Raw genomic sequence first — 109,772 nt, 5'->3', positions numbered from 1 at the left:
AAGTTGAAGTTTGAAGTTTCAATACGAACGTCAACAACAACACCGACAGTGCTGTCCGTGCCTTGCCGGATGACGCAAGGCGGCTGCACTGCCGTGGAGACAAGCCGGGAATCCGTCCCGGCGGCCGGGTCACTTTTTTTTCGTCGCCAAAAAAAGTAACCAAAAAAAGGCGACCCGGTGATCGCGCCCCGCTGCGCGGGGTTCCCGTGTCAGCGGTACCCGGAGCGGGGCGCGGCTAAACTCGCCAAGCTGCGCTTGGCTCAGACAGACGCCGCACCTTTTCCCGCTCCGGGCACCGCTGACACGGCGCGCTCAACGGGATTTCACTGCAACTGCAACCGCAACTTCAAAAGCAACGGCAACTGCAACTGCATACCAGCCGCCTCGATAACGCCAAAAGCCACCCCCCCGTGCCACGGCAAAGAGCGGCCCCGCAATCCGCCCCCTACTCCAGCGGCACGGTCCGGTAACGACTAACCTCCCCAGGCCCGACCGCCGCCCCCTGGTTGCCCCAGGCCGAGCGCACATAGCTGACCACTGCCGCCACTTCCTCGTCATTCATCATTGGCCCATACGGCGGCATGCCATACGGCCGCGGATTGCCGGCGGTGCTGGGCGGATAGCCGCCATTGAGCACCATGCGGATCGGGTTGACCGAAGAAGCGGTGATCGAATGGTTGCCGGCCAGGCGCGGATAGGCAGGCGGCTTGCCGCTGCCGTCGGCGCGGTGGCATTCGGCGCAGTGCTTCTCGTAAAGCTTCGCGCCCTGCTCCAGCAGGCGCTGGGCCTGCGCATCGCTGACCGTGGCGGCAGCGGCCGGCGTCGGCGCCTGCTGGGGCAGTGACTTCAGGTAGACCGCCATCGACCGCGCATCCTGGTCGCTCAGATGCTGCAGGCTCTGCGCCACCACTTCCGCCATCGGCCCGTACACCGCGCCCTTCATCGACACGCCGGTCTTGAGCAGGCGGGCCAGGTCGGCAGTGTCCCAGTCGGCCATGCCGGTGGCGCCCTGCGGCGTCAGCGCCGGCGCGTACCAGTTCAGCACCGGGATCATGCCGCCCGACAGGTCGCCGCGCAGCGGCGTGGCGCCGAGCGCATTGCGGCTGCTGTGGCAGGCCACGCAATGACCCAGCCCCTGCACCAGGTAGGCGCCGCGATTCCACTGCGGCGGCTGGCCGGGCTCCGGCTCGAATACCCCGGGACGGAAATACAGCGCGCGCCAGCCGGCCAGCAGCCAGCGCTGGTTGTACGGGAACCGCAATGCGTGTTCCCGGTTTTCCTGCCGCACCGGCGACAGGGTGCGCATCCAGGCATAGATGGCGTCGCTGTCCTCTCGGCTTACCTGGGTGTAGCTGGTGTAGGGAAAGGCCGGGTACAGGAAGCGGCCGTCGCGGCCGCGGCCGTTGTGCATGGCGCGCCAGAAATCGTCGGCGCTCCAGTCGCCAATGCCCGTCGCATCCGGCGTAATGTTGGGCGAGTACAGCGCGCCGAACGGCGTGGCGATGGCGCGTCCGCCGGCATAGGGCTGGCCGCCGCGCGTGGTATGGCAGGCCATGCAGTCGCCGACGCGGGCCAGGTAGGCGCCGCGCGCGACCTGGCCCGCCTTGTCCGCCACCGGCTGCCCGGCATGGGCGCGGTCGGGATGCTGCATCATCTGCCAGGCCAGCACGCCAGCCGGCACCGCGATCAGCAGCGCGACTACCAGGATCAGGATGCGCTTCATGGCCGGCCTGCCTTTCTCGCCTGCGCCACGCTGCCGCAGTCCAGCGGCAGCGTGGCGGCAGTGTCGGATATGGGCGTGGCATCCGCCGGCGCCGGCTGCTGCGACAGCCAGGCCGATACCGCGCTGATGTCTTCCACCGACAGCCGCGTGGCCAGGGTCGCCATGCAGTCAGGCTGCGCCGCATGGCGGGTGCCGTTCTTCCAGGCGCCGAACTGGCCGCTGAGATAGTCGCGCGGCAGGCCCAGGAGGCCGGGGATGGCTGGCGCCATGCCGGTCAGGGCCTTGCCATGGCAGGCCACGCAGGCCGGCACATCGGCCTTGCGGTCGCCATCGATCGCCAGCTGGCGACCGCGTGCAAGCTGCGCCGCGCTCGCCTGCAGCGGCTGCGGCGGCGGATACGGCGGATGCAGGCTGGCGAAATGCTCCGCCATCGCCTGCAGATAATCGTCCGACAGATGGCTGACCATGTAGACCATCATCGGATAGCTGCGCCGGCCCTCGCGGAAATTGATCAGCTGGTTGTAGAGGTAACCAGCCGGCTTGCCGGCGATGCGCGGATAGTAGCCGTCGCTGGCGGCGCGCCCCTGCTCGCCATGGCAGCCGATGCAGGCGGCCGTGCGCTGTGTCATGGTGTCGGGAACGCTCTGCTGCTGCTGTGGCTGTGGCTGTGGCTGCGCCTGGGCGGACATTCCTGCCAGTGCCAGGCCGAGGGCGAGGATGGATGTGCAAAATGGTGTCATGCCGCGATGATAGCGGAGCGGCCTGCAGCGGCACAGTTCGTCGCACGCCGCCTTGCGCGACGTCACCCGCCCTCAGCGCTGGGCGCAAGCGTCGTGGATTACCACGGAAAAGTGGAAAAATATGCATGTAAGTTGTGCAAACTCCATGACAGAGCGGCAACCATCGGGTACGCTCAGCCCCGTATTTCCAGTGTTATCAAGTTGTTACGGTGTTTTCGGCTGTGTGGCACAGCCCTTGCAACATCTGCCCAAGAAGTTCTGCCCCTTCAAAACAGAGAAACAGGAGAAGTCAATGGAAACGAACTACCCGGGAGACCTGTCATCCGCCATCGAAATGGACGCCGAAGACCAAAGCGGCGCCAGCTCCGGCGGCAATCTGCGCGGCGACCTTGCCGACCTGAAGAAAGACCTCGATGCCCTGCTCGCCAAGGCGTCCACCCTGACCGATCGTGAACTGCGCGATGCCCGCGACCGCCTGCTGGCGCGCTTTGGCACGATGCGCGTGGCTGCCCAGGACATGGCCGGCCAGGCGCAGGAACGGCTCAGCCAGGGCGTCGACATAACCAGCGAATATGTGAAGGAAAGACCGGTGCAGGCCCTGGCCATCGCCGCCGGCATCGGCCTGGTGCTGGGCGCGATCACGCGCCGCTGACAGGGCGCGCGGCCCGCCTGCCGGGCCGTGCCTGTCCATCGTCCAACCAGATCTGGGGTTTCATGTGTTCGAGAAGATAAAAAAATCCAAACAGCTCGCGCTGATGATGAGCGAGCGCGCCGGCGACTATCTGAGCCTGCTGAAAATCGAGGCGAAGATGCAGGGCGCGGTGCTGGTCAAGCAGGTGATCGGCTTCGCCGTCGCCGCCATCTTCGGCCTGCTGGCGACGGTCTTCCTGGGCGTGGCCATCATCGTCAGCTTTTGGGAAACCGACTACCGCATCCTGGTGGCCTGGCTGGTCTTTCTCGCCTTTGGCGCCGGCGCCGGCGCTGGCCTGTTCCTGGCCAGGAAGCATGTCGCGCCATCCGAGCCATTTTCCCATGTGCGCGCCGAAGTGCAGCGTGACATTGACCTGATCAAGGAAACGCTATGACTGTAAAACCGCCACAAGGTGGTCCGTTGGAGGAACAGCGCGATGCGCTGCTGGCCAGGATCCATGCCAGCCGCGCGTCGTATCGGCAGCAGATGCATGCAATGGACGCGGGTGATGCCGGCCCGAGCATGAAGGAACTGATGCACGACCCGGTGAACCACCCCTTCCCGCGCAGCCAGAGCATGCGCTGGCTGCTCAGCCATCCGTGGCTGATTGCCGGCGGCGTGGCGGCGCTGGTCATCATCGGGCCGCGTCGCGCCATCAACGGCCTCGGGCGCGCCGCGCCGCTGGTCAGCAGCGCAGCAGCGATGATCACGACCACCCTGCAGGACCCGGCCAGGATGCGGGTGGCTACGCGCGGGCTGGCGTCCCTGACGCAGATGATCCGTTCACGGCGCTGAGCCGCTATTTTTGAATTGCCTCCGGCGTGGCTTTCCTGGCGACGGGCAAGAAGGCAAATACAGGAAAGATAGCCGTCATGGCTAATTACTTATAGGGAAAACATCATGAAAAAACTGATCGCGGTAATGGGTGTGCTGATGGTGATGGGCCTGACCGGCTGCAACACGATGAAAGGCATGGGCAAGGATGTCGAGCGCGGCGGCGAAAAGGTGCAGGACGCAGCTTCCCGCCAGCAGGCCAAGTAATCCACCGGCGCGGCGTCGGGACCCGGTCTCGATGCGTCGCGCAGGCATGCCGCAAAATGACAGCGCGGCATGAAGGCATTCCCACGGAACGCTTTCATGCCGCGCTGTTTTCATGTGCAGCGTCGTTATGGACGCCGCATTTCAGACTGGCTGCGCAATTGCGGTTCGCCATGCGGGTCCGCAGGGCCGTCCGGTTCCGGCAGGCCGCGTTTTTCGGCGCGGGTCGGCTTTTCCGACGGCCCATCCTGGCTTGGCCAGACGAAAACCGTCCGGTTGTTGCCGCCTTTTTTGACACTGGCGGTGCGATGCAGGCTGATGCCGCCTGTCTGCGCCAGGATGCGATAGCCATTGGCGGGCGGCAGGTCGACCAGCAGCATCGGCGCATCGCAATCGATGGCCATCAGGTGGGCGCCCTTGCGATCCGCAATATCGACATGCACCTTGGCCAGGTAACTGCCGTCGCGGGTGGCAAAGGTCATCAGCAGGCCATGGCCGCGGGCCTGGGTCTTCATGTAGTCGGACTCATCCTGGCCGACGCCGCCGCATAGGTACTTCACGCCTCTCTCGGTCTGCGGCTGCACCGGGGCCTCAGGCGTCTGGCCCTGCGCGGCAGTGCCGATGAAGCAGCCCGCCAGCAGCGTGGCGATGGTGACTCGGAACATCGCTCCCTCCTTGTTCAAGACTGGCACAGCGCTCAGGTCTGGATCACGAAGCGCGGGCCATGCTGTTCGCCAGCGCGGTAAAAGACCGGCTCGCCCGGCTGTACGCTGAAGATGGCGCGCTTGATTTCAATGGGGCCGGGGCTGGCCTCGGAAGTATGCGGCTTGGGCGGCTGCGGCAGCGCCGGCTTGTCCAGCGACTTGTTGCAGGCACTGACCGCGGCAGCCAGCACTGCGGCAACCGCCATGGTTTTCAGCAGCGTCTTCGGACTGTGTTCATGTTCGTCTGGGTCATTCATTGCATTACCTCTGCATCGATTGGAGAGCGGCGCCGCCGTCTCCGCGCCGAGACGGCGCGGCAGCCGCGGGGGCGTCCATTATCATGGCAATTATGCAAACTTTATGCCGGCTCGGTATTGCGCTGCGCGGTATTGGACACGAGATTCTGCTTTTTTTCCTCGCGCCGCCGATTGGCCAGATAGATCAGCTGGCCCACGACGGCGGTCAGCAGCATGAAGGCATTGGTGGCGACGAACACCCAGTTCTCGACCAGAAAGCTGTAGATCACAAAGCCGGTGGAGGCGGCCAGCTGGCCGATGAAGAGCCAGCTCGACACGCCGGCGGTGCTGCGGCTGCGCCACTGTTTGTACACCTGGCGCGAGATGGTAAGAATAAGGATCAGTGCGCTGATCCATCCGGTAAGGTCTGCAAGCATGCAACCACACTCCTGGTTCAAAGATAATCGACAAATTACCGGCCGGCGCAACGCCGCCAGTGTGAAAAGGTAAAAAACCGGCCGGCTGCTGCGCCGGCCGGCTATCCATCCAGGCAAACGAGCCGCTGGCAGGCGCACCATGCCGCGCCCCGGCCGGCAGGCCTGCTTGCCGCGTTGTTCAGTCCTGTATGTCCAGACGCTTGCCGCGCCGTTCGGCCGGACTGGGCATGCGCAGCGAGATTTCCAGCACGCCGTCGCGCATGCTTGCCTGCGCGGAGTCCGGGTCGACGCCTTCGGGCAGCGGCACCGTGCGGTGGAACGGCCCGTAGCTGCGCTCCGAACGGCGGAAGCCCGGCGCATTGCCGGAGGCGAAGTCATCCTTGCGCTCGCCGTCCACCAGCACCCGGTCGCGCTGGACTTCCACGTTGACGCTGTCGCGGCTGATGCCCGGCAGGTCGACGCAGATCAGCAAACGGTCGTCGCGCTGCAGCACTTCCACCGGCGGCATCCACTTGCCCGCTTCGCCGCCTTCGCCGCTCTTGGCCGCGATCGGACGGCCAATGAAGCGCGCGAACAGCTGGTCGGCTTCCTCTGTCACCTTGCGCACCAGCGCCATCGGTTCTTCCCAGCCGGCAAATTGGCTGCGCAGCCAGGCCTGGGGGCCGCCGCGGCCTGCGCCTTCGCTGCGCCCTGCCCCGTCCTGCTCACTTTCCCGATGCGCACCCGATGCGGCCTGCGCCTGCTGTGCGCCCGCAGTGCCCGAGGCGCGGGCTTCTTCGCGCTCCGCGCCGGTCTGGCCGACTGTCTTGCCCACGGGGCTTTGGGTGGCGTCGGCATTGACGTCGGCATTGCCTGCAGCATTGGCGCTGGCGTAGGCATTAGCCCCAGCAGAGGCATTGACGCTGGCGCCGGCCATGGCATTGCCGCCCTCAGCCGGCGGCATGCCCTGCTGTTCGGCCATGCGCTTGAAGCGGTCGAGATCGCCTGCAATCCGCTGGGTCAGCGCCTGCTCGCGGTCGATCGGCAGCGCGTCGAACTCCATGCGCATGTGAATCCGGGTCTGGCCAGCGTGCAAGGGCTCGAAAGCCAGGCTGCCATGATGCTGGCCGCCAAGGTCGCGCCAGCGGATCAGCTGGTCGGGAATGGTTTCGGTGATTTCGGAGTCCCATTCCACTTCATGCTCGTGTCGCATGGCCCGCCAGTGCAGGCGCTTGTCTCCGGCGCGGCCCACTTCCCGCACGCCTTCCATGAAGCGCGGATAGTCTTCCGCCCGCAGCCAGAGCGCATAGGCGGTGGCCGCGGACACATTGACATCGATGCTTTGTTCCAATGTAGCCATGCTCTTTCTCCACTGATCGAACCTGGGCGCCGCCGGCCCGGCGACGCGCATGCGGCAGGTGTAACGGCATCAGGTGCAGGTGAAGTAGACCAGACGCGACAGCGAGGAGTCGAAGTACAGCGCATGCCAGGGAATGGCCACCAGCGCATTTCCGGGCCGCGACAGCAGCATCACATAGCGCAGCTGCCGGCTGCGCACGTCGATCAGAATGGATCGCACCGCGCCAACCCAATCGCCGGTGGCGGTGACCACCGGACAGCCCTGCAGCATTTCGGTTGCGCTGGCATCCCGCGCGAACATGCTGGAAAAGCGCGGCGCGCGTGTCCGGCCGGGACGCGTCGCAGCGCCTCCTTTCAATACTCGCAACAGGCCGCGTGCACCATTCGGATATCGTTTGAGGCGGCTTTCCATGGATGTCCTCTGTCATGCGTTGGTACGATCATGTACAGAGACAGGCAACAAGCATGCCCAAGGCGCTTCCCTACCCCCGCTGGCAAGGGCAGTAAAAGCGCCCTGCGGCCTCAGTAAATTTTGCAGGCAGTCGCGGTAAAGAATGCAATAAGGACAATGGATGAGGCCGGGTTCCCTTTCCGGCGCGGATAGTGACAAACGGTTACACATGGTAATGGGCATGAAGATTGCTCATCCAATCCAGCACGCTTTCGGGGAGAACGCCATGGGCCGCAAGGCAGCCGACATCATCGACATGTTGACCGAGGATCATGACCGCCTGCTGGTCCTGTTCGCGGCATTCGACCGGTTGCGCGAAAGCGCCGCCGACGATGCGCGGCAGACGCTGGTGGAACTGGCCTGCACCGAGGTCGTGATCCATGCCCAGGTCAAGGAAGAACATCTGTATCCGGCGCTGGCCGAAGTCATGGACGATACCTTCATCCTGGAACAGGCGGAAGTGGAGCATGCCATCATCCGGCGGCTGGTCGGCGAACTCGAAACCATGCAGGCCGGCGACCGGCTCTACAATGCCAAGTTCACCACGCTGGCAAGCTGTATCGGCCACCACATCGAAGACGAGCAGACCCGGCTGTTTCCGCAGCTCGACGGTCTTGACCTGTCGTTCGACGCCCTGACCTGCGACATCCGCACGCGACGCCATGAACTGCGCAGCGAATTCGGCATGCCCGATGCCGACAACGAGGACGACAGCTACCGTTACCACGTGGTGCGCCGCCCGCATTACCGCCATCACTGACGACGCGGGAATCTATCCATCTCTGCGGATCACGCTGAACTCGCCGTCGGGTTCCAGATAGGCCTTCTTCACCTGCGCCAGGTCGTCGACTCCCTGCTGGCGCAGCTGGGTCCACAGCTCGTTTTCGGTGATGTATTCGCGCCGCATGTTGGCGCGCAGCATGCGGCCGTTCCTGACGAGCAGCAATGGCGGCGCTTCGGTAAAACGGGAAAAGGCGGGAAAGTGGAAGCTCAGACGGTCCAGAAGCGCATTCCAGAAGATCAGGGTGCCGACCAGCAGCATGCCGTCGGGCACCGAAGTGTATTCGCCGGACATGCCGTTCTGGGCCGCATCCGCGACGATGACGAGGATCAGGATGTCGGCCACGCCTACCGAGCCGACGTCCCGCCGCACCACGAAGCGGAAGATCACGAACAGGAACCAGTACATCGCCGTGCCGCGCACGACGATTTCAAGCGGCGAAACGCCGAAGGCGAAGACTTCGGCCCAGTCGACGTCGAAGATGCCGCTCATGCCTGCGCCTGCCGCGCGGCGGTCAGGCGGACGACGGCAAGGTCATCCGCCGGGTGCATTACTTCTTGATTTCGAGCTTGTTGCTGACCTGCTTGACGCCATCGATGTTCTTGGCCAGCGTGGCCGCCTTGTCGATCTGCGCCTGGCTCTCGACGAAACCGCTCAGCATCACGTCGCCCTTGCTGGTCTCGACATTGATGTCGGTGCCCTTGACCTCGGCATCGGCCAGCAGCGCTGCCTTGACCTTGCCGGTGATGGCGGAGTCGCTCAGCGCGTCGCCGGCCTTGTCGGTGGCATTGGCTGCGGCCGTTCCGGCGGCAGCGGCGGCATTGTTGGCGGCGGCTGCGGCATTGTTGGCGGCTGCGGCGGCGGAGTCAGCGGCCGGCGCGGTGGTCGTGCTGCTGGTCGTCGCCGCCGGCGCGGCTGGCGCGGCCGGGGTGGTCGTGGTGGTGGTCGTGGTCGCGGTGCTGCCGCTGGCTGCCGGCGTGGCGGCCGTGTCATCGGCTTTCTTGCAGGCGCCGAGCATGGCGGTCGACAGCAGCAGGGCCATCATCAGTGCGGAAGTGCGTGTGGTGTTTTTCATGGTAAATCCCCCCAAAAAGGTTGTTGAAATGTGGTTCAGGATGCTGCGGGCGGCAAGGCCCGCAGCGTCGTCTTGTGAATCAATGCGCGGCCCCTAGCGTGCCGCGCCGCTGGCGGTGGTGCCTGACGTGCCACCGGTGCCGGTGGTGCCGGACGGTCCTGCGCCGGTCGCGCCGGTGCTGCCGGAGGTGCCGTCGCCGGTGGTGCTGCCCGACATGCCGCCGCCAGCCGAGCCGCTGGTGGAGCCGGACGATCCTGTCGCGCCAGTAGAACCGGCAGTGCCGGCCGTGCTGCCATCGGAAGTGGTGCCGGCCGCCGTGCCGCCGGCGCTGGTGGAACCGGTGGTCGAACCGCCGGACATGGTGCCGCCGGTGCTGCCGCTGCCGGCGCTGCCGGTGGACGGCGAGGCGGTCGTGCTTGGCGTGGTCGCGCTGCTGGTCGATGCGCCGGGCGACGTGGTGTCGGCAGCACGCCGCTCGCAGCCGATCAGCGCTGCGCTGATCGCCGCCATGGCCAGCATGGCCCTGGACAGCCTGGATAGTGCTTGCATGAGGACTCCTTGTATTGGTTCCGGTTGGATTGCACCTGCACTAGAAGCCGCTTTCCCGAAGCCGTATGCCAACATGGGCGATGGCCAGCTTGCGATTCTTGCATTGCCAGATTGCAAACCCTCTTTACGGAGTGTGTTAACGCACTTTCCGTGCCAAGTTTTAAATGTGCCGAAATCCTTAAGAAACAGTCATTTGGGCTTAATTCACGGAAAGTGGTCGAACGCAGGGGTAAAACTTACATGCAACGAGGGAAATCGTTACATTCTTTCCAACCTCGCGGTAGGTGTTCGGTTACCGAATGAGCGGATAGCAAGGAAGACGCGGCGCTGCCCGCAAGGGCAGCGCGGGAAGGAGGAAGTCAGGCAGCGGCCGGCAGGCTGGCCAGCGCGTCCAGCAGCAGCGACGGGTCGCCCTTGGCCAGCTGCTTCGGGTCGGACAGCATTTGCCGGAAGCGGCGGGCGCCCGGCAGGCCCATGGTGAGGCCCAGCATGTGCCGGGTGATGCTGTTGAGGCGCAGCCCGCCGCCCGGCGCATCCGGGCCATGCAGGGCAAGCTGGCTACGGATGTAGGGAAGCATGGCCGCCAGCACTTCGGCGCGCGACCTGGGCGCGGCAGTGTCGCCGTAGTAGCGGCCATCGAATTCGGCCATGACCCAGGGATTGTGATAGGCCTCGCGCCCCAGCATCACGCCATCGACATGCTGCAGGTGGGTGTCGATCTCGGCCAAAGTGCGCACGCCGCCGTTGAGGATGATTTCGAGTGCGGGAAAGTCGCGCTTGAGCCGGTAGGCATAGTCATAGCGCAGCGGCGGGATTTCCCGGTTCTCCTTCGGACTGAGGCCCTTCAGGATGGCATTGCGGGCATGCACGATGAAGGTAGCGCAGCCCGCGTCTGCGACGGCACCCACGAAGTCGCGCACGAAGTCATAGGACTCCTGCTGGTCGAGGCCGATGCGGTGCTTGACCGTGACATCGATGTCAACCGCGTCCCGCATCGCCTTGACGCAGTCGGCCACCAGCTGCGGCTCGGCCATCAGGCAGGCGCCAAACGCGCCCTTCTGCACCCGCTCCGACGGGCAGCCGCAGTTGAGGTTGATTTCGTCATAGCCCCACTGCTGGCCCAGGCGGGCGCTGTGCGCCAGGTCTGCAGGCTCGCTGCCGCCAAGTTGAAGCGCGACCGGATGCTCGGCGCCGTCGAAATCCAGGTGGCGCGGCACATCGCCGTGCAGCAGCGCGCCGGTGGTCACCATCTCGGTGTAGAGCCAGGTGTGGCGGCTGATCTGCCGGTGGAACATGCGGCAGTGGCGGTCCGTCCAGTCCATCATCGGCGCGACCGACAGGGTCCTTTTCTTGTAAGTCGTTGAAGTCATTTATCTGTTAATCAAGAATCTGCTCATTGCCCAGGCGCAGGCGGATGCGGGTGCCAGGAACTGCGTCGCATGCAGGGCTGCGACCAGGGAAACTGACAGGGAAACGGGTGCCATCCGGCTGCAACCGGCCATTGCCGGGTGGCTGAGCTTCGCCGCCGAGGCGGATAGACCGGCAAGCCGCTTGTGTCCCTATGGAGTCGCCTGCTGCGCATGCCTGCAAGGTGGCGGTCGCTACGGCTGGCGCAAGCAACCGCAACGGGAAAAGGCGCCATTCTATATCGTTTGGCGAACTTGCCCACGGCCAAGCCAGGTAGATGGGCAGGCTGAACTGGCCCCCGGCCATCGTCAGCCTCATGGACGGTGCAACCGGATCAAAGGCATCTTCTTTCACGCAGTCCTGAGCTTTCTTCCCGAAGAGCAACCGTTCCCTGGTGTCACGCTCATCTGTTGGGCCGGCATCGGCGACCATCGGTGCCGTTGCCATTTCCCTGTTCCTCGTCATTTTTCTGATGTTGGGCCGCCATGGCGATGTGCGGCTCGGCCCCGACGAGAACGAGCTGGAATACAGCTACCTTTCCTGGTTCGCCATGCTGTTCAGCGCCGGCATGCCCCGCCAGCGCCTTGCCGAACGGCCCGGTTCACTGGCGTTCGATGAGCCGTCGAATCATCGTGCGCGATTCCCATAACACGACAGCGAGCCCTGCCAGGCAAATGAGGGCGATGCCGGCGGCGGTCGCCAGGTCCGGCAGCTGGCCAAACACCAGGCCGCCGAGCGTTACCGCGGCCGCGATCTGGAAATAGCTGAAGGGGGCGAGCAGCGTCGCCTGGGTTCTGCTGTAAGCCACGATCTGCATCAGGTGTCCCAGGAAACCGGTCAATCCCGTGGAAAGCAGGAGCAGCCACTGCGCTGCCGACAATGCCGGCATGCTCCAGAACCATGGCAGCGCCAGCAACAATGCCACCGAGCCGAACAGGCCGCCGTAGTAATTGGTGGTCAGCGGATGGTCATGCGCGACGCGGCGCGTGGCAATCTGAAAAAAGGCAAAGGTGATGGCCGTCAGCAAGCCAAGGGCGACGCCGACGGGGTCGAGCTGCGCGCCCGGGCGGACCACGATGAGCACGCCGGTGAAACCCAGAAGCACGCCGACCCAGCGATGCATGCGATGCGGCTCGTTGAGCAGCCAGGGCGCCATCGCCATCAGGAACAGCGGCGCCATGAAGTTCAGCGCGGTCGCCTCGGCCAGCGGCAGGCGCCTGAGCACGGAGAAGAACAGCACCGTGGACAAGACCATGAGCAGGCCGCGAACGAGCTGGCGGGATAGCGACCGTGTCTTCAGCAGCGCCCTGCCCTGCGACGGCAGCACGACGGCTGTCATGAGCAGCACATGCATCAGGTAGCGCACCAGGGTCACCATGAGTACCGGCACGCCTGCCAGCACCAGCCACTTTGCCGACGCATCCAGCGTGGAAAGCGTCCATAAACCTGCGACGTGGAGAAGAATTCCGCTCTTGTTCAATTTTTTCCGGCTCTTGGGTTACTGTGCTGGCCGCCTGTCCGCGCTGGCAAGCAGCAGCATCCCAACCGGCTGACTATGCACTGACGTTGCGTGGAAGAATGACCTTTATTATCGCAAACATGGCCCGGGCCGGCGGCCGCCATTTGACGCAATGCAGCATTTTCAGTTACTGTCGGGGCAAATTCGAGAGGAGCCTCATGAAGCGCGTGGTCTTTACCCAGAAGGGCGGTGTCGGGAAATCCAGCATCGCAGTGAACCTCGCGGCGATCGCCGCCAGGGAAGGACGCAAGACCCTGCTCATCGACATGGACCCGCAGTGCAATGCAAGCCGCTACCTCGGCGGCGCCGCAGCGTCGTCGCTGACGCCGACGCTCGCCGACTTTTTCAGAAAATCGCTCGACTTCCAGTTCTATCCGACGCCGGACAGCGACTATGTGCATCCGACGCCGTTCGACAACCTGTTCCTGATTCCTTCCCACCCGGAGATCGGCGACCTGCAGTCCAAGCTTGAATCGCGGCACAAGATCTACAAGCTGCGCGATTCACTCAACAAGCTGTCGGAGGAATTTGCCGAGATCATCATCGATACGCCGCCGGCCTATAATTTCTTTTCGCAGTCGGCGCTGATTGCCGCGGACGTCTGCCTGATTCCCTTCGACTGCGATGAGTTCTCGCGCCAGGCGCTCTACACGCTGCTGAGGAACCTAGACGAGATCCGGGCCGACCACAATGCGGCGTTGCGCATAGAAGGCATTGTGGTCAACCAGTTTCAAGCCCGCGCCTCGGTCCCGCAGCGCCTGGTCGCGCAGCTGGTCGAGGAAAATCTGCCCCTGCTGCAAACCAGATTGTCGAGTTCGGTCAAGATGCGGGAATCGCATGGCTTGAGCCTGCCCCTGATCCATATGGATGCGAGCCACAAGCTCAGCCGCGAATTCGTGGCGCTGTACCGCGAATTGCAGGCCTGACGCCGACCCAGCCCCGCCCCGCCCCATCCGGTTCCTGCCGCCGTGCGCGCCCGCCAGCCGCGGTGGAACAACCAGGCGCCGGAGAGGGAAAGCATTGCCATCCCAAGCCCGGCGGCGAGTTGCAGCCAGCGCGTGGCCAGGCCGCCTTAGCTGCCGGTATGCAGCGGATAGAACCAGGTCTGCACCCGTGTGGCGAGGTGGGCCTGCAGCGCATTGTCGTCCCGCAGCAGCGTGCCGTCGTAGCGATCGAACCAGACGAAGGTGCGGCCGTACTCGTGTATCTCTCCAGGCAGGCGCATGCGCACCATCACTGCCTCGTCGGACCTGGACGGCAGGCTCGCGCGGGAAATACGGCCGTCCGGATGCAGGCGCAATGCCTGTTCCAGCATGGCCGCCATCGCGGCCGCCGGCAACGGCGAAGCCGGCGGCCGCGATGGCGGCGGCTTGCGGCGCGTGCCCTCGCCGCCGGTCAGGGTCTTGAGCAGCGGCTCGATCCGCTTGTCAGCAGCAGCGCGTCCAGCACCAGGCCCGGGTAGCGGTGCAGCCAGACAGCCATTGAACGCATTAGGACGACACCCTGGCCAACAGACTCAACCTGCGCGGCGCGCCGACGCCTGTCGGGGTGGCGGACTGGCCAGACGCACAACTGCGGCGGTTACGGTGAAGATGGATGGCGGCCATCGCCATTTTGTGGGCATCATTCTCATTCACAAATCGAAGGCGGGAACGATCGATTGGGATTGGCCTTGCGGCAGCAAGCGGTAGGGTGCAATACCCGAAGGGCATTGCACCATCGGTCGCATACAGCAAGGGTTATATCAACGACCTTCTTTGATCGACCCATGGTGCAATGCCCCTGCGGGGTATTGCACCCTACAAAGGATGGTGGCCGCCGTCTGTGAATCGGATCGATCGCGCGCCGGCGCCTTCCATACGGCCGTAACGGCCGCGTCGAGGCAGGCCGGAAAAGCCTGGCCTGTTGTCTAGCGGCCGCGGGAGAACTTGGCCGCCAGCTGGTGCAGCTTTTCCTCGCTCTGGCGACGCGCTTCCTCGGCCTGCTGGGCGGCGCGCTCGGCGCGGCGCTGGTCGGCTTCCTTCTTCAGCCGCTCGCCCACGGTCTGCGCGGCATGGCTGCGGTGGGTGTCGGTGACGTCGCCATCGACCTGGCCTTCCAGGTTGAAGCGCTCGGTCGCCTTTTCCATGGCCTTCAGATAGCGCAGTGAATTGGTGTGCATGCCCAGGGCGATGCGCAGCACCTTGCGGTTGACATCGGGCAGCTTGGCGATGAGCTGCTTGTCGATGCCGATGGCCAGCGGCTTGGCCTGGCGGAACACCTCGAAATCAGCCTGCAGCTGTTTCAGCAGGACGCGTGCGGCCTGCGCCGGGCTGGGAACGGGAGTCGGTGTATTCATGGACAGCTTGCGGGGGATGGTTTTGAAATGGCGGGAGCATAGCACGCCAGCCGCTGCCGGCCGGCTGGCGCCGGGCCGCCGGCGGAAAAAAATCGCCGGATGGCGCAACGCGTCAGAACAGCTCGACCTCGCCGCCCACCTTGCCGCCCTGCAGGCGGCTGGCATAGTCCTGTTCGCGGTTGACCAGGGTGTTGTTGTTCAGCTCCCGCAGCTTCTTCACCAGCACCCGGCCGGTGCGCGGGAAAAAATAGACCTTGCGCGGGAAGATGTCATTGAGATCTTCCGCCACCACCCTGATGCCTTCGGCCTTCAGGTAGGCGCGCACGAAGGCGGCATTGCGCTCGCCGACATTGAGCGCCGTCAGGCCGCGCAGCACGTTGCCGCCCCCAAATACCTTGGCTTCCAGGTTTTCCCTGCGCGCGCCGCTTTTCAGCAGTTCATTGATCAGCACTTCCATCGCATAGGTGCCATACCGGGCCGAGGCTGAAATCAGCGGATTGTCGCTGTCGCCGCCATCCGGCAGCATGAAGTGGTTCATGCCGCCGATGCCCGACACCCGGTCGCGGATGCAGGCCGCCACGCAGGAACCCAGCACCGTCACGATCAGCATGTCCTTGATGGTGCAGTAGAACTCGCCGGGGAGGATCTTGGCGGCATCGCTATCGAAGGTGCGGTCGTAGTACAGGTTGCTGGCGAAGTGCTCGGGCTTGGCGATGGGCATGGATGCTCTCAGAGTGGGCGAGCCGAAGCCAGCTGGTAAACCGTCTTGGCGCGCAGCTTGAATGCGTCGCTGACATACAGGAAGTTTTCCGAATGGCCGGCGAACAGCAGGCCGTCCGGCTTCATCAGCGGCGCAAAGCGCGACAGGATGCGGCCCTGGGTCGGCTTGTCGAAATAGATCATCACATTGCGGCAGAACACCACGTCGAAGGCCGACTTGATCGGATAGCTGTCGTCGAGCAGGTTGATCTGGCGGAAGGTGATCAGCTTGCGCAGTTCGGGCCGCACCCGCACCAGCCCGGCCTGGGCGCCGGTGCCGCGCTGGAAGAACCGGCGCAGCCGCTCGGGCGACAAGCGCTCTACCCGCTCGATCGGATAGATGCCGGCTTCGGCGGTGGCCAGCACATTGGTGTCGATGTCGGTGGCCAGAATCTCCGCCGGCGGCGTCAGCGTGCCGAAGGCTTCGCACAGCGTCATCGCAATCGAGTACGGTTCCTCGCCGGTGGACGCGGCCGAGCACCAGACCTTGACGTCGCGCCGGTTGCGCACATGCTCGGCGAGAATGGGGAAATGATGCTCTTCCCGGAAGAACGAGGTCAGGTTGGTGGTCAGTGCATTGGTGAAAGACTCCCACTCGGCGCTGGCGCGGTCGTGCTCCAGCATGTCGAGATAGCGTTCGAATGAATGCATGCCGATCGAACGCAGGCGCCGCGCCAGGCGGCTGTAGACCATTTCCTGCTTGCCCGGCGCCAGTGCGATGCCGGCCTGCCTGTAGATCAGCGCGCGCACCCGCTCGAAATCGCGTGCGGTGAATTCGAATTCCTTCAAGCCTTCGGCCCGTTGCTGCACCAGGCTTGTTTTCATGCTGACGACCATCGTTTGCCCGCGGGGTTCGGTGTTGCGTTATTCAAAATGAGTGCAATGCAAGTCCAGTGTGCTGGTGCCAGTCCTACCGTCCGCTGCGATGTTGATTTCCCCTTCTGCCCCTGATTATCGGCATCCGGCGACCGGTCTTTAGCACGACCGCCGACATACCAGCAGAAACAACGTTATAACGCAATTTCCTGGAAGAAACAATAAGGTGTGCGCTTCCTGTCACACTGCGTCCGCGCTCGCTTCAGCTTTCCACACAAAAATGCTATTGTGCGGCAATCGTTGCGGCGTTCGGTAAGGGTTACGCAACAATTTTACGAACAAGAAATAACAATTGCCGTTTTCGCCATCACGCGGCGGATGGCGGCACGAGAAAAGCATGGCGGCAAGCATTCAGCACGACAGCCAGGAGGCGGCACATCAGACGGGAACATCCGACCTGCTGGCGGTTGCTTCCAATACCCCGGGCCTGGTGTACCAGTTTCTGTTGCGCGATGACGGCACGCAGGCATTTCCCTACCTGAGCCGCGGCTGTTCCAGCCTGCTGGGCATTTCCGCCAACCGGCTGCGCAACGACCCCGGACTGCTGCTGCAACTGATCGAACCCGAAGACCGCGCCTCCTACCTGGAGACGATGCAGGCATCGGCCAGCCGCCTGGCAGGCTGGAACTGGGAAGGCCGGATCTGGATCGAGACCTGGCACGACATCAAGTGGATCAACCTGCGCGCCACGCCGCGCCGCATCGACGGCGTCGGCATCCAGTGGGACGGGCTGATGACCAACATCACCCAGGGCAAAAAGGCGGCGCAGGACATCCTGCGCTCGCGGCGCCAGCTGGAAGAACTGTCGGCCCACGTGGAGCGGGTCAAGGAAGAGGAGCGCACCAGGATCGCGAGGGAAATCCACGACGACCTGGGCGGCAACCTGACCGCCATCAAGATGGCCCTGTCCCAGCTTACCCGGCGCCTGCCCGAGGGCGACACCCTGCTGCGCGAAAAGGCGGACTATGTGGACGCGCTGGTGGACCGCACCATCGAGGCGGCGCACCGGATTTCCCGCGACCTGCGCCCCAGCACGCTGGACCTGGGCATCGTCGCGGCGATTGCCTGGCAGGCACAGGAATTCGAGAAGCAGCTCGGCATACCGTGCGAACTGCGCGGGCCCGACGCCGGTATCGAGGACATCGACCTGCCGGCGGACCAGGCGACCGGCCTGTTCCGCATCTTCCAGGAGGCCCTGACCAATATCGGCAAGCATGCCCAGGCGTCGCGGGTCGAAGTCAGGCTGGACGTGCTGGACGATGCGATCGCGCTGGAAGTGCGCGACAACGGCCGCGGCCTGAAGCCGGCCGACCGCATGAAGCCCAAGTCCTTCGGCATACGCGGCATGGTCGAGCGCGTCCATGCGCTGGGCGGCAGGCTGGACGTGGGGCCGAACGACGCCGGGCCGGGCTGCCGGGTGGCGGTGCGGCTGCCGCTGTCGCCGCTGTCGCGCGAACATCATCGGGAAGCGGCGGCGTCATGAACAGGAACAACGGGAAAACCATCAAGGTGCTGATTGCCGACGACCATGCGATCGTGCGCGAGGGCCTGAAGCAGATCCTGGCCGACACCACCAACATCGTGGTAGAGGGCGAAGCCGAGAATGGCCTGTCGGCGGTGCAGCTGGTGCGCGGCTGCGACAGCAATGTGCTGCTGCTGGACATTTCCATGCCCGACCGCAGCGGCATCGAGGTGCTGAAGCAGATCCGCAAGGAAAAGCCGGCGCTGGCGGTGCTGATGCTGTCGATGCACCGCGAAGACCAGTATGCGGTGCGCGCGCTGAAAGCCGGCGCTTCCGGCTACCTGAACAAGCAGAGCGCCCCGGCCGAACTGGTCAATGCGATCCGCCAGGTGGCCTCCGGGCGCAAGTACATCAGCCCGGAACTGGCGCAGCAGCTGGCCAACCAGGTCAGCGACGACCGCGACGAGGTGCTGCATGAGAGCCTGTCGGACCGGGAATTCCAGACCCTGACCATGATCGCCTCGGGCATGGCGGTCAGCGACATCGCCGCCGAGCTGGCGCTGTCGGTCAAGACCGTGAGCATGTACCGCTCGCGCCTCCTGGCCAAGATGCGGCTGCGGCACAATGCCGAACTGACCCATTACGCGATCAAGCACAAGCTGGTGGATTAGCTTGCCTTCAGGCTGACCGTCTCGGGCGCGGCTGCGGCACGTCGTCCGAGGCCGGCGAGCGGGCCGGGCCGCAGGCATGCGGGCGCCTGGCTTCCCTGCCCCAGCGCTCCTGCCATGTCGATGCCTGAATAAGGGCAGCTTTGCCCCTCTAAAGTCCTGATTGAAGCTGCCGTTATACCGTTAGAGTGTGATTTTGGCGCCTCGGGCGCTTTCATGACGCAAGTCGACAGCGCGGCCTCAATCCGGATCAGGAGACAGAAGTATGTTTGGAAGTATGCATGGCGCCGGCAGCGCCTGTACTCTGCCCGCCTCGCGGCACGCCGGCGCGGCCCGGTCCGGCCTGACAGCGGCGGGCCCATGGCAATGAGCAGCGAGGACGTCATCCGGCTGTACGAGAATGTGTCGACCCTGACGCGCCAGATGCTCACCGCGGCCCGCTCACATGACTGGGACGCGCTGCAGCGGCTGGAACAGGCCTGCGCCGACCAGGTGGAAGTGCTGCGGCACGGCCAGCCGGCACCCGCGCTGCCGGCTGAACTCCGGGCGCGCAAGGTGCGCCTGCTGCAATCCATCCTGGCGGACGACCGCGAGATACGCAACATCACCGAACCTTCATTGCACCAGTTGTCGCGTCTGCTGCAGGGCGTCGCGCAGCGGTCGTCCCAGCGCGATGGCCACAATGGTCATGGCGGCCATGGCGGCCACAAGGGCTAGGCCGTCCGATGGCGGCTCCTCCAGGCATCGGCGGCATTGCCGCGGCTGCGCCGGTCGGCGCCGCGGTGCCGGTCGCCGCGCTCGGCGAACCCGGCCAGGAAAGTCTGCGCCGCCTGACCGCGCTGGAAACCGGCAAGGCCTTTCAGGCGCAGGTGCTGTCACGCCTGGCCAATGGCGACTTCGTGGTGGGCATCGCCGACACCGCCGCCCGCATGGCCTTGCCGGAAGGCACCCGGGTCGGCGAGCAACTGTCGCTGACCATGGTCGGACGCGAGCCGCGCCCGCTGTTCCTGCTGGAGCGGCCGGCAGCGCAGGACCAGGCATTTGTCAGTCCCGCCGCCCGGCTGGTCAGCAGCCTGATGCAGGCATCGGCGGCGTCGGCCGCATTCGCACCACCGGCAGCGCTGGCCGGCGCCGCGCCGCTGGCCGCGCCGGGCGCGCCATTGCAGGCCGCGCCGCTGGCACAGGCGCTGCAAGGCAGCCTGGAGTACAGCGGCCTGTTCTACGAGTCTCACGTAAGCCAATGGGCGCACGGCGCCCGTTCCCTGCCGCAGCTGCAGCGCGAGCCGCAGATGCAGGCGGCGCAGGTCATCCCCGCCGACAGCACTTCCGAACTGCGCGTGGTTCAGGGCATGCCCGGCATGGCCGCGCCTTCGCATCCCGACGCCGCGCCGGCGCTGGACGCCGCGCCCCTGATCCGGCTGCAGCTCGACACCCTGGAACAGCGCAGCGTGAGCTGGCAGGGCGAACTGCTGCCGGGCCAGGCCATGCGATGGGAAGTGCGCGAACAGGGTAGCGACCAGTCGGGCCCGGCGCAGCCGCCTGCCGAGCGCGCCTGGCACAGCACGGTCAGGCTGGAATTGCCGGCCCTGGGCGCCGTTGCCGGCAGCCTCCAGTTGCAGGGCGGCCGCCTGCAGCTGACGCTGCGCGCGCAGGATGGCGCCAGCGCCGCGCTGCTGCGCGCCAGCGGCGGCGAACTGGCCTCGGCGCTGGAAGCCGCCGGCCTGCCGCTGGACCTGATGACCGTGCGTCATGAACCCGCCTGACCCGCGCCGCAGCGCCGCGGCGCTGTCCTATGGCCAGGGCGACAAGGCGCCGCGCGTCGTCGCCAAGGGCTACGGCCTGGTGGCCGACCAGATCATCGCGCGTGCCCGCGAGCACGGCGTGTTCCTGCATGAATCCAGGGAAATGGTGGCGCTCCTGATGCAGGTCGACCTCGACCGCGACATTCCGCCAGCGCTGTACCGCGCCGTGGCGGAACTGCTGGCCTGGCTCTACCGGCTTGAAAAGGCCACCCTACCCGATCAACCCTCTGATGAACCGGAATGAACCTGCAAATGAATATCGGCGTCGATGACGTCGGCCCCTACCTGATCCACTCGCGCCGTGAAATCATCGCGCTGCTGCGCCGCCTGGAAGACAAGCACGAACTGGTGCGCATGATCTTCGCCGACGGCGAGGAGGCGCTCGCCACCGCGGTGCTGGAAGTCAATGAGGACAGCGTGATCATCGACACAGCGCGCGACCAGGCGCAGATCGACCGGATCCTGGCAAGCGACAGCATCTCCTTCGATACCGCGCTGGACCGCATCCGCATTGCCTTCTTCGCCAAGCGGGCGGCAGCATGCCTGCATGATGCGCGGCCGGCACTGCGCATTGCTCTGCCCGACACCATGATCCGGCTGCAGCGGCGCGAGCACTACCGTGTGCTGTCGCCGCGCTGCTCGATCCAGATCGCCAAGGAAGACGGCCCGCCGCCGGTATCGTTCGCGGTGCAGAACGTCAGCGCCGGCGGCCTTGCGCTGATCGATGACCACCAGCTGCTCGACGCCAGCCAGGGAGCGGAATACAGCCACTGCGAACTGCAGCTGCCGGGCGCGCAGAATATCGTCGTCAACCTGTGCGTGATGAATTGCTGCGAACTCACGCTCTACAACGGCCGGGTCGCGCGACGCCTGGGCTGTGCCTTCATCAATCCGAACGCGGCGACGCTGGCGCTGGTGCAGCGCTATGTCAGCAAGCTCGAGCGCGACCAGAATGCCCGGCTCAACGGGGCTGGCTGATACGGCGGCCGGCTAGCGCAACAGGGCCCATACCGCCAGCAGCGCCGCAAGCACCGCCACGGCAAGGGCCGCCTGCGCCAGCCGCTTTTGTTTGGCCAGTTCCGCTTCCAGCGCGCGCATCGAGGCTTCGCTGCGCTCGGCCAGTTCGCGTATGGCCGTGGCCTGCAGCGTGGCGGCCTGCTGCAGTTCGCTGATCTGCCGCTGCTGCACATCGTCGACCTGTTCGGGCGGCGCTTCGGCCGCTTCGCGCTCGGGCGTGAAGAGCGGCAGCACGCCCTTGACCAGATCAACCAGATGAGGCGCCAGGGCGCGCACGGCGGCAGAGGAGAATATCGACATGGTGCTGGATTCCGCTGAAAAACATCCAGCATACGTGAAGCCCGCGCAGCCAGTGATGCGGCTGCGCATGGCCGGCCGGCGAAATCGCATGCCGGCCTGCGCATCGGGTCAATCCTGGCTGCTCGGCGGCAGCGCAGACCAGGCCTGCGACAGCACTGTCTGCTGCGCCCCGGGCTGCGCCGGCGACCCGCCGGCAGCCGCATGGAAGAAGCGCCTGACACCATCGTCGGCCGGCGGCTGCGACAATACTGGCGCGGCCTGGCTCGCCGGCATGGAAGACGGCGGATCGCCGACGCCCGATGAAAGCGCGGCACGCGGGCTGGATGAGGCTTGAGGGACAGAATCCATGAATCTCCTTTTCGATGCGTTGACCAATGCCGGTAGCGGCACCCGGTTTAGTGCCGCCTGTCTCACCGGCCGTTCGGCGATGCGGATTGACACGGATCAGCCATCGGCGTGACGGCCAGCGCCGGGCCGTGGCAGGCGCGAAGCGGGCGGATCGGGTATAATACTGACCTGTCGGTCAATAACCTGGCCGGAACGCAGCACCGCCTTCCATCCACATCGCCCAGTCGCAGGCAAATGCCTTTTCAGCCTGCTGACTGTTCAACGCAACATTCACCGCGCCGGCCATGCCTGACTGGCGCAAGCAAGTAACGACAGGCCTTGCCGCCAGGCCTCCCGCCGGTACCGGCAAGACAAGCTCACCGGCAGCCCACGCTCCAGGCTGCCATCACAACACGATGCGCGCGCTGCCGCGCCACGCTTTGCCGTGCCCTCGCCTTTTGCGTGGGCGCCAACGATTACAAGGGAAAAAAACATGGCTAAAGAAGAACTGCTTGAAATGAACGGTTTGGTTGCCGAAGTCCTGCCCGACTCGCGCTTCCGGGTCGACCTGGACAACGGCCACCAGCTGATCGCCTATACCTCGGGCAAGATGCGCCAGCATCACATCCGCATCCTGGCCGGCGACAAGGTCACGCTGGAACTGTCGCCCTATGACCTGAGCAAGGGCCGCATCACCTTCCGTCACATTGAAAAACGCGGCCCGGTGGGCGGCGGACAGCAGCGTCGCCGTCATTGATGACGGCATGAAGAATGCCGGGGCTGCGCCGGCAATGTCGCGCGTCCCGTCAAAGTCCTGCAGGCCGCCTTGCGCGGCCATGCATGGCATCGGTTCATATCCCCTCCACGGCCCTGCCCGGCCGCCATGCGCGCCACGGCATGCTCCCCGTTCTGTCGGTACTCCTTCCCCTGTTTTCGCCGCGTCACCCGGAGCGCGCCTCGCTGAAGCCTGTCTGACGACTTGCTGTTGAGCACCCGCAATCTTTCCCGGGTCTGCCTGAACCAGTGCCGGTCGCTCTGGTCTAGCCTGAGCACGCTGGCGTGCCGTCGGCGCCGGCTGGAACGCTTTCATACACGACGAAAAGAAAGGTGACGACATGTCCGAACATACTTACAAGATCATTGAACTGGTGGGCTCTTCCCCTGACGGCTCGGATGCCGCGATCCGCAATGCGATCGAACGCGCATCGAAGACCGTGAAGAACCTGGACTGGTTCGAAGTGGTGGAAACCCGCGGCCACATCGTCAATGGCGCCATCGCCCATTTTCAGGTGACACTGAAAGCCGGATTCCGGCTGGAGGAATAGCCTGCCTCGCCGTCCCGCCGCGCCAGCATCCTTGCAGGAAAGCGGGGCTGGCAGGCGCAGGATCATGGTGATGGACGGCGTGGCCAATGTGCAGTTGGCCAACGCGGCGGGCGAATTCAGTGGCAAGACCTACAGCAGATTGCAGGGCAGGCAGCCACAGCAGTTGGCGGCAGCCCGTTCATCCGTCACCATGAGCGCAGATGCATGCGCGCTTACAGCCGCGTCTATGTCGAGGCGCACGTCAGGCATGTTCAACACAGGTGCTGTGTACCGGGCCTGATGCGTGGCCAAACTCCTGATCTTGTCCCATCCCTCGCCAGACCGTTCCTGCGCAAGCAGATCCGATATGTTTCGCTGCCCAACGCGCGGTTCGATGCGCTCGTGCATCAACAGCACATCGGGAATTCTGGAAGAGTAACTGTCCGTGCCGCGCAGCAGGCTCTCAGCATTGACTGCCTGCTTGTTCTGCGGCACCGATGTGCGGGAATCCGTTACGGCCGAGAATGTGGTTGCCATTATTTTTCCTTGTCGAAAATTAAAGAAGGTTGCCCGCGAAGCGCTGCGTGCATTGCATGGCGCAGGCACCCGCAGGCAGGCCGTGTGAGTGAGCAGGCTCGCCTTGGCGTTCCATGCGATCGGGCAACCTGCTTGCTCGCGCCGCCGGCATCCCGCGTAGCGAACAGGCCGGGATGCCTGATATTTTTATGAAAGAAATGTCTGTCCCAACCGGCTTGCAGCATCCCTTGCCGGGAGCATTGGATCAAAAGCCGGGCGCCGGACCCAGGCGCTGGACGCCCTGGCCGACGCCGGGATTAACCAGCGCGGCTTGCTCCCTGGCCGCAAGGCCTAGAACAGATTGCAAGGCAGGCAGGGCAAGCAATCGCTGGAAGCTTGCTCACTGGCGGCCGCTGTCGCTTCAGATGCGTGATCGTCCTCGGGTTCGCCCAGGCAAGGCAGGCAAGGACAGCAACTGGCGGGTGGTTTCTCCTTGGCCGCTGCCACCCCGGATGCGAGCCTGGCTTTTATTTCGGCTGAAGATGCGCCAGATACTCCTGCACTCCCCAGGCTACCGGGATCAAATGAGTGCACCAGCAGCTGACTGTGTCTAGGTTGTTTCAACACGCCCTTCTCCAGGTCCACCAGCCTGTCCCTGGACACCTCCAGCACAACGTCATCCCAACTGGTTTTCAGGGGGATGCGCTCCGACATATGTGGCATCGATTGATCCCCTGCCATGCCATTGCCCATGCCTTGTAACCGAGCCATGTTCAGCTTGATGTCCTTGTCTGCCATTTTCAGATTTGGCATCTCATTGCGTGCATACGCCTTGCCTGAGGCAAACGGCATCCCGAAATTCTTATCTCCCATCATTTCTCCTGATCAAATTAAAGACTGCCTCCGCGACGCGCTGCGTCGTGCCCGCATCCGGAGGCAAGCCCCATAGGTAAGCGAGCGCACCCGATCGTTCCGTGCGATCAACGACTTACCTACGCCGACTGCCTTCTACTTCACCGGAATCATCAGATGCTGGTACGGCGTGCCAGGCCACATCACGTAGGGCATCGCGGTATCGGGGTCCGGACTCTTTGGATACATGTCGTAGAACGCCTGCTCCGCGCCGACCACCATCACATGCGGGCCGGTCTTGACCCAGTGCTTGTCGGGTCCCGGGCTGGTGGCATACGGGTCGGTGTTGCTGGCGTCGGTGCCGCCGGACAGCATGTACATGAAGCCGACCTTGCCCGCCGCCGGCGGCTTGTGCGCCATCCATGCGCCGGCCCAGTCGAGGGCGGCGCGGTCCATGCACATCGGGTCGGGGCCCGGCGTGGCCGGGTTGTCCGGCATGCAGGTGTAGCCATTGCTGCCTTCGCGCAGCGTGCGCATGCTGCCATCCTTCTCGGCAACGACGATGTTGGCGCCGGCCCCCACCTTGCGGGGCGCCGCCGACATGGCGCTCTTGATCAGTTGCTGGTCAGTCCGGGCCTTGCCGGCAGGCGCGTCGGCAGCGACTGCCGCCGTGCAGGCCAGCGCCGCTGCCGCCAGCGCAACGGTGTTCATAATGGTGTTCATGATTCGCCTCCTTTGCATGGACTCCCGGCGATGCCGCGACCGGCCTGAAGCACGCCGTCGCGATGCCGGGAGGCAGGCCTGCCGCCAGCATCGCCGGAACGGATCAATCGCCGAAGTAGATGCTGCGCGTGCCGTCGTGCCTGTGCAGCTGTGCCGACTGGATTGCGTCGGCCCGCACATCGCGCCGGGTCTGGATGCCGGCGGCGTAGTGCATGTCCTGGCCGTCATGCATCTTCTGCGGTGTCAGGCCGGCAACGAATGCATCACGCTGATCGGCGCGCACTTCCGCCCGCGTCAGCGAGGAATGGAAGCCGCTGTCCGGCGCGCGGAATTCGGTTTGCTGCGCTTCTATGCCTGCCGCTGCCGTCGCCAGTACGGCGAACAGGACGAGGTGTCTGGTGTTCATGATGGTCTCCAAAGCAGGATGACTTTGGGCTTGGCGGGCGGGAGGAAGTCGGGTCCGTCAGGTCCTGACCGAGCGCAGGCTTGCAAGGCAAGCCTGCCTCATGCGACACAGTGTATACCCGTGGACAGGAAGGCAAATCCCCTCCGGCACGGCAGGCGCCGCGCTTATGACGAAACGATATGCACTTTCCGGCGCAGGTTTAATCCGGCACAAGGCGTATGGCGCAAAGCGGATGACAACCCGCATCGCGGCGCCCAGAGACAGCGACAGCGGGATTGGCAAGGCTGGGCATGCCGCCGGCCGTGCGGCATATTACGAATATGGCTATGGCTTGGACGATGTGTGCGAGCCCGCGGAACGCCCCGTCCGCCGTCACACCTGCATGTTCATGATGTCGTGATACGCCGAAACCAGCTTGTTGCGCACCTGCACCGTGGCCTGGAAGCCGATGCTGGCCTTCTGGCTGGCGATCATCACGTCCGACAGGTTCACGCTGTCGTCGCCCAGTGCAAAGCGCTGCCCCAGGTCCTCGGCCTTGCGCTGGGCGCCATTGACCTGGTCGAGCGAGCCGCGCAGCGCTTCGCCGAAGTCGAGACGTCTGGCTGCACCGGCCTGCTCTGCCTGGCCTGTTTCCAAAGGCGCCGTCACCGGGCCGGCGGCGCGCGCGGCGGCGTTGCGCAGCTGCGCCACCATCGCCTCTATCCTGCTGCTGTCTATTCCGTTGATGCTCATCTCGCGCTCCATGCCGCTATTTCACGCCGCTACCTTAACAGCGCCGTCCCTGGCCAGCCCTCGAATCAGCGGCCGAAATCAGGCTCTTTTCCCCCGATTGATTCTGACGCGCCAGACGACAATCACCCATGAGAAAAAATTGATACAGTGCAATATTCACTGGTCAGCACAAGGCGAATAGATTCATGCGAAAGCACACATGGAAGCGATAGAAGCAAGTCCGGTCGCCCTGCCCCAGCCAGCGGGCGTGATGGGCTTTGTCCAGAGCCCCACCGGCAAGAAGGTGCTGGCCGCCATCGGCGCGGCGGCAGTGCTGGCCGTCATGGCCGGCATCTGGATGTGGAGCCAGAAGACCGAGTACAAGGTCCTGTTTTCCAACTTCACCGACAAGGACGGCGGCGCCATCGTCGCCTCGCTGCAGCAGTTGAACGTGCCCTACAAGTATGCCGACGGCGGCGGCGCCATCCTGGTGCCGGCCGAGCAGGTGCATGACGCGCGGCTGAAGCTGGCGGCGCAGGGCCTGCCCAAGGGCGGCGGCGTCGGCTTCGAGCTGATGGAAAACCAGAAGCTGGGCGTGTCCCAGTTTCATGAGCAGGTCAACTTCCAGCGCGCGCTGGAAGGCGAGATGGCGCGCTCGATCCAGTCGATCGCCGCGGTGCAGGCTGCCCGCGTGCATCTGGCCATGCCCAAGAACACGGTGTTCGTGCGCGAGCAGCAGAAGCCGACCGCTTCCGTGCTGCTGAACCTGCATCCGGGCCGCACGCTGGACGCGCAGCAGGTCAGCGCCATCGTGCATCTGGTGGCTTCCAGCGTGCCCGACCTGCCGGCCAAGAACGTGACCGTGGTCGACCAGGACGGCAACCTGCTGTCCAACAGCGACAAGCCGGCTAATGCCAACACGCTCGATGCCACCCAGCTGAAATACGTGCAGGAACTGCAGCAGGGCATTGCGCGCCGCATCGAGTCCATCATCACGCCCATCGTCGGCGCCAACAATGTGCGGGCCGAGGCGACCGCCGACGTGGACTTCTCGCGCATCGAGCAGGCCGCGGAAACCTACAAGCCCAACGGCACGCCGGACAGCGCATCGATCCGCAGCCAGCAGAGCAGCGAAGCCAGCGGCCCGGCCGGCGCCGGCGCCGGCGGCGTGCCGGGCGCGCTGTCGAACCAGCCGCAGGCCAATGCCACCGCGCCCATCAATGGCCAGCCGGCCCAGCCCGGCCAGCCGGGCGCGGCGCCGGCCCAGGCCGGCAATACCCGGCGCGACAGCACCGTCAACTACGAGGTCGACAAGACCATCCGCTACACGCAGCAGCCCATGGGCGGCCTGCGCCGGCTGTCGGTGGCAGTGGTGCTGAACTACCGTACCGAGACGGGCAAGAACGGCCAGCCCACCACCCGCGCCCTGACCGATGCCGAGAAGGCCCAGATCACCGACCTGATCAAGGAAGCGATGGGCTTCAACAAGGAGCGCGGCGATTCGCTCAACGTGCTCAACAGCCCGTTCGTCACGCCCGAGAAGGAAGTGCCGGTCGAGCCGGTGTACTGGAAGAACCCGGAATATATCGCCATGGCCAAGGAAGGCGGACGCTACCTGCTGATCGGCCTGGCGCTGCTGTTCCTGTACTTCAGGATGCTGCGGCCCCTGCTGCGCACCGTGTCGCCGCCGCCGCCGCCGCGGGCCCTGCCGGACAACAGCGGCGAGCAGGCCGCGCTGGAGAACGGCATGGAAGAGGATGGCGCCGTGGTCGAGTTGAGCGGCGGCGCGCTGCCGGCGCCGAAGCAGCGCAGCTACCAGGAGAACCTGGAAGCGGCCAAGGCGCTGGCGCGGCAGGACCCGCGCATGGTGGCCAATATCGTGAAGAACTGGGTGGATGGCAATGAGTGATGCAGGCATACAGAAAGGCGCGATCCTGATGCTCGCGCTGGGCGAGGATGAAGCCGCCGAAGTGATGAAATACCTGGGCCCGCGCGAGGTGCAAAAGCTGGGCGCGGCAATGTCGTCGATGAAGGCGGTGCAGAACGACGACCTGGAAAAGGTGCTGTCGAACTTCATCGAGAAGACCGAGGAGAACACCTCCATTGGCCTCGACTCGGATGAATACATCCGCACCGTGCTGACCAAGGCGCTGGGCGACGACAAGGCCTCGTCGCTGCTCAACCGCATCCTCGGCCAGCGCGATGCCAGCGGCATCGAGAGCCTGAAGTGGATGGACTCGGAATCGGTGGCGGACCTGATCCGCTTCGAGCATCCGCAGATCATCGCCACCATCCTGGTCCACCTCGAGCGCTATCATGCCTGCGAGGTGCTGGACCGGTTTACCGAGCGGCTGCGCAATGACGTGGTGCTGCGCATCGCCACGCTGGACGGCGTGCAGCCGGCCGCGCTGCGCGAGTTGAATGAAGTGCTGACCAAGCTGTTGTCGGGCAACGAGAGCGTGAAGAAAAAGCCCATGGGAGGCATACGCACCGCGGCCGAGATCCTGAACTTCATGTCGGGCGAGGGCGAGACATCCGTGATGGCCAACCTGCGCACCTATGACGAGACCATGGCGCAGAAGATCATGGACGAGATGTTCGTCTTCGACAACATCATGGAGATCGACGACCGCGGCATCCAGGTGATCCTGCGCGAGGTGCAGTCCGAGTCGCTGATCATTGCGCTGAAGGGCACGTCGGACGAGATGCGGGAAAAGATCTTCAGGAACATGTCGCAGCGTGCCGCCGAGATGATGCGCGAGGACCTGGAATCGAAGGGACCGGTGCGCCTGTCGGAAGTCGAGGCGCAGCAGAAGGAAATCCTGCAGGTGGTGCGCCGCCTGGCCGACGAGGGCCAGATCCAGCTGGGCGCGAAGGGCGAGGATGCGTATGTCTGACGCCTTGCCGAAAGAGCGGCAGACCGCTTACCAGCGCTGGGAGATGGCCTCCTTCGGCGAACCGGAAGCGCCACCGCCGCCGGCCGAGCCGGCGCAGGCCCAGATCGACACCGAAGCCCTGCTGGCCGAGGCGCGCGAGCAGATCGCCGCGGCGCGCGAGCAGGCCAGGCGCGAAGGACTGGCCGAAGGATTGGCCCAGGGTTACCAGACCGGCATGGAACAGGGCCGCGCCCAGGCGCTGGAAGAAAACACCTTGCTGCAGCAACTGAGCCAGGCCTTCGGCGCCGAGATCGCGCATGCCAAGGAACTGGTGGCGCAGGACCTGCTGGACCTGGCGCTGGACCTGGCCAAGGCCATGCTGAAGACTGCGCTGGCCATCCAGCCGGAACGGGTGCTGCCCATCGTCAACGATGCGATCGGCTACCTGCCCACGCTGCAGCAGCCGGCGCTCCTGTTCCTGCATCCGGACGATGCGCTGCTGGTGCGCGAGCGCATGGGCGCCGAACTCGCCAGCGCTGGCTGGCGGGTACTGGATGAAGCGGCGATGGAACGCGGCGGCTGCCGCATCGAGACCGCCAGCAACCAGATCGATGCAGCCGCGTCCAGCCGCTGGCAGCGCATCGCCGCCTCGCTGGGCAAGGACGGGCAATGGCTGGCATGACCCAGGAACTCGGCCAGGCCGGCGAGCGCTGGCGCGCCTATCTGCGCGACTGCCGCGAACTGCTGACCATCGCCGAGCCGCTGCAGGTGTCGGGCCGGGTCACGCGGGTGGCCGGCCTGGTGATGGAAGCGGTGGGCCTGAAGCTGGCGGTCGGCAGCGCCTGCACGATACCGCTGCCCAATGGCACCCGCATCGAAGCCGAGGTGGTGGGCTTCGACAACGACCGCCTGTTCCTGATGCCGCAAAGCGATGTCGATGGCGTGGTGCCGGGGAGCCGTGTCTATCCGGTGGAAGTGGTGCAGTCCCTGCCCCGCCCCGGCGCGGTCAATCACCCGCGCAGGCGGCCGAGCGACCGCACCCGCCACCTGCCGGTCGGCCCGGAATTGCTGGGCCGGGTGGTCGACGGCGCCGGCCGGCCGCTCGACAGCCTCGGCCCGCTCAATGCCAGCCATGCCGCGCCGCTGTCGGTGCGCGCCGCCAACCCGCTGGGCCGCGCGCCGATTTCCGAAGTGCTCGACACCGGCGTGCGCGCCATCAACAGCCTGCTGACCGTCGGACGCGGCCAGCGCATGGGCCTGTTCGCCGGCTCCGGCGTGGGCAAGAGCATGTTGCTGGGCATGATGGCGCGCTATACCAGCGCCGATGTGATCGTGGTCGGCCTGATCGGCGAACGCGGCCGCGAGGTCAAGGAATTCATCGAGCAGATCCTGGGCGAGGAAGGCCTGAAGCGCTCGGTGGTGGTGGCCGCGCCGGCCGACAATCCGCCGCTGATGCGGCTGCAGGCGGCCGCCTACACCACTGCGATCGCCGAGCATTTCCGCGACCAGAACCAGAACGTGCTGCTGATCATGGACTCGCTGACCCGCTATGCAATGGCGCAGCGCGAGATCGCGCTGGCCATCGGCGAGCCGCCGGCGACCAAGGGCTACCCGCCCTCGGTGTTCGCCAAGCTGCCGGCGCTGGTGGAGCGCACCGGCAATGGCCGGGAAGGCGGCGGCTCCATCACCGCCTTCTACACGGTGCTGACCGAAGGCGACGACCAGCAGGACCCGATCGCCGACTCGGCGCGCGCCATCCTCGACGGCCATATCGTGCTGAACCGCACGCTGGCGGAGGCCGGCCACTATCCCGCCATCGACATCGAGCAGTCGATCTCGCGCGTGATGCACAGCATCACCACGCCCGAGCAGCAGGCCCTGGCGCGGCGCCTCAAGCAGCTGACCTCGCGCTACCAGCGCAGCCGCGACCTGATCGCGGTCGGCGCCTACAGCGCCGGCAGCGACCCGATGCTGGACGAAGCCATCGCGCTGCAGCCGCGCATTTCCAGCTTCCTGCAGCAGGGCATCCATGAGCAGTCGACCATGCCCGAGAGTTGCGGCCAACTTTCCGCTTTGTTCGGCTGATGGGCGCAGGCGGTCCGCATCGATAATGGCGCATGGCTGATATTTCCGCACTGACCACACTGATCGAGCTGGCGACCAAGGATGTCGACGAGGCTGCCAAGCGGCTGGGACGCGCGGTGCGCGCGGTCGAGGAGGCGCAGCAGAAGCTGAGCCTGCTCTCCGGCTACCGCGACGACTACGCCAGCCGCTTCCAGGTCACGATGACCACCGGCTTCACGCCCATGGCCTATCGCAATTTCCAGGGCTTCATGGACAAGCTGGACCAGGCCATCATCGGCCAGCAGCAGGTGGTGCGCGACGCCGAATGGCGGGTGGAACAGGAACGCAATGGCTGGCGCGAATCGGAGCGCAAGCGCATTTCCTACGACGCGCTGGGCAGCCGCGCCCAGAAGGCCGAAGACCTGAAGGTCGCCAAGCGGGAACAGAAAGAGACCGATGAACAGGCAGCCCGCAAGCTGCTCTACAAACGCTAACCACGGACGGGCCGCACATGAATATCCCTTCGATCGTCAATACCCTGGCTGGCCTGGGCAGCGGCAGCGCGGCCGCCCCCAAGGCCGGCCAGCAGCAGCCGTCCACCCCGTTCAACCAGCTGCTTTCGCGCGAGGTGGCGCAGCGGCCTCCGTCCCAGGCGAACGCCGCGCCGCCGTCCTCTCCCCGCCCGGCGCCGCAGCAGCAGGCGCGCGCGCCGGAGGCTACGCGGCCGCAAGCGAGCAAGGCTGAACCTGCCCAGCAGAGCGGCCGCACTGAAGCCGCAGAGCAGGCGCCGGCGCAGCCGGGCGCAAGCGCGCCAGCAACTGCGCAAACCAGCGAAGCGGCGCCAGCCGAGGAGTCGGCCGCCGAGGACAATGCAGCCAGCCTGGCCGACATTCCCGGCGCACCGCAGGCGGCGCTGATGATGCAGCTCATGGCCAGCGCCGCCGCAGCCGCCAGCACCACCCCGGCGCAGGAAGCCGGCGCCGCGGCGGAACCCGCGGCGGCAGCCATTGTTGGCAAGGGCGGCAAGGATGCCGGCGCACAGGGTCCGCTGGACCTGCGCGCGCAGGCAGGCAAGATGCAGGAAGGCGACACCGCGCTGGCCGGCAAGGGCGAAGGCCAGGCCGCGCCCGACCTGCATGCCGCCTTCGGCAAGGCGATGGCCGTGGCCGACCCCGCCGGCCAGCGCCTGGCGGCCATCCAGGCCGCCACGCAGGCCGATGCCGCCGCCCCCGCGACCGCGCTGGCCACGCTGCAGGCCGCCAGCCAGGCCGTGCATGCGCCGACGGCGCATGCCGACAAGCTTACGCCAGCGGTCGGCACCCCGGCCTGGGACCAGGCCCTGGGCCAGAAGATCGTCTGGATGGCGCAGGGTGGCGAGCAAAGCGCCTCGCTGACGATGAATCCGCCCGACCTCGGACCGATGCAGGTTGTGCTCAGCGTCAGCAACAACCAGGCAACGGTGGACTTCATGGCGGCGCAGCCCGAGGTAAGGCAGGCGCTGGAAGCCGCGCTGCCGCGACTGCGCGACATGATGAACGAATCCGGCATCCAGCTCGGCCAGGCCAATGTCAGCGCCGGCGGCCAGCAGCAGTTTGCCGGCTTCGAAGGCGGCAACAGATCAGGTGGCCGCGGTGCCGCCGACCATGTTGGCGCCGAAGCGCCGCAGCTGCACCAGGGCGTGGTGAGAATCGCGCGCGACGGCGCGGTCGACACCTTCGCTTGACGGCATCGCCGGGCCGCAGGCTGGCCACGCAAGCCTGCGGCAGCGCTTCCGGCCTGGCTGGCAAGGGCGGGACCAGAGCAAACAGGCCCCGGAAGAAAGCGCGGCACGGCATCCCGACGCAGGGCCGAGGCGATCTGGCCGGTTTCGACAAGCCGGTCAGGCTGCAAGTGCCCTAGAATGCCGCCTTGTCCACTGCCGCCCATGCCGCCCATGCCTGATACCCGTTCTCTTCCGCTTCCCCGCCGCCGCCTGCTGCTGCGTGCCGCCGCCCTGCCGCTTCTTGCCGGTTGCCAGGGCATGGCGCCGACGCCGCGCGACACGGCGGCGCTGGCGCGGCTGCAGGCACTGGAACACACCTTCGATGGCCGGCTCGGCCTGTGCGCCATCGATACCGGCAGCGGCAGGTCGCTTGCCTGGCGCGCCGCGGAGCGCTTCCCCTTGTGCAGCACGTTCAAGGCAGTGCTTGCCGCTGCCGTGCTGGCGCAAAGCAGCCGCAGCCCGGACCTGCTGCAGCGGCGCATCCGCTATACGCGGCAGGACCTGGTCACCTACTCTCCCGTGACCCAGGCCCATATCGGCGACGGCATGACGGTCAAGGAACTGTGCGCGGCCGCCGTCCAGCATAGCGACAATACCGCCGGCAACCTGCTGCTGCAGCTGGTCGGCGGCCCTGCCGGGCTCACCGCCTATGCCCGCTCGCTGGGTGACACGGCCTTCCGCCTGGACCGCTGGGAAACCGCGCTGAACTCGGCGCTGCCGGGGGACGAGCGCGACACCACCACGCCGGCAGCGATGAGCGCCACCCTGAAGCGGCTGGTGCTGGATGACGCACTGGCCGGGCCGCAGCGGGCGCAGCTGCAGGACTGGCTGGCGGGAAACACCACTGGCGACGCCCGCATCCGGGCCGGCATGCCGGCCGGCTGGCGCGTCGGCGACAAGACCGGCACCGGCGACTACGGCACCACCAACGACATTGCCGTGCTGTGGCCGCCGCAACGCGCACCCGTCATGCTGGCAATCTATCTGACCGGCACGGCGCCCGATGCCAAACCGCGCAACGAGATCGTGGCGCAGGCAGCGCGGGTGGTGGCCGACTGGCTGGCCTGAACGCTGCCGGCAAGCCGGCTATGCCTCCGGCTCGTGCACATCGGAAGGACGCACCGGCTCCTTCGCGATCTTCTCGTTGGCGGTCTGCCTGTCCTCGGCGTCGGCGGTCAGGCCTTCCTGCCGGGCGCCGGCGGCGGCATCATGCACCAGTTCCACCAGCACAGGGAAATGATCGGAGCCGACATTCGGCAGCCGCCGCATGAACGACAGCGTGAAATGACGGCTGTGGAACAGATGGTCCAGCGGCCAGCGGATGAACCAGTGGCCCGCATGGAAGGTATTGAACATGCCGCGCCCGACCCGCGGATCGAGCAGGCCGCTGATCTTGCGGAACAGCCGGGTGGTGGCCGACCAGCCGACATCGTTCAGGTCGCCGGCGACGATCACCGGGCCGGGCACCTTTACCACGCTTTTTGCCACCACCAGCAGCTCGGCATCGCGCTCGGTCGATTCGTCGTTCTCGGTCGGGCTGGGCGGCGCAGGATGCAGGAAGTGCATGCGCACCGGCTGGCCCGAACGCAGGATCGCCATCGCGTGCATCGATGGCACGTCCGGCTGCACCAGGAACTGGGTCTCTGCATCCTCCAACGGCAGTCGTGAATAGACATGCATGCCGTAGGTATTGTCCAGCGCACATTTGATGGTATGCGGATAGTCGCTTTCCAGCACATCGAGCCGGCTTTGCCACCAGGCATCGGTTTCCAGCGTGACCAGGATGTCGGGCTGATGCCGGCGCACCAGCCCGATCAGCGCGTCGGCATTGCGGTTGGTCATCAGCACGTTGGACGACAGTATGCGCAACCGGTCCTTGTCGGCAGGCGCCGGCGTCAGTCTGACTTCATTGGGATAGGGCCGCAGGTAAGGCAGGATCCACCAGGCCTGGTAGATCAGGCAGGCGACTGTCGCCACCGGCATCAGCTGCTCTGGGAATTCGCTCAGGTCGAGAAAAGTCAGTTGCGCGACGAGCAACAGGAGGCCGGCTGCGAAGATCTGCAGGCGGGGAAAGTCGAGGCCGCGTATCCACCAGCGCGAGGAACGCGACAGTGGCGCCACGGTCATCAGGACAGTGATGGCGGTGAAACCGGCAATGACGAGTTCGGACATGCGTCATTGTAGGAAAAACTGTCAGACCGACAATGACGACAGACAAGAACAATGGCAAAGCACGATCAGAATGATGACCCAGGTTGCGACACCCCCCGGGATGCTGGCACATGCCCGGTCGGGTTTCATCCTCGTCAGAACGACAAGGCTTTCAGACGGCGTGGAAGCTGGCCGCCTGACGCCGAAGCTGGTCAGGCAGCCAGCCTTTGCGGCGCGTATTGCATGGCAATACGGGTAATCGATTGCTGCGCCTGCTCGATCTTTTGCACTGCGGCATCGCACAGGCGCTGGAACTCGCCCCTGGTCAGAGTGCGGCTGCGCAGGGCGGTTTCGACCTTCTCAACCATGTCGCGGCGCATCAGGCGCAGGGCGCTGCGATGTTTTTCCGCTTCCGCCAGGATCTGCTCATACAGCGCCGAAGGGGCTGCGGCGCCCTGGGCGAGCTGTCTTGCCACGTAGGCAAAAGAGCGGACGGTCAGATCGGCGTCGAATCGGTTTTGGGTCGTCATGAAGAAAATCTCCGTACGGATTGTTGATTTAGGACACATAACGGCCGACCCCTCGTTTTGGAAGACAAGATAACAATTATTTACATTTGCATTTGTTTCCGAAACATTTCCCCACGGTTTTACCCTGTCGCGCACCCTGGTTTCCGTACGGGAAAATGAATGCTTTCTCTATAATCGGGTTTCCCAATTGCGAAGGAATTGCCATGGCAGGCCGAAGACTGCGGGTCGGACAAGCGATCACGCCGGAGGAGTTCGAGGAACTGGGAGAGGAAGAACTGGCGCGGCTGGTGCCGCGGCAGTACCGGGACTACTTCCCGGGCAAGGAAGCCTGCGCCGACGGCTTTTTTTATTTGCACGACGGCACGGCCTGGAGTTTTTACAAGGGGGGATTTCTGGACGACTAGGCTGGCGAGCTTGGCCCGATTGGTTCGGAAAGACGAGAAAAGCGGGAAGATTGAAGCAAGCCCGTAGCCTGGCTGGAGCGCAGCGCAACCCGGGCCATTCATCGCTGAAGCCAGCGACTGTGCCAGCCAAATGGGGAAGGCAGGGTCCGGGAGGTGGCCGGGGAAGCGCGGGATGTGTGTCTTGTGCGACCGGTGCAACCCCGGGTTGCGCTGCGCTCCACCCAGGCTACGGCTTCTTAATCGACCAAAGGTGCAATGCCACTGCGGAGTGTGGGTCGCTCCGCCTCTAGACCTTCATCCCCGGCAAATTCAGCGACGCCGTATTGCCCCCGTCCACCGGCAATGCCTGCCCCGTTACATAGCTCGCATCGTCGCTGGCCAGGAAAGCGATCACCGCGGCCACTTCCTGCGGACGGCCGTAGCGCCGCAGTTCGCAGCGGGAGCCGAGCTTGTCTTCCTTGTCGGCGGCGCGGGCGCGCTCGAAGACCGGGGCGGTCATGCCGGTTTCGATCAGGCCGGGGCAGACTGCATTGACCCGCACTGCATACTGGCCCAGGTCGCAGGCCGAGGTCATGGTCAGGTTGATCACGGCTGCCTTCGAAGCGCTGTAGGCATTGCCGCCGGCGCCCGAGCGCACGCCCGCCACCGAGGCGGTGTTGACGATCGCGCCGCCCTTCTGGTCGCGCATGATGCGCGACGCATACTTGGTGAAGTTGACCGCGCCCATCACATTGACCTGCAGGATGCGCTGCCAGACTTCGGTGTCGGTCTCGCTGATGGGCGAGTAGTCGCCGCCGGCGATGCCGGCGTTGTTGCACAGCACGTCGATATGGCCATAACGGGCGTGCACGTCGGCGACGAAGCGCTCCACCTCCGCCTCGCTGCCGATATCGAATGCGCGCCACAGCACGCGCTGCGGGTCCGGCATCGTCGCCGCCAGGGTGGCCAGCGCTTCCTCGTTGCGGTCCACCAGCGCCAGCGCGGCGCCCTCCTCGTACAGCCGCTGCGCGGTGGCGCGTCCGATGCCGCTGGCCGCGCCGGTGACGATGGCTACCTTGTCCTTGAATCGCATGCGTGTCTCCTCCTCGTTTGCATTGTGTGCATAAAGTGCAAAGTGCTAGCCGGCGGCCTTTGCAGCTGCCATGGCCTGTTCCTGCATCTCGCGCCACATCACCTTGCCCGAGCCGGACTTGGGCAAGGCGTCGCGGAACTCGATGATGCGCGGGCTCTTGTAGGCCGCCATGTTCTCGTGCGCCCAGTCGATGATGTCCTGCTCGCTGACCTTGCCGCGATATGCTTCCTTGAGCACCACCACCGCCTTGACCGTCTCGCCGCGCTTCTCGTCGGGCGCGGCGATGATGCAGGCTTCCTGGATGGCCGGATGGTGGTACATCAGCGCCTCCACCTCGGCTGGCCAGACCTTGAAGCCGGATGCGTTGATCATGCGCTTCAGGCGGTCGACCATGAAGAAGTAGCCGTCCTCGTCGATCATGCCGATGTCGCCGGTGCGCAGGAAGCGCTTGCCGTCGCGCTCGATGAAGGCGTCCTGGGTCGCGCCGGGATTGTTCCAGTAGCCCTGCATCACCTGCGGCCCGCTGACGATGATCTCGCCCGACTCGCCCTGCGCCACTTCGAGCAGCGTGTGGGCGTCGATCACCCGCGAGTCGACGTCGTACAGCGGCATGCCCAGGCATTGCTTCTTGGGCCGCTGCATCGGGTTCAGATGGGTGGCGGCCATGGTCTCCGACATGCCATAGCCTTCCACGTACGGGATGCCCAGCATGTCGTTGAGCTTTTGCGCAATCGCTTCCGGCATCGCCGCGCCGCCGCCGCTGATGCGATTGATCGACGACAGGTCGTACTCGCCGATGCCGGGATGCGACAGCAGGTCCACCACCATCGCCGAGATCAGCTGCACGCCGTTGACCCGGTAGCGCTGTATCAGGCGCGCGGCCACGTCGCGGTCCCAGCGCGGCAGCATCACCAGCGTGGCGCCGGCATACAGCGGCGTGTTCATGCTGCCCTGCATGCCGGTCACATGGAAGAACGGCAGCACCGACAGCAGCACCGAATCGGGCAAGGTGCCGACCCAGGTCATGCCGGCCACCGCGTTGTACATCACGCTGCGATGGGTATGCATGCAGCCCTTGGGATGGCCGGTGGTGCCCGAGGTATAGGGCATCACCGCCAGGTCGTCCGGGCCGGCCGTCATCGGGCCGGGCTGCAGGTCGCGCGCCAGCATGTCGCTCCAGGCGGTCAGGCCGGCGCCCGCCACCGGCTCGCGCGGCGCGGTGATGAATGCCGGCGCCGGATAGTCATGCCCGGTGCGGATGTAGTCCGAATAGGCCGCCACCACGACGTGCTCCAGGCCCTCGTCCAGCAGCGGCGCGATGTTGGCCAGCAGGTCCTGCGGCGCGAAGGCCACCTTGGCGCCGGTGTCGCTGACGTAATGCCGCAGTTCCTCGGTCATGTTCATCGGGTTGACCGGCACCACCACCGCATCGGCGCGCAGGATGCCGTAATAGGCCAGCACGAACTGCGGGCTGTTCTGCATGTACAGCAGCACCCGGTCCCCCTTCTTCACGCCGCATTCCTGCTGCAGGAAGCCGGCGATGCGCTCGGCTTCCTGCCTGAACTGCAGGAAGGTCACCGGCGTGTCGTAGTACACCAGGAAAGGCTTGTCCGGGTAACGCGCCGCCGAGACCTCGGCGTTGAAGAACAGATTGGTCCGCGGCAGCGTCAGGTGCCGCGGCTGATTCTTGGGCCAGAAGGCCAGGTGACGGTCCGACATGGATACGGCTTCCTCTAAAACGTACTGCGATCAGCGTTCTTTGTAGCGCGCCAGTTCCAGCTTGGCGATGGCGTTGCGGTGCACTTCGTCCGGGCCGTCGGCCAGGCGCAGGGTGCGCGAGCTGGCATAGGCGCGGGCCAGGCCGAAGTCCTCGCTGACGCCGCCGCCGCCATGGGCCTGGATCGCCCAGTCGATCACCTGGCAGGCCATGTTGGGCGCGGCCACCTTGATCATCGCGATCTCCTTGGCGGCGGCCTTGTTGCCCACGGTGTCCATCATGTAGGCGGCGTTGAGCACCAGGAAGCGGGCCTGGTCGATCAGGATGCGCGAGTTGGCGATGCGCTCGCGGGTCACGCCCTGGTCCGCCACCGGGCGGCCGAAGGCCACCCGCTTCAGCGAGCGGCGGCACATCTTCTCCAGCGCGCGCTCGGCGCGGCCGATCAGGCGCATGCAGTGATGGATGCGGCCCGGCCCGAGGCGGCCCTGGGCGATCTCGAAGCCGCGGCCCTCGCCCAGCAGGATGTTGGAAGCAGGCACCCGCACATTCTCGAAGCGCACCTCGGCATGGCCGTGCGGCGCATCGTCATAGCCAAACACCGGCAGGTGGCGCAGCACGGTCACGCCCGGCGCATCCATCGGCACCAGGATCATCGACTGCTGCTTGTGCCGGTTCGGATTGTCGGGGTCGGTCTTGCCCATGAAGATCAGGATCTTGCAGCGCGGGTCGTTGGCGCCGGAAGTCCACCATTTCTGGCCGTTGATCACGTATTCGTCGCCATCGCGTTCGATGCGGGCCTCGATGTTGGTCGCGTCCGACGAAGCCACGTCAGGCTCGGTCATCGCGAAGGCGGAACGGATCTCGCCAGCCAGCAGCGGCTTCATCCACTGGTCCTGCTGTTCTTTCGTGCCGTAGCGCGCCAGGGTCTCCATGTTGCCGGTGTCGGGTGCGGAGCAGTTGAAGGCTTCCGGCCCGATATGGGAGCGGCCCATGATCTCGCACAGCGGCGCATATTCCAGGTTGGTGAGGCCAGCGCCCATATCGGACTCGGGCAGGAACAGGTTCCACAAGCCGGCGGCGCGCGCCTTTTCCTTCAGCGCCTCCACGGTCTTGGTCGGCACCCACGGATTGCCGTTCTTGCGGGCGGCGTCCATCTCGGCCTCGAAGGCTTCCTCGGCCGGGTACACATGCTCGTCCATGAATGCGGTGACCCGCTTCTGCAGGTCGATGACCTTGTCGGAATAGCTGAATTGCATCGTTGTCTCCTGTTGTCTCGATTAACTTGCGCGTTGCTGATTGCGTTCCACCAGTTGCCAGGCCAGCTCGGCCAGAGGGCGGGCGCGCTTGCCGGCCACCATCGCCTCGGCGCTGGAGGCGTTGCCCTGCAGCGCCCGCGCCATGATGCCCTGCAGGATGCCGGTCAGGCGGAACATGTTGAACACCATGTAGTACTCCCAGTCGCTCCTGGAAATGTCGGCGCGGCCGGTGCGGCGGCAGTAGGCTTCCAGGTATTGCTCCTCCGTCGGGATGCCCAGCGCCGGCAGGTCCAGCCCGGCCATGCCGCGCGACGGGCCCGGCGGCATGCGCCAGGTCATGCAGTGGTAGGCGAAGTCGGCCAGCGGATGGCCCAGCGTCGATAGTTCCCAGTCCAGCACCGCCAGGATCTTCGGCTCGGTCGGATGGAAGATCACATTGTCGATGCGGTAGTCGCCATGCACGATGCGGGTCTCGTCGCCGGCCGGGATGTTGGCCGGCAGCCAGGCGATCAGGTTTTCCACCGCCTCGATCCTTTCCGTCTCGGAAGCGCGATATTGCTTGGTCCAGCGGGCCACCTGGCGTTCCAGATAGTTGCCCGGCTTGCCATAGCCTTCCAGGCCGACAGCCTGGTAGTCCACGCTGTGCAGCGCGGCGATCACCCGGTTCATCTCGTCGAACAGCGCGGCCCGCTCGGCCGGCGTATGGTCGGGCAGCGCAGAATTCCACAGAATGCGGCCCTGCACGTAATCCATGATGTAGAAGGCGGTGCCGATGATGCTTTCATCCTCGCACAGCGCATAAGCCTTGGCGACCGGCACATCGGTATCGGCCAGCGCGCTGATGACCCGGTATTCGCGGTCCACCGCATGGGCCGAGGGCAGCAGCGTGCCGGGCGGCTTGCGCCGCAGTACGTATTTCCTGCCGCCGGCGGAAAGCAGAAAGGTGGGGTTGGACTGGCCACCCTTGAACTGCTCCACCTGCAGCTCGCCGCTGTAGCCCTCGACATGGCCGCGCATGAAGGCGGCCAGTTTGGCGGTGTCGAAGGCATGCTGCGGCGCTACCGGCCGGGTGCCTGTAAAGCGGTCTTGCGGATCTGAACTCATGGAATGCAACGACGCGCGCGCCGTCCCTTTGAAGCGTTGAATGGAATCGGAAAACTAGACGGCGCTGACGCCGCCATCCACCGCCAGCGCCTGGCCGGTGATGTGGCGCGAGGCCTCGCTGGCAAGGAAGACCACCGAGCCCTTCAGGTCCTCGTCGCCGCCGATGCGGTGCAGCGGCGCCCGGGCGATGATGCCCTCTCCCACCTTTTCCAGCAGGCCGGCCGACATCTTCGATGGAAAGAAGCCGGGGCAGATCGCATTGACGTTAATGTTGTACTTGCCCCATTCGGACGCCAGCGCGCGGGTCATGTTCACCGCCGCGGCCTTGGAAGTGTGATAGGCCACCGTGGTGACGTTGGTGGCGCTGCCGCGCAGGCCGGCGACCGAGGCGATGTTGATGATCTTGCCCGACTGCCGCGGGATCATGCAGCGCCGCGCGACTTCGCGGGCGACGAAGAACAGCGCATCCACGTTCAGGTTCATCACCTTGTGCCAGGCATGGTCTGGATAGTCCTCGGCGGGCGCATTCCAGGTGGCGCCGGCATTGTTGACCAGGATGTCGATGGCGCCGTAGCGCTGCACCACCTGCTCCACCATGGCCGGAATGCCGGCGGTGTCGGACAGGTCGCTGGCAATGGTCAGCACTTCGGCGCCCTGCGCTTCGAGGTGCCGTTTGGCTTCCTGCAGCTCGTCGTCCTTGCGCGCCGTGATGGCAAGACGGCAGCCCATCTCGGCCAGCGCTTCGGCCATCTGCAAGCCCAGGCCGCGGGAGCCGCCGGTAATCAGGGCGACCTTGCCATCCAGGCTGAATAACTGTTTCACGCTCATCTTCTCGTCTCCTCGAACTTCATGCTCGTGGCCGCGCGGCAGATCATGCTCACCGACGCGCCGGATTTGTTCTGCATAGCAAAACACCGTTTCATTATCGGCCAATGTTATCAGCCGAACGAAGCCAAGTAAAGTCGAGAAAAAATTAACTTTTTATCCAGAATGTAAACATTATCAGACAGAATGCTTAATAATCGCACGCAGTTTTGGCTGGTATGCAGTAGAGTAGCGGCGGCCCAGTTGTCGAGGGTCAAGACTGCCTGCCGATCGAATCACCAGCCGCCGCATGTTTCCTTCCAGCAAACTGTTCACTGCCCCGCATGCGCCGGCGCTGCCGCCGCGGCCGCGGCTTTGCATTGCCGCCATCGCGCTCTTGGCGGTCATGGTGCTCTGCACCGCGCTGGCGCTGACGGCGAGCTATCACGACACGCTGCGGCAGGAAGCGAACAACCTGCGCAACCTGGCCACGGCCTTTTCGGCGCAGACCGCAAGTGCCGCCTATGCGCTGGACCGGCTGCTGGACAATGCACGCGAGGACTACCTGGAAAGCACCGCGCCCCGCGACAGCAAGCGCCCGGCAATGCGCCGGCCGCCGCTGCCGCGCGATGTGCTGGGCATCTCGCTGCTGGACCGGGACGGCCATCTGCTGACAGGCAGCCCGCTGCCGCCGGACATGCCGGCGAACGCGGTTCCCGGCCCGGACGATACCCTCGCAATTACCATCAGCGCCATCGATGCCGCCAGCGGACGCGGCATCCTGACCCTGGGCCGCCCGCTGCTCGACGACGGTGGCCGACGCATCGGCGCCATGGTGGCGCGCATCGACTCGGCCTATTTCGTCAATCTCTATGCGCAAGTGGCCCTGGACAGCGGCGGCTCGATCACGCTGATGCACGGCGATGGCACCATGCTGGCGCGCGGGCCGGCGGCGGCGGGCGCGGTCGGCCGCTCGTTCGCCGCCACGCCGCTGTTCCAGACACAGTTGCCGGCGTCCGCCGCCGGCACCTTCGAAGCCACCAGCCCGACCCACGGCGTGCGCCGCATCTACGGCTACAGCAAGGTGCGCAATTATCCGCTGGTGACGATCGCCGGCATGGACAAGGAGGACGCGCTGGCGTTCTGGCACGAGCGGGTGGCGATTGCCGTGGGCCTGCTAGGCCTGGCCACCCTTTCGCTTTCCGTCATGGCCTGGCGCATCTCGCGCGATGCGGCGCGCCGTTCCGCGCTGATCGAGAAGCTGGGCGCCAGCGAGGCGAGGCTGGCCAGGAGCGCCGATTACCTGGGCAGCATCCTCGGCGCCATCGCCAGCCCGGTGTATGTGCTCGACAGCCAGCGCCGCTTCGTGCTGGTCAACGATGCCTATTGCCGTTTCGCCGGCAAGCGGCGCGAGGAACTGCTGGGCCGGCTGGAACAGGAAACGCCGGATGCGCATGGCGCCGGCGAGCGCGAACAGACCTATGCCCAGGTGCTGGCCGGCGCCGGCGACATGGTCGACGAAACCGAGGTCGTGGACAGCGCCGGGGAACTGCGCACCTTCATCAGCACCACGTCGCGCCTGATCAGCGACACCGGCGAAGCCCAGATCGTCTGCGTGCGCACCGACATCTCCGAACGCAAGATGGCCGAAGTGCGGCTGGCCTACCTGGCCGACTTCGACCTGCTGACCGAACTGCCCAATCAGGCGCGCTTCCTGCGCACTCTGGACGCTGAAATCCATGCCGCTGCCGCCAGCGGCGAATGCGTGGGCGTATTGGCGCTGTCGCTGGAACGGCTGCAGGAAATCATCGACCTGATGGGCCATGCGGCCGGCGATACCCTGCTCAGGCAGGTGGCGCAACTGCTGCGCCAGGCCGCACCGGATGCCTCGCTGGCGCGGACCATGAGCAACCAGTTCGCGCTTTCGATCCGCTGCGACGACGGACGCGGCAGCCTGGCCGCCTTCGCCGCCAGGCTGCATGGCGCGCTGTCGGACGCGATGCCGGTCGGCCAGCGCGACTTCTATCTCGGCCCCGCGATCGGCATCGCTTCCTCCTCCGACGACGGCAGCGCGGCCGAGGAGCTGCTGCGCCGCGCCGACGTGGCGCGCCACCGCGCCGCCGGCGAGGGGCAGGATGCCGTCCAGTTCTTCTCCGAAAGCAGCCACCTGGTGCTGGACGAGCGGCTTGCGATGGAAAGCCAGCTGCGCCAGGCACTGCAGCGCGGCGAACTGCGGCTGGTCTACCAGCCCAAGGTCGACATCCCGAGCGGCCGCGTCACCGGCTTCGAAGCCCTGCTGCGCTGGACCAGCCCGGTGCTGGGCGACGTGCCGCCGACGCGCTTCATTCCGATCGCCGAGGCCAGCGGCGCTATCGTCAGCATCGGCGCCTGGGTGGTGGAGGAAGCATGCCGCCAGATGCGCGCCTGGCAGGACAGCCTGGGACAACAGGTAAAGGTGGCGGTGAACCTGTCGCCGCGGCAGTTTCACCGCGACGCACTGGTCCCGATGCTGCGCCAGTGCCTCGCCGCCAGCAGCATCGCGCCCGGCAGCCTGGAGCTGGAGATCACCGAAAGCACGGTGATGGCCAGCCATGAGGATATCGACGTGCTGCTGCATGACATCCGCTCGCTGGGCGTGGATATCGCCATCGACGACTTCGGCACCGGCTATTCCAGCCTCGCCTACCTGAAACGCCTCCCGGCCCAGTGCCTGAAAATCGACCGCGCCTTCATCCGCGACCTCGGCCACGACGAAGACAGCCTGGCCATCGTGCGCACCATCGTCAGCCTGTGCCACGGACTGAAGATGACAGTGGTGGCCGAAGGGGTGGAAACGCCGCGGCAACTCGAACTGTTGCGCGAACTCGGCTGTCATGCCTATCAGGGTTACCTGTTCAGCCGCCCGCTTGAAGCCGAGGCGGTGCCCCTGCTGCTGCGCGCCCGGAACGCCGCCGCCGCACCGGCCGGAAGTCCAGCGCCGGAAGCCGGCGCAATCAACGGCTGACACGCCGAATGCGGTAGCATGTCAACCGTTTGATGCACGCAGGCCATTTACGATTTGCAAGGCCGCTCCCTGCATTGCCCTTCCCGAGGACTGCGCTTGGACTTGCTCCTTTTTCATTTTGCCGAGATCACCCGCTGCCGCGAGCACGAGCCGCTGGATATCGCGCTGGCTTCTGCCCTGCATCAGCTTACCGGCGCGCTGTCGGTGGCCACGCTGACCGTGATCCAGTCGGCGGATGACTTCTTCCTGCAGGCCAGGGTGACGATGCACGACGATGGCCGCGTCCGCTGCGAGTTCGAAGCACCGGCCGACCCGGAAAAATCGGTGCGCGTGATTCCCTGCGATGCCGCGCTGGCCGATGCCATCCGGCGCAAGGCGGTCGAACTGGAACAGACGGATGGCAACGGCCATTGCCTGCTCTGGCTGCCGGTCTGCCTGGGCGACCGGGTCTGCTGCTGCGTCAGGCTGGAATACGCCGCTCCCTGCGACGCCGACACCAGGGCGCTGATCAGGGGCATCGTCCAGGTCTATGCCAACCACAAGAACCTGATCGACTACAGCGAGCGCGACGCCCTGACCGGGCTGCTCAACCGCCGCACCTTCGATACCCGCTTCGCCCGCATGACCGCGCAGGGCGGCCATGCCCGCCAGCCGCAGCTGCCCGGCCGCGCCGAGCGGCGGCACAGCGCGCAGGCCAGGGAGAACTGGCTGGCGGTGGTCGACATCGACCACTTCAAGAACATCAATGACCGCTTCGGCCACGTGTACGGCGACGAGGTGCTGATCCTGGTGGCCAATATGCTCAAGGCCTCCTTCCGCTCCAACGAGCGCATCTTCCGCTTTGGCGGCGAGGAGTTCGTGGTGCTGCTGCGCGCGGTCACGCTGAAGAATGCGTCGCTGGCCTTCGAGCGGTTTCGCAAGGCCGTGGAGGAGCATGATTTTCCGCAGGTGGGCCGGGTCACCGTCAGCGTGGGCTATGCCAGCATCAGCAGCGACGCGCCGGTGGTGATCCTGGGCCATGCCGACCAGGCGCTCTATTATGCGAAACAGCATGGCCGCAACCAGATCCAGCTGTACGACCAGCTGGTGGCCGCGCGGCTGCTGCAGGTGCAGTCGCCGAGCGGCAGCGTGGAGATTTTCTAGACCGGCGCGCTCAGGTGCTCGTACAGGATCAGCGAGCCGATGCCGATCAGGATGATGCCGCCGATGATCTCGGCGCGCTTGCCGGCGATGCGGCCCAGCACGCGTCCAAGCATCACGCCCAGCGTCACCATCACGAAGGTGGAGAAACCGATCGCGGCGGCAGTGACGGCAATGTCGGCATTCATGATGGCCAGGCCCACGCCCACCACCATGGCGTCGATGCTGGTGGCCACGCCGGTGATGGCCAGCAGCCAGAAGGAATGACGGCCCGGCTTTTCCGCTTCCGCCTCTTCCTCGTCGCCCGACCAGCCTTCCCGTATCATGCGCAGCCCCAGGCCGCCCAGCAGCACGAAGGCGATCCAGTGGTCGAAGGCGGACACATAGGGCGCCGCCACCTGGCCCAGCAGCCAGCCGACCACCGGGGTCAGGCCTTCGATGACGCCGAAGATCAGGCCGGTACGGAGAGCTTCGCGCAGATGGGGACGATGCAGTGCGGCGCCCTTGCCGACCGCGGCGGCGAAGGCATCGGTGGACATGGCAAGGGCAAGCAGGAAGGTAGCGGCAAAATTCATCTGGATATTCCGGGTCGGGCACGAAAAAAGGCACGCGGCGCGGCCCGACCTGGGCGCGCCGTCATGCCATTAGTCTCGCCAACCTGATTAGGCTGCCGGCGCCACGGGATGGAACATCGCCGAGTATGTTGACGCGGGCGCTTCCGGGGGACGGAAGCAGGCTACTCCCCAAAGGACGCGGGAATATAACATGATCGGCGCAATTGTTTAAGCGGCGATGGCGAAAGGGTCGGGTTTGATGCGCGTGCCCTTGCCGGTTCGTTTGCAATTGCGTCGAGTGTGCCGCAGCAGTCTTGTCCGGGACGCGAAAGGTGCGGCGTCTGTCTGCGCATCGGCCTGCGGCGCCTGGCAAGCTACGGGCGGCACTGGTTCCCCTGGCGTTGCGCACAATACAGCCGGCGCCTGCGAAGCATCGCCTTGATCGACCGCTTGGCGGAATGCCCCGGCGGGGTATTCCGCCCTACTGCGGGCTGCGTTGCTTTGCAATCTCGTTGGATGTGCCGGGACTACCGTGTCCAATGCGGGGAAGCTGCAGCGACTGTCGTCGGGTGGAATACCCCGCAGGGGCATTCCACCGAAGCGCCTCCGCCGCAAGACTGCCCGTCAGCCTATCGACCGCAAACCCCCAGCAGCCACAGCGGAATCAGCGTCCAGCCCATGCCCATCACGGCCAGGCCGGCGCCGCACAGCGCCGCCAGGTCGCGCAGCCGCCCCGGCGCCGGGCCGTTGATGCGGCGCCAGGGCCGCACCGCCATCGCCACCGCGGCGGCCAGCGCCAGCGCGGTGGCCGCCAGCAGCACCGCCTTCAACATCGTCCCGCCGATGCCAGCCGCGCAGCCGATCGCGATGAAGGCATAGCACAGGAAGAAATGCGCGCCCCAGACCAGCAGCGGCGCACTGGCACGCAACAGGATGGGCATCAGGTGGTCGTCGCCGCGCATGGTCATCAGCCCATCATGCGCGGCAGCACATTGACCGCTGCCGCAAACACAAGACCCTGCAGCGTCGTGTAATGCCAGATCAAGGCGCTGTTGTCCATGGTGGCCCGGCTGGCCGCGCCCAGGCGGCCGCTCCAGGAACGGGCCAGCAGGTAAGGCGCGATCAGCAGCAGCACCAGCACATGCAGGCCCTGGTAGCTCAGCATTGCAGCCACCGTCGCGCTCCATGCCTGCGAGGACGGCGCCAGGCCCGCCTGCAGCTGGCCATGCCATTCGGCGGCGAAGGCGGCGGTGGCGCAGACGGCTGCCGCCGCCACCGCAATCCGCAACCCGCGCTGCGAGGATTGCGCCGTCAATGCCCGCCGCGCCCATGCGATCAGCAGCGAACCCGCCGCCAGCAGGCCGCTGGACAGCAGCGGCCAGAGCGGCTGGGCCAAGGCGGCGCCCGGCGGCGGACAGGTGTCCAGGCGCATAGAAAGATGGATGAAGGCAAACAGGAAGGAAGCGAACACGATGGCGTCGACCACCAGCATGATCAGCGTGGCCCACCATGACTGCGACGCCGCGCCGGTCGCATTGACCGGCAGCCAGAGCCCATCCGACACCCTGGCCGTGGCTTGCGGCGGCGGCTGGTCGGACTGCCACAGCCACGCCACAATGCCGGCGATGGCGGCCAGGCCGCACAGCCATGCGGCCACATGCAGCTTCATCGTCAGCAGCAGGAAAAAGCCGGCCGTGCCGGCAGCGGCGACCAGCGGCCACCAGCTGTCGCCCGGCAGCACCATCAGGTAACGCGGACGCGCGGCAATGGGCGAGGTGGCGATGGTTTCGCGCAGCCCGGTCGCCGTGCCCGGCAGCCAGTGGCGGCCGGCCTCCACCTCCTCCATCAGCGCGGGCCGGTCCCACAGCGGATCGGCGCTATCGACCTGCGGGATGCTGCGGGTGGCATAGTCTTCCGAAGGCAGCCATTCCAGCGTGGATGCGCGCCATGGATTGCCGGCTTCGCGCGCGGGCCGGCGCAGCGCCCGCGCCGCATCGACGATGAACAGCAGCACGCCGCCGGCGAACAGGAAGGCGCCGACGGTGGAGACCATGTTGAGCAGCCCCCAGCCCTGCTCCGCGCCATAGGTATATACCCGGCGCGGCATGCCCAGCAGGCCGGTCAGGTGCATAGGGAAGAAGGCGATGTTGAAGCCGCCGAACATCATCCCGAAGATCCAGCGCGCCAGCCGCTCCGACAGCTGGTTGCCGTTGACCAGCGGCAGCCAGTAGTACATCGCGGCAAACACCGGAAACACCATGCCGCCGATCAGCACGTAGTGAAGGTGCGCAACGATGAAGTAGGTGTCATGCGCCTGCCAGTCGAAAGGCAGCACCGCCACCATCACGCCGGTCAGGCCGCCCAGCACGAAGATGAACATGAAGCCGAGCAGGAACAGCGCCGGTGCGCTCATGCGTATCGTGCCGCGCCACAGCGTGGCGATCCATGCGAACACCTGGATCGAGGTCGGCACCGCCACCGCCATGCTGGCCACCGACACCAGGCTCATCGACATCAGGCCCAGGCCGGCGGTGAACATGTGATGCGCCCACAGCCCGAAGCTGAAGAAGCCCACCGCCACCAGCGCCACGATCACCATGCCGCGCCCCACGAGCGGCTGGCCGGCAATGGCGGGGATCATGGTCGAGACCATGCCGGCCGCCGGCAGGAAGATGATGTAGACCTCCGGATGGCCGAAGAACCAGAACAGGTGCTGCCACAGCAAGGGATCGCCGCCGCGCTCGGCAATGAAGAAGGGCCAGTCGAAGGCGCGCTCCATTTCCAGCAGCGCGGTGCCGGCGATGATGGCGGGAAAGGCAAAGACGATCATCACGCCCACGACCAGCATGGCCCAGGCATAGACCGGCATGCGCGAGAGCGTCATGCCCGGCGCGCGGGTGAACAGGATGCCCACGATCAGCTCGATCGCGCCGGCGATCGCGGAGATCTCGATGAAGCCGATGCCCAGCAGCCAGAAGTCGGCATTCATGCCCGGTGAATATTTCGTGCCGGTCAGCGGCGGATACATGAACCAGCCGCCGTCCGGCGCCAGGCCGACGAACAGCGTGCAGAAGAAGGCCAGGCCGCCGAAGGCATAGGCCCAGTAGGCATAGGCCGACAGCCGCGGAAACGGCAGGTCGCGCGCGCCCAGCATGCCGGGCAGCAGGTACACCGCGATCGCCTCCACCACGGGAATGGCGAACAGGAACATCATCACCGTGCCATGCATGGTGAAGACCTGGTTGTAGGCGGCCGGGCCGAGCAGGGTGTTGTCGGGCACGGCCAGCTGCAGCCGCATCAGCAAACCCAGGACGCCGGCCAGCAGGAAGAACAGCAGCGCGGTGCCGATATAGAGCAGGCCGATGTTGGTGTTGTTGACGCTCTTGAAGAAGCGCCAGCCGCGCGGGGTTTTCCATATCGCCTCCAGCCGCGCCAGTTCGCCGTCGGGGCGTGGCAGCGAGCTGGGCAGGCCGTCGGCGCAGGAAGGCGCGCGCTGGTTCATTTCAGGTGCTCCAGGTAGGCCGCCAGCGCCGACAGGCTGGCGCCGTCGATGCGCTCGAACGACGGCATGCGCGCGCCCGGCTTGACCGCCTGCGCGCCGGCGATCCATCCCGCCAGCGCGCCGGCATGGTTGGGCAGCGCGCCCGCGGCCAGGTAGCGGCGGCTGCCGACATGGGTCAGGTCCGGACCCAGCGTGCCCTCGCCGGCGTCGTCGGCGCCTTCGGTCACGCCGCGTATCGCGTGGCAGGCATTGCAGCGCTGCGCCAGGAAGGCGGCGCGGCCGCGCTCGAGCAGCGCATTGCCGGCCGCCGCCGCCGCCGGCCGCGCCTGGGCGGCCAGCCAGGCATCGAACTCCTGCTGGCTCTCGGCCACCACGTGCAGCGCCATTTTCGCGTGCTGCTCGCCGCAGTATTCGGCGCACTGGCCGCGGTGGATGCCGGGCCGGTCGGCATGCAGCACCAGGCCGTTGACGCGGCCCGGCATCGCATCCATCTTGCCGCCCAGCGCCGGCACCCAGAAGCTGTGGATCACGTCGGCCGCGGTCAGGCCGACGTAGACCTTGCGACCGACCGGCACATGCAGTTCATTGGCCAGCACGATGTCGCGGCCGCTGGCCGGATCGCGGTAGCGCACTTCCCACCACCACATGCGCGCCGTCACCGACACATGCAGCGCATCCTGCGAGGTGCGGGTGCTGAGCTGGCCGCTGCGCCAGGTGGAAAACAGCAGCAGCGCCGACAGCACCGCCACCGGCAGCGCAATGCCGCCGCCGGCGATCCACAACAGCGTGCCGGCCGGCCGGCCGCCGCGCAGCGACAGCGCCAGCAGCAGCATCACGCCGAGGAAGACGATCAGGCCGCCGCCGAACAGCAGCCAGGTCAGCTGCGTGATGATGGCCGCATCCGGGCCGGCCGGATGCAGCACCGACTGCGACAGCTGCGCGCCGCAGCCCGACAGCAGCGGCGCAGGCAGCATGGCCAGGCGATGGCGGGCGCGCCGTGTCATTGCAGGGTGTAGAGCGCGGCCGCGATATGGCGCGCATCGTTTTCCGACACGCCCATCACGGGCATGCGGGTGCCGGGCACCAGGGCCGGCGGATCGACGATCCATGCCACCAGCCGGTCCGGCATGTTGGGCAGGCGTCCGGCGATATAGCTGCGCCGCCCGAAGCTCTCCAGCGACGGGCCGCCCTCGCCGCCCGCGGCCTGCACCTTGGGGATCGCATGGCAGGCGCCGCACTGGTATTGCGCCATCAGCGCGATGCCGCGCACGGCGTCGCCACCGGCAACCCGCGGCGCCTTTTCGTCGTCGCGGCCGCAGGCAGCCAGCAACAGCAGGCACAGCGCAGTGCCGACAGCGCGCATAGCGCAGGCATGGCCGCGTCGCGCCATGCTCAGCCCCTGCTCCGTGCCGCGGTTCGATGCAGGGCCCGGCAAGGAAAAGGAAAAGGAAAACAGTGCGGATTCATGGCGGCGGGTTCAGGAAGCGTCCGAAAGAAAGTTTGCGCAGTACGCGATGGCAGATTCTGCCAAGTTTTCCTCCGCTGCCGCTACGGTCCGCACAAGAAAGGCGGAAATTGCCGAGCTCGGAGCGCCTGCGCTTGCGCAGACGCGGCGACAGGCTGCGCAGGCTGTGCAGAATGAGGAGCATTCATGTTCACGCGGCATATCGCTTGCATCACATCAACGCTCCCATGACTTCCAACAAGCGCCTGGTCCTGCTGACAGTGGCCGCCACGCTGGCGGCGGGCATCATGCTCGCCGCGCTTGCCGGCACGCTGCTGCTTTTTTCCGGCTGGTACAACATCGGCGCCACCAGGCAGCACTGGCAGCCGGTCTATACCGTGCTGGAAAGAGGCATGCATTATTCGGTGCGCCATCATGCCCGCGACATCACGCCGCCCGACCTGTCGGCGCCGCGCATGGTGCGCCAGGGCGCATCGATCTACGCCGCGCGCTGCGTGCAGTGCCATGGCGCGCCAGGCGTGGCGCAGCATGACATCGGCAAGAGCATGCAGCCGATTCCGGGCCCCCTGGTCGACGCGGCCAGGCGCTGGAAGCCGGGCGAGATGTACTGGATCACCCGGCACGGCATCAAGATGAGCGGCATGCCGGCCTGGGAATTCCGGCTGGCGGACGAGGACATCTGGGCCGTGGTGGCCTTCATGGCGCAGTTGCCGGCCTTGTCGCCGCGCGACTATGCAACGATGGCGGAGGCTGCGCAATGAGCCGGCGCGCAGGAGGCGTGCTGGCGCTGGCAGGCATGCTCGCCGCCTGCGGCCAGCCATCGGCGCCGGCCGGCGTCGCCGGCGACCCGGCGCGCGGCAGGCTCGCCCTGACCCAGTACGCCTGTCATGCCTGCCACCAGATTCCGGGCATCACCGGCTCCGAGGTGTATGTCGGTCCGACCCTCAAGGGCTTCGCGACCCGGCGCATCATTGCCCGCAACCTGCCCAGCACGCCGGAGAACCTGGCGCGCTGGATACGCGAGCCACAGAAAATCGATCCGCACACCGCCATGCCGGCGCTTGGCGTAAGCGAGCAGGATGCGCAGGATATGGTGGCGTACCTGCTGACGCTGGACTGATGGCCGGGCGCCGCTGCGGCAGCCGGATCGCAAGCGCTGGCATCGTCCTGAACCGCATGGCGACTTTGCGCCAGTGCCGCAACGACCGTCGTCGCCGTGCGGCCATGCCGACCGAAGCCCCGCCTTACTTGGCTTCCAATGCCCGCGCCGACTTTCCGCCCGAGAATGGATGCCTTCCCGCCAGCACCATCGCCTGCAGCCGCCCTGCCCAGGTGCGGGCGCCGCCTGCCGCCAGCGCCTGTTCATACGCGCGGTAGAACAATGCCGGCAGGGTCAGGGTGGCCAGCACCGCCGCCGTATAGAGAAAATTCACGCTATAGCCAAACCAGTAGGCGACACGCCAGGACAGCGGTTCGAGCAGATAGACCAGAAGAATATGAAAGGAGAACACCGGCAGAGAATACCTGCCGAGCAGACGAAACCACGGCAGGCCGCGGCTGGCCGGCACCAGCCGGATCAGCCAGCAGAACAGCACCACCTGGCTTGCGATGTTGGCCACGCGCAGAATGCGCAGGTCTTCCTTCTCCACATGCGCCAGGAAGACATCGCTGACCGGCAGCAGCTGATGCCTGACCAGGAAGAAGCCGGCCGTGATGGCGACCGCTACCCATAAAAGGACGCGATGGTGGAAGAATGCCGTCTGGCGTCGCACCTTGTGCAGGAAACCGGCATAGAGGCCGGCCACCCATAGCAGTTGCCAGGCAAGCAGGTTGAATGAGCCGGTACTGGCGCCGGTGCCGAAAGTGGCTTCCAGCCACTCCTGCGGATCGAGCAACTGGCCCAGGAACCAGCATGCGATGCTGCCCCCGATCACGATCCAGTCATGCCCCCTGTGCAGCGCTGCCAGCAGCGCCGGGCTGAGCAGCAGGAAAAGAAAATACATCGGCAGGATGTCCATGTAGGACGGCTGGTGCAGCAGCAGCGCGCCATAGGCCAGCATGCCCAGCGCGCCGCCGCGGTCGGGATAGAGCGGCGTGGAACGCTGCAGATAGGCGGTCATGAACACGGCAAGGGCGAGCAGCGCCAGCAGCAGCACGAAGTGATAGCGGTAGACGCGCGAGGCACGCTTCCACGCCTGGCGCAGCAGCGCGCGCATGCCGGGATAGGCAGCTGGCGAGGTGAAGGCATTCATATAGCCCGACAGCATCACGAACGCCGCCGCCGCCGATACAAAGCCGAAGGGCTGGTAAGTGAACTCGGCCATCCGGGTACCGAGATGGTCGATCATCATAATTGCAAGAAAGACACCACGAAGCGTGTCTAGGCGGAAATCGCGGGTTGCCATAATTTGTTAAATGCCAGTTTTTCATTTAACAATGCAATTTCCGGGCCAAAATTTCCTTTTACTTTCCAATCAAATACTTAAGTAAATCCTTTTCCTATCATCTGTTAACTTGTGTAATAAAAGCCGACAATGAACTAACCAGAAATTGACAATTACAATTAATTAATGGTTTTCAGTAAGGGAAAGAATGCCGGCGGAATATACCGGCCTGACAAAGTGATGATCGAAGCCGGCCGACATGCCTATGCCATTGTCCTACACGGCGAACAGCACCCGCTCCGGCTGCACGTCGATGGAGACCACGATGCCGCCTTCTTCCGGCGTGTATTTCACGGCGTTGTGCAGCAGGTTCACCAGCACCTGCACCATCCGCTTGCGGTCGGCCCAAACCAGTGCGGATTCGGGCGCCAGTTGCACCATCAGGCGATGGCGCGGCGTCACGACGGCGGCGCGCACCGGCTCCACCGCATCCGGCACAATGGTCCTGACATCAGCACATGGAAGGTGTTGCCATCCCTGCGGAAGAACAGCTCTTCATGGGCGCGGACATCGAAGTATTCCGGTAGTGCACGGTCGATCGGGCAGGCTGCCATCGGATAGGGCCGGCCATCCGGGTAGTGATGATGAACCAGCTATGCAGTGGCCTGGACCGGATTTCATCCACCGTGTAACCCGTCATCTCCAGCCAGGCGCGGTTGGCGTAGCGGCGGTAGCCGCTCTGGTCCATCATCGCAAAACCCTGCGTCGAGTTCTCGGCAATCGCCAGCGCCAGTTCGGCATGGCCGGACCGCGCCGCCGATGCCGCGTCGCCCGCGTTCCGGAATGCCGGGCCGGCGTTTTCGAGCAACTCGTCGTGCCGAGCCAGTACCTGCTGCGGCGTGATGCCAAAACGTTCGGCCAGCGCTTCCGCGCCCTGGTCTCCCTTATCCGCGGCGAGCGCAACGGCGGCGCGGAATGTGGGCGGATGATCGAAACCGGGTTGATCCGGCTGGTCGGAGGAAGCGAGGTGGGAAAGGTTGAAATTGAACAAGAAAAATGCACGCTGGGCATTTACCTTGCAACCTGCGCCAATCCCAACATATACCAGATCGAAAACAGCTTGTATTCTTACAATAATATTCCTGTCGTATCTGCCCCTTATTGCCCTATAGCTGCACATCGATGCCTTTGCATTCTTCATGTTCCCCTGGAACTGAATCTGAATTGCATTCATCGGCACGGGAAAAAGCCGGTATGCACCATGATTAATGATGCATGCCGGCTTTCACGAAAGACCGATGACACCTGGCGTGTGCGATCACGCTATTAGTCCTTGCACGAACCGGCAATCAAACCTGCAGTCAGAGTCCGGGCGGCATCCGTGCTACCGCCCTGAATTTGTCAAAGCCGCTCTTTCCCAGCGGCTCAATCCGGTAGTGCAAATTGCGCAGCCTCCCGATCAGCGCGTCATAAACCTGCTCGCTCTCGGCGCCGACGATGCGATAAACCTCGCCGTCGCCGTTTTCTATGCCGAACTGGCGAATGCTGCCGTCGGTAATTGCTTCCACTTCAGGTACGCCCAGAAATGCAACCAGTGCATGATCAAATTTTGGAACCGCCTTGCCTTTTAACAGTATGGTTTCCATGATATTTCCTTGATACGAATAATCAGGGCCAGATCGTATGCGCCAATGTGACGGCGATATCGAAATGACATTCTCGATTGATCTAATTACATCACTCCGCCATCCATAAATCCTCGCAGCCAGCATCGGCATACATATCTGACGCAAATAACAACCGCAATGCCCCTGCAATTCTGAAAGCGGGCAAAGCAGGTAATTGCACGAAACGGGCCAGCCAGACAAAGGCGTATCAATTCAGTGATTTACTTAAAATTGAAAAAGGCGCAGGCATGAATGTGTAAATTAAGCCGACAACATTTCATTTACATTTTTGCAGCATTCCTGAAGAAGGGCCGCCGCGAGGCTGCCTGTTTTGCGAGATCAGCCGCATGTCGGATCAACCCGCCGACCCCGGCGGCGAACCGGTTTCGTCCACAAAACTGAGCAAGGGCGACTTCCCGCCCGCCCGACAAGGCTTGCGGGCCGGCATACTGCTTGCTTATAGGGAAGCAAAGATTTTTCCGGGCGCGTATCATACGCGGCTGTTTTTCATCAACGGATTGCCTGCCTCATGACACGCCCTAGTTATTTCCCGGACAACTTCACGCTGGCCATTGCCCTCACCGTGATCCTTGCAAGCGTGCTGCCCTGTTCCGGCCGCGTGGCCGATGTCGCGCATGACGTGACCAGCGTCTCGATCGCGCTGCTGTTCTTCCTGCACGGCGCCAAGCTGCCGCGCGAAGCCATCGTCGCCGGCGCCACCCACTGGCGGCTGCACCTGGTGATTCTGGCCAGCACCTTCATCGTCTTTCCGTTGCTGGGCTGGCTGATGAAGCCGCTGGCCCTGACGCTGATCACGCCGCAGCTCTACACCGGGCTGCTATTCCTGTGCATGCTCCCGTCCACGGTGCAATCGTCGATCGCTCTGGTGGCGGTGGCGCGCGGCAACGTGCCTGCCGCCATCTGCAGCGCCTCCGCGTCCAACCTGATCGGCATGTTCATCACCCCGGTGCTGGTGGGCCTGTTCGTGGTGCACGGCATTTCGGCCAGCGCCTCCTTCGACTCCATCCTCAAGATCATCGTGCAGCTGCTCCTGCCCTTCGCCGCCGGCCAGATGCTGCGGCCGCGCATCGGCGGCTTCGTCGACCGCCACAAGCCGTCGCTGCGCCTGATCGATCAGGGCTCGATCCTGCTGGTGGTCTATACCGCCTTCAGCGAAGCGGTGATCCAGGGCCTGTGGCAGCAGCTGCCGCCTTCGGCGCTGGCCGGCCTGGTGGTGATCAATCTGCTGCTGCTCGGCGCCGCGCTGGGAATATCCACCCTGATCAGCCGCCGCATGGGCCTGTCTCGCGAGGATGAAATCACGCTCGTGTTCTGCGGCTCCAAGAAAAGCCTGGCCAGCGGCGTGCCGATGGCCAAGGTGCTGTTCGCCAGCCATGCGGTGGGCATGATCGTGCTGCCGCTGATGCTGTTCCATCAGATCCAGCTGATGCTGTGCGCGATGCTGGCGCAGCGTTATGCGCGCAGGCAGCAGGTTCTGATTCCCCTGAAACGATAAGGCCAAGGAGCACCAAATCATGAATTCATCCCCCAACCCGGCGCGCGGCCGGCATGGCATGGCAACCGCCCCCAACGCGCTGGCGGCGCAAAGCGCGATGGCGGTGTTGCGCGAGGGCGGCAATGCAGTCGAAGCGATGATTGCCGCGGCCGCCACGATCGCCGTGGTCTATCCGCACATGAACAGCATCGGCGGCGACGGCTTCTGGCTGATTGCCCGGCCGGGCGAGGCGCCGCGGGGCCTGGAAGCCTGCGGCGCCGCCGCAGCCGCGGCCAGCATTGCTTCCTACCGCGAGCGTGGCCTGTCCGCCATCCCGTTTCGCGGCGGCGTCGCGGCCAACACGGTAGCCGGCACCATTTCCGGCTGGGATGCGGCACAGGGCTATTCGCGCGAGGCATTGGGCGGACGCCTGCCGCTGGCGCGGCTGCTGCAGGATGCGATCGACTATGCCCGCCACGGCATCCCGGTGACGCTGAGCCAGGCGCGCTGCACGGCCGGCAAGCGCGACGAACTGGCCGGCATCGCCGGCTTTGCCGACACCTTCCTGCCCAACGGCACTGCGCCCGACGCCGGCAGCCTGTTCCTGCAGCCGCGACTGGCCGCCACGCTCGAACAGCTGGCCCGCGCCGGCCTCGACGACTTCTATCGCGGCGACCTGGCCCGGTCCATGGCCGCTGACCTGGCGCGGCTGGACAGCCCGCTGACGCTGGACGATCTGGCCCGCCACCGCGCCGAATGGAAAACCCCGCTGGCGCTGCGGCACAGCCTGGGCACGGTCTACAACATGCCGCCGCCGACGCAGGGCCTGGTATCACTGCTGATCCTGGGGCAGATCGACCGGCTGCTAGAGGCCGGCATGGACCCTGCCGGCGCGCCCTTCGTGCATGCCTGCGTCGAGGCAACCAAGCGCGCCTTCGCCATCCGCGACCGCGACATCACCGACCCGGCCTACATGAGCGTCGACCCGCAGAGCCTGCTGGCGCCCGACGCGCTGGACCGCATGGCTGCCGCCATCGACCCGCGGCATGCCGCACCCTGGGGCAAGGGCATGGGCCCGGCCGACACGATCTGGATGGGCGTGATCGACCGCGACGGCGTGGCGGTCAGCTTCATCCAGAGCATCTACCATGAGTTCGGCAGCGGCATCGTGCTGCCCGCGTCGGGCGTGAACTGGCAGAACCGCGGCTGCAGCTTCAGCCTCGACCCGGCGGCGCGCAACCCGCTGACACCGGGCCGCAAGCCCTTCCATACCCTGAACCCGGCGCTGGCCCGGTTCGACGACGGCCGCACGCTGGTCTACGGCAACATGGGCGGCGATGGCCAGCCGCAATCGCAGAGCGCGGTGTTTTCGCGCATCGCGCTGTTCGGCATGAACCCGCAGGCCGCCATCAGCGCGCCGCGCTGGCTGCTGGGCCGCACCTGGGGCCAGACCAGCGACTCCCTGAAACTGGAAGCACGCTTTTCCGACGGGACGGTTGCCGCATTGCGGGAAATGGGGCATGAGGTGGATGTGCTGGAGGCCTGGGATGAAACGATGGGCCATGCCGGCGCGATCATCCGCCATCCAAATGGCTTGCTGGAAGGCGGTTCGGATCCGCGCAGCGATGGCGCTGCGGCGGGCTGGTAATGTTCAGGCAGGCATAAGGCAGATTTCGTAGGGTGCAATACCCCGGAGGGGCATTGCACCATTGGTCGATCGGCTGACTCGGGCGGCAATGCCATTCCCGTTGGCGACCGTGCTGCAATGCCCTTCGGGTATTGCAGCCTACGAACACCACGAAAACGTTTCCCTTACGGCTTGCCACTCTCCTGCGCATCACGCGATGCCAGCTGCCGGTTCTTCTCTTCCAGCGTATGGATCAGGCCATCGATCCCCCCCTTGCTCACTTCCGACGCAAAGGTGGTGCGATAGGTTTCGCTGAGCCAGGCGCCCATCACATTGACGTCATAGATCTTCCAGCCGCTGGCGGACTTGTGCAGCCGGTAGCTCACCTCCACCGGCTCCGGCCGGCGCGGCATGCGTACCTCGGAGCGCACTTCGACATCGGTGTCGGTCGGGTCCATGCGCAGCGGCTTGAAGGTCATGGTCTGGTCCTTGATCTGCGACATCGCGCCAGCATAGGTGTGCAGCAGCAGGTTGCGGAATTCCTCGGACAGCTTCTGGCGCTGCTCGGGCGTGGCCTGGCGCCAGTTGCGGCCCATGGTCAGGGCGGTGCCGCGCTGGAAATCCAGGTGCGGCATGATGCGCGACTCGACCACTGCATAAATGCGCCTGCGGTCGCCGGCCTGGATGGCCGGATCGTTGCGGGCGAGATCCATCACTTCCTGGCTGACGCGGCGTATCAGCACGTCGGGCGCTTCCTGGGCCTGCGCCAGTCCGCAGACGGCAAGGAACAGCATCGCAAACAAAAGGAAAAAACGGTTCAGCGCAAGGATGGAAGGCATGGCGGGACGGTGGAGAGTTGAACTGGAAGAAAGGTGGACAGCAAGGCAAAGGCGGGAATGGTAACAGCAAATGACGACGCGCCCTGCCTTGCGGAGAGGCAAGGCATGCCGGCGACGGAACCGCGTCAGGCCTGCCTATCCCGCCGCCGGCAGCCAGCGCAGGCCGGCGCTATGCCAGCGCCGGCCTGCCTTGTCGATGGCCAGCAGGTCGACGCCTTCGATGCCGGCCGCCAGCGCCAGCGAGCGCCGGGCGCCCATCACCATGCAGGCGGTCGACAGGCCGTCCGCCAGCATGCCTGTGGGCGCAACGACGGTCACTGCTGCCAGCTCCGCCGGCGAGGCTCCGGTGGCAGGGTCGAAGATGTGATGGCGGCTGAAGTCGGCACTGAAGGCGCTGGCATAGTCGCCGGAGGTGGCGACGCAGCGGCTGTCGAGTTCGAGCGCGCCGGCATAGCCTTCTGCCCGTCGCGGGTCGCGCACGCCGAGCGTCCAGGCCCTGCCCTGCTCGGCCTGGCCCAGCGCGCCGAATTCGCCGGTGTCGATCAGCGCATGGCGGATGCCGCGCGCCGCCAGCGCCGCGCGCGCCAGGTCCAGCGCATAGCCTTGCGCGATGCCGTTCAGGGTGATCGCCATGCCGGGCCGCAGGATGACGCCGCTGGCATCCGCGCTGATGCGCCGCCAGCCGATCAGCGGCAGCGCCGGCGCGCAGTCCCGGCCGTGCCGCGCCAGGTCCCACAGCGGCTGGACGGTGATATCGAACGCGCCGTCGCTCAGGGCCGACAGCCGGGCCGCTTCCTGCAGCACCGCCAGCAGGTGATGGCTGGGCTGCGCCAGGCAGCCGTCGCGGTTCAGGGTATGCACCTGGCTGCCGGGCCGGTAGATGCTCATCAGCGCGTCGACCGTGCGCGCCTGCGCCAGCGCATCCGCGATCGCCAGCTCGGCAACGCTGGGATCGTGGTGCAGCACCTTGACGCTGATCTCGGTGCCAAACGCAAGATCGGCGCCGGCATGCATGCGCAGCCGCGCCCGCGGCCCGCGCGCAAGCTCGCCGGCCGCCGGCTGCAACAGGCCCCAGCCCAGCGCGCCGGCCGTGCCCAGGCCGATTGCGGCAGAGAGAAAGGTACGACGTTGCATCGCGGCTCCTTGCAGGTCAGGAAGACAGGGAATGCACGGGAATGACCCGGGCGCGCTTCTTTTCCAGGATCAGCGGCGCGCACAGGGCGTCGCTCTGGTGGATCACCACGCAGTCCATGCATTGAAAGCAGTCGTCATAGCGTATCCGGCCGTCCGCGCGGATCGCTTCGTACTCGCAGCGGTGGCGGCAGGTCTGGCACGGCTTGCCGCATTCCTTGCGGCGCGGCAGCCAGTCGAGCAGCCGGAACCGGCCGAGCACGGCCAGGCCGGCGCCAAACGGGCACAGGTAGCGGCAGAAGAACTTGTAGACCACCGCGCTGCCCAGCAACAGGCCGCCGGCATACAGCACGAAAGGCCAGGAACGCACGAAGTTCAGCGTGATCGCGGTCTTGAAAGGCTCGGCTTCCACCAGTGCGTCGGTCCATGCAGGCGCCAGGAACACGCTGCCAAGGATGGCCGCCAGCGCGAGGTACTTCAGCAGCTTCAACCGGGCGTCGGTGGCGCGCCGCGGCCTGATCTGCGGCACCCGCAGCAGGCGCGCCGCCTTGCCGACCAATTCCTGCAGCGCGCCGAACGGGCACAGCCAGCCGCAGAAGGTGCCGCGGCCCCAGACCAGCAGCGACACCAGCACGAAGGCCCACAGCGACACCGTCATCGGGTCGTAGAGGAAGAAGGACAGGTCGCGGCCGTCGCGCATCGCCTGCAGCAGGCCGGTCAGGTTGACGATGGAAAGCTGGCCCTGCGCATGCCAGCCGATGAACAAGGCGGTAAACAACAGATAGCCCTGGCGGAACCAGGCGAAGCGGCGCTGGCTGGCCGTCAGCGTTTTTTGCCGGAGCAGCGCAACCGTCAGCACCAGCAGCCCGGCTGCCAGCAACGCCAGGTCGGGCCAGCGCTGCTTCCATACCGCTACCCAGGTCTTGTCGGCGGCAACCGGTGCATCGTAGAAGCGCGCCGGCAGCGACAGCCGGCTGGCAAACTCGCGCTGGAAGCGCTCCGGATAGATGATGCCCTTGGCACGCCTGACCACCAGCGCCAGTTCGAGCGGATGCGCCAGGTCCAGCCCGGACTGGGCAATGATGCGGAACACCCGCAGCGACTTGCCGCGCAGCGCCGGCTCGCTGGTCTTCAGATCCAGGTCGAGGTCGCGCATTTCGATGGCCAGCCCGTTCTGCTTCAGCAGCAGGCGGTCGGGCGCGGTGCCGGCCACGAAGTCGTCGCCGATGATGCCGTAGCGCCCTTCATACAGCACCAGCAGCGCATGGTCGCCCGGATCGAGCCGGCCTGCCAGCCTGTTCCAGGATGCCGGCGTGAGCAGGTTGCGCCCGACGCTGGGCACCGAGGCCAGCGCGACGTAGAAGTCGCTCATCACCGCATCCGGCTTGGCCAGCGCCTCGGCATCGATGCCGGCCGCGTCGCTGTCGGCAAATGCGGCTTCGGCCTGGCGGTTGGTCAGCGTCACCCGCTTGACTAATCCCTCCGCCTGCAATGCCTCGAAGGACAGGCTTTCGAACACATCCGGCTTCAGGCGCGCGATCTGGTCCGGGTCGGCCGCGCCGGCAAAGCCCAGCCGGGCGCGCGCCACCTTCAGCGCCGACGACAGCACGCTCTGGTTGATGATGCGCACAGAGGCGGTGGCCTTGGCCACGCCGTCGATATGGACCACATTGCCATCCTGCTTCGGTCCGGCGCGCGGCGCGGTATCGATGGCAATGCTCTGGTGCAGCGCCAGGCCGCGGTACTGGCTGGCAAAGCGCGCCATCGGCGCCTCGCCCAGTCCTTCGAGAAACACCGGCTCATGGTGGGAAACCACCCGCACGTCGAGAAACTGACCCTTGGGATCGATGGCCACCAGCAGATTGATCGGCACGCCGGAAAAACCGGGCACCGGCGCGAAGTCGATCGACTCGAAGGCATAGCCCACCAGTTCGGTGGCGGTGGCATTCTGGCGCAGCAGCGGCCAGACCGGCAGCGCGGCGTCGCGCTCGCCCACCATCAGCGGCGACGGGAAATAACGCGCCAGCGCGTCGCGCGCGAGCGCGCCGGCCAGCGCCGGCGCGGCGGCGAACCACGCCAGCAGCAGCAAGGCGAACGCCGTCCGCAGCGCGGCGAGCAGCGTTGCCCTAAGGCGTGACGGGCTGGACGCCATGCTTGGCAAAGATGCGGCCCATTTCACCCGAGGCGGTGAGCTCGGCCAGCGCCTGCTGCAGCGCCTGCGCCAGGTCGCGCGCTTCCTTCTTCACCGCCATGCCGACCGCCCAGCCCTGCGCCGGCAGCCGCTGGAACGCCACCTGCTGGATGCCGAAACGGGCATCGTCCCGCAGCACCGACTCGATCTCGGAGCGGTGGGCCAGCACGCCGGCCAGCCTGCCGGCCTTCAGGTCCTGCAGCGCCTCGACCGCGGTCGGATAGATGCGCACCTTGTCGCGGAACTTGCCGTCGCCTTCGCCCAGCAGCAGCACGCCGGCGATCGACACCTTTTCCACGCCGATCTCGCGTCCCTGCAGCGAATCCAGGCCGTCGAAGCGCGGCACCGCTTCCTTGCTGTAGGCCAGGCGCACCGTCTCGCGGTAGTACGGCGCGAAGATCTCGACCTTGTCATTGCGGGCGATCAGGAAGCGGTCCACCGGTACATGCAGCATCACGTCGGCCGGTCCGTAGCCGAGGTAATGGCCCTTCCACACCATGTTGCGCAGGTCGTCGCCCACTTCCTCGCCGGCGGGAAAGGGCAATAGCGCCAGCTTCAGGCCCAGCTTTTTCGCCAGCGCGTCGGCGATGTCGACATCGATGCCGCCGTCGTCGGATGAAAACGGCGCCATGTCCTTGTAGACCGCCACCTTGAGCGAGCCCGACTGGCGGATCTTGTCCATGTCGGCGCTGGCCGGCGCCGACATCGTCAGCGCCAGGCAGGCCAGGATCAGCGTGGCAGCGCAGCGTATGAGGGGAAAAAACATGAGGTCTCCAATATTTTTATACGGCCGCCATCGTTGCGTGGCGGCCTGGTGGGCACGGGGTACGGCGTTACTTCACCTCGCGCCGGGTTTCCAGATAAGCCTTGATGGCCCACACCGCTTCCTGGTTCAGCACGCCCTCGAACGGCGGCATGTAGACCGCGCCGTTGCGCACCTTGCCCTTGCGCACGCTGTTGCTGAAGTAGTCATCGTTGTCCTTGATGCAGGCCTTGCGCTTGGCTTCCACTTTCTGTGTCATGCAGTCGCGGTCCAGCAGGCGCAGGTCCGGCGCGATGCCGCCCGATATCGCGTCGATCCCGTGGCAGCGCGCGCAGTTGGCGCCGTAGGCCGAGGCCCCGACTTTTTGCGCCTCCTTGTTGTCGCGATAGGGATTCTCGGCGGCCCACTTGTCGCCCAGCGGCGGCAGCGTCTTGGTATCGACCACCTGCGGCGTCACATCGCCGTGGGCATGCGCCGCCGGCGAAAGAAAGGCGGAAGCCGCCAGGACCAGGGTGCAGAGGAAGGATGTCTTGCGCATGGAGTGTCTCCTGTGTATGAAAAGCGGATGCCATCCCTACCGCAATTGCCGTGCCAGCCGGCTTTCTGCCTTGCACTGCGCGTTGTTCGTTAAACGGTTGCGCCATTTCTCAACAGGTGTACCATGGCGAAAAAAATAGCTACTTAAAGTGCACCACGCCCCCAAACCAAGAAGGAGCGGTTATGGCAGGAGACAACACCGGCGAAGCCGGTTCCGGCGTTCGCGCGACGGCAGGAAGCGATGGCATGCTTTCTGCAATCTGCTCGAACATCATGCTTAATGAATCCCATCAGCGTTGCGCATCCTACGGCCTGTCCGAGACCGAGCATCCCGACTTCTCCCCCATCGGCCGCAGCGACTTGAGCTTGCTGGTCGAACAGAACCAGGTGCTGCACACCCATGCGCTGCCGGTGATGGAGACGCTCTACGAGCAGATCGTCAACACCCACAACATGGTGGTGCTGACCGATGCCAACGGCGTCATCGTTCATGCGCTGGGCGATGCCGACTTCCTGGAAAAAGCCAACCGCGTGGCGCTGCAGCCGGGCGTCTCCTGGTCCGAGGAGGGCAAGGGCACGAATGCGATCGGCACCGCCATCGTCGAGAAGAAGCCGACCCTTGTGCATGCCAACCAGCACTACCTGGTGGCCAACCACTTCCTGACCTGTTCGGCCTCGCCCATCTTCAATCACCAGGGCAATGTGATCGGCGTGCTCGACGTGACCGGCGACCAGCGCAGCTACCATCAGCACACGATGGCGCTGGTGCGCATGTCGGCGCAGATGATAGAGAACAACCTGTTCGCCGCCGCCTTCGACGAAGCCATCACCCTGCACTTCCACAGCCGCCCGGAATTCATCGGCACGCTGATGGAAGGCATTGCATCCTTCTCGCCGAGCGGCCGCTTCCTGTCGGCCAGCCGCAGCGGCCTGTTCCAGCTCGGCCTGCCGCTGTCGGCGCTGCAGACGCACACCTTCAGCTCCCTGTTCGGCCTGCCGGTGTCGGCGCTGTTCGACCATTACCGTACCGCCGCGCCGTCGCTGCTGAACCTGTGCCTGCATAACGGCGTGCGGGTCTATGCCCGCGCCGAGATGCGCCGCACGAACATGGTGTTCCATAACATGACAATGCCGGCGGCGGACCAGGAAGCGCCCGCCCAGCAGGCCAGGCCGGCCGCGCCGGCGCGGGCCGAATCCTTCGACAATGCCGCCCGCCGCCTGTCCAGCCTGCGCTACCTCAATACGGGCGATGCGCAGGTGCAGCGGCTGATCGACAAGGTCGGCAAGGTGCTGGGCCGGGACATCTCGATCCTCGTCACCGGCGAGACCGGCACCGGCAAGGACCTGCTGGCACAGGCCATCCACAACGATTCGCCGCGCAGCGGCGGTCCCTTCGTCGCGGTGAACTGCGCATCGATACCGGAAACCCTGATCGAGTCGGAACTGTTCGGCTATGAAGACGGCGCCTTCACCGGCGCGCGCAAGAAGGGCAGCATCGGCAAGATCCTGCAGGCCAATGGCGGCACCCTGTTCCTCGACGAGATCGGCGACATGCCGGTCAGCCTGCAGGTGCGCCTGCTGCGGGTGCTGCAGGACCGCATGGTCACGCCGCTGGGCAGCACCAAGTCGATCCCGGTCAATGTCGCGCTGATCTGCGCCACCAACCGCAACCTGCGCGACATGATCGCACAGGGCACCTTCCGCGAGGACCTGTACTACCGGCTCAACGGCCTGGTGGTGAAGCTGCCGCCGCTGCGCGAGCGCACCGATCTCGAAGTGGTGATCAACCGGCTGCTGGCGACCGAATCCGACGGCCATCCCTGCAAGGTGTCGGCCGAGGTCATGCGCATGTTCAAGCAGCACAACTGGCCGGGCAATTTCCGCCAGCTGACCAACCTGCTGCGCACCGCCATCGTGATGCTGGGCGACGATGCCGAGATCGGCGTCGACCACCTGCCCGACGACTTCCTGGAAGACATCAGCCACGCCCGTCGCCAGGAAGTGGCAGACACCGTCACCCGCGTGGTCAGCGACATGACGACGCTGGAAGACGTGGAAGCCTCGGTGATCCGCAAGTCGCTGGAAGCCCATGGCGGCAATGTATCGGCCACCGCGCGCGCGCTGGGCGTGTCGCGCAACACCATCTACCGCAAGCTGCATCATTAGGAGCCTGCCCGGCTGTCCCAATTTGCAACAGCACTGTTTCCTGCTGGAGCAGCGCGGACGCCGGGCCGGCTGTCTCCCATGTCCATGCCGCGGGGCATGGAAATTGCGTCGGTCTTCCATCACAAGAACGATGGAGAAACCATGCAGCGCGACGCCGCTTCCGCCGACACGCTTTTCCTGACCTGGCTGGCCTTCGCCGGCGTGCTGCTGTTTGCGGCAGTGCTGCTGTGGCAGTACGGCGTCTGGCGCATGCTGCTGGATGCCGACCCGACCGGCATCACCATGACCATCGTCGCCATCTTCGCCGTGGCCACCCTGTGGTGCGGCCGGCGCAGCCTTTGGCTGTGCGCCGAGCGCGCCAGCATGGAAGGCTGGCGGCGCGGCATGCGCGGCCGGCCGCACAGCCATATCGACGATTACTTCCGCAATTTGCTGGCGCAGCAGCCGGCCGATGCCGGCGCGCGCGGCCGCCTGGCCGATGTGCTGGCCGAGCGGCTGCACGGCCCCAATGACGGCGCCTGGTGGGTCAACGGCATCCAGATCAAGCTGGGCCTGCTGGGCAAGGTGATCGGCTTTTCGATACTGGCGATCCAGATCTCGCGGCTGGAAAGCTTCGACCCGAGCCAGACCCAGGACCTGCTGAAGACTTTGACCGGCGGCCTCGGCATTGCGCTCCTGACCACCGCGGTGGGCCTGGTGGCCAACATGCTGCTGGGCCTGCAGCTGACCCGGCTCGACCGCTGCGCGGATGCACTGCTGGCCGACGCGATGCAGTACGCCGAGACCGCGCTCGGGCAGGCCGCCTGATGCCAAGGCGGCGCAGCCGGCGCGACAGCGATGTCGACCCGTTCTACGACATGCTGTTCAACATCCTGATCGCCTTCGTGTTCTGCTTCATCATCGCGGTGCTGGCGATGAATCCGAAGGCGAAGAAGGCGGGCGACGTGCCGGCCAAGGCGGAATTCATCATCACGGTCAGCTGGCCCGACAACGACCCCAACGACATCGACACCTGGGTGCAGGACCCGGCCGGCAACCTGGCCTGGTTCCGCCAGCGCGAAGGCGGCCTGATGCACCTGGACCGCGACGACCGCGGCACCGTCGGCGACACCCTGCTGGTCAATGGCCGCGAAGTGGTCAATCCGCTGAACCAGGAAGTAGTGACGCTGCGCGGCTTCGCGCCCGGCGAATACACCGTCAACGTGCAGTACTACGAAAGCCGCAACCAGTCGCCGGTGGACGTGACCGTGTCCGTGGTCAAGGTCAATCCGCGCGCCGACGTTGTCTATTACGGCAGCGTCAGGCTGCCGGCCAAAGGGGCCGAACGCACCGCGGTGCGCTTCACCGTCACCGCCGACGGCAACGTCGCCGATATCAACACCCTGCCAAAAACCATCGTCCAATCGCCATGACCGATCATCCCCTGCTGCTGACCCTGCTCTATGTTGCCCTGGCCTTCCTGCTGCTGCTTCTGTGCCTGGCAACGCGCTGGCCGCTATGGGTCAAGGCCGGCATGGTGCTGCTGGTGACCGCGTCCTACTTCGTCGCGCAGGCGGCATTCCAGGGCATGCTGGGCTGGCCGGCGCCGAACACCCCGCCGGAAAAGTTCGTGCTGCTGGCGGTGGTGGTGGAAGAGCCCGACAAGGAGAGAAAGCAGCAGGGTGCGCTCTACATCTGGGTCAATGCACTGCGCGACAACAAGCCGGCGCAGGAGCCAAGGGCCTACAAGCTGCCCTATGCGCGCGACCTGCATGCGCTGCTGGGCGAGGCCATGAAGAAGAACCGCCAGGGCGTAAGCCAGATCGGCTCGACCGAGCCGCCGGCGCTGGGCGCGAGCAACTCGTGGCTGCGCAACGCGGCCGACCCCAAGATCAAGATCCGCATCAGCGACGCGCCCTCCCCTCAACTGCCGGAGAAATGAGCATGCGCGCAACCACCCTGCTCGCCTGCCTGCTACTGTCCGGCTGCGGCGCCAAGGACAGCAGTTCCTACTTCCCGCTGCAGCCCGGTGCGCGCTGGACGTATGCGGTGGAGACCGAAAGCGACGGCGCCACCAGCCGCGGCCAGCAGACCATACGGGTGCTTGACGAACGCGTCTACGACGGCAAGCCGCTGTTCATCCGGCGCAGCGAGACGCCCGACAACATCGGCGTCGAGTACTGGCTGCGCGAAGAGCCCGACGGCATCGTGCGCATTGCCCAGCGCCTGGACCTGCAGGAACAGGCCAGCCTGGACGAAGCGCCGCGCACGGTGCTGAGGCTGCCGCTGAAGCTTGGCGACAGCTGGCGCGCGCCGACCGTGGCCTACACCGTGCTGCGCAAGAATGAGTATCCGCGCGAGATCAAGTACGGCCGGCCTTTGCTGATGACTTACACGGTCGAGGCGCTGGACGAGAAGCTGACTGTCGCCGCCGGCAGCTACGACCATTGCGCCCGGGTCGCCGGCCATGCCGAGATGACGCTCTTCACTGACCCGGTGCGCGGTTTCAACAAGGTGCCAGTGACTACCACCGAATGGTATTGCCGCGGCGTCGGCCTGGTGAAGCTGGAGCGGGTCGAACGTCTTGCCACCACCTTCTACAGCGGCGGCCGGGTGGCGATGGAACTGGTGGAGTACAAGCCGCGCTGACGGCGCGCTGTCACGACGAAAAGCAAAAGGCCCGCGATTGCGGGCCTTTTGCATTGAAACCTTGGTTGCGGGGGCAGGATTTGAACCTACGACCTTCGGGTTATGAGCCCGACGAGCTGCCAGACTGCTCCACCCCGCGTCTGAGAGGTCGCATTGTACACAGGCGAAGTAGAAACTGCAAATGCCGCTGCCGGTCGACGCGCCGCGGCGTGCCATGGGCGGCAAAAAAGGTGTTGCGTCGTAGGGCGGAATACCCCGCAGGGGCATTCCGCCATTGGTCAATCAGGGAAGCCGGCCGGCAAAGCGATGCCGGCTTGCGACCACGTTGCAATGCCCTTCGGGTATCGCACCCTACAAGGCGGCTGAACCCGCTGCCGTCCCGGCAACGCCCCTGATTACCGAAGCCGCGCCGCCAACCCGCCTAAATGTTCCCCGTGCCGCAGGCAAAAAAAACCGGCAACCACAGCGTGGTCACCGGCAAGTCTGCCTGAAGGCAGCGGGAGAGCCTGTAACGAAACGTGTTTACAGCGACGACAGCTTGAACACCCAGACCGAGCCGCCCTGCTCAAGGAAATTCACCTTCTTGGCCACTTCGCCGCCCCACAGCGGCACTGCGCCGCCCCAGCCCGACACCACGGCCACATATTGCGTATTGCCTTCCTGCCAGGTGATCGGCGGCGCCACGACGCCGGAGCCGGTCTGGAACTTCCACATCTCCTTGCCCGACTTCGCGTCCAGCGCCTTCAGGTAACCTTCGGGCGTGCCATAGAACACCAGGTCGCCGGCGGTGGCCAGCACGCCACCCCACAGCGGCGCATTGTTCTTGACTTCCCAGGCGATCTTGCCGCTCTTGGGATCGATCGCGCGCAGCGCGCCGATGTAGTCGTCGTTCAATGGCTTGATGGTGAAGCCCGCGCCGAGGAAGGCCGCGCCCTTCTTGTAGGTGATCGGCTCGTTCCAGATCTCCATGCCCCATTCGTTGGCTGGCACGTAGAACATGTTGGTCTTCGGGCTGTACGCCATCGGCATCTGGTTCTTGCCGCCCAGGAAGGACGGCGCGGCAAATACCGACTGGCCCTTCTTGCCGTCCGCGCCCTTGGTCGGGTCGCCGGGACGGCCGTCAGGCGTGTAGTTCGGCCGGCCTGTCTTCAGGTCGATGCCGGTGGCCCAGGTGATCTTCTTGACGAAGGGGAAGGCGTTTTCCAGCTTGCCGTTGTTCGCGTCGACCACGTAGAAGAAGCCGTTGCGGTCGGCCTTGCCGCCCAGGCGCTTGCCGCCCTGGTCGAAGGTGACGAACTCGTTGACGCCGTCGAAGTCCCAGCCGTCATGCGGCGTGGTCTGGTAGTGCCACTTGATCTGGCCGGTGGTCACGTCGATCGCCACGGTGGACGAGGAGTACAGGTTGTCGCCAGGACGCAGATAACTGTTCCAGGGCGAGGGATTGCCGGTGCCGAAGTAGGCCAGGCCGGTCTTGGGATCGTAGGTGCCGCCCAGCCACGTGGCCGCGCCGCCGGTCTTCCAGAGGTCGCCCGGCCAGGTCTTGTTGGTGGTGCCGGAAATGCCGTTCTCGATGGCCTTGCCGTCGGCATCGTACTTGTAGCCCATGTGGCCTTCGACCATCGGGCGCGACCAGACCATCTGGCCCGTCTTCGGATCGCGCGCCTCGACGCGTCCCACCACGCCGAACTCGCCGCCCGACACGCCGGTCAGCAGCAGGCCCTTGGCAATCAGCGGCGCGGCGGTGTTGGAATAGCCGGCGGCATAGTCGTCGACCTTCTCCTTCCATACCACTTCGCCGGTGTCCTGGTTCAGCGCGATCAGCTGCGCGTCCAGCGTACTGAAGATCACCAGGTTGTCGTACAGCGCGGCGCCGCGGTTGACCACGTCGCAGCACGGCATGATGCCGTCCGGCAGGCGGTGCTCGTACTTCCACAGCTTGTTGCCGGTCTTGGCATCCAGCGCGAAGATGCGCGAGTAGGACGCGGTGACGAACATCTTGCCGTTATAGATCAGCGGCTGCGACTCCTGGCCGCGCTGCTTCTCGCCGCCAAACGAGAACGACCAGGCCGGCACCAGCTTGGACACGTTCTTGGTATTGACCTGGGTCAGCGGCGAAAAGCGCTGGCCGTCCTGGCTGATGCCCCAGTTCAGCACGCTGGCGTTGTCCTTGCCCGTGCTCTCAAGCATGGCGTTGGTCACGCCCGCCGCCTGCGCGCCAAGCGACGCCGACAGGGCCAGGGCAACGAAAATGGCTAAGCTCTTCTTCTGCATTACAGTCTCCTCGGAAATTACTGCGGTTGTTCTGCCTGATGCGATGGATATCCCGGCTGCCCGCTGCGCAGGCTGTCGCCATGGGTGCGCTTGCCTTCCAGCTGCGCCGACTCCTCGTCGGTATAGATGCGCGAACGGGTCAGGAAGCGCTTGCCCGTCCCGTTATCCAGCGAGAACATGCCGCCCATGCCATTGACCACATCGATGATCAGTTGCGTGTGCTGCCAGTACTCGAACTGGTCGGCGCCGATATAGAACGGCACGCCATCCAGATTGCCGAGATAGACGTCTTCATCGCCCACATTGAATTCGCCTGCCGCATAGCACATCGGCGAGCTGCCGTCGCAGCAGCCGCCCGACTGGAAGAACATCAGCGGGCCATGCTTCTGCCGCAACTGCGCGATCAGTTCCAGCGCGGCCGGCGTGGCGGTGACTCGGGGTACCAGTGCTTCCATGACTCCATCCCATCTCGGTATCACATCGATGCCAGGCGCATGCGGCGGCATGCGCCTGGCTGTACGCCGGCTCAGAAGAAGCCGAGCGCGTTCGGGCTGTAGCTGACCAGCAGGTTCTTGGTCTGCTGATAGTGCTCCAGCATCATCTTGTGATTTTCACGGCCGATGCCGGACTGCTTGTAGCCGCCGAACGCCGCATGGGCCGGGTACAGGTGATAGCAGTTGGTCCAGACGCGGCCGGCCTGGATCTCGCGGCCGACGCGGAAGGCGCGCGCATTGTCGCGGGTCCAGAGGCCGGCGCCCAGGCCATACAGCGTGTCGTTGGCAATCTCCAGCGCCTCGGCTTCATCCTTGAACCTGGTCACCGACACCACCGGCCCGAAGATCTCTTCCTGGAAGACGCGCATCTTGTTGTGGCCTTCGAAGATGGTCGGCTTGACGTAGTAGCCGCCGGCGAAGTCGCCCTCGAGCATGTTCTGCGCGCCGCCGGTCAGCACCCTGGCGCCTTCCTGGCGGCCGATGTCGAGATAGGACAGGATCTTTTCCAGTTGCTCCTGCGAAGCCTGGGCGCCGATCATGGTCGACGAATCGAGCGGGTTGCCCTGCTTGATCGCCTCGACCCGCTTGACCGCGCGCTCCATGAAGCGGTCGTAGATCGACTCCTGCACCAGCACGCGCGATGGGCAGGTGCAGACCTCGCCCTGGTTCAGCGCGAACATCGCGAAGCCTTCGAGGCACTTGTCGAAGAAGGCGTCGTCCTTGTCCATCACGTCTTCGAAGAAGATGTTGGGCGACTTGCCGCCCAGTTCCAGCGTCACCGGGATGATGTTCTGCGACGCGTATTGCATGATCAGGCGGCCGGTGCCGGTCTCGCCGGTGAAGGCGATCTTGGCGATGCGCTTGGAAGACGCCAGCGGCTTGCCGCACTCCAGGCCAAAGCCATTGACGATGTTGACCACGCCAGGCGGCAGCAGGTCGGCGATCAGCTCGATCAGCACCATGATGGAGGCAGGCGTCTGCTCGGCCGGCTTCAGCACCACGCAATTGCCGGCTGCCAGCGCCGGCGCCAGCTTCCACACGGCCATCAGGATCGGGAAATTCCAGGGAATGATCTGGCCAACCACGCCCAGCGGCTCATGGAAGTGATAGGCATAGGTCTCGGAATCGATCTGCGCGATCGAGCCTTCCTGGGCACGGATCACGCCGCCGAAATAGCGGAAGTGATCGATCGCCAGCGGAATGTCGGCCGCCATGGTTTCGCGGATCGGCTTGCCGTTGTCGATGGTTTCGGCGGTCGCCAGCAGCTGCAGGTTGGCTTCCAGGCGGTCGGCGATGCGGTTCAGGATCAGCGAGCGCTCGGCCAGCGAAGTCTTGCCCCAGGCCTTCTTCGCGGCATGGGCGGCGTCCAGCGCCAGCTCAACGTCCTCGGCGGTGGAGCGCGCCACTTCGCAGAAGGTCTTGCCGATCACGGGGCTGATGTTCTCGAAGTACTGGCCCTTCACTGGCGGGACGAATTTGCCGCCGATGAAGTTGTCATAGCGCTCCTTGAACGGGTTCTTGATGCCGAGCTTGCTGATGTCTGCGAGATTCATGGTGTCTTCCTCTTTATCTGTCATGGGATGGTTGAAGCGATGGTTCGCCTGCTGCCATCGCTATTAACGCAATCCACGTGCCAGCTCGCCCGACATGCCGTCCGTCGGCCGGTCCCGCCGTTTTTCCCATGGATGGCCCATGCTGCGCCGCTGGTCGCAGGCGCCTTATCCCGGTTCGCGTGGCAACGACCTGAACGGCTGCTCCCTTTTGCAACAACACTGTCCCAAGTTGTGATAACGGCGGCGAGGCAGCGGCCGGCAGGGAATGACGTCAAGATGCCGGCGCCGTCGCGGCCAAGAAAAAACCGGCGCGCGGCCGGTTCTGGAAGTGGAAGAAATCGCCAGTGCAGTCAGGATCTGCGCCCGCCCGGCATCATGCGCTGGAACACCTGGTCACGGTCGATCAGCAGGTGCTTCAGCGCCGCCAGCACATGGATGGCGATCAGCACCGCCAGCGCGAACCCGACCGCTTCATGCACTTCCCCGAAGAAGCCGCGCAGCGCCTTGTCTTCCCAGCCCCAGTTGGGCAGTTCGATTCCGAAGAACTTCACGCCGTACTTGCCGAACGAGGATCCCAGGTAGCCCGACAAGGGCTGCAGCAGGATGCACAGATACAGCAGCCCGTGGCTCCAGGCGGCGGCGACCGCCTGCCAGCGCGGCACGCCGGCTTCCAGCGGCGGCGGCCTGTGCGTGAAACGCCAGCCCAGCCGCACCAGCACCAGAACCAGCACCAGCACGCCAAACGACTTGTGCAGGTTCACATAGAAGCCGCGCGCAGGCGTATTGCGCGGAATGTCTTCCAGCGAATAGCCGAGCACCAGCATGCCTATGATCAGCGCCGCCAGCAGCCAGTGCAGCGCAATGGCCTGCCAGGTGTAACGGGCAGCCGGCCTGGCCTGTGCCTGCAGCGCCTTCCCTTCTACGATGGCATTCATTGGATCACGACTCCCCATGGCATTTCTCCGACGCTAATCTCCTTGCTGACCGTATTGCTGGCGGTGTCGATCACCGACACCGAATTGGATCGGCCATTGGCCACATAGAGCTTGCTGCCATCCGGCGTGATCGCCATGTTCCAGGGTCGCTTTCCAACCGGAATCGTGGCAACGACCGCATTGCCGGCGGTGTCGATCACCGACACGCTGCCATCCTTGCCGTTGGAGACATAGACCCGCTTGCCGTCGGGCGCCATGGTCACGCCATTCGAAAAGTTGCCGGCCTTGATTTCCTTGATCACCTTGCGGCCGGGCACGTCGATCGCGTACACCGTGCTGGCCAGTTCGCAGGCGACATAGGCGACAGCGCCGTCGGGCCGGAAGGCAATGCCGCGCGGCCGCATGCCCACCTTGATCGACGCCACCTGCTTGCGCTGCGCCACATCCACCACGTCCACGCTGTCGGCTTCCTCGGCGCTGACCAGCAGCAGCTTGCCGTCGGGACTGAACACCGCATGCTCCGGATTCTTGCCTTCCGTGGTGACGGAAAACGCCTTTTTCCCGGTAGCGACATCGATGAAGCTGACTGCATTGCTGACCTCGCTGGCCGCGACGATCCAGTCCCCGGCCGCCGAAGCCGACACGCCCTCCGGCGACTCGCCGAGCGCGACCGTTCCGCTGGGCTTGCGGCTGGCCAGGTCGATCACCACGAGGGCGTTGGCCGGCTGGTCGCTGACATACAGCCGGTTTCCGGCGATGGCCAGGCCGCGCGGCTTGCTGCCGGCCTTGATGTCGGTGACTACGCTGTCGTTGGCAACATCGATGACCGACACCGTGCCTGACTTCTCATTGGGTACATAGGCGAACGGACTGGCAAGCGCAAGGCCGGGAATGAGCAACGCGCTTCCCAGCAGGCGCAGGACACTGGAAAACTTCACGGGACACTGATTCATTACATCTCCTGGTTTTCTTATTGATGAGGCCGGTACGGCGGCGGAAGGCTTGGCCTGGATGGCAAGACCGTGCAAGCACCATGCCACAGGACCATGCCGCGAGCGCCTGTGATGAGCCTCGGGAGGCGGGCGGAAGCCACCATCTGCATCCATGCCAGTCGCTAGGCAGCGCGAAAATCGCGTCAAATGCCGCAACAGTGTACTGCCTTCAGGGAAAGGGGATCAACAATGGCCGCCCGCAGGTATCTGCGGGGATATTCAAAGGGGAAATGAAGCTCAGAGGGGAAATGAAGCGTGCGCGGTATTTATTGGCGCAGGACCCAAGGGCTGGCGGTGCGCCCGCTCGCTGCGGCGATCAGCCGGGCTTCGGCTTGACGACCAGGCTTGCGTTGCCAGACCTGGCTGCCGGAGGCTGCCGGACCTGACTGTTTGAACCTTCATTCGTCCTTGTGGCCTTTTATCTCCAGGGCCTTGCCGGCAGCGGCAAGCCATTCCAGGTCGGCGTCCGACAGCGTATTGGTCTCTGCCTGCATGCGGCGCTTCAGCTTTTCCAGCCCGTCCCGCGGCGGCGCGCTACGGGCATAGGATGCCGCCAGATCCGCCAGCAGATGGTCGAGTTTGGATTCCTTGTCATTCATGTTGATGTCCTTGGTAAGAGTCGATGAGAACGGGTGCGTTCGACAGGTTGAGCAACTGCGGTCGGCGTTTCGTTCCGACTGCGGCCGCCGCCTCCTGACTAGAGATGACGTCCCATATCTTCCATCAACTTGGTCTTGGCGCGCGACAGCCGGCTTTTCACCGTTCCGGAAGGAATGCCCAGCATGCTGGCGACATCTTCAAGCAGCATGCCCTCCAGCTTGACCATGACCATGACCTCCCGCATGTCCTCGGGCAATCGGTCTATGGATTGCTGCAGCGCGATCATCGCCTGCTTGCGCTGGTATTGCGATTCCGGTTCGATATCATGCCCACCCGGCCGTTCCAGGTAAAGCGACTCGTCCAGTTCCACATCGTTCAGGCGCTTTTTGACCACCCGGTTGTGATGGTTGCGTGCCAGGTTGAGCGCAATGCCCAGCAGCCAGGTGGAAAACTGCGATCCGGCCCGGTAGCCAGGCAGCGCGCGCCATGCCGCCAGAAAGGTTTCCTGCGTCAGTTCCTCGGCATCGTCGCGGTTCTTCACCCATTTGAGGAGGAACCGCCATACCCTGCTGTAATAGGCTTCCATCAGCTTGTTGAATGCGTCCTGGTTGCCGTTCCGGGCCTGTTCGACCCATTTATCGCCCTCAGCCAGCAGCAGCTTGCTCATATGAGTTGCCTTTCAGCCAGTGTTTTAAAACGACCGTTTAGTGCCATTAATTCCTGGTAAGTCCCGCTCTCCACAATGCGTCCTCGTTCGATAAAGAAAATGCGGTCGGCCCCGGCAATCGTTGAAAGACGGTGGGCAACGACGACCCTGGTGGCTTTCAAGCTGGCGATACTGCTTGTCACAGTGGCCTGTGTGCGGTTATCGAGAGCGCTGGTTGCCTCATCCAGTAAAAGAATGGCTGGTTTGCTGACAATGGCACGCGCGATCATCATGCGTTGCCTTTGCCCTCCGGAAATTGTGGTTGCGCCGTCATTGATCATCGTATGCATGCCCATAGGCATGACCTTGATATCTTCGTCCAGTCCGGCCATCCGGGCGGCTTCCCATGCGTCCTCCATGGTCAGGGGCGCGGTGCCGACAATATTGGTGAACATATCGCCCGCTATCAGCTTCCCGCTCTGGAGCACGGTGCCGATCTGCCGCCGTATTGCCACCTTGTCCAGCCCGGACAGGTCCTGGCCGTCGTAGTAAATCGCTCCGGAGCGCGGCGTTTCGAAACCGAGCAACAGGCGCAGCAAAGTCGACTTGCCACAGCCCGATGCGCCAACCAGGGCGATGAATTCCCCGGGGCGGATGGCGATGTTGATATCGCTGAGCACGTCGGACCCATCCGCCCCATAGCCAAACGACAGTCCACTGATATCGATTGCGCCGTTGAGTCTGCCGGGCAAATGCGCGCTTGCGACGGCCTCGGGAATGGCCTGCAGTATTGGCCGCGCCCTCTCGTACAGCGGTATCACGCCGAGGCTGCTGGTCAAGGCGCTGCCCAACGCCATGGTTGCTCCCAGGAACTGCGCAAAAGCGGCGCTGAAGGACAGGAATTCACCCGCACGCATGTCGGGCAACAAGAATGCGACAGCACCGAACAGCAGAATGCTGCACAAGAGCCCAAAGCCGGCATCGAAGGTGGCGCTGGCGTTGCCGATCCGATGGATGCGCATATCCAACGCCTTCTGCTGCGCGAAAAGCCCGGCCCAGATTGAAAACGCTCGCCGCTCCGCGCCATGGGCGCGCAGTTTTGCGATGCCTGTGAGCAGCTGGAAAACCTGGCTGGCGATACGCCCGGACAAAGCGGCGCTCTGGCGCTCGACCAGCAATGCCCGATAGTTCATCACCAACGTCCAGGCCAATTGCACGCCCACCAGCAGGATGGCCATGACAGCAAGGCGCAGGTCCAGGAAAAACAGATACAGCAGACTGAATAAGCCGAACAGCCAGCCAAAAATGGCGCTTTCCACGGTATTGCTGATAGTTTGCAGTGCTGCATCGATCCCCATGGCCCGCTGCGCCAGATCGCCCGCCTCATGATCGCGGAAGAAAGCGGCCGGCAGCCCCAGCAGCCGATGTATAACCCCGCATTGAACGCTGTTGCCGAGACGTGTGCGGATGCGCATCGTTGCCAGCACGCGGCAGAAGGTAAACGCCGTCATGCAGATGCCGGTCATGAATAGCAGCGCAATCAATTGCCCAAGCTCGTCGCGGTCGGCAGAGGGCAGCACGGAATCGGTCAGCACCTGCATGGCGATGGGGGAGATCATGCCAGCGGCCCCGCCCGCCATTCCGAAAACGATCAGTCTCAGGCGGTCACGGCGGCTGCCGGTCAGGCCAAACCACACCAGGTCCTTGAAACGAAGCGCCGCACCGGGCAGGCAGGGAAAGAACTGGACTGCATGGGTCGTCAGGCTGTTGGCGATGTCAGCATCCACACGGCACGTCGTTCCGGTTTCCGGGTCGCTCAACACATAGCCGCTGGCATTCGGAATCAATGCAACCGGTCTTTTATATCCCTCATGAAAGGCCAGCAGCGCACCGTGATCCTGGCGCCACCAGAACGGACCCTTCAGTTTGACCCGGCGCTGTATCAACTGATGTTCACGGCAAAAGCTTTCCAGCCAGGGCTCGCTGCCCGATGCCGTCAACGCGATGGCCTTCAAACCAGGAAGTGCGATACCCGAGGCGCGCAGCACCAGCGTGCAAGCTGCCTGCAGCGGATTGCCAATCGCTGCAGGCAGCGCGGTTTCCGAAGTCGACAGGACCTGAGCCACCTCGGACAGCGCATGCTGCATCTGCTGCAGTTCGGCCAGCGCACCCTGCTGGAGCTGTGCATGCTCCCGCATCTGCGCTTGGCCGGCTTGATCGTCCAGCACGTTCAACAGCGCAACATGATTGGCCTTTGCCTGAACCGCTTCCGCAGGCAAGCCGGGTATTGCACGCAACAGCGTGCGATGCCAGTTCTCTTTCAGTTGTTGCAGGGCCTGCTCGGCAACCTGGTCGCCTGCCACGCCTTCGCCGGCGTTTTCCAGTCGAATCCATGAGGTGCGCGACAGGGCGACTGCCATCAATGCAGAATCGGGCGATCCAGGCCTGTCGAGGATGACTTCGCCCGGCTTGATACGACATACATGACGTCGCACTCCAGCCGGCACGCTGCCGGCGATTGCCACATGAAACAGGTCGACTCCGCCCTGCTCCACCAGCCACACCGTGTCGCTGACACCCAGAACGACCGGTTCCAGGGCAAGCGGAAACTGCCTTTGCCCATGGGGCGCAAGCAACTGCACCAAGTGTGCCGCCATATCGGCGCTGTCCGTGGCCATCATGCTGCGATCTCGCCAACCAGTGCTGAGTAGGCGCCTGCGCGACGCAGCAGCGTGTCATGGGTGCCTCGCTCGACAATACGGCCATGGTCCATCACGATGATTTCATCACAGTCGCGTATCGTGGAGAGGCGGTGCGCAACGATCAGGCAAGTGCAGCCTCGACGGCGCAGGCTGTCGTCGATTTCCTTCTCGGTGGCCGTGTCGAGAGCCGCAGTGGCTTCGTCCAGCACCAGGATGCGCGGATTGCCCGTGAGCGCGCGACCGATTTCAAGACGCTGCCGCTGGCCTCCGGAAAAATTGCTGGCGCCCTCGGTGACCTGTGTATCGTAGCCGCCAGCGCGGCTGGCGATGGTGTCATGGATTGCTGCATCTTGCCCGGCGCGCACGACGTCCGGCTCTGCCACGCTGCTGTCCCATAGCGTGAAGTTGTCGCGAACGCGCCCCGAGAACAGATGGATATCCTGATCCACGCCGGCCAGGCTGGCGCTGAGGACGCGTGGGCTGATGTCGGCGCGGCGACGCCCGTCAAACAGGATTTCACCCGACCACGGCTGATGCAGTCCCATTACCAGTTTCGCCACCGTGCTCTTGCCGCTTCCCGATGCGCCGACCAGCGCAACGCGCTGCCCCGGCGCAAGACTCAGGCTGAAGTCTTCCAGCAAGGGCGGTTCCAGCCTGCTGTAGCCGAAGCTGACATGACGCAGCTCCAGGGCGCCCTGAAGTTTTTCCTCAAGCCCCGGCGCATCCTGCTCCGATGGGTTTGCCGGCGCATCGGAGGCCATGAATCGTGGATCAACCTGATAACGCAGCGTGTCATCCAGGCGCTTGAGGTCGGCGTCGGCTTCCTGCAATCTGCCGGCCAGGCCCATGAGATTGTTGACCGGACTGGAAAAGGAGACCATCAGGCTCTGAAATGCGATCAGCATCCCGATCGTGATCTCGCCCGACATGACACGCAAACCGCCCAGGCCCAGAATAGAGGCGGTGATGGCTGCCGATACCAGCAAAGGCAGGGTGCCAAGCAGCCGGGTGTAGAACAGCAGGTCCTGCTCGGTATTGTTGACGCCCGCCTTGAGGCCCGACCAGCGGCTGAAGAAATCGGCTTCGCCGCCGCCCGCCTTGATGGTTTCAATGGTCTGGATGCCGCCAACCAGCGTGGCGCCAAGCTTGCCTCGCTGCTGCTGCAAGCGCATGGTGCGGTCGCGTCGCTTGCGTGAGACCACGGCCAGCAGCAGCACATTGAGCATGGTGAGCGATACGCCGATTACTGTCAGCAGCACATCATAGGAGAGCATGATGGCCAGATAGAAGACCAGCGTCACCAGGCTCACCACGTTGACCGCAAGCTCCCCGGCAACCAGGCGCGCGATACCGTCGTTGATGCTTACCCTCTGGCCAATGCTGGCGGCGTGCCGCTGGCTGAAGAAGTCGATAGGAAGTCGCAACAGATGCCAGAAGTAATTGGCCGACGCCGTAAGAGAGAGGCGGGTTTCAAGCCTGAGCAGATAGGACAGCTGAAGCCAGGTCAGCAAGGCCCTGAGCACGGCGGTCAGCGCCATGCCCAGCAACAGGGGCTTGACCCAACCCTGCAGCCGGCCTATCAGATAGCTATCGACAAAGACCTGCGAAAACACGGGGATGGCAAGGCCGGGAATGACCATACCCAGACCGGCAAGCAGGACATAGGCCGCAGCACCCCGCACATTGCGCAGCCGACGGCTCAGTGCGCCGACGATCCCGTTGGGATCAGGTGAACGTTCGAAATGGGACTCGGGCTCAAACAGCAGCGCGATGCCGGTATAGGATCGATTGAATTCATCCATGGCAACGGTGCGCGGGCCAGTCGCCGGATCATTGATCCACGCCTTCTTGTCATTCAGTCCTTCCAGGACAAGGAAGTGGTTGAAGTTCCAGAACAGGATCATCGGGCAGGCATGACCATACAGGGCGTCGATGTCAAGCCGCATACCCTGGGCCTTGAGCCCGTGCGCGCGTGCGGCACGCACCACGCTGCTGGCCTTGCTGCCATCGCGCGACACGCCACAGGCGATGCGCAACTCTTCCAGCGACACGTAGCGGCCATAATGCTGCAGCACGATGCCCAGGGCAGCCGCGCCACATTCCACCGCTTCCATCTGCAGCACCGTCGGTGTCTTTATCCTGCAGCCGTTAATGTGGCGCAACAACGTGTTCCACTTGCCCATGGTCAGGTCCCGGTCAGTTCGCGCAACAAAGGGATAAGCAGGCTGATCGGGCGCTTTTTTTCCACGACGAAGGTGCCCGTTGCCAGGGTCCCGCTGGACAGTTCGACCTTGGCTCCGGCGTTGGACGACCAGCGATAGCCGCTGCGGGTGCCGGCATCTTTGGTCAACTGAACCTGAACAGAAATGGGCGGCCCGTTGCGCGTCAGCTCGCGCACCAGCGTGGCATTGTTGAACAGCGACAGCATGCCCAGCTCGGTCGCCGGGTATTGCGCCACCGCCGTCACGGTGCCGACCAGGTAGCCGAACCGTTCCTTCTTGGCGGTTGCCGGTGAAATCTGGGCGGGCATGCCTGCCTTGAGCAGCTTGGCATTGGAATTGGGCGGCAGGTAGACCACGGCTTCCAGCAAGCCTTCATTGATTTCAACACTGACGATGGGCTGGCCGTTCTTGACGACGTCACCCTGCATCGCCATCGTTTCGACCACGATGCCTTCATGCGGACTGACGATGCGGGACGCGAGATCATGCTGCAAAAGCAGGTCCTCGAGCCGGCTCTGTGCCTGCAACAGGCGGTTGCCCACCTCGCGCAAACGGTTCTCGCGCGCTGCGGCAACCTCGATCTGCTCGACGGAAAGCTTCTGCAGCATGGTACGGGCATTGTCGATATCGCTTTCCGCACCGAGCGCCTGCTGCCGGGTCTGCTCGTAGCGCTGGCGGGTGATCAGGCCATCGCCCAGCAATTCCCGCTGCCCGTCAAGCATGGTACGGAGAGATTGCAGTTGCTCCTGCCGGGTTGCGATGGTGTGGAGCAGCACTGCCTGCTGAAGTTTTACGGCCTTTTCCTGTACCGGCCGCAAGGCATCGGTGCGGCTGATCAGGTCATTTTGCTCGTCAGTCAGTTGCCGCACCACCTTGCGTTGCGCCGCGACCTGCTGCTCCATTTCAGGCTGGGCAATCCGACCCAGCACCTGCCCTGGGCGGACCGGGTCGCCGAGATCGAGATCGGCCATTTCCGTTAGCACGCCCGTACCGAAGGAGACGACGTTGAAGGTGCCGCCCTCGCGAATGATGATGCCCTGCCCCTCTACGCTGGCGGGCAGCGTGCCGAAAATGCTCCATACCAGGCTGGAAAGAAGAATCAACAGAATGGCTGCCAGGGCAATCCAGGCGCGCGGACGGGTAATCCGCATGGCTTCATCAAGCCGGTCAGGCGTGGCGAGGCTGTCCAGCGCCGACTTGCGAAACATCTCCTGCTTCATGGCAGCTCCGGAAGGGTCGTCAATGATTCCATGGTGACGCGCTGCTCGTCGCCGTCAGCGCCCAGCAACGTGGCGGTCTCGAAACGGTAGCTGGCCAGTGCCTGGGCAAGACGGCGGCGGGCATCGATCACGCCAAGCTCGTCGGCGGTAAGCCTTGCCTCGGCGGTGAGCAGATCCAGCACGGTGGCCAGGCCAAGGCGGTATTTCTTGCGCTCGTCGGCAAACACCTGTGTCTGCAGCCTCACCTGCTGCCGCGCCTGTTCCAGCTGCAGGGCCGCACTCAAAACGCTGGCGCGCTGCACGCTGACAGTGGCATGCGCGGCCTGCAGCAGGCCGTCAAGCTCAAGGCGCGCCTGCTCGGCAAGCGCCGCGCGCTGGCGGACTAGGCCAGCCTGGGTATTGCCTTGCACCGGCAGCACGTAGACCAGGCCGATCGACGCGTTCAAGCCAGACGCCGGCGCATTCAGGGCCTGCCAGGCGGCGAGCGCGGCACGGTTTTCACGCAGGCCGCTATAGCCAACCGACAAGGTCAGGTCGAGCTGCGAGATCGGGTCACGCCGCGTTGCCTCATAAAGAATCTCGGCAGCGTCAACGCGGCGCTGCTGCGCCCTGACGTCAAAGCGCGCAGCCAGTGCCGAATAGGGCCATGGCCTGGACAGCGATTCCATGACGGCAGCAGGCAACTCGGGAAAGTCGTCACTTGGCGCAGGCGTTGGCGTATCGGGCTGTCCGGCGATCCCCATGGCCAGCACCAGCGCCGCGCGCGCTTCCGCCAGCGACTGCTCGGCGGCGATACGCAGGCCGCGGTCGCGCGCCACTTGTGCCTCGTATTGGAGCACATCGGCCTGCGGAATTTCATCACCCCTGGCCAGTCGGCGGGCATCATCGAGCAATAGCAGGGAACGGTTTTCGGAGAGCCGGCGGATATCCAGCGCCTGCAGTGCGGCCAGGTAATCCCAGTAGGCATTGACGCTGCGACTGATCCGGGACGCGATGGTGTGCCGCAGACCCATGTCTGCCGAGGCCAGCACCTGCTCCGCTGCCCGTTCCGCAGCGGTATTGAAGCGGGTGCCCCTGCCCTTCTGGAGGGGCACAGTGAAATTGAGCGCCACGGTGCCTGTGGCCGGCGAAGTCAGCGACTGGATGTTGTCGCGTACCCGATTGATCCTGACGCTGGGCGCTACCGTCACACCCGAACGCAGACGGCTTGTCGCTCCCAGCAAATAGGAGGCGGTGCTGCTTTCGACCTGGCTTGCTGCGGGGCTTTGCAGCGCCTGCAGCAAGGGCGAGCGCGCCTGCGCCAGTTCGACTCCGGTAGTGAGCGCTGTGTCAAATTCACCGCGGGCGACCTGGAGCTGGCCTTCGCTGAGCATCAACTGCCGGTTGGCGGCGCCTATTTGCGGCTCATGCAATAACGTCAGCCTGACCGCATCGAGCAGCCTGCCGCTGAACTGCTGGCCCGATGCGGAGCCGCATGTGAAGAACATCCCCAGGATGGGGAGAAGCCGGACGCAAAGGCGAATGCCGGCAAGGTGGCATGAAATGCTCCGCAAGGCACGCAATGAATGAATTTTTATCGTTGAGCCGGCTAGTAGCATTCGGAAAGGACTGGACGTTGCAAACCGGACTTTTGAGGAATTTTTTTGCTTGAGCAGTGCGTTGAGTAACGCAAAGAAATCCCCTGTTCCCGATTCAAGCCGACAAAAGATCTTTTGTTCGAACGACGGAAACTAAAAGCATCCAGCAAAAACGCCGGCAAGGCGTGCCCGTACTGCCCGCACAGGCAGTTCGGAGAACTGGCGCAACGGCGCCGGAGGACATATCGTCAGGTGTTTTGAGAAGAACGGCGGGAGCCATAGCGGTGGGCATATACCCAGGTAAATTCGGCGCCCAGCAGGAAAATCTGCGCCGAGTAATACACCCATACCAGGATCACGACCAGCGAGCCGGCGGCGCCGAAGGTGGAGCTGACGCCGCTGGTGCCAATGTACAGGCCAATTGCATACTTTCCGGCCGTAAAGAGCAGCGATGTGATCGCCGCACCGGTCCAGACGTCACGCCAGGCGATGCGAATGCGCGGCATGATCTTGTAGATCATCGCAAACATCACGGTGACCATCAGATAGCTCAAGCCGATGTTGAGCGCGCTGGCCAGCAGCGCACGGGCGCCGAACAGCGCACCCCACCACTTTTCAAGCACCGCCAGCAAGGCGCTTGCAAGCAGCGAGGCAATCAGCAGCAGTCCTATGCCAATGATCATGGCGAAGGAGACCAAGCGAGTGCGCAGCAGCTTCCATAAGCCGCCGGATTTTTCCTGCTCGGGAACGCGCCAGATCCTGTCCAGTGCGCTCTGCAGTTCACCAAACACCGAGCTTGCGCCGACAATGAGCAGCACCACGCCGATGAAAGCGGCAACGATGCCATCGGCCGGTTTGCGCGCGCTGGCCAGGAGTCCTTGCAGCGCGACTGCGGCGCCATCGCCCATCAGGTCTCTGACCTGATAGAACACGGCACCGCGTGCCGCTTCCTCGCCATAGAACATGCCGGCGATGGAAATGACGATAAGCAGCAGCGGAGCAATCGAAAAGATCGTGTAATACGACAGCGCCGCGCCCATGCTGGGCGCATAGTCGCGGCTCCAGGCCGACACCGCATCCCGTACCAGTTCCAGCATGGCGCGCAGCCCGGGACGGCCTTGCGCCACTGGCTCAGTCAAGATGCTGGACGATGCGGCCACCGCTGGTCTGAGCAAAATCGCTTGCATAATCGACTGCGGCTTCCATCTCCGCAAAGGAAGCCAGCGGTTCGGCCAGACCAACCTGGTTGACATGCCACTGCCCGCTTTCAGCCTGCTGCATCTGGATCAGCGGAATATTCTCGGAAGGGTTTTGCATTTTCATTCTCCACGACGGATGACTCGCTGTCTTTTACTCGGACGAGACAGCGACCAGCAAACATACCGGCCCCGATTGCAGGTGTCGGTTAGCTGGCGCACCGATGCCATGCTGATACTTGTTCCTCAGCCGCCACGCAGCGGATGGCTGCCCGCCGTGCCGCGCTCGAGACGGTCTTCCAGTTCGCCGATATAGGCGGAAAGCGTGGTGGTTTCCTGGCTGAGGGCGGCGCGCAGGCTCTGCTCGAGCGCGTCGATGCGGGCGTGGGTCGCCAGGCGGTTTTCCTGGGCCTGCTGATCCAGCTTCTGCAGCGTGGCAGTGAGCAGCTGATGCAGTTCGGTAATGCGCGATGCCTCGGCCTGGTCAGCCAGCTTGCGCTGCGCCTGCAGTTCCTTGGCCTGCTGCCGCGCCTCTAGCAGAATCGAGGTCTGATGCACACCGGCGAAAACGGCGAACGCACCTGTCAGCAAGACCAGCATGCCGAGCATGATCAAGCCCAGCGGCGCCTCCACCGTCGTCACCAGCAGCGACAGGGTGGTCGGTGCAATGATGACCGGCCAGTTCAATGCGACGAACAGGGTAATGGCCAGCAGTAGCAGCAACAGCAGCAGCGTACGTAATTTCATGGGCGCTCCATCGGAATCGTTACTGCGCATGCTACGCCAGACCCTATGTTGCCTGCTTGTGTTGAGTCCAAAGAACAGCATCGAGGCCTGGCCTGGCGGCGCATGCATGCTGCATGGGACCGCTCAGCTCCCGCCCTTGTTTCCGCCCAGGTCCGTCCTTCCCCATTCGTCAATGATGCCGGCACTGTCGTCCGGGGCAGCTGCCGCATACGCGGGCGTTGCCGCGGGTGTGTGGCTGAAGCGCGGCGCAGGCGCCGGCTGCAGCACGCCGTCCACCGTCACGAAAGTCTGCCGTGCCTGGTTATGGGGATGCAGCGGCGCCTCGTCCCAGTCCAGCACTGGCGCGAAGCAGGCATCGCTGCCTTCCAGCAGCGCGCACCACTCGGCCCGAGTCTTGGTAAGAAAGATATGCGCCAGGCGTTCCCTGAGTTGCGGCCAGTGCCGTGTAGCGTTCTGGTCGCAAAACGCGGCATCGGCGATGCCCGCCTTTTCCAGCAACAGCGCATAGAACTGGGGTTCTATCGCGCCAACCGATACGTATTTCCCGTCGGCACAGGCATAAGTACCGTAGAAATGGGCGCCGCCGTCGAGCATGTTCTCGCCGCGCCGGTTGCTCCAGACGCCGGCCGCATGCATGCCGTACATCATTGCCGACAGCAATGCAGCGCCATCCGTCATGGCGGCATCGACTACCTGCCCCTGTCCGGTGAGCCGGGCATGATGCAGCGCGCAGAGCAAGCCAAAGGCCAGCATCATGGCGCCGCCGCCAAAGTCACCGACATAATTCAGCGGCACTACAGGTGGTTCTCCCGGCCTGCCTATCGCATGCAGCGCGCCGCTCAGGGCGATGTAATTGATGTCATGCCCGGCGGCATGAGACAACGGCCCGGTCTGCCCCCATCCTGTCATGCGGCCATAGACGAGAGAGGGACGACGCGAGAGGCAGATCTCCGGCCCGAGACCCAGGCATTCCATCACGCCCGGCCGGAATCCCTCTATGAGGATGTCGGCCCGCTCCACCAGCGCCAGCACGCTGTCCAATGCGGCGCCCTCCTTCAGATTCAGCTTCAAAATGCGGCGGTTGCGCGACAGGACATCGTATGCCCCGGTCGTGCCGGTCACGCTGGTATTGCCGGGACGCTCGATGCGCACCACGTCCGCGCCCATGTCGGCCAGCATCATCGCGCAAAACGGCGCAGGGCCGAGACCGGCCATTTCAAGCACTTTCAATCCAGCCAGCGGGCCTGCCATCTGCTTGCTCTCCCTTGTCGGTGCCGCAGCATCAGGACCAGCTGCGATTCACGGCACATTCTAGCCCGATGCACAGCGACCGGTTGCTTCGGCATTCAACACCGCAGGCTCCGGGTCGTGATCATTCAACCAGCTTCTGCAGGAAAATCTGATAAAGCGGCGCCGAAACCATGCGCACCCGGTTGAAATGGCAGTTGATAAAGGCATCGATCGCCATCTTCGGCACCGTCAGCGGGTCCCTGTCTCCCGCCAGCGTCTCATGCCAGAGATAGTCGTCCAGGACCATGATGCCGCCGACCCTGAGCAGCCGGAATGCCATGCTGGCGTCAAGCAGCACGTCGGCTGCCTGGTGGGAGCCATCGACGTAAATGAAATCGAACTGCGGCTTGGGCTGCCGGCTCAGCAAGGCGCCGAGGCAGCTTTCCGAACTGCCCTTGTGGATATGCAGGTCCACCGGGAATGCGCTATTAGCGATCGAGATGGCGGTATTGCGAAGGAAACGCTGCTCCACCCGCGCCATGTCGACGGCAGCGGCGCGATGCTCGATGCCGCCATTCCAGTGATCGATACAGTGAATTTCCAATGGCGCTTTTTGGCCTAGTACATCGATGAGATAACACGCGCTCGCACCTTCATAAGAGCCGATTTCCAGTACCAGCCGCGCATCCAATTGTGGCAATAGCCTATCCCATACGGGACGGGCGGCATTAAACCAATCAGCGGTGTATTCGGGTGCTTCCGCGGATTGATTCTGATGAGTTGGGCCTGAATCCATTTATCTTTTCAGAAAAAGTCAATTAAGGAAGGGATTACAAACACTAAGCATGGCCGACTGCTCATTGATTTTTAGCAACATTCGGCATGACGTTACTCAACTAGTAACATTGAAACTGAGCAAGTTCTATCCTCAGCTTCCACTATTCCACCACTTCACATAAGGTGAATTCACTATGGAATGCCATTACATCAACCTAGATAGTGCCGTCGAGCGTCGGTCTACTCTGGAAGCCAACTTTGCGAGGTGCCGCCGTGAAGGTTGGGAACTGAAGCGATTTGTTGCTCTTGACGAAGCGACAGCCGAAAAAAACAAGATCCCTGGAAAGCGCAGCTGGCGCGAAAAAGGCTGTTTTCTGAGTCATAAAAGCTTGATAGAACAGCAGCCGGACGACGGCCGATCATTTGTGGTCCTGGAAGACGATGCGCAATTCGGGCTGACCAGTCTGGAAGTCATCGAAGGCGTTCTGGCTGAAAACCGCAGTGCGCAATGGGATCTGCTCTTTACCGATATTAACCCTCTGCGAATGGAAACCATGATGATGCTTGCCCTTAACCGAAGTCAGTTAATGGAAAGGCGTACGGTAATCCCGTTGGATTTAGCCAAAATCCCCTTTATCGGGGCTACCGCATATGTGGTCAACGGCGCGTCCAGGCGCAAACTGCTGGCCTATCTGGAAGCAGGCGTCCCGGTGGACACGGAATATGACGTCTACCTGAATCACGGCATGGTCAGTGGAGAGTTGAAGGCGGCCGCGCTTTTCCCCTTCATCACTACCTTGTCCGAGCATTCTACAAAAACCCAGATTCAGTCACCGAATACAACTACCGCGAATATGGCGCGCGCTGTCTTCCGCCGCATGATGTGGCTCGAGAGCAGTGAAGAAAGCTACAACGCTGATTTGGCGACGGTAGAAAGTCGCCTGCAGGGCACGCTGCATGGGAAGATTGCCATGCTGGCCGGCGCCGAGTATTTTGAAGATTGATGCCCCCTCGATTTTCTTCCAACTCCCATGAAAAAACGCGCATTCCTGCATACGACGGCCGCGGCAGCGGCCGCAATTCTTTCTCCATTTACGCACGCAAAGGCAAGCGCGACACAGTCCGGCGGCCCTGCGCTGCTAACCGTGACTGGCGCAATCACCAGGGCCAACCGCGGTGCCCTTGATCCCGCGCTCGACCAATTAATGGCCAAGCAGAAGCTGAGCTTCGACCGGGCGTTTACCTTTGACTTCGCAGCGCTCGACAGACTCCCCCGGCAGACCATTTCCCCGGTCATCGAATATGATGAAAAAGCGCACCAACTCTCGGGCCCGACGGTAGAGGATGTGCTGAAGGCCGCCGGAGGAGCCGCCAATGCAAGCGTTCTGCTGCGGGCAATCGATGGCTACGCAGTCAGAGTCGAGGCAAGCGATCTGCGCAAGTACCGCTTTATCGTTGCCACCCGGCTTGATGGGCAACCCATGGCATTGGGTGGACTGGGTCCGCTGTGGGCTGTGTATGACGCCGACCGTTTTCCGGACATGGCTGCAAAGCCGCTCAATCAGCGTTTTGGCCTGTGTCCGTGGGGCCTTTATCACATTCATGTGGCCCCGCAGTAAATCGGGGTAGCGGCGCCATCACGAGTTTCAGCGCTCGACGCAGCTCAGGTAAAGATAGCTGGTGGTCAGCACGAGCAGCACGATGCATGCGAATGCAAAGGCGATGCCCGCGCCCATGCATAGAAACGCGGCACACAGGTGATCCGCGCTCTGTGCTGTATTGCTCAGCATGAGTCCGGACAACAACTCGGTCATCTTCATCAGGCACAGTGCCATGCCTGCCCACTTGAGCATGAAAAAGGGAAGGATGTTGCGCATTTCACGGTTGAAGCGGTAATTTGCAATGCGCTGCTCGATCGTGCCCCGGTTCGCATCCCGAAACTGCCACAAGGGAATAGCCAGCCGCCACACGTACCGGAGCCTGTTTCCCACGCGTTCCTTGAAAGAGACATCGCGACTAGTCATGGTTTTCGAAATGTACCCGTGTTTCAGCAAGCAGCACCTGACTTTGAACAATTGACGCTTGATACCCAATCCCAACGAAAAAGGCCCGCACCTGATGCGGGCCAAATCCATCCAAGGGGACGGAGGAGGAGACGAAGTTATAGTAGACAATATCGACCGAAGGTTCAGTCAGAAAAACACTTCAAAGCCTGTAGGAGTGTGCCGGCGCTGTAATTTGAAGCGTTGAACGGGCACGCTGCGCGTTGACATCCGTGACACGAGAATTTGTGCGCGACAAAAACAAAAGCCCCTTTTCAGGGGCTTGTTTTGTGCTGCCAACTACTTGAATTTGTGGCGGAAAGGGTGGGATTCGAACCCACGGTACAGCATAACTGTACACTGGATTTCGAGTCCAGCGCATTCGACCACTCTGCCACCTTTCCTGGTCTGATTCCTTGCGGCACCGCAGTCCCGCAAGGCGCTGAATTATAGCAGAGGGGTTTCCAGAATTGGAATAGGGAAAATGCGCTTTATTTCAAATCCGCTTGCGCTGCCGGCGTCAGTCTTTCCAGTCCGCCCATATAGGGTTGCAGCACCGACGGAATCAGCACGCTGCCGTCGGCTTGCTGGTTGTTTTCCAGCAAGGCAACCAGGGTGCGGCCGACAGCCAGGCCGGAGCCGTTCAGGGTATGCAGAAGTTCAGGCTTGCCCTGGGCATTCCTGAATCTTGCCTGCATGCGGCGCGCCTGGAATGCCTCGCAGTTCGATACCGAGGAAATTTCCCTGTAAGTCCCCTGCGCCGGCACCCACACTTCGATGTCATACGTCTTGGCGGCGCCGAAGCCCATGTCGCCGGTGCAGAGCGTGATGACACGGTAGGGCAAGCCCAGCTTCTTCAGGATGTTCTCGGCATGGCCCAGCATTTCTTCCAGCGCATCGTAGGAATGCTCCGGCTCGACGATCTGCACCATTTCCACCTTGTCGAACTGATGCTGGCGGATCAGGCCGCGGGTATCCCGGCCATAGGCGCCGGCCTCGGAGCGGAAGCACGGTGAATGCGCGGTCAGGCGGATCGGCAGGCTGTCGCGCGCGACGATGTCGTTCCTGACCATATTGGTCAGCGGCACTTCCGCGGTCGGTATCAGGTACAGCGCCTCGCCCTCGCCTTCCTGGCCGCCCTTTTTCGCCGCGAACAGGTCGGCTTCGAACTTGGGCAACTGACCGGTGCCGCGCAGGGACTCGGCATTGACGATATAGGGCGTATAGCATTCCGTATAGCCATGCTCCTCCACATGGGTGTCCAGCATGAACTGGGCCAGGGCACGGTGCAGCCGGGCGACACCGCCCTTCAACACGGCAAAACGCGAGCCGGTCAGCTTGGCCGCGGTATCGAAGTCCAGGCCCAGGCGCGCGCCGATGTCCACATGATCCTTGACCTCGAAGTCGAAGACGGGAGGCTGGCCGACTTTCCTGACTTCGACATTGCCCGACTCATCGGCGCCAAGCGGCACCGAGGGATGCGGCAGGTTGGGCACGGCTTCCAGGAAGCGGCTCATCGCCGCCTGCACCTCATCGAGCCGGGCGGCGGACGCCTTCAGTTCGTCGCCTATGCCGGACACTTCGGCCATGACTGCGGATGCATCCTCGCCCTTGCCTTTCAATATGCCGATCTGCTTGGACAGGCTGTTGCGACGGCCCTGCAATTCCTCGGTGCGGGTCTGGATCTGCTTGCGCTCGGATTCCAGTTCGTTGAAGGCGCTTACATCAAGCTGGAACTTGCGCGCTGCCAGGCGCTCGGCAACGGCGGCGATATCTTTGCGTAGGAGTTGGATGTCTATCATGACGGACGGCTGGCTGTTTCGAAAGCCGCCATTGTAACAAGGCTGTCCAGGCAACCATGCTGGCGTCGCGGCGAAATGCCGGCCAAGGGTCTCAGACAGCGCGCCGCATGGAGCGCGCCGAACTACCCGGCCTTGCCGGCGTCCCGGTCCAGCTGGCGCAGCCAGGCCAGCTTGTCGGCGATCTTGGCTTCCATGCCACGCGGCACCGGCTGGTACCAGCCCGGCTCAGGCATGCCTTCCGGCAGATAGGTCTCGCCGGCGGCATAGGCATTCGGTTCGTCATGCGCGTAGCGGTAGGCATGGCCGTAGCCGAGTTCCTTCATCAGCCTGGTCGGCGCATTGCGCAGGTGCACCGGCACTTCGCGCGACTTGTCCTTCTTCACGAAGGCCATTGCCTGGTTGAAGGCGTTATAGCCGGCATTGCTCTTGGCCGCGATGGCCAGATAGATCACGGCCTGGCCCAGCGCCAGCTCGCCTTCGGGCGAGCCCAGGCGTTCGTAGGTTTCGGCGGCGTCGTTGACCACCTGCATGGCGCGCGGATCGGCCAGGCCGATGTCTTCCCACGCCATGCGCACGATGCGGCGCGCCAGGTAGCGCGGGTCGGCGCCGCCGTCGATCATGCGGCAGAACCAGTACAGCGCCGCATCGGGATGCGAGCCGCGCACCGACTTGTGCAGCGCCGAGATCTGGTCGTAGAAGTTGTCGCCGCCCTTGTCGAAGCGGCGCGCGTTGAGCGTCATCGCATTCTCGACGAAGGCGGCGTCGATCGTTCGCACACCCTGCGTATGGGCTGCCACTTCCGCCTGCTCCAGCAGGTTGAGGAAGCGACGGGCGTCGCCGTCCGCATAGCCGGCCAGGGCGTCGATGGCGACATCCTCGAACGCCAGGTCGACCAGGCCGCTGGCCTGCGCCCGCTGCAGCAACTGCCGCATCTCCTCGTCGGTCAGGGACTTGAGCACATAGACCTGGGCGCGCGACAGCAGCGCCGAGTTGACCTCGAAGCTGGGGTTTTCGGTCGTGGCGCCGATGAAGGTCACCAGGCCCGATTCCACGAACGGCAGCAGCGCGTCCTGCTGCGACTTGTTGAAGCGATGGATCTCGTCGACGAACAGGATGGTATGGCGGCCATGCTGGTCAAGGTTTTGCTGCGCCTGCTCCATCGCGGCGCGGATATCCTTGACCCCCGAGAACACCGCCGACAGGGCGATGAACGCGCTGTTGAAGGCATCGGCCATCAGCCGCGCCAGCGTGGTCTTGCCCACGCCCGGGGGCCCCCACAGGATCATCGAATGCACCTTGCCGGACTCGAAGGCCAGACGCAGCGGCTTGCCCTCGCCCAGCAGGTGGCGCTGGCCCACCACCTCATCCAGGCTGCGCGGCCGCAACGCTTCGGCCAGCGGCTGGCGCGGCGCGGTGCTGAACAGGTCGGTCATGGCGCGCTGCCTGCGGTGCCGGGACGGCTCACTGCTCGAACACGTCCGCGCCTTTGGGCGGCGTGAAGCGGAACTGGCTATCCGGCAGCGACGGATTCTTCTCGAACCGGGTGAAGGTCAGCAGCGATACCTGGCCGAAGGAGTCGCGCAGCTCCATCGCCACCGGCACGCCGTCCCGCAGGCCGATGCCGATCTGGTCGAAGGTGGTGTCCTTGGCTTTCGGTATGGCCTGCAGCCACTCCATGCCGTCGCGTTCGCCGGCATCCTTCAGCGTGAAGTTCTTTTCCAGGTCATTGCTGCCAAACAGGATGGCCGCCGGCGACGAGCCGAGCGCATTGCCGAGCTTGCGCACGGTGACCTGGTTCAGGTCCTTGTCGTAGATGAAGAGTTTTTCGCCGTCGGCCTGCAACTGCTGCTCGTACGGTTTCTTGTAGATCCAGATGAATTTGCCCGGACGGGAAAACTCGAAGGTGCCGGTGGACGTATTGGACACCTTGGCGGCGCCGCCCTCGTTCTTGACCAGGCGCTGCGTGAATTCGCCGCGCGCGGTCTTGGTGCTGCCGACAAAGGATTTGAACTGGTCAAGCGCGGCGGCCTGCGCCAGCGCGGGCAGTACCAGCGCGAACGCTAGCAACGGTTTGATTCGGGCTTTCAGGGTCAAGTGCTGTCCTATTCTGCAGTATTGCCGGCCGGGACCAGGATGTCGCGGTTGCCGTTGGATTGCATGCTGGATACGACGCCGCTCTGTTCCATTTGTTCCAGCAGGCGGGCGGCGCGATTGTAACCAATTCGTAAGTGTCGTTGCACGAGCGAGATCGATGCGCGCCGGTTCTTCAGCACGACCTGCACTGCCTGGTCGTACAGCGCATCGCTTTCGCCGCCGCCCTCGCCCACTGCTGCGCCAGCTTCGCCGCCCTCCTCGGCCAAGCCGCCTTCGAGGATGCCCTCGATGTAATTCGGCTCGCCCTGCTCCTTCAGGTGGTCGACCACCCGGTGCACTTCATCGTCGGACACGAAGGCGCCGTGCACGCGCACCGGCAGGCCGGTGCCGGGCGGCATATAGAGCATGTCGCCCATGCCCAGCAATGCCTCGGCGCCCATCTGGTCGAGGATGGTGCGCGAATCGATCTTGCTGCTGACCTGGAACGCGATGCGGGTCGGGATGTTGGCCTTGATCAGGCCGGTGATCACGTCCACCGATGGCCGCTGGGTTGCCAGGATCAGGTGGATGCCGGCCGCGCGCGCCTTCTGCGCGATGCGGGCGATCAGTTCCTCGATCTTCTTGCCAACCACCATCATCAGGTCGGCCAGCTCGTCGATGATGATGACGATGGTGGGCAGCTTCTCCAGCGGCTCGGGCGCGTCCGGCGTCAGGCTGAACGGATTCGGTATCTTCTGCTCGCTTTTCTCGGCGTCGGCGATCTTCTGGTTGTAGCCGGCCAGGTTGCGCACGCCCAGCTTGGACATCAGCTTGTAGCGCCGCTCCATTTCATTGACCGCCCAGTTCAGCGCATGGCCGGCCTGCTTCATGTCGGTCACCACCGGCGCCAGCAGATGCGGAATGCCTTCGTAGATCGACAGTTCCAGCATCTTGGGGTCGATCAGGATCAGACGCACCTGCTTCGGGTCGGCCTTGTAGAGCAGCGACAGGATGGTGGCGTTGATGCCGACCGACTTGCCGGAGCCGGTGGTGCCGGCCACCAGCAGGTGCGGCATCTTGGCCAGGTCGGCGACGACCGGATGGCCGGCGATATCCTTGCCCAACGCGACGGTCAGGCTGGAGACGCCGTCGTTATAGACCTTGGAGCCGAGGATCTCGGTCAGGCGCACGATCTGCCGTTTCGGATTCGGCAGCTCCAGGCCCATGTAGTTCTTGCCGGGGATGGTTTCGACCACGCGGATCGAGGTCAGCGACAGCGCCCGCGCCAGGTCGCGCGCCAGGTTGACGATCTGGCTGCCCTTGACGCCGGTGGCGGGCTCGATTTCATAGCGGGTGATCACCGGCCCCGGATAGGCCGCCACCACCTTGACGTCGACGCCGAAGTCCGACAGCTTCTTCTCGATCAGGCGGCTGGTGAATTCCAGGGTTTCGACGCTGACCGTCTCCTGCGCCGGCGGCGCGTCATCCAGCAGCGACAGCGGCGGCAGATTGGTGTCGCGGCTGTCGACGCCAAACAGGCTGGCCTGCCGGTCCTTGTGGACCACCCGCTCGGCCTTGGGCACGGTGACGATCTGCGGCTCGATGCGCACCGGCGGCGCCTCGACAATCTTGGCGCGCTCCTGCACCACCGCCACGTCGCGCTTCACGGCCGCGACCTGTCCCAGCTTGCGGTCGACACGGGCCGCGTACAGCTTCTGCGCCGACGTCACCGAATTCTCCAGCAGGCCGCCGATGCGCTCGGCCAGCGTCAGCCAGGACACCTGGAAGAACAGCGAAAAGCCCAGGCCGAACAGCAGCACCAGCAGCAGCGTGGCGCCGGTGAAGCCGAGCGCATTCTGGGCGCTGCCGCCGATCAGGGCGCCAAGCACGCCACCCGGCGCCCGCGGCAGCGCCACCTTCAGGCTGTACATGCGCACATGCTCCAGGCCGACGCTGCCGGCCAGCATCATCACGAAGCCGATTGCACGGATGATCTTTTCCTGCCGGTAAATGGCTTCCGGCTCCTCTATGCCGCCGTCGGCCAGCCGGCGGTAACCCAGCCAGACCGCCTTGAACAGCAGCGCGCAGAACCACCAGGCCGACAGGCCGAAGATGAACAGCGCCAGGTCGGCAATGTAGGCACCGATGCGTCCGCCCCAGTTGTGCAGCCGCGGCACCATGCTGGCATGCGACCAGCCGGGGTCGGCCTTGGCATAGGTCAGCAGGATCAGCACCAGATAAGTGGTCAGCACCGTCAGCACCAGCCACTTCGCTTCCGACAGCAGGCGCACCAGGCGGCTGGGCAACTGCGGTTGCGGACTGGTGTCGCGGGTATAGGTTTGGCTCGTTCTTGTCATAAATCGGAGGCGTGCAACAAACGGCTGGGGGCTGGGTATTGCTACGTGGAATGTTTCTGGGGATCAAGCCAGACTGCCGGATGGCTTGGTCTATAATCTTAACCATTTTCAGGCTGCAACACTGTACGAAATCCGCACTGGTTGAATTCGGCCCGACCGGCATGATATACGACTGGACCGCTGCGCCGCAGCTTTCCTTTGTCGGCATTGCCAGTCTTGCCACTCCCGTTTCTTTCCATTTCACATATCGCCATGTCCACTCCCAAACACGCTCATGTCCTGATCCTCGGTTCCGGCCCCGCCGGTTACAGCGCCGCCGTCTATGCCGCCCGCGCCAATCTCAAGCCGGTGCTGATCACCGGCATCGAGCAGGGCGGACAGCTGATGACCACCACCGACGTCGAGAACTGGCCGGGCGACCCGATGGGCGTGCAGGGACCGGAGCTGATGCAGCGCCTGCTGCAGCATGCCGAGCGTTTTGACACGGAAATCGTGTTCGACCACATCCACACCACCAAGCTCAGCGAGAAGCCGATCCGCCTGATCGGCGACGCCGGCGAATACACCTGCGACGCGCTGATCATCGCCACCGGCGCCTCGGCCCAGTACCTGGGCCTGCCGTCGGAAGAGGCCTTCATGGGCAAGGGCGTGTCGGCCTGCGCCACCTGCGACGGCTTTTTCTACAAGAACCAGGAAGTGGCCGTGGTCGGCGGCGGCAATACGGCTGTCGAGGAAGCGCTATATCTGTCCAATATCGCCAAAAAGGTCACCGTCGTGCATCGACGCGACAAGTTCCGCGCCGAGGCGATCCTGATCGACCGCCTGATGGCCAAGGTCGCCGAAGGCAAGATCGAGATCAAGTGGAACCATACGCTGGATGAAGTGGTGGGCGACGACAGCGGCGTGACCGGCATCCGCGTCAAGTCCACCGAGGACGGCAATGTCACCGAAGTGCCGTTGCACGGCGTCTTCATTGCAATCGGCCACAAGCCCAACACCGGCATCTTCGAAGGCCAACTGGAAATGAAGAACGGCTACATTGTCACCAAGACTGGCCTGGAAGGCATGGCCACCGCCACCACCGCGCCGGGCGTATTTGCCGCTGGCGACGTGCAGGACCACGTCTACCGCCAGGCCATCACCAGCTCCGGCACCGGCTGCATGGCGGCGCTGGACGCCCAGCGCTACCTGGAAAGCCAGGAAGCATAGTCATCGTCATTCATCGGATGAAGCAGTCATGGCGGGCATCAAGGACTTCGCGGCGCTGCAATCGCTGCGCGACCGGCTGAAGGAGCAGGAAGAAGCGCGCGCGCGGGCCGAGGCCAGGCGGCGCGAGGAAGAAGCGCTGGCGCAGCGCGAAGCCAACCTGTTCCGGCACAGCATCGGCAATGTGGCGCCGCTGCGCGCCAGCGAAAAGGCGCCGCACGCCCCGCCGCTGCCCGAACCGGTGGCGCGCCAGCATCTGGCCGATGAGCAAGCGGCGCTGGCGCAGTCGCTATCGGACGAGTTCAGTATCGAGTCGCTGCTGGAAACCGACGAGGGGCTCAGCTATGCCCGCACGGGCATAGGCCAGGAAGTGGTGCGCAAGCTGCGGCGCGGGCACTGGGTCACGCAAAGCCAGCTCGACCTGCATGGCCTGCGCACCGACGAGGCGCGCGAGGCGCTGGCGGAATTCCTGCGGCTCGCTACCCGCCGCGGCCTGCGCTGCGTGCGGGTGATTCATGGCAAGGGACTGGGTTCGGTCAACCGCGAACCGGTGCTGAAGAAAAAGGTGCGGAACTGGCTGGTGCAAAAGGATGAAGTGCTGGCGTTCTGCCAGGCACGCGCCGCTGACGGCGGCGCCGGCGCGGTGATGGTGCTGCTGAAGGCGCAGAGCTAGAGCGAATTTGGCCAGACTAGCCTCATGCTGCAGACCCAGGTGCGGCACACCTCGCGTCCTGCGCCCTTGGCATGCCCCTGGTGCCGTAGGGTGGAATACCCCGAAGGGGCATTCCACCATGCGTGGACCAGCGAAGGTCCTTGAGATGATCTTTACGGTATGCGACCGCGGTGCAATGCCCTTCGGGTATTGCACCCTACCAACCCCTGGGCGAATCTTCTAAAGGCAATCTTGCTTGGCCGGCTGATGCCAGTCAGGTTGGAAATGCGCTAGAGGCTGGCTGCTCGCGGGGCCATGGCGGCACCGCCGTAAGCATCAGACTGCGTCCGGACCTGTTTCTCCGGTGCGGATGCGGATCACCTGCTCGACCGCACGCACGAAGATCTTGCCGTCGCCGATCTTGCCGGTGCGGGCGGCCTTGATCACGGCGTCGACCGCCGCATCCACCACGCCATCGTCCACCACCGCCTCGACCTTCACCTTGGGCAGGAAGTCCACCACGTATTCGGCGCCGCGATAAAGTTCGGTATGGCCTTTCTGCCGTCCGAAGCCCTTGACCTCGGTCACCGTCAAGCCGCTCACGCCGACTTCGGCCAGCGCTTCGCGCACTTCGTCGAGCTTGAACGGTTTGATAATCGCAGTAATCTGTTTCACGAAAAGCTCCTTCTGTTGGATTGCACAGGGTCTGTCAGTCGTCCCGGAACGGGAAGCAAGATGGTGCGGCACATTGGATAACATTTACACCATCATTGCGATAACCGGCCGGGAGTATAGCCGACGCCTTGCAATTTTCTCCGATAAATAAGTCCGGCGGCGCAACTGGCCCGCTTATTGTTCGGGAATATTTTTCAGATCCTCCATCCAGACCGACGCTTCGGAGTCGCTGGGCGCGCGCCAGTCGCCGCGTGGCGAAAGCGATCCGCCCGAGCCGACCTTGGGTCCGTTCGGAATGCATGAACGCTTGAACTGGCTGGTCTTGAAGAATCGATACAGGAAAATTCCGAGGTTTTTCCTGATCTCGGCCAGCGTGTACTGATTGCGCGCCACATGCGGGCCTTCCGGCCAGCTTCCCGCTTCCCGGTCGCCCCAGGCCGACAGCGCCAGGAAAGCCACCTTGGTCGGGGTAAGGCCGAAACGCAGGGTGTAGTAGAGATTGAAATCCTGCAGTTCGTAGGGGCCGATCACGTTCTCGGTCTTCTGGTCTGGCACGTCGGCCGACTTGCCGGGCACCAGTTCGGGGCTGATGTCGGTTTCCAGCACCTTGATCAGCACATCGGAACCTGAGGCGCCAATCTGGTGGGTTTCCGCAACCCAGCGCACCAGATGGACGATCAGCGTTTTTGGCACGCTGGCGTTGACGTTGTAGTGCGACATATGGTCGCCCACGCCATAGGTGCACCAGCCCAGCGCCAGTTCGCTCAGGTCGCCGGTGCCGAGCACGATGCCATTGTGGAAATTGGCCAGGCGGAACAGGTGGCTGGTGCGCTCGCCCGCCTGCACATTCTCGAAGGTGACGTCGTAGTCTTCCTGGCCTTCCGCGTACGGATGGCCGATATCCTTCAGCATTTGCAGGCAACTTGGCCGGATGTCGATCTCGCTGGCCGAACAGCCGACTACTTCCATCAGCTTTCTGGCCTGCTCCAGGGTGCGGCCGCTGGTGGCGAAGCCCGGCATGGTCACGCCCAGGATGTTTGTGCGGGGCAGGCCCAACCTGTCCATCGCCTTGGCGCAGACCAGCAACGCATGGGTGGAATCGAGGCCGCCCGAAACGCCGATCACCACCTTCCTGATGCCGGAAGCCGACAGCCGCTGCACCAGCGCCTGCACCTGGATGTTGTAGACCTCCATGCAGCGCTCGTCGCGCAGCCGGTGGTCAGACGGCACATAGGGGAAGCGCTCGACATGCCGCTCCAGCTTCAGCGGCCCGGACACGGGAACATTCACTTCGAAGGAAATCGTGCGGAATTCCGTCACCTGGTCGCGATGGCGACGGGCGCTGTCGCCGAAGGTCGTCACATGCATGCGCTCGCGCGACAGCCGCTCCAGGTCGATGTCGGCGCAGATCAGGTGGGACGCGTCGGAAAACCGCTCCGATTGCGCCAGCAGTTCGCCGTTCTCATAGATCAGCGCCTGGCCATCCCAGCCCATGTCGGTCGAGGATTCGCCGCGTCCGGCCGACGAGTACAGATAGGCCGACAGGCAGCGCGCAGACTGCTGGCCCACCAACTGATGGCGATAGCGCGACTTGCCGACCACGATATTGGAGGCCGAGAGATTCACCAGCACGGTGGCGCCGGCCAGCGCGGCATAGGACGACGGCGGAATCGGCGTCCACAGGTCTTCGCAGATCTCCACGTGGAAGCGCAGAAGCGGCATGTTGGCCACTTCGAACAGCAGGGCCGCGCCGAACGGCACGTTCTGGCCCAGCAGCTCGATCTGGTCGCTGATGGCGGCGTCGGCCTCGCTGAACTGCCGGGCTTCGTAAAATTCGCCGTAGTTGGGCAGGTAGGTCTTGGGCACTACACCCTGTATGCGGCCGCCGGCGACCACCGCGGCGCAGTTGAACAGCATATGATCCACCTGCAGCGGCAGGCCAACCACCAGCGCCGCCGGCAGCGTCCGGGATGCCTCGACGATGCTTGCCAGCGCCGCTTTGCAGGCATCCAGCAACGCGCGCTGATGGAACAGGTCGTCACAGGTATAAGCCGACAAGCCCAGCTCCGGAAAGGCGATCAGTACCGCGCCGCGATTGGCCGCTTCGGTTGCCAGTGCAATCGTTTCCTTCGCATTGAATGCCGGATCGGCGACGCGGCAATAAGGAATGGCGACCGATACGCGGGCAAAATCGTGGGAATAGAGATTGAAGAAGTCCTTGTTATTCATGTGCTCTGCCTTGGAATGCCCAGTGGGCGGTTGATGACATGCTCGGTTCTTGTGCTTCTGCCGGAAACGCTTGGACCGGGAAGCGCTCCATGCATTCCCGCCGCTGTCGCCGTCGGCCGGGCGGCGCAAACGCGGCGACGGATTTTGCGTAGAATGGGCTGCTCGCGCCGGGCCAAGCAACAGCCCTGCCCCGCGCCGGCCATCGGCAAACTGGGATTCCGGCAAACCCGGAGCACCACTGCAGCGGTCGGCGCCCTGGCGATTCTTCCATCAATCATGCTTGAACGAGGCTGACCCTGAATTATCGCACGCGCATTATTGCTTCCCTGGCCGAGGCCGGCCAGGCGCAATGGACTTCCCTGTTGTCGCTGCAGGCGGACGCCAACCCGTTTCTGTCCTACGCCTTCCTCGAAGCGCTGCATGCCTCCGGCAGCGCCGCGCGCAAGTCCGGCTGGCAACCCCAGTTCCTGACCCTGTGGCAGGACGACACGCTGGCGGCAGCCATGCCGCTGTACGTGAAAAGCCATTCCTATGGCGAATATGTGTTCGACTGGGCCTGGGCCGACGCCTACCGGCGCAACGGCCTGGAGTACTACCCCAAGCTGCTGTCGGCGATTCCCTTCACGCCGGTGACCGGCGGCCGGCTGCTGGCGCGCGATGAAACCGCCAGGTCGGCGCTGGTCAAGGCGCTGCTGGCCTTGCAGCAGCAGGCGGATGTGTCATCCACCCATGTGCTGTATCCGCCGCCGCAGCAGGCCGAAGCGCTGGAGCGCGCCGGTTTCCTGCTGCGCAACGGCGTGCAGTTTCACTGGCTCAATGACGGATACGACGATTTCGAGCAGTTCCTGTCCACGCTGGAACAGAAGAAGCGCAAGAACATCCGGGCCGAGCGGCGCAAGGTGCGGGACGCAGGCATTACCTTCCGTCGCCTGGAAGGCGCGCAAATCGGCGAAGCCGACTGGCGCTTCTTCAAGCGCTGCTACGACCACACCTATGCGGCGCATTATTCCTCGCCCTACCTGAACCTGGACTTTTTCCTGCGCATCGGCGCGTCCATGCCGGACAACCTGCTGCTGGTGATCGCCGAGCGCGACGGCAGGCCGATCGCCTCGTCGCTGGTGGTGCATGACAGCCAGACCCTGTACGGCCGCTATTGGGGCGCGCTGGAGCAGCATGACTGCCTGCATTTCGAGACGGCTTACTACCAGCCGCTGGAATTCTGCATCGAGCGCGGCCTGGCCGCTTTCGAAGGCGGCGCGCAGGGCGAACACAAGATGGCGCGCGGTTTCCTGCCGCAGAAAACCTGGTCGGCCCACTGGCTGGCGCATCCGGCCTTCAGCGATGCGGTGGAGCGTTTTCTGGAGCAGGAAAGCGGCGGGATTGCTGCCTACATGGATGAGCTGGACGAGCGTAATCCGTTCAGGAAGGGGCGGGAGGCGGGCGGCTAGCGAGCGATAGGCTCGGGGACATTTTTGCAATCCATCAAGGGATTTCAGCTTGCATGGCAAGATTGGAAATCTTTGCTTAACGACCATTGGTGTAATGCCCCATCGGGGTATTACACCCTACGAAATCCAGCCCGAGAGACTCGGAAGGTCTGCCCCCGCAGGGTGCAATACCCGCAGGGCATTGCACCATCGTCGCAAACCGGAATGGTCATAGCGGCGATGTTCCCTGGTCGACGTAAGCCCAAGCACAACTCCGTCCAATAAAAAACGGGCGCGCCGCCCCTTTCGGATCGGCGCGCCCGCTCATCAGGCGATCAGGACCAGAATCAGGCCTGGCCCTGGGCTTCCAGTTTGTTGTAGGCCTCGATGCCGCCCAGGATTTCCTGCTTGGCTTCCTCCGGGCCAACCCAGCCTTCGACCTTGACCCACTTGCCTTTTTCCAGGTCCTTGTAGTGCTCGAAGAAATGCTGGATCTGCTGCAGGCGCAGTTCGTTCAGGTCTTCCGGCTTTTGCCAGTGGCTGTAGATCGACAGCACTTTATCCACCGGCACCGCCAGCACCTTGGCGTCGCCGCCGGCTTCGTCGCTCATCTTCAGCATGCCCAGCGGACGGCAGCGCACCACCACGCCCGGGATCAGGGGGAACGGCGTGATCACCAGCACGTCGACCGGGTCGCCATCGTCGGAGATGGTCTTCGGCACATAGCCGTAGTTGCATGGATAGTGCATGGCTGTGCCCATGAAGCGGTCCACGAAAATCGCGCCGGAATCCTTGTCCACTTCATACTTGATCGGATCGGCATTCATCGGAATTTCAATAATGACATTGAAATCATTGGGCACGTCGCGGCCCGAATTGACGTCGTTGAGACTCATGGTGTGCTTTCCAGAAGTGGTAAGAATTTTAAGTCGGCAGATTATAACGGCTTTGCCGCTCAGCGCACGAGACGCGGATCAAGCCGGCCATCAGATCAGGCTGGTCAGCGCGCACTGCCGATAATGGGCGGCTGCCTGCTCGGGATGGTTCAGCGCCTCATGCAGCTGCGCCAGTTTCAGGTGGATTTCCCGTACGGTGCCCGAATCGATCGCATCCGACAGCGCCTGTTCCAGATAGTGCTGCGCCTTGCCCCACAGTTTCTGCTTTAGGCACAGCGTTCCCAGCGTCAGGCCGAGCTCGGCATCGCCCGGATGGCTGCGCGCCCATTGCTCGCAACGCTCGATCTGCGCCAGCAGTGCCGGCGATCCTCCCGGCGCGGCGGCGCGGCGATAGGCGCAGACCAGCCTGTCGTCCCATCCCTCGGCCAGCGCCTTCTCCACGACGCCGGCCGCTTCCTCATGCAGGCCGTGGGTATTGAAGGCATCGGCGGCGCGTATGGCAATCGCCGGCTTGATGCGGTCCGCTGCCGGCACTTCCGCCCAGACCCGGCGCACCGACTCGGCATCGTGGCTGCGGGCCGACAGCAGGTCGTCATAGGCAAGTTCACGCAAGCGCTGCGACAGCGCCGGATGCAGTGCATTGTTCTTGTCCAGCGAGCGGGTCAGGCGCAACACCTCCGGCCAGTTCTTGGCGCGCTGGTTGGCTTTCAGCGCCAGCCGCAGCGCGTGGATATGGCGGGTGCCGGTCGAATTGAGTTCGCGCACATGGTCAAGCGCGGCTTCCGGCTTGTCCTCGTCGACCAGCAATTCGATGGCCGTCATCAGCCGGGCGGCCTTCAGCGCCGGTTCGGCTTCGGCCTTGGCCAGCCAGGCGTCGCGCCGCGCCGTCTGGCGCATCCGGTGCGCCGCGCGCGCGCCGATCAGCGCTGCCAGACCGCGGTTTTCCTCCAGGTCTTCGGCCCGGGCCGCTGCCTTTTCCGAATGGCCGAAGCGGCCCTCGAACAAGGCCTTCAGCGCTTCGCGGAAGGCGCGGTTGCCTTCCCGCTCGCGCCGGCTGCGGCGATATTGCGCCACCCGGACCGGCATTTTCTGCGCCGTCCGGATGGCATTGAGCACGCCATAGCTCAGCAGGAACAGCAGCAACAGCAAGAGCAGGAAGAAGTTCAGCGACAGATCGACCCGGTACGGCGGATAGAACAGCACCACGTTGCCGGCATTGAAGCGGGCCATCACCGCGAGTCCGATCGCGGTTGCCAGCAGTGCGACGAGCCAGAGAAAGATGCGCATGAGGTTCAGGGCTTGGACTTGTAGTTGCGCACGGCGCCGATGCTTTCGTTCAGGGTCGGCATCTCGATCGTGAGGTCGCTCGCCTGCACCTGCTTCAGCAGGGTCTGCGCCGACTGGGTCTGGCGCGCGCGGGTGTCGAAATAGCGGTTGATCGTGTCCTGCGCCGCCATCAGGTCGCTTCGGAATGCGTTTTCATTTCGGGAAAGCAAGGCCAGGCGGGCGCTGAGCAGGCGCAGCTTCAGGTTTTCGCGCACATAATAGGCCTGGCTGGGCGAGAGCATCAGCGCGTCGGGCGTGTCGACGGTGCGCACCCGCAGCAGCTGGCGGATTTCGGTCCACATCTCGCTGGAAAAACTCTGCCATTTGTCGCTCAGCGCGCCGATCCAGGCCGGCGCCGGCGCCGGCTTGCCGTCCGCCGCGGCGGCATGGTTCTTCGCCGGCGTCGCCGGCAACGCCGGCTTTTCATCGGACAGCAGCGGCAGCCGGTCGACCTGGCTGATCAGGCTGTCGAGCCGCAATGCGATGCCGGTCACGTCGACCGAAGGCAGCGCCTTGAGCTTTTCCATGTCACGCGCCAGGGCGCGCCGTATCGTGATGAATTGCGGCTTGTCGGAGCGGGACAGCCGGGTATCGGCATTCTGCAGCGCGATCAGCGCCCCCTGCACGTTGCCGGCCAGTTGCAGCTGCTGGCTGGCGGTTGACAGCACCTGCTCGATTTCCGCCAGCGCCCAGTCGTCGCTGTTGCGCGACAGTTCCTGGTACAGCTGTTCCAGCGCCAGTTGCTGGCTCTGCCCTTCCACCTGCTTGTTTTCGAGCACCGAGACCTTGGCCTGCAATTCCTTGACGTCATCCTGGACAGTTCTTGCGATCGCGCGGCTCTCGGTGGCCATGGTGTCGCCGGTCTGGAGCCGCTGCGCCATCTCGCGCCGCAGCTGGCGCAGCTCCGAGCGGTTGCTCCACCATTGCAATGCCAGCAGCAGGGCCAGCACAGCCAGCAGCACATAACCGATACGTCCGTTGCGATTGCGTAGATAAGGCGCCATGGGGTCCGCTGTTCCCGCCGCAAGGTGCGGCGGCTGGGGAAGGTCAGGGTTGTAAGGCGGTTCGTTCATCCGCGGAATTGTAACGCGGCAAGCAGCGCTTCGTCGCCTGATCCGGTCAGCGCCACAGAGGAGAAACCCAGTTCCCGCGCGGTTTCCTCGATCCGCTCGTGCGGAACCAGCAGGCGCTTTTGTTGCAATTTTACAACGCAATCCCTGCCGCCGGCTTGGGTCGCCATCCCGATCAGGCCGCGCAGGGCTTCCGAGCTGGTGATGATCCAGAGGCTGTCCGCATCAAGCAGCCGCAGCAGCTGCCGGCGGCGGTCGTCATCCAGTAGCGGAATGCTGCGCCGGTAAGCGGCTAGCTGCTGCACTTGCATGCCGGCGCTGCGCAGTGCATCGCCCAGCAGTTCACGTCCGGTTTCACCGCGCACGATCAGCGCCCGGCCGCCGCGCAGGCGGTCGAGATCCAGGGTTTCCAGCAGGGTCTGGGAGTCGGTGCGCCGGGTGTTTGCCGGGCTGACGATGGTGGCATTAGCGTCGGTGATGCCATGCCGGGCCAGCGCGGCGCGGCTGCCCTCGCCCACCACCGCCAGCGTCACTTCGCGCGGCCATTCGCTGCGGATGGCGCAGGCAGCGTCGATCGCATTCGGACTGACGAAGGCCACCAGCGCATAGGGGGAGACATCGGCCAGGGCGGCGCGCAGGGCCGACTGGTCAGGCAAGGGATCGATCGCCAGCAGCGGAAAGACGACGGCCTCGTGGCCCGCCGCGGCTACCCGCTGCGCCAGCGCGGCGGCCTGCGCCGCGGGCCGGGTAATGACGACGGGATCAGGCATCCGCCTTGCATGCCGCCAGGATGGCGGCCGCATCCTGGGTGTTGAGCGCCGCCGCGATCTGTTCGCCCAGCGCTTCGGGTGCGTCGACCGGGCCGCTGGCCTCGGCCCTGGCGATGCGCTGCCCGTCGGGCGTGCCGACCATGGCACGCATGTGCAACTGGCCGCCGCTCACGGTGGCATAGGCGGCGAGCGGCACCTGGCAGCTGCCGCCGAATACCCGCGACAGGGTGCGTTCGGCGCGCACCGCGGCCGAGGTGTCCGCATGATTCAGCGGCGCCAGCAGCGCGCGCAGGTCTTCGCGGCCGGCGGGAATCTCGATTGCCATTGCGCCCTGCCCCGGCGCCGGCAGGCTTTGCTCGGGCTCCAGCAGGCTTCGGATGCGCTGCGGCAGGCCGAGGCGCTTCAAACCGGCGGCGGCCAGGATGATGGCGGCATAGTCGCCGCGGTCGAGCTTGGCAAGCCGGGTGTCAAGATTGCCCCGCAGCGGCTGGATCACCAGGTGCGGGAAGCGGGCTGCGACCAATGCCTGGCGGCGCAGGCTGCTGGTGCCGACCACGGCGCCGGCCGGCAGGTCGGCCAGGCTGTCGTAGTCGTTGGAGACGAAGGCGTCGCGCGCATCCTCGCGCTCCAGCACCGCGGCCAGTTCAAATTCCGGCGGCAGCTCCATCGGCACATCCTTCAGCGAATGCACCGCCAGGTGGGCATGGCCTTCCAGCATGGCGATTTCCAGCTCCTTCACGAACAGGCCCTTGCCGCCGACCTTGGACAGCGTGCGATCGAGAATCTGGTCGCCGCGGGTGGTCATTCCCAGAATTTCAACTGAACTGTGCGGATATAATTCGCGCAACTGGGCGCGTACCGTTTCGGCCTGCCACATCGCCAGCCGGCTCTCGCGTGAGGCAATGACAAGTTTTCCGGTAAAAGGATTCAAGGCAGCGGCATTCAAGACAGACTCTTTTCAGGGGCGGAAGGCGGCCGATTTTAGCATGCCGACTTTCGTCCGCTGACCCCATCCCCCTATACGGAGCGCGTACCCCCATCATGGCAAAGCAGGTAAAGACATCCACCCGGCCCGCATCTTCCACCATCGCCAAGGACGAGCCGCTGAAGGAGGACATACGCCTCCTGGGCCGCCTGCTGGGCGATGTGCTGCGTGCACAGGAAGGCGACGCCGTCTACGACGTGGTGGAAACCGTGCGCCAGACCGCGGTGCGCTTCCGGCGCGAGGCCGATTCGGCGGCTGGAGCCGAGCTGAACCGCATGCTCAAGAAGCTCACGCGCGAGCAGACCATTTCCGTGGTGCGTGCCTTTTCCTACTTTTCCCATCTGGCCAACATCGCCGAGGACCAGCATCACAACCGGCGCCGCCGCGCCCATCTGCTGGCCGGTTCGGCCGCGCAGCCGGGCAGCATTCCGTATGCGCTATCGAAGCTGGACGATGCCGGCGTGCCTGGCGCGGCGATCCGGGAATTCTTCGATGGCGCGCTGGTGTCGCCGGTGCTGACCGCGCACCCAACCGAAGTGCAGCGCAAGAGCATCCTGGATGCGGAACATGAAATCGCCCGCCTGCTGGCCGAACGCGACCTGCCGCTGACGCCGCGCGAACGCACCCGCAACGGCGAACTGCTGCATGCCCAGGTCGCCACGCTGTGGCAAACCCGGATGCTGCGCTACACCAAGCTGACCGTGGCCGACGAGATCGAGAACGCGCTCTCCTATTACCGCATCACCTTCCTGCGCGAACTGCCGGCGCTGTACGAGGACATGGAAGTCGAGTTCGCCGCCCAGTTCCCGCAGCTGCGCAACAAGAGCGCCAGCCCCAAGCTGCCGCCCTTCGTGCAGATGGGCAGCTGGATCGGCGGCGACCGCGACGGCAACCCGAACGTGAACGCGGCCACGATGCAGCACGCGCTGGTGCGCCAGTCCACCACCATCCTCGACTTCTACCTGCAGGAAGTGCATGCGCTGGGCGCGGAACTGTCGATTTCCACGCTGCTGGTGGGCGTCAGCCCGGAACTGCAGGCGCTGGCCGATGCCTCGCCCGACCTGTCGGACCATCGCAATGACGAACCGTACCGGCGCGCGCTGATCTACATCTATGCCAGGCTGGCTGCCAGCGCCCGAACGCTGGGCGCGACCAACATCCTGCGCAAGGAAGTCGGCCATGCCGAACCGTATGCCAGCGCCATCGAATTCACGCTGGACCTGCAGGTCATCGTCGACTCGCTGACCAGCCATTTCGGCGCGGCCATGGTGCGGCCGCGCCTGGCGTCGCTGCTGCGGGCATCCGAGATCTTCGGCTTTCATTTAGCCACGCTGGACATGCGCCAGAGTTCGGACGTGCATGAGCGGGTGCTGGCCGAGCTGTTCGCCTGCGCACGGGTCGAGTCCGACTATGCCGCGCTGGACGAGGAAGCCAAGGTGGCGCTGCTGCTGGCCGAACTGGCGCGCCCCGGGCTGCTGTATTCGCCCTACATTGGCTACAGCGACGAGACCCGCTCA

Annotated in this window: 115 protein-coding genes and 2 tRNA genes; 42 read left to right on the top strand and 75 right to left on the bottom strand. The window is 64.5% G+C overall.

Annotated elements, in window-relative coordinates:
* Positions 1 to 445: 445 nt before the first annotated feature.
* Together IGW04_RS11605 and IGW04_RS11600 are read right to left on the bottom strand one after the other, a co-directional pair.
* Positions 446 to 1,723 carry a cytochrome c gene (locus IGW04_RS11605; RefSeq protein WP_194713227.1) on the bottom strand — a complete coding sequence of 426 codons (1,278 nt, stop codon included), beginning with the start codon at positions 1,721 to 1,723 and terminating at the stop codon, positions 446 to 448.
* A complete protein-coding gene (locus IGW04_RS11600; protein WP_407672101.1) occupies positions 1,720 to 2,463 on the bottom strand; it encodes a c-type cytochrome in 744 nt (247 codons plus the stop codon). Before IGW04_RS11600 ends, IGW04_RS11605 begins: the two co-directional genes overlap by 4 nt.
* 292 nt (positions 2,464 to 2,755) lie before the next feature.
* Here IGW04_RS11600 and IGW04_RS11595 point away from each other — a divergent pair, with 292 nt between their 5' ends.
* The 4 genes from IGW04_RS11595 to IGW04_RS11580 all read left to right on the top strand — a co-directional run bounded on the left by IGW04_RS11595 (position 2,756) and on the right by IGW04_RS11580 (position 4,195).
* Positions 2,756 to 3,115, top strand: a complete 360-nt coding sequence (locus IGW04_RS11595) for a DUF883 family protein (RefSeq protein WP_194713226.1) — start codon at positions 2,756 to 2,758, stop codon at positions 3,113 to 3,115.
* 64 nt (positions 3,116 to 3,179) lie between these two features.
* Positions 3,180 to 3,548: a phage holin family protein gene (locus tag IGW04_RS11590; RefSeq protein ID WP_194713225.1), complete on the top strand. Its 369-nt coding sequence runs from the start codon at positions 3,180 to 3,182 to the stop codon at positions 3,546 to 3,548.
* Entirely contained in the window at positions 3,545 to 3,949 is a 405-nt protein-coding gene (locus tag IGW04_RS11585) for a hypothetical protein (protein ID WP_194713224.1), read from the top strand. Before IGW04_RS11590 ends, IGW04_RS11585 begins: the two co-directional genes overlap by 4 nt.
* A 105-nt stretch (positions 3,950 to 4,054) precedes the next feature.
* Positions 4,055 to 4,195, top strand: a complete 141-nt coding sequence (locus IGW04_RS11580) for an entericidin A/B family lipoprotein (RefSeq protein WP_194713223.1) — start codon at positions 4,055 to 4,057, stop codon at positions 4,193 to 4,195.
* A 125-nt stretch (positions 4,196 to 4,320) separates the two neighbouring features.
* On the opposite strand, the gene IGW04_RS11575 is transcribed toward IGW04_RS11580, so the two are convergent.
* The 5 genes from IGW04_RS11575 to IGW04_RS11555 all read right to left on the bottom strand — a co-directional run bounded on the left by IGW04_RS11575 (position 4,321) and on the right by IGW04_RS11555 (position 7,319).
* Positions 4,321 to 4,857, bottom strand: coding sequence for a carboxypeptidase regulatory-like domain-containing protein (locus tag IGW04_RS11575; RefSeq protein ID WP_194713222.1), 537 nt, complete (start codon positions 4,855 to 4,857; stop codon positions 4,321 to 4,323).
* Positions 4,858 to 4,889: 32 nt separating this feature from the next.
* On the bottom strand, positions 4,890 to 5,153 hold the full coding sequence (locus IGW04_RS11570; protein ID WP_194713221.1) for a hypothetical protein: 264 nt from the start codon (positions 5,151 to 5,153) through the stop codon (positions 4,890 to 4,892).
* Positions 5,154 to 5,254: 101 nt separating this feature from the next.
* Positions 5,255 to 5,569, bottom strand: a complete 315-nt coding sequence (locus IGW04_RS11565) for a PQ-loop repeat-containing protein (protein WP_194713220.1) — start codon at positions 5,567 to 5,569, stop codon at positions 5,255 to 5,257.
* A 178-nt stretch (positions 5,570 to 5,747) separates the two neighbouring features.
* Entirely contained in the window at positions 5,748 to 6,908 is a 1,161-nt protein-coding gene (locus tag IGW04_RS11560) for an Hsp20 family protein (RefSeq protein ID WP_194713219.1), read from the bottom strand.
* A 69-nt stretch (positions 6,909 to 6,977) separates the two neighbouring features.
* Positions 6,978 to 7,319 carry a PRC-barrel domain-containing protein gene (locus tag IGW04_RS11555; protein ID WP_194713218.1) on the bottom strand — a complete coding sequence of 114 codons (342 nt, stop codon included), beginning with the start codon at positions 7,317 to 7,319 and terminating at the stop codon, positions 6,978 to 6,980.
* A 265-nt stretch (positions 7,320 to 7,584) separates the two neighbouring features.
* Between IGW04_RS11555 and IGW04_RS11550 the strand changes: the two genes are divergently transcribed.
* The gene (locus IGW04_RS11550; protein WP_194713217.1) at positions 7,585 to 8,118 is read left to right on the top strand and encodes a hemerythrin domain-containing protein; all 534 of its coding nucleotides are present in this window, start codon (positions 7,585 to 7,587) and stop codon (positions 8,116 to 8,118) included.
* 12 nt (positions 8,119 to 8,130) lie between these two features.
* Here IGW04_RS11550 and IGW04_RS11545 read toward each other — a convergent pair whose 3' ends face one another.
* The 5 genes from IGW04_RS11545 to IGW04_RS11525 form a co-directional block, all read right to left on the bottom strand.
* Positions 8,131 to 8,631, bottom strand: a complete 501-nt coding sequence (locus IGW04_RS11545) for a DUF421 domain-containing protein (RefSeq protein ID WP_194713216.1) — start codon at positions 8,629 to 8,631, stop codon at positions 8,131 to 8,133.
* Between the two features lie 58 nt (positions 8,632 to 8,689).
* Entirely contained in the window at positions 8,690 to 9,214 is a 525-nt protein-coding gene (locus IGW04_RS11540) for a BON domain-containing protein (protein WP_228527023.1), read from the bottom strand.
* 93 nt (positions 9,215 to 9,307) lie between these two features.
* The gene (locus tag IGW04_RS11535; RefSeq protein ID WP_194713215.1) at positions 9,308 to 9,763 is read right to left on the bottom strand and encodes a hypothetical protein; all 456 of its coding nucleotides are present in this window, start codon (positions 9,761 to 9,763) and stop codon (positions 9,308 to 9,310) included.
* A gap of 359 nt (positions 9,764 to 10,122) precedes the next feature.
* Positions 10,123 to 11,133, bottom strand: a complete 1,011-nt coding sequence (gene dusA / locus IGW04_RS11530) for a tRNA dihydrouridine(20/20a) synthase DusA (protein WP_194713214.1) — start codon at positions 11,131 to 11,133, stop codon at positions 10,123 to 10,125.
* 7 nt (positions 11,134 to 11,140) lie between these two features.
* Entirely contained in the window at positions 11,141 to 11,617 is a 477-nt protein-coding gene (locus IGW04_RS11525) for a hypothetical protein (protein WP_194713213.1), read from the bottom strand.
* 25 nt (positions 11,618 to 11,642) lie between these two features.
* Here IGW04_RS11525 and IGW04_RS11520 point away from each other — a divergent pair, with 25 nt between their 5' ends.
* Positions 11,643 to 11,819 (top strand): BCCT family transporter, encoded by a 177-nt coding sequence (locus tag IGW04_RS11520; RefSeq protein ID WP_267253691.1) that lies wholly within the window; start codon positions 11,643 to 11,645, stop codon positions 11,817 to 11,819.
* On the opposite strand, the gene IGW04_RS11515 is transcribed toward IGW04_RS11520, so the two are convergent.
* Positions 11,772 to 12,650 (bottom strand): DMT family transporter, encoded by an 879-nt coding sequence (locus IGW04_RS11515; RefSeq protein ID WP_194713212.1) that lies wholly within the window; start codon positions 12,648 to 12,650, stop codon positions 11,772 to 11,774. The two genes, IGW04_RS11520 and IGW04_RS11515, sit on opposite strands and share 48 nt — an antisense overlap.
* 197 nt (positions 12,651 to 12,847) lie before the next feature.
* On the opposite strand from IGW04_RS11515, the gene IGW04_RS11510 reads away from it, so the two are divergent.
* Positions 12,848 to 13,615, top strand: coding sequence for a ParA family protein (locus tag IGW04_RS11510; protein ID WP_194713211.1), 768 nt, complete (start codon positions 12,848 to 12,850; stop codon positions 13,613 to 13,615).
* 146 nt (positions 13,616 to 13,761) lie between these two features.
* On the opposite strand, the gene IGW04_RS11505 is transcribed toward IGW04_RS11510, so the two are convergent.
* The 4 genes from IGW04_RS11505 to IGW04_RS11490 all read right to left on the bottom strand — a co-directional run bounded on the left by IGW04_RS11505 (position 13,762) and on the right by IGW04_RS11490 (position 16,611).
* Positions 13,762 to 14,013: a hypothetical protein gene (locus tag IGW04_RS11505; RefSeq protein ID WP_194713210.1), complete on the bottom strand. Its 252-nt coding sequence runs from the start codon at positions 14,011 to 14,013 to the stop codon at positions 13,762 to 13,764.
* Positions 14,014 to 14,598: 585 nt separating this feature from the next.
* Positions 14,599 to 15,027, bottom strand: coding sequence for a ProQ/FINO family protein (locus IGW04_RS11500; protein WP_194713209.1), 429 nt, complete (start codon positions 15,025 to 15,027; stop codon positions 14,599 to 14,601).
* Positions 15,028 to 15,139: 112 nt separating this feature from the next.
* Positions 15,140 to 15,748 (bottom strand): chemoreceptor glutamine deamidase CheD, encoded by a 609-nt coding sequence (gene cheD, locus IGW04_RS11495; protein ID WP_194713208.1) that lies wholly within the window; start codon positions 15,746 to 15,748, stop codon positions 15,140 to 15,142.
* Positions 15,749 to 15,756: 8 nt separating this feature from the next.
* A complete protein-coding gene (locus IGW04_RS11490; protein WP_194713207.1) occupies positions 15,757 to 16,611 on the bottom strand; it encodes a CheR family methyltransferase in 855 nt (284 codons plus the stop codon).
* A 388-nt stretch (positions 16,612 to 16,999) separates the two neighbouring features.
* Here IGW04_RS11490 and IGW04_RS11485 point away from each other — a divergent pair, with 388 nt between their 5' ends.
* From IGW04_RS11485 to IGW04_RS11460, 6 genes are all read left to right on the top strand, one after another.
* Positions 17,000 to 18,145 carry a sensor histidine kinase gene (locus tag IGW04_RS11485; protein WP_194713206.1) on the top strand — a complete coding sequence of 382 codons (1,146 nt, stop codon included), beginning with the start codon at positions 17,000 to 17,002 and terminating at the stop codon, positions 18,143 to 18,145.
* Positions 18,142 to 18,795, top strand: a complete 654-nt coding sequence (locus IGW04_RS11480) for a response regulator (protein WP_194713205.1) — start codon at positions 18,142 to 18,144, stop codon at positions 18,793 to 18,795. The genes IGW04_RS11485 and IGW04_RS11480 overlap by 4 nt, the downstream gene beginning before the upstream one ends.
* Before the next feature lie 357 nt (positions 18,796 to 19,152).
* Positions 19,153 to 19,509: a flagellar protein FliT gene (locus IGW04_RS11475; RefSeq protein WP_228527022.1), complete on the top strand. Its 357-nt coding sequence runs from the start codon at positions 19,153 to 19,155 to the stop codon at positions 19,507 to 19,509.
* An 8-nt stretch (positions 19,510 to 19,517) separates the two neighbouring features.
* Complete coding sequence (gene fliK / locus IGW04_RS11470) at positions 19,518 to 20,555, top strand: flagellar hook-length control protein FliK (protein ID WP_194713204.1); 1,038 nt, start codon at positions 19,518 to 19,520, stop codon at positions 20,553 to 20,555.
* Complete coding sequence (locus IGW04_RS11465) at positions 20,542 to 20,838, top strand: EscU/YscU/HrcU family type III secretion system export apparatus switch protein (RefSeq protein ID WP_194713203.1); 297 nt, start codon at positions 20,542 to 20,544, stop codon at positions 20,836 to 20,838. Before fliK ends, IGW04_RS11465 begins: the two co-directional genes overlap by 14 nt.
* The gene (locus IGW04_RS11460; RefSeq protein WP_194713202.1) at positions 20,835 to 21,572 is read left to right on the top strand and encodes a flagellar brake protein; all 738 of its coding nucleotides are present in this window, start codon (positions 20,835 to 20,837) and stop codon (positions 21,570 to 21,572) included. Before IGW04_RS11465 ends, IGW04_RS11460 begins: the two co-directional genes overlap by 4 nt.
* A gap of 12 nt (positions 21,573 to 21,584) precedes the next feature.
* Here the strand turns inward: IGW04_RS11460 and IGW04_RS11455 are convergent, their stop codons facing one another.
* The gene (locus IGW04_RS11455; RefSeq protein WP_194713201.1) at positions 21,585 to 21,911 is read right to left on the bottom strand and encodes a hypothetical protein; all 327 of its coding nucleotides are present in this window, start codon (positions 21,909 to 21,911) and stop codon (positions 21,585 to 21,587) included.
* On the opposite strand from IGW04_RS11455, the gene IGW04_RS11450 reads away from it, so the two are divergent.
* The 3 genes from IGW04_RS11450 (at position 21,910) to IGW04_RS11440 (ending at position 23,563) form a co-directional block, all read left to right on the top strand.
* A complete protein-coding gene (locus IGW04_RS11450; RefSeq protein ID WP_194713200.1) occupies positions 21,910 to 22,245 on the top strand; it encodes a hypothetical protein in 336 nt (111 codons plus the stop codon). The two genes, IGW04_RS11455 and IGW04_RS11450, sit on opposite strands and share 2 nt — an antisense overlap.
* Before the next feature lie 486 nt (positions 22,246 to 22,731).
* Positions 22,732 to 22,995 (top strand): translation initiation factor IF-1, encoded by a 264-nt coding sequence (gene infA / locus IGW04_RS11445; RefSeq protein WP_194713199.1) that lies wholly within the window; start codon positions 22,732 to 22,734, stop codon positions 22,993 to 22,995.
* Between the two features lie 358 nt (positions 22,996 to 23,353).
* A complete protein-coding gene (locus IGW04_RS11440; protein ID WP_194713198.1) occupies positions 23,354 to 23,563 on the top strand; it encodes a dodecin in 210 nt (69 codons plus the stop codon).
* 129 nt (positions 23,564 to 23,692) lie between these two features.
* Here the strand turns inward: IGW04_RS11440 and IGW04_RS11435 are convergent, their stop codons facing one another.
* The 5 genes from IGW04_RS11435 to fliE all read right to left on the bottom strand — a co-directional run bounded on the left by IGW04_RS11435 (position 23,693) and on the right by fliE (position 26,771).
* The gene (locus IGW04_RS11435) at positions 23,693 to 24,079 is read right to left on the bottom strand and encodes a hypothetical protein (protein ID WP_194713197.1); all 387 of its coding nucleotides are present in this window, start codon (positions 24,077 to 24,079) and stop codon (positions 23,693 to 23,695) included.
* Between the two features lie 330 nt (positions 24,080 to 24,409).
* A complete protein-coding gene (locus IGW04_RS11430; protein ID WP_194713196.1) occupies positions 24,410 to 24,934 on the bottom strand; it encodes a hypothetical protein in 525 nt (174 codons plus the stop codon).
* A 132-nt stretch (positions 24,935 to 25,066) separates the two neighbouring features.
* Entirely contained in the window at positions 25,067 to 25,633 is a 567-nt protein-coding gene (locus IGW04_RS11425; protein ID WP_228527021.1) for a hypothetical protein, read from the bottom strand.
* A gap of 103 nt (positions 25,634 to 25,736) precedes the next feature.
* Positions 25,737 to 26,039 (bottom strand): DUF4148 domain-containing protein, encoded by a 303-nt coding sequence (locus IGW04_RS11420; RefSeq protein WP_194713195.1) that lies wholly within the window; start codon positions 26,037 to 26,039, stop codon positions 25,737 to 25,739.
* Between the two features lie 372 nt (positions 26,040 to 26,411).
* Complete coding sequence (gene fliE / locus IGW04_RS11415) at positions 26,412 to 26,771, bottom strand: flagellar hook-basal body complex protein FliE (protein WP_194713194.1); 360 nt, start codon at positions 26,769 to 26,771, stop codon at positions 26,412 to 26,414.
* 199 nt (positions 26,772 to 26,970) lie between these two features.
* Between fliE and fliF the strand changes: the two genes are divergently transcribed.
* From fliF to bla, 7 genes are all read left to right on the top strand, one after another.
* Positions 26,971 to 28,659: a flagellar basal-body MS-ring/collar protein FliF gene (gene fliF / locus IGW04_RS11410; protein WP_194713193.1), complete on the top strand. Its 1,689-nt coding sequence runs from the start codon at positions 26,971 to 26,973 to the stop codon at positions 28,657 to 28,659.
* A complete protein-coding gene (gene fliG, locus IGW04_RS11405) occupies positions 28,652 to 29,647 on the top strand; it encodes a flagellar motor switch protein FliG (protein ID WP_194713192.1) in 996 nt (331 codons plus the stop codon). The genes fliF and fliG overlap by 8 nt, the downstream gene beginning before the upstream one ends.
* Positions 29,640 to 30,308, top strand: coding sequence for a FliH/SctL family protein (locus IGW04_RS11400; RefSeq protein WP_194713191.1), 669 nt, complete (start codon positions 29,640 to 29,642; stop codon positions 30,306 to 30,308). The genes fliG and IGW04_RS11400 overlap by 8 nt, the downstream gene beginning before the upstream one ends.
* Entirely contained in the window at positions 30,305 to 31,711 is a 1,407-nt protein-coding gene (fliI, locus tag IGW04_RS11395; RefSeq protein WP_194713251.1) for a flagellar protein export ATPase FliI, read from the top strand. Before IGW04_RS11400 ends, fliI begins: the two co-directional genes overlap by 4 nt.
* A gap of 32 nt (positions 31,712 to 31,743) precedes the next feature.
* Positions 31,744 to 32,184 (top strand): flagellar export protein FliJ, encoded by a 441-nt coding sequence (fliJ, locus tag IGW04_RS11390; protein ID WP_194713190.1) that lies wholly within the window; start codon positions 31,744 to 31,746, stop codon positions 32,182 to 32,184.
* A gap of 17 nt (positions 32,185 to 32,201) precedes the next feature.
* Entirely contained in the window at positions 32,202 to 33,413 is a 1,212-nt protein-coding gene (locus IGW04_RS11385; protein WP_194713189.1) for a flagellar hook-length control protein FliK, read from the top strand.
* Positions 33,414 to 33,623: 210 nt separating this feature from the next.
* Positions 33,624 to 34,520: a class A beta-lactamase gene (bla, locus tag IGW04_RS11380; protein WP_194713188.1), complete on the top strand. Its 897-nt coding sequence runs from the start codon at positions 33,624 to 33,626 to the stop codon at positions 34,518 to 34,520.
* An 18-nt stretch (positions 34,521 to 34,538) separates the two neighbouring features.
* On the opposite strand, the gene IGW04_RS11375 is transcribed toward bla, so the two are convergent.
* Together IGW04_RS11375 and IGW04_RS11370 are read right to left on the bottom strand one after the other, a co-directional pair.
* Positions 34,539 to 35,624, bottom strand: a complete 1,086-nt coding sequence (locus IGW04_RS11375; RefSeq protein ID WP_194713187.1) for an endonuclease/exonuclease/phosphatase family protein — start codon at positions 35,622 to 35,624, stop codon at positions 34,539 to 34,541.
* 191 nt (positions 35,625 to 35,815) lie between these two features.
* A complete protein-coding gene (locus IGW04_RS11370) occupies positions 35,816 to 36,268 on the bottom strand; it encodes a hypothetical protein (RefSeq protein ID WP_194713186.1) in 453 nt (150 codons plus the stop codon).
* 68 nt (positions 36,269 to 36,336) lie between these two features.
* On the opposite strand from IGW04_RS11370, the gene IGW04_RS11365 reads away from it, so the two are divergent.
* Positions 36,337 to 36,537, top strand: coding sequence for a hypothetical protein (locus IGW04_RS11365; RefSeq protein WP_194713185.1), 201 nt, complete (start codon positions 36,337 to 36,339; stop codon positions 36,535 to 36,537).
* 286 nt (positions 36,538 to 36,823) lie between these two features.
* Here IGW04_RS11365 and IGW04_RS11360 read toward each other — a convergent pair whose 3' ends face one another.
* The 5 genes from IGW04_RS11360 to IGW04_RS11340 are packed head-to-tail and all read right to left on the bottom strand — an operon-like array spanning position 36,824 to position 42,514.
* Complete coding sequence (locus tag IGW04_RS11360; protein ID WP_194713184.1) at positions 36,824 to 37,609, bottom strand: SDR family NAD(P)-dependent oxidoreductase; 786 nt, start codon at positions 37,607 to 37,609, stop codon at positions 36,824 to 36,826.
* A 45-nt stretch (positions 37,610 to 37,654) separates the two neighbouring features.
* Positions 37,655 to 39,328, bottom strand: a complete 1,674-nt coding sequence (locus tag IGW04_RS11355) for a long-chain fatty acid--CoA ligase (protein WP_194713183.1) — start codon at positions 39,326 to 39,328, stop codon at positions 37,655 to 37,657.
* 30 nt (positions 39,329 to 39,358) lie between these two features.
* On the bottom strand, positions 39,359 to 40,582 hold the full coding sequence (locus tag IGW04_RS11350) for an acyl-CoA dehydrogenase family protein (protein WP_194713182.1): 1,224 nt from the start codon (positions 40,580 to 40,582) through the stop codon (positions 39,359 to 39,361).
* A gap of 21 nt (positions 40,583 to 40,603) precedes the next feature.
* A complete protein-coding gene (locus IGW04_RS11345; protein WP_194713181.1) occupies positions 40,604 to 41,686 on the bottom strand; it encodes a phosphotransferase in 1,083 nt (360 codons plus the stop codon).
* Positions 41,687 to 41,740: 54 nt separating this feature from the next.
* Positions 41,741 to 42,514: an SDR family oxidoreductase gene (locus IGW04_RS11340; RefSeq protein WP_194713180.1), complete on the bottom strand. Its 774-nt coding sequence runs from the start codon at positions 42,512 to 42,514 to the stop codon at positions 41,741 to 41,743.
* Between the two features lie 286 nt (positions 42,515 to 42,800).
* Here IGW04_RS11340 and IGW04_RS11335 point away from each other — a divergent pair, with 286 nt between their 5' ends.
* Together IGW04_RS11335 and IGW04_RS11330 are read left to right on the top strand one after the other, a co-directional pair.
* Entirely contained in the window at positions 42,801 to 45,494 is a 2,694-nt protein-coding gene (locus IGW04_RS11335) for a bifunctional diguanylate cyclase/phosphodiesterase (RefSeq protein ID WP_194713179.1), read from the top strand.
* A gap of 96 nt (positions 45,495 to 45,590) precedes the next feature.
* A complete protein-coding gene (locus tag IGW04_RS11330; protein ID WP_194713178.1) occupies positions 45,591 to 46,637 on the top strand; it encodes a GGDEF domain-containing protein in 1,047 nt (348 codons plus the stop codon).
* Here the strand turns inward: IGW04_RS11330 and mntP are convergent.
* The 6 genes from mntP to IGW04_RS11300 all read right to left on the bottom strand — a co-directional run bounded on the left by mntP (position 46,634) and on the right by IGW04_RS11300 (position 52,339).
* Complete coding sequence (mntP, locus tag IGW04_RS11325) at positions 46,634 to 47,209, bottom strand: manganese efflux pump MntP (protein WP_194713177.1); 576 nt, start codon at positions 47,207 to 47,209, stop codon at positions 46,634 to 46,636. The genes IGW04_RS11330 and mntP overlap by 4 nt on opposite strands.
* A gap of 608 nt (positions 47,210 to 47,817) precedes the next feature.
* A complete protein-coding gene (locus IGW04_RS11320; RefSeq protein ID WP_194713176.1) occupies positions 47,818 to 48,156 on the bottom strand; it encodes a hypothetical protein in 339 nt (112 codons plus the stop codon).
* A complete protein-coding gene (gene ctaD / locus IGW04_RS11315; RefSeq protein WP_194713175.1) occupies positions 48,156 to 50,690 on the bottom strand; it encodes a cytochrome c oxidase subunit I in 2,535 nt (844 codons plus the stop codon). The genes IGW04_RS11320 and ctaD overlap by 1 nt, the downstream gene beginning before the upstream one ends.
* The gene (locus IGW04_RS11310) at positions 50,687 to 51,694 is read right to left on the bottom strand and encodes a cytochrome c oxidase subunit II (protein WP_323744846.1); all 1,008 of its coding nucleotides are present in this window, start codon (positions 51,692 to 51,694) and stop codon (positions 50,687 to 50,689) included. Before IGW04_RS11310 ends, ctaD begins: the two co-directional genes overlap by 4 nt.
* Positions 51,691 to 52,080 (bottom strand): c-type cytochrome, encoded by a 390-nt coding sequence (locus IGW04_RS25715; protein ID WP_228527020.1) that lies wholly within the window; start codon positions 52,078 to 52,080, stop codon positions 51,691 to 51,693. The genes IGW04_RS11310 and IGW04_RS25715 overlap by 4 nt, the downstream gene beginning before the upstream one ends.
* 73 nt (positions 52,081 to 52,153) lie before the next feature.
* Positions 52,154 to 52,339, bottom strand: coding sequence for a hypothetical protein (locus IGW04_RS11300; protein WP_194713174.1), 186 nt, complete (start codon positions 52,337 to 52,339; stop codon positions 52,154 to 52,156).
* Between the two features lie 43 nt (positions 52,340 to 52,382).
* On the opposite strand from IGW04_RS11300, the gene IGW04_RS25710 reads away from it, so the two are divergent.
* Both IGW04_RS25710 and IGW04_RS25705 read left to right on the top strand, forming a co-directional pair.
* A complete protein-coding gene (locus IGW04_RS25710; protein ID WP_228527019.1) occupies positions 52,383 to 52,916 on the top strand; it encodes a c-type cytochrome in 534 nt (177 codons plus the stop codon).
* Entirely contained in the window at positions 52,913 to 53,275 is a 363-nt protein-coding gene (locus IGW04_RS25705) for a c-type cytochrome (protein WP_228527018.1), read from the top strand. Before IGW04_RS25710 ends, IGW04_RS25705 begins: the two co-directional genes overlap by 4 nt.
* Positions 53,276 to 53,399: 124 nt before the next feature.
* On the opposite strand, the gene opgC is transcribed toward IGW04_RS25705, so the two are convergent.
* The 4 genes from opgC to IGW04_RS11275 form a co-directional block, all read right to left on the bottom strand.
* Positions 53,400 to 54,560: an OpgC domain-containing protein gene (gene opgC, locus IGW04_RS11290; protein ID WP_194713173.1), complete on the bottom strand. Its 1,161-nt coding sequence runs from the start codon at positions 54,558 to 54,560 to the stop codon at positions 53,400 to 53,402.
* A gap of 255 nt (positions 54,561 to 54,815) precedes the next feature.
* Positions 54,816 to 55,037 (bottom strand): sensor histidine kinase, encoded by a 222-nt coding sequence (locus tag IGW04_RS11285; protein ID WP_194713257.1) that lies wholly within the window; start codon positions 55,035 to 55,037, stop codon positions 54,816 to 54,818.
* Positions 55,038 to 55,050: 13 nt separating this feature from the next.
* On the bottom strand, positions 55,051 to 55,773 hold the full coding sequence (locus tag IGW04_RS11280; protein ID WP_228527017.1) for a PAS domain S-box protein: 723 nt from the start codon (positions 55,771 to 55,773) through the stop codon (positions 55,051 to 55,053).
* Positions 55,774 to 55,900: 127 nt separating this feature from the next.
* Positions 55,901 to 56,185 carry a hypothetical protein gene (locus tag IGW04_RS11275; protein WP_194713172.1) on the bottom strand — a complete coding sequence of 95 codons (285 nt, stop codon included), beginning with the start codon at positions 56,183 to 56,185 and terminating at the stop codon, positions 55,901 to 55,903.
* 368 nt (positions 56,186 to 56,553) lie between these two features.
* Here IGW04_RS11275 and IGW04_RS11270 point away from each other — a divergent pair, with 368 nt between their 5' ends.
* Genes IGW04_RS11270 through IGW04_RS11260 form a run of 3 tightly spaced genes read left to right on the top strand, consistent with a single transcriptional unit; the run spans position 56,554 to position 59,349 of the window.
* Entirely contained in the window at positions 56,554 to 56,739 is a 186-nt protein-coding gene (locus IGW04_RS11270) for a hypothetical protein (RefSeq protein WP_194713171.1), read from the top strand.
* Positions 56,736 to 57,722: a bile acid:sodium symporter family protein gene (locus IGW04_RS11265; RefSeq protein WP_194713170.1), complete on the top strand. Its 987-nt coding sequence runs from the start codon at positions 56,736 to 56,738 to the stop codon at positions 57,720 to 57,722. The genes IGW04_RS11270 and IGW04_RS11265 overlap by 4 nt, the downstream gene beginning before the upstream one ends.
* A 19-nt stretch (positions 57,723 to 57,741) precedes the next feature.
* Positions 57,742 to 59,349, top strand: a complete 1,608-nt coding sequence (locus IGW04_RS11260; RefSeq protein WP_228527016.1) for a gamma-glutamyltransferase family protein — start codon at positions 57,742 to 57,744, stop codon at positions 59,347 to 59,349.
* Between the two features lie 164 nt (positions 59,350 to 59,513).
* Here the strand turns inward: IGW04_RS11260 and IGW04_RS11255 are convergent, their stop codons facing one another.
* The 5 genes from IGW04_RS11255 to pedF form a co-directional block, all read right to left on the bottom strand.
* Positions 59,514 to 60,167: an MlaC/ttg2D family ABC transporter substrate-binding protein gene (locus IGW04_RS11255; protein ID WP_194713169.1), complete on the bottom strand. Its 654-nt coding sequence runs from the start codon at positions 60,165 to 60,167 to the stop codon at positions 59,514 to 59,516.
* Positions 60,168 to 60,302: 135 nt separating this feature from the next.
* The gene (locus IGW04_RS11250; RefSeq protein ID WP_194713168.1) at positions 60,303 to 61,301 is read right to left on the bottom strand and encodes an FAD:protein FMN transferase; all 999 of its coding nucleotides are present in this window, start codon (positions 61,299 to 61,301) and stop codon (positions 60,303 to 60,305) included.
* A 16-nt stretch (positions 61,302 to 61,317) separates the two neighbouring features.
* A complete protein-coding gene (locus tag IGW04_RS11245; protein ID WP_228527015.1) occupies positions 61,318 to 63,387 on the bottom strand; it encodes a 4Fe-4S binding protein in 2,070 nt (689 codons plus the stop codon).
* A 37-nt stretch (positions 63,388 to 63,424) separates the two neighbouring features.
* The gene (locus IGW04_RS11240; protein ID WP_194713166.1) at positions 63,425 to 64,255 is read right to left on the bottom strand and encodes a substrate-binding periplasmic protein; all 831 of its coding nucleotides are present in this window, start codon (positions 64,253 to 64,255) and stop codon (positions 63,425 to 63,427) included.
* A gap of 67 nt (positions 64,256 to 64,322) precedes the next feature.
* Positions 64,323 to 64,790: a cytochrome c-550 PedF gene (gene pedF, locus IGW04_RS11235; protein ID WP_194713165.1), complete on the bottom strand. Its 468-nt coding sequence runs from the start codon at positions 64,788 to 64,790 to the stop codon at positions 64,323 to 64,325.
* A 245-nt stretch (positions 64,791 to 65,035) separates the two neighbouring features.
* On the opposite strand from pedF, the gene IGW04_RS11230 reads away from it, so the two are divergent.
* The 5 genes from IGW04_RS11230 to IGW04_RS11210 all read left to right on the top strand — a co-directional run bounded on the left by IGW04_RS11230 (position 65,036) and on the right by IGW04_RS11210 (position 69,583).
* On the top strand, positions 65,036 to 66,955 hold the full coding sequence (locus IGW04_RS11230) for a sigma-54-dependent Fis family transcriptional regulator (protein ID WP_228527014.1): 1,920 nt from the start codon (positions 65,036 to 65,038) through the stop codon (positions 66,953 to 66,955).
* A gap of 78 nt (positions 66,956 to 67,033) precedes the next feature.
* Positions 67,034 to 67,762 (top strand): hypothetical protein, encoded by a 729-nt coding sequence (locus tag IGW04_RS11225; RefSeq protein ID WP_228527013.1) that lies wholly within the window; start codon positions 67,034 to 67,036, stop codon positions 67,760 to 67,762.
* Positions 67,762 to 68,367, top strand: a complete 606-nt coding sequence (locus IGW04_RS11220) for a hypothetical protein (RefSeq protein WP_194713164.1) — start codon at positions 67,762 to 67,764, stop codon at positions 68,365 to 68,367. The genes IGW04_RS11225 and IGW04_RS11220 overlap by 1 nt, the downstream gene beginning before the upstream one ends.
* Complete coding sequence (locus IGW04_RS11215) at positions 68,364 to 68,876, top strand: hypothetical protein (RefSeq protein ID WP_228527012.1); 513 nt, start codon at positions 68,364 to 68,366, stop codon at positions 68,874 to 68,876. Before IGW04_RS11220 ends, IGW04_RS11215 begins: the two co-directional genes overlap by 4 nt.
* A 2-nt stretch (positions 68,877 to 68,878) precedes the next feature.
* The gene (locus IGW04_RS11210; RefSeq protein ID WP_194713163.1) at positions 68,879 to 69,583 is read left to right on the top strand and encodes a hypothetical protein; all 705 of its coding nucleotides are present in this window, start codon (positions 68,879 to 68,881) and stop codon (positions 69,581 to 69,583) included.
* 62 nt (positions 69,584 to 69,645) lie between these two features.
* On the opposite strand, the gene IGW04_RS11205 is transcribed toward IGW04_RS11210, so the two are convergent.
* The 17 genes from IGW04_RS11205 to IGW04_RS11125 form a co-directional block, all read right to left on the bottom strand.
* Positions 69,646 to 69,722, bottom strand: a tRNA-Met gene (locus IGW04_RS11205).
* A 383-nt stretch (positions 69,723 to 70,105) separates the two neighbouring features.
* Positions 70,106 to 71,854 (bottom strand): PQQ-dependent methanol/ethanol family dehydrogenase, encoded by a 1,749-nt coding sequence (locus tag IGW04_RS11200; RefSeq protein ID WP_194713162.1) that lies wholly within the window; start codon positions 71,852 to 71,854, stop codon positions 70,106 to 70,108.
* A 17-nt stretch (positions 71,855 to 71,871) separates the two neighbouring features.
* Positions 71,872 to 72,309: a DUF779 domain-containing protein gene (locus IGW04_RS11195; RefSeq protein ID WP_194713161.1), complete on the bottom strand. Its 438-nt coding sequence runs from the start codon at positions 72,307 to 72,309 to the stop codon at positions 71,872 to 71,874.
* Positions 72,310 to 72,380: 71 nt separating this feature from the next.
* Positions 72,381 to 73,901 carry an aldehyde dehydrogenase gene (adh, locus tag IGW04_RS11190; RefSeq protein WP_194713160.1) on the bottom strand — a complete coding sequence of 507 codons (1,521 nt, stop codon included), beginning with the start codon at positions 73,899 to 73,901 and terminating at the stop codon, positions 72,381 to 72,383.
* A 350-nt stretch (positions 73,902 to 74,251) separates the two neighbouring features.
* A complete protein-coding gene (locus tag IGW04_RS11185; protein ID WP_194713159.1) occupies positions 74,252 to 74,836 on the bottom strand; it encodes a cytochrome b in 585 nt (194 codons plus the stop codon).
* Complete coding sequence (locus tag IGW04_RS11180) at positions 74,833 to 75,789, bottom strand: beta-propeller fold lactonase family protein (RefSeq protein WP_194713158.1); 957 nt, start codon at positions 75,787 to 75,789, stop codon at positions 74,833 to 74,835. The genes IGW04_RS11185 and IGW04_RS11180 overlap by 4 nt, the downstream gene beginning before the upstream one ends.
* A gap of 437 nt (positions 75,790 to 76,226) precedes the next feature.
* A complete protein-coding gene (locus IGW04_RS11175; protein ID WP_194713157.1) occupies positions 76,227 to 76,427 on the bottom strand; it encodes a hypothetical protein in 201 nt (66 codons plus the stop codon).
* Between the two features lie 98 nt (positions 76,428 to 76,525).
* A complete protein-coding gene (locus tag IGW04_RS11170; protein ID WP_194713156.1) occupies positions 76,526 to 77,095 on the bottom strand; it encodes an RNA polymerase sigma factor in 570 nt (189 codons plus the stop codon).
* A complete protein-coding gene (locus IGW04_RS11165; RefSeq protein WP_194713155.1) occupies positions 77,092 to 79,755 on the bottom strand; it encodes an NHLP bacteriocin export ABC transporter permease/ATPase subunit in 2,664 nt (887 codons plus the stop codon). The genes IGW04_RS11170 and IGW04_RS11165 overlap by 4 nt, the downstream gene beginning before the upstream one ends.
* Positions 79,752 to 81,938, bottom strand: coding sequence for an NHLP family bacteriocin export ABC transporter peptidase/permease/ATPase subunit (locus IGW04_RS11160; protein WP_228527011.1), 2,187 nt, complete (start codon positions 81,936 to 81,938; stop codon positions 79,752 to 79,754). Before IGW04_RS11160 ends, IGW04_RS11165 begins: the two co-directional genes overlap by 4 nt.
* Before the next feature lie 23 nt (positions 81,939 to 81,961).
* The gene (locus IGW04_RS11155; protein ID WP_194713153.1) at positions 81,962 to 83,218 is read right to left on the bottom strand and encodes an NHLP bacteriocin system secretion protein; all 1,257 of its coding nucleotides are present in this window, start codon (positions 83,216 to 83,218) and stop codon (positions 81,962 to 81,964) included.
* A complete protein-coding gene (locus tag IGW04_RS11150; protein WP_194713152.1) occupies positions 83,215 to 84,705 on the bottom strand; it encodes a TolC family protein in 1,491 nt (496 codons plus the stop codon). Before IGW04_RS11150 ends, IGW04_RS11155 begins: the two co-directional genes overlap by 4 nt.
* Positions 84,706 to 85,043: 338 nt before the next feature.
* Complete coding sequence (locus IGW04_RS11145) at positions 85,044 to 85,892, bottom strand: YihY/virulence factor BrkB family protein (RefSeq protein ID WP_228527028.1); 849 nt, start codon at positions 85,890 to 85,892, stop codon at positions 85,044 to 85,046.
* Between the two features lie 34 nt (positions 85,893 to 85,926).
* Entirely contained in the window at positions 85,927 to 86,112 is a 186-nt protein-coding gene (locus tag IGW04_RS11140) for a hypothetical protein (RefSeq protein WP_194713150.1), read from the bottom strand.
* A 125-nt stretch (positions 86,113 to 86,237) separates the two neighbouring features.
* Entirely contained in the window at positions 86,238 to 86,738 is a 501-nt protein-coding gene (locus IGW04_RS11135; protein WP_194713149.1) for a LapA family protein, read from the bottom strand.
* Positions 86,739 to 86,861: 123 nt separating this feature from the next.
* Complete coding sequence (locus IGW04_RS11130; protein ID WP_194713148.1) at positions 86,862 to 87,989, bottom strand: CaiB/BaiF CoA transferase family protein; 1,128 nt, start codon at positions 87,987 to 87,989, stop codon at positions 86,862 to 86,864.
* A 121-nt stretch (positions 87,990 to 88,110) separates the two neighbouring features.
* The gene (locus IGW04_RS11125; RefSeq protein WP_194713147.1) at positions 88,111 to 88,764 is read right to left on the bottom strand and encodes a class I SAM-dependent methyltransferase; all 654 of its coding nucleotides are present in this window, start codon (positions 88,762 to 88,764) and stop codon (positions 88,111 to 88,113) included.
* A gap of 175 nt (positions 88,765 to 88,939) precedes the next feature.
* Here IGW04_RS11125 and IGW04_RS11120 point away from each other — a divergent pair, with 175 nt between their 5' ends.
* Together IGW04_RS11120 and IGW04_RS11115 are read left to right on the top strand one after the other, a co-directional pair.
* Complete coding sequence (locus IGW04_RS11120) at positions 88,940 to 89,749, top strand: glycosyltransferase family 25 protein (RefSeq protein WP_194713146.1); 810 nt, start codon at positions 88,940 to 88,942, stop codon at positions 89,747 to 89,749.
* Between the two features lie 27 nt (positions 89,750 to 89,776).
* The gene (locus IGW04_RS11115) at positions 89,777 to 90,364 is read left to right on the top strand and encodes a molybdopterin-dependent oxidoreductase (RefSeq protein ID WP_194713145.1); all 588 of its coding nucleotides are present in this window, start codon (positions 89,777 to 89,779) and stop codon (positions 90,362 to 90,364) included.
* A gap of 27 nt (positions 90,365 to 90,391) precedes the next feature.
* On the opposite strand, the gene IGW04_RS11110 is transcribed toward IGW04_RS11115, so the two are convergent.
* From IGW04_RS11110 to IGW04_RS11085, 6 genes are all read right to left on the bottom strand, one after another.
* Entirely contained in the window at positions 90,392 to 90,769 is a 378-nt protein-coding gene (locus IGW04_RS11110) for a hypothetical protein (protein ID WP_194713144.1), read from the bottom strand.
* Positions 90,770 to 91,100: 331 nt separating this feature from the next.
* Positions 91,101 to 91,191, bottom strand: a tRNA-Ser gene (locus IGW04_RS11105).
* Between the two features lie 87 nt (positions 91,192 to 91,278).
* Positions 91,279 to 92,589: a serine--tRNA ligase gene (gene serS, locus IGW04_RS11100; protein WP_194713143.1), complete on the bottom strand. Its 1,311-nt coding sequence runs from the start codon at positions 92,587 to 92,589 to the stop codon at positions 91,279 to 91,281.
* Positions 92,590 to 92,711: 122 nt separating this feature from the next.
* A complete protein-coding gene (locus tag IGW04_RS11095) occupies positions 92,712 to 94,022 on the bottom strand; it encodes a replication-associated recombination protein A (protein WP_194713142.1) in 1,311 nt (436 codons plus the stop codon).
* A 28-nt stretch (positions 94,023 to 94,050) separates the two neighbouring features.
* Positions 94,051 to 94,683, bottom strand: coding sequence for an outer membrane lipoprotein chaperone LolA (lolA, locus tag IGW04_RS11090; protein WP_407672098.1), 633 nt, complete (start codon positions 94,681 to 94,683; stop codon positions 94,051 to 94,053).
* Positions 94,684 to 94,691: 8 nt separating this feature from the next.
* Positions 94,692 to 97,019, bottom strand: a complete 2,328-nt coding sequence (locus IGW04_RS11085; protein ID WP_194713141.1) for a DNA translocase FtsK — start codon at positions 97,017 to 97,019, stop codon at positions 94,692 to 94,694.
* A gap of 252 nt (positions 97,020 to 97,271) precedes the next feature.
* Between IGW04_RS11085 and trxB the strand changes: the two genes are divergently transcribed.
* Together trxB and IGW04_RS11075 are read left to right on the top strand one after the other, a co-directional pair.
* Entirely contained in the window at positions 97,272 to 98,228 is a 957-nt protein-coding gene (trxB, locus tag IGW04_RS11080) for a thioredoxin-disulfide reductase (RefSeq protein WP_194713140.1), read from the top strand.
* A gap of 28 nt (positions 98,229 to 98,256) precedes the next feature.
* Positions 98,257 to 98,898, top strand: coding sequence for a Smr/MutS family protein (locus IGW04_RS11075; RefSeq protein WP_194713139.1), 642 nt, complete (start codon positions 98,257 to 98,259; stop codon positions 98,896 to 98,898).
* Positions 98,899 to 99,213: 315 nt separating this feature from the next.
* Here the strand turns inward: IGW04_RS11075 and IGW04_RS11070 are convergent, their stop codons facing one another.
* Entirely contained in the window at positions 99,214 to 99,552 is a 339-nt protein-coding gene (locus IGW04_RS11070; protein WP_194713138.1) for a P-II family nitrogen regulator, read from the bottom strand.
* Between the two features lie 174 nt (positions 99,553 to 99,726).
* Positions 99,727 to 101,781 (bottom strand): NAD(+) synthase, encoded by a 2,055-nt coding sequence (locus tag IGW04_RS11065; protein WP_194713137.1) that lies wholly within the window; start codon positions 101,779 to 101,781, stop codon positions 99,727 to 99,729.
* Positions 101,782 to 102,077: 296 nt separating this feature from the next.
* Between IGW04_RS11065 and IGW04_RS11060 the strand changes: the two genes are divergently transcribed.
* Positions 102,078 to 103,229: a GNAT family N-acetyltransferase gene (locus IGW04_RS11060; protein ID WP_194713243.1), complete on the top strand. Its 1,152-nt coding sequence runs from the start codon at positions 102,078 to 102,080 to the stop codon at positions 103,227 to 103,229.
* A gap of 326 nt (positions 103,230 to 103,555) precedes the next feature.
* On the opposite strand, the gene ppa is transcribed toward IGW04_RS11060, so the two are convergent.
* The 5 genes from ppa to hemC form a co-directional block, all read right to left on the bottom strand.
* Complete coding sequence (gene ppa / locus IGW04_RS11055; RefSeq protein ID WP_194713136.1) at positions 103,556 to 104,104, bottom strand: inorganic diphosphatase; 549 nt, start codon at positions 104,102 to 104,104, stop codon at positions 103,556 to 103,558.
* A gap of 90 nt (positions 104,105 to 104,194) precedes the next feature.
* Entirely contained in the window at positions 104,195 to 105,391 is a 1,197-nt protein-coding gene (locus IGW04_RS11050) for a heme biosynthesis HemY N-terminal domain-containing protein (protein WP_194713135.1), read from the bottom strand.
* Between the two features lie 5 nt (positions 105,392 to 105,396).
* On the bottom strand, positions 105,397 to 106,503 hold the full coding sequence (locus IGW04_RS11045) for a uroporphyrinogen-III C-methyltransferase (RefSeq protein ID WP_194713134.1): 1,107 nt from the start codon (positions 106,501 to 106,503) through the stop codon (positions 105,397 to 105,399).
* Entirely contained in the window at positions 106,500 to 107,270 is a 771-nt protein-coding gene (locus IGW04_RS11040; RefSeq protein ID WP_194713133.1) for a uroporphyrinogen-III synthase, read from the bottom strand. Before IGW04_RS11040 ends, IGW04_RS11045 begins: the two co-directional genes overlap by 4 nt.
* Positions 107,263 to 108,201, bottom strand: coding sequence for a hydroxymethylbilane synthase (gene hemC, locus IGW04_RS11035; protein ID WP_228527009.1), 939 nt, complete (start codon positions 108,199 to 108,201; stop codon positions 107,263 to 107,265). Before hemC ends, IGW04_RS11040 begins: the two co-directional genes overlap by 8 nt.
* A gap of 110 nt (positions 108,202 to 108,311) precedes the next feature.
* Between hemC and IGW04_RS11030 the strand changes: the two genes are divergently transcribed.
* The coding region (locus tag IGW04_RS11030) for a phosphoenolpyruvate carboxylase (protein ID WP_194713132.1) at positions 108,312 to 109,772 on the top strand (1,461 nt) is incomplete at its 3' end.

It is taken from the genome of Noviherbaspirillum soli (assembly GCF_015352955.1).
Classification (GTDB): Bacteria; Pseudomonadota; Gammaproteobacteria; order Burkholderiales; family Burkholderiaceae_D; genus Noviherbaspirillum_A; species Noviherbaspirillum_A soli.
Note: the sequence above shows the minus strand (reverse complement) of the source record. Positions and strands in the feature narration are given on the sequence as shown.

Coding starts and splice junctions, on each gene's coding strand:
- IGW04_RS11605 (WP_194713227.1), bottom strand. CDS start 1,723: ATGAAGCGCATCCTGATCCTGGTAGTCGCGCTGCTGATCGCGGTGCCG.
- IGW04_RS11600 (WP_407672101.1), bottom strand. CDS start 2,463: ATGACACCATTTTGCACATCCATCCTCGCCCTCGGCCTGGCACTGGCA.
- IGW04_RS11595 (WP_194713226.1), top strand. CDS start 2,756: ATGGAAACGAACTACCCGGGAGACCTGTCATCCGCCATCGAAATGGAC.
- IGW04_RS11585 (WP_194713224.1), top strand. CDS start 3,545: ATGACTGTAAAACCGCCACAAGGTGGTCCGTTGGAGGAACAGCGCGAT.
- IGW04_RS11580 (WP_194713223.1), top strand. CDS start 4,055: ATGAAAAAACTGATCGCGGTAATGGGTGTGCTGATGGTGATGGGCCTG.
- IGW04_RS11575 (WP_194713222.1), bottom strand. CDS start 4,857: ATGTTCCGAGTCACCATCGCCACGCTGCTGGCGGGCTGCTTCATCGGC.
- IGW04_RS11570 (WP_194713221.1), bottom strand. CDS start 5,153: ATGAATGACCCAGACGAACATGAACACAGTCCGAAGACGCTGCTGAAA.
- IGW04_RS11565 (WP_194713220.1), bottom strand. CDS start 5,569: ATGCTTGCAGACCTTACCGGATGGATCAGCGCACTGATCCTTATTCTT.
- IGW04_RS11560 (WP_194713219.1), bottom strand. CDS start 6,908: ATGGCTACATTGGAACAAAGCATCGATGTCAATGTGTCCGCGGCCACC.
- IGW04_RS11555 (WP_194713218.1), bottom strand. CDS start 7,319: ATGGAAAGCCGCCTCAAACGATATCCGAATGGTGCACGCGGCCTGTTG.
- IGW04_RS11550 (WP_194713217.1), top strand. CDS start 7,585: ATGGGCCGCAAGGCAGCCGACATCATCGACATGTTGACCGAGGATCAT.
- IGW04_RS11545 (WP_194713216.1), bottom strand. CDS start 8,631: ATGAGCGGCATCTTCGACGTCGACTGGGCCGAAGTCTTCGCCTTCGGC.
- IGW04_RS11540 (WP_228527023.1), bottom strand. CDS start 9,214: ATGAAAAACACCACACGCACTTCCGCACTGATGATGGCCCTGCTGCTG.
- IGW04_RS11535 (WP_194713215.1), bottom strand. CDS start 9,763: ATGCAAGCACTATCCAGGCTGTCCAGGGCCATGCTGGCCATGGCGGCG.
- dusA (WP_194713214.1), bottom strand. CDS start 11,133: ATGACTTCAACGACTTACAAGAAAAGGACCCTGTCGGTCGCGCCGATG.
- IGW04_RS11525 (WP_194713213.1), bottom strand. CDS start 11,617: ATGGCAACGGCACCGATGGTCGCCGATGCCGGCCCAACAGATGAGCGT.
- IGW04_RS11520 (WP_267253691.1), top strand. CDS start 11,643: ATGTTGGGCCGCCATGGCGATGTGCGGCTCGGCCCCGACGAGAACGAG.
- IGW04_RS11510 (WP_194713211.1), top strand. CDS start 12,848: ATGAAGCGCGTGGTCTTTACCCAGAAGGGCGGTGTCGGGAAATCCAGC.
- IGW04_RS11505 (WP_194713210.1), bottom strand. CDS start 14,013: ATGGCGGCCATGCTGGAACAGGCATTGCGCCTGCATCCGGACGGCCGT.
- IGW04_RS11500 (WP_194713209.1), bottom strand. CDS start 15,027: ATGAATACACCGACTCCCGTTCCCAGCCCGGCGCAGGCCGCACGCGTC.
- cheD (WP_194713208.1), bottom strand. CDS start 15,748: ATGCCCATCGCCAAGCCCGAGCACTTCGCCAGCAACCTGTACTACGAC.
- IGW04_RS11490 (WP_194713207.1), bottom strand. CDS start 16,611: ATGAAAACAAGCCTGGTGCAGCAACGGGCCGAAGGCTTGAAGGAATTC.
- IGW04_RS11485 (WP_194713206.1), top strand. CDS start 17,000: ATGGCGGCAAGCATTCAGCACGACAGCCAGGAGGCGGCACATCAGACG.
- IGW04_RS11480 (WP_194713205.1), top strand. CDS start 18,142: ATGAACAGGAACAACGGGAAAACCATCAAGGTGCTGATTGCCGACGAC.
- IGW04_RS11475 (WP_228527022.1), top strand. CDS start 19,153: ATGGCAATGAGCAGCGAGGACGTCATCCGGCTGTACGAGAATGTGTCG.
- fliK (WP_194713204.1), top strand. CDS start 19,518: ATGGCGGCTCCTCCAGGCATCGGCGGCATTGCCGCGGCTGCGCCGGTC.
- IGW04_RS11465 (WP_194713203.1), top strand. CDS start 20,542: ATGAACCCGCCTGACCCGCGCCGCAGCGCCGCGGCGCTGTCCTATGGC.
- IGW04_RS11460 (WP_194713202.1), top strand. CDS start 20,835: ATGAACCTGCAAATGAATATCGGCGTCGATGACGTCGGCCCCTACCTG.
- IGW04_RS11450 (WP_194713200.1), top strand. CDS start 21,910: ATGGTGCTGGATTCCGCTGAAAAACATCCAGCATACGTGAAGCCCGCG.
- IGW04_RS11455 (WP_194713201.1), bottom strand. CDS start 21,911: ATGTCGATATTCTCCTCTGCCGCCGTGCGCGCCCTGGCGCCTCATCTG.
- infA (WP_194713199.1), top strand. CDS start 22,732: ATGGCTAAAGAAGAACTGCTTGAAATGAACGGTTTGGTTGCCGAAGTC.
- IGW04_RS11440 (WP_194713198.1), top strand. CDS start 23,354: ATGTCCGAACATACTTACAAGATCATTGAACTGGTGGGCTCTTCCCCT.
- IGW04_RS11435 (WP_194713197.1), bottom strand. CDS start 24,079: ATGGCAACCACATTCTCGGCCGTAACGGATTCCCGCACATCGGTGCCG.
- IGW04_RS11430 (WP_194713196.1), bottom strand. CDS start 24,934: ATGATGGGAGATAAGAATTTCGGGATGCCGTTTGCCTCAGGCAAGGCG.
- IGW04_RS11425 (WP_228527021.1), bottom strand. CDS start 25,633: ATGAACACCATTATGAACACCGTTGCGCTGGCGGCAGCGGCGCTGGCC.
- IGW04_RS11420 (WP_194713195.1), bottom strand. CDS start 26,039: ATGAACACCAGACACCTCGTCCTGTTCGCCGTACTGGCGACGGCAGCG.
- fliE (WP_194713194.1), bottom strand. CDS start 26,771: ATGAGCATCAACGGAATAGACAGCAGCAGGATAGAGGCGATGGTGGCG.
- fliF (WP_194713193.1), top strand. CDS start 26,971: ATGGAAGCGATAGAAGCAAGTCCGGTCGCCCTGCCCCAGCCAGCGGGC.
- fliG (WP_194713192.1), top strand. CDS start 28,652: ATGAGTGATGCAGGCATACAGAAAGGCGCGATCCTGATGCTCGCGCTG.
- IGW04_RS11400 (WP_194713191.1), top strand. CDS start 29,640: ATGTCTGACGCCTTGCCGAAAGAGCGGCAGACCGCTTACCAGCGCTGG.
- fliI (WP_194713251.1), top strand. CDS start 30,305: ATGACCCAGGAACTCGGCCAGGCCGGCGAGCGCTGGCGCGCCTATCTG.
- fliJ (WP_194713190.1), top strand. CDS start 31,744: ATGGCTGATATTTCCGCACTGACCACACTGATCGAGCTGGCGACCAAG.
- IGW04_RS11385 (WP_194713189.1), top strand. CDS start 32,202: ATGAATATCCCTTCGATCGTCAATACCCTGGCTGGCCTGGGCAGCGGC.
- bla (WP_194713188.1), top strand. CDS start 33,624: ATGCCTGATACCCGTTCTCTTCCGCTTCCCCGCCGCCGCCTGCTGCTG.
- IGW04_RS11375 (WP_194713187.1), bottom strand. CDS start 35,624: ATGTCCGAACTCGTCATTGCCGGTTTCACCGCCATCACTGTCCTGATG.
- IGW04_RS11365 (WP_194713185.1), top strand. CDS start 36,337: ATGGCAGGCCGAAGACTGCGGGTCGGACAAGCGATCACGCCGGAGGAG.
- IGW04_RS11360 (WP_194713184.1), bottom strand. CDS start 37,609: ATGCGATTCAAGGACAAGGTAGCCATCGTCACCGGCGCGGCCAGCGGC.
- IGW04_RS11355 (WP_194713183.1), bottom strand. CDS start 39,328: ATGTCGGACCGTCACCTGGCCTTCTGGCCCAAGAATCAGCCGCGGCAC.
- IGW04_RS11350 (WP_194713182.1), bottom strand. CDS start 40,582: ATGCAATTCAGCTATTCCGACAAGGTCATCGACCTGCAGAAGCGGGTC.
- IGW04_RS11345 (WP_194713181.1), bottom strand. CDS start 41,686: ATGAGTTCAGATCCGCAAGACCGCTTTACAGGCACCCGGCCGGTAGCG.
- IGW04_RS11340 (WP_194713180.1), bottom strand. CDS start 42,514: ATGAGCGTGAAACAGTTATTCAGCCTGGATGGCAAGGTCGCCCTGATT.
- IGW04_RS11335 (WP_194713179.1), top strand. CDS start 42,801: ATGTTTCCTTCCAGCAAACTGTTCACTGCCCCGCATGCGCCGGCGCTG.
- mntP (WP_194713177.1), bottom strand. CDS start 47,209: ATGAATTTTGCCGCTACCTTCCTGCTTGCCCTTGCCATGTCCACCGAT.
- IGW04_RS11320 (WP_194713176.1), bottom strand. CDS start 48,156: ATGACCATGCGCGGCGACGACCACCTGATGCCCATCCTGTTGCGTGCC.
- ctaD (WP_194713175.1), bottom strand. CDS start 50,690: ATGAACCAGCGCGCGCCTTCCTGCGCCGACGGCCTGCCCAGCTCGCTG.
- IGW04_RS11310 (WP_323744846.1), bottom strand. CDS start 51,694: ATGACACGGCGCGCCCGCCATCGCCTGGCCATGCTGCCTGCGCCGCTG.
- IGW04_RS25715 (WP_228527020.1), bottom strand. CDS start 52,080: ATGGCGCGACGCGGCCATGCCTGCGCTATGCGCGCTGTCGGCACTGCG.
- IGW04_RS11300 (WP_194713174.1), bottom strand. CDS start 52,339: ATGCTCCTCATTCTGCACAGCCTGCGCAGCCTGTCGCCGCGTCTGCGC.
- IGW04_RS25710 (WP_228527019.1), top strand. CDS start 52,383: ATGACTTCCAACAAGCGCCTGGTCCTGCTGACAGTGGCCGCCACGCTG.
- IGW04_RS25705 (WP_228527018.1), top strand. CDS start 52,913: ATGAGCCGGCGCGCAGGAGGCGTGCTGGCGCTGGCAGGCATGCTCGCC.
- opgC (WP_194713173.1), bottom strand. CDS start 54,560: ATGGCAACCCGCGATTTCCGCCTAGACACGCTTCGTGGTGTCTTTCTT.
- IGW04_RS11280 (WP_228527017.1), bottom strand. CDS start 55,773: ATGAATGCAATTCAGATTCAGTTCCAGGGGAACATGAAGAATGCAAAG.
- IGW04_RS11275 (WP_194713172.1), bottom strand. CDS start 56,185: ATGGAAACCATACTGTTAAAAGGCAAGGCGGTTCCAAAATTTGATCAT.
- IGW04_RS11270 (WP_194713171.1), top strand. CDS start 56,554: ATGTCGGATCAACCCGCCGACCCCGGCGGCGAACCGGTTTCGTCCACA.
- IGW04_RS11265 (WP_194713170.1), top strand. CDS start 56,736: ATGACACGCCCTAGTTATTTCCCGGACAACTTCACGCTGGCCATTGCC.
- IGW04_RS11260 (WP_228527016.1), top strand. CDS start 57,742: ATGAATTCATCCCCCAACCCGGCGCGCGGCCGGCATGGCATGGCAACC.
- IGW04_RS11255 (WP_194713169.1), bottom strand. CDS start 60,167: ATGCCTTCCATCCTTGCGCTGAACCGTTTTTTCCTTTTGTTTGCGATG.
- IGW04_RS11250 (WP_194713168.1), bottom strand. CDS start 61,301: ATGCAACGTCGTACCTTTCTCTCTGCCGCAATCGGCCTGGGCACGGCC.
- IGW04_RS11240 (WP_194713166.1), bottom strand. CDS start 64,255: ATGTTTTTTCCCCTCATACGCTGCGCTGCCACGCTGATCCTGGCCTGC.
- pedF (WP_194713165.1), bottom strand. CDS start 64,790: ATGCGCAAGACATCCTTCCTCTGCACCCTGGTCCTGGCGGCTTCCGCC.
- IGW04_RS11230 (WP_228527014.1), top strand. CDS start 65,036: ATGCTTTCTGCAATCTGCTCGAACATCATGCTTAATGAATCCCATCAG.
- IGW04_RS11225 (WP_228527013.1), top strand. CDS start 67,034: ATGTCCATGCCGCGGGGCATGGAAATTGCGTCGGTCTTCCATCACAAG.
- IGW04_RS11220 (WP_194713164.1), top strand. CDS start 67,762: ATGCCAAGGCGGCGCAGCCGGCGCGACAGCGATGTCGACCCGTTCTAC.
- IGW04_RS11215 (WP_228527012.1), top strand. CDS start 68,364: ATGACCGATCATCCCCTGCTGCTGACCCTGCTCTATGTTGCCCTGGCC.
- IGW04_RS11210 (WP_194713163.1), top strand. CDS start 68,879: ATGCGCGCAACCACCCTGCTCGCCTGCCTGCTACTGTCCGGCTGCGGC.
- IGW04_RS11200 (WP_194713162.1), bottom strand. CDS start 71,854: ATGCAGAAGAAGAGCTTAGCCATTTTCGTTGCCCTGGCCCTGTCGGCG.
- IGW04_RS11195 (WP_194713161.1), bottom strand. CDS start 72,309: ATGGAAGCACTGGTACCCCGAGTCACCGCCACGCCGGCCGCGCTGGAA.
- adh (WP_194713160.1), bottom strand. CDS start 73,901: ATGAATCTCGCAGACATCAGCAAGCTCGGCATCAAGAACCCGTTCAAG.
- IGW04_RS11185 (WP_194713159.1), bottom strand. CDS start 74,836: ATGAATGCCATCGTAGAAGGGAAGGCGCTGCAGGCACAGGCCAGGCCG.
- IGW04_RS11180 (WP_194713158.1), bottom strand. CDS start 75,789: ATGAATCAGTGTCCCGTGAAGTTTTCCAGTGTCCTGCGCCTGCTGGGA.
- IGW04_RS11175 (WP_194713157.1), bottom strand. CDS start 76,427: ATGAATGACAAGGAATCCAAACTCGACCATCTGCTGGCGGATCTGGCG.
- IGW04_RS11170 (WP_194713156.1), bottom strand. CDS start 77,095: ATGAGCAAGCTGCTGCTGGCTGAGGGCGATAAATGGGTCGAACAGGCC.
- IGW04_RS11165 (WP_194713155.1), bottom strand. CDS start 79,755: ATGATGGCCACGGACAGCGCCGATATGGCGGCACACTTGGTGCAGTTG.
- IGW04_RS11155 (WP_194713153.1), bottom strand. CDS start 83,218: ATGAAGCAGGAGATGTTTCGCAAGTCGGCGCTGGACAGCCTCGCCACG.
- IGW04_RS11150 (WP_194713152.1), bottom strand. CDS start 84,705: ATGTTCTTCACATGCGGCTCCGCATCGGGCCAGCAGTTCAGCGGCAGG.
- IGW04_RS11145 (WP_228527028.1), bottom strand. CDS start 85,892: ATGCTGGAACTGGTACGGGATGCGGTGTCGGCCTGGAGCCGCGACTAT.
- IGW04_RS11140 (WP_194713150.1), bottom strand. CDS start 86,112: ATGCAAAACCCTTCCGAGAATATTCCGCTGATCCAGATGCAGCAGGCT.
- IGW04_RS11135 (WP_194713149.1), bottom strand. CDS start 86,738: ATGAAATTACGTACGCTGCTGCTGTTGCTGCTACTGCTGGCCATTACC.
- IGW04_RS11130 (WP_194713148.1), bottom strand. CDS start 87,989: ATGGCAGGCCCGCTGGCTGGATTGAAAGTGCTTGAAATGGCCGGTCTC.
- IGW04_RS11125 (WP_194713147.1), bottom strand. CDS start 88,764: ATGGATTCAGGCCCAACTCATCAGAATCAATCCGCGGAAGCACCCGAA.
- IGW04_RS11120 (WP_194713146.1), top strand. CDS start 88,940: ATGGAATGCCATTACATCAACCTAGATAGTGCCGTCGAGCGTCGGTCT.
- IGW04_RS11115 (WP_194713145.1), top strand. CDS start 89,777: ATGAAAAAACGCGCATTCCTGCATACGACGGCCGCGGCAGCGGCCGCA.
- IGW04_RS11110 (WP_194713144.1), bottom strand. CDS start 90,769: ATGACTAGTCGCGATGTCTCTTTCAAGGAACGCGTGGGAAACAGGCTC.
- serS (WP_194713143.1), bottom strand. CDS start 92,589: ATGATAGACATCCAACTCCTACGCAAAGATATCGCCGCCGTTGCCGAG.
- IGW04_RS11095 (WP_194713142.1), bottom strand. CDS start 94,022: ATGACCGACCTGTTCAGCACCGCGCCGCGCCAGCCGCTGGCCGAAGCG.
- IGW04_RS11085 (WP_194713141.1), bottom strand. CDS start 97,019: ATGACAAGAACGAGCCAAACCTATACCCGCGACACCAGTCCGCAACCG.
- trxB (WP_194713140.1), top strand. CDS start 97,272: ATGTCCACTCCCAAACACGCTCATGTCCTGATCCTCGGTTCCGGCCCC.
- IGW04_RS11075 (WP_194713139.1), top strand. CDS start 98,257: ATGGCGGGCATCAAGGACTTCGCGGCGCTGCAATCGCTGCGCGACCGG.
- IGW04_RS11065 (WP_194713137.1), bottom strand. CDS start 101,781: ATGAATAACAAGGACTTCTTCAATCTCTATTCCCACGATTTTGCCCGC.
- ppa (WP_194713136.1), bottom strand. CDS start 104,104: ATGAGTCTCAACGACGTCAATTCGGGCCGCGACGTGCCCAATGATTTC.
- IGW04_RS11050 (WP_194713135.1), bottom strand. CDS start 105,391: ATGCGCATCTTTCTCTGGCTCGTCGCACTGCTGGCAACCGCGATCGGA.
- IGW04_RS11045 (WP_194713134.1), bottom strand. CDS start 106,503: ATGAACGAACCGCCTTACAACCCTGACCTTCCCCAGCCGCCGCACCTT.
- IGW04_RS11040 (WP_194713133.1), bottom strand. CDS start 107,270: ATGCCTGATCCCGTCGTCATTACCCGGCCCGCGGCGCAGGCCGCCGCG.